111 protein-coding genes, 4 tRNA genes and 1 riboswitch (1 of these 116 only partly in view) are annotated in these 111,327 nt (G+C 60.8%); of the genes, 63 read left to right on the top strand and 52 right to left on the bottom strand.

The window, feature by feature from the left end; translation table 11 throughout:
* Positions 1–290: 290 nt before the first annotated feature.
* Genes CKW29_RS03895 through purM form a run of 3 tightly spaced genes read right to left on the bottom strand, consistent with a single transcriptional unit; the run spans position 291 to position 2,729 of the window.
* Positions 291–1,010 (bottom strand): DUF3108 domain-containing protein, encoded by a 720-nt coding sequence (locus CKW29_RS03895; RefSeq protein ID WP_095144035.1) that lies wholly within the window; start codon positions 1,008–1,010, stop codon positions 291–293.
* 8 nt (positions 1,011–1,018) lie between these two features.
* The gene (gene purN, locus CKW29_RS03890) at positions 1,019–1,669 is read right to left on the bottom strand and encodes a phosphoribosylglycinamide formyltransferase (RefSeq protein WP_095144034.1); all 651 of its coding nucleotides are present in this window, start codon (positions 1,667–1,669) and stop codon (positions 1,019–1,021) included.
* Position 1,670: 1 nt separating this feature from the next.
* Positions 1,671–2,729: a phosphoribosylformylglycinamidine cyclo-ligase gene (purM, locus tag CKW29_RS03885; RefSeq protein ID WP_095144033.1), complete on the bottom strand. Its 1,059-nt coding sequence runs from the start codon at positions 2,727–2,729 to the stop codon at positions 1,671–1,673.
* A gap of 386 nt (positions 2,730–3,115) precedes the next feature.
* Between purM and CKW29_RS03880 the strand changes: the two genes are divergently transcribed.
* The 6 genes from CKW29_RS03880 to CKW29_RS03855 all read left to right on the top strand — a co-directional run bounded on the left by CKW29_RS03880 (position 3,116) and on the right by CKW29_RS03855 (position 8,579).
* On the top strand, positions 3,116–4,162 hold the full coding sequence (locus CKW29_RS03880; protein WP_176465277.1) for a DUF2066 domain-containing protein: 1,047 nt from the start codon (positions 3,116–3,118) through the stop codon (positions 4,160–4,162).
* A gap of 37 nt (positions 4,163–4,199) precedes the next feature.
* Positions 4,200–5,276, top strand: coding sequence for an AI-2E family transporter (locus CKW29_RS03875; RefSeq protein ID WP_095144031.1), 1,077 nt, complete (start codon positions 4,200–4,202; stop codon positions 5,274–5,276).
* A 216-nt stretch (positions 5,277–5,492) separates the two neighbouring features.
* Positions 5,493–6,197, top strand: coding sequence for a DnaA regulatory inactivator Hda (gene hda / locus CKW29_RS03870; RefSeq protein ID WP_008033543.1), 705 nt, complete (start codon positions 5,493–5,495; stop codon positions 6,195–6,197).
* Between the two features lie 213 nt (positions 6,198–6,410).
* Positions 6,411–7,037 carry a C40 family peptidase gene (locus CKW29_RS03865; protein WP_095144030.1) on the top strand — a complete coding sequence of 209 codons (627 nt, stop codon included), beginning with the start codon at positions 6,411–6,413 and terminating at the stop codon, positions 7,035–7,037.
* Positions 7,038–7,359: 322 nt separating this feature from the next.
* On the top strand, positions 7,360–7,893 hold the full coding sequence (locus CKW29_RS03860) for a C40 family peptidase (protein ID WP_095144029.1): 534 nt from the start codon (positions 7,360–7,362) through the stop codon (positions 7,891–7,893).
* A 23-nt stretch (positions 7,894–7,916) separates the two neighbouring features.
* Positions 7,917–8,579 (top strand): class I SAM-dependent methyltransferase, encoded by a 663-nt coding sequence (locus CKW29_RS03855; RefSeq protein WP_095144028.1) that lies wholly within the window; start codon positions 7,917–7,919, stop codon positions 8,577–8,579.
* 21 nt (positions 8,580–8,600) lie between these two features.
* On the opposite strand, the gene CKW29_RS03850 is transcribed toward CKW29_RS03855, so the two are convergent.
* Together CKW29_RS03850 and CKW29_RS03845 are read right to left on the bottom strand one after the other, a co-directional pair.
* A complete protein-coding gene (locus CKW29_RS03850) occupies positions 8,601–9,914 on the bottom strand; it encodes a sorbosone dehydrogenase family protein (RefSeq protein ID WP_095144027.1) in 1,314 nt (437 codons plus the stop codon).
* Positions 9,915–9,977: 63 nt separating this feature from the next.
* Positions 9,978–10,562, bottom strand: coding sequence for a hypothetical protein (locus CKW29_RS03845; RefSeq protein WP_095144026.1), 585 nt, complete (start codon positions 10,560–10,562; stop codon positions 9,978–9,980).
* A gap of 154 nt (positions 10,563–10,716) precedes the next feature.
* A riboswitch (cobalamin riboswitch) is annotated at positions 10,717–10,955 on the top strand.
* Between the two features lie 81 nt (positions 10,956–11,036).
* Between CKW29_RS03845 and cobO the strand changes: the two genes are divergently transcribed.
* From cobO to CKW29_RS03780, 14 genes are all read left to right on the top strand, one after another.
* A complete protein-coding gene (gene cobO, locus CKW29_RS03840; RefSeq protein ID WP_095144025.1) occupies positions 11,037–11,648 on the top strand; it encodes a cob(I)yrinic acid a,c-diamide adenosyltransferase in 612 nt (203 codons plus the stop codon).
* 10 nt (positions 11,649–11,658) lie between these two features.
* Complete coding sequence (locus CKW29_RS03835; protein WP_095147970.1) at positions 11,659–12,978, top strand: cobyrinate a,c-diamide synthase; 1,320 nt, start codon at positions 11,659–11,661, stop codon at positions 12,976–12,978.
* Positions 12,975–13,625 carry a 5,6-dimethylbenzimidazole synthase gene (bluB, locus tag CKW29_RS03830; protein WP_095078401.1) on the top strand — a complete coding sequence of 217 codons (651 nt, stop codon included), beginning with the start codon at positions 12,975–12,977 and terminating at the stop codon, positions 13,623–13,625. The genes CKW29_RS03835 and bluB overlap by 4 nt, the downstream gene beginning before the upstream one ends.
* Positions 13,622–14,530, top strand: a complete 909-nt coding sequence (gene cbiB, locus CKW29_RS03825; RefSeq protein WP_095078400.1) for an adenosylcobinamide-phosphate synthase CbiB — start codon at positions 13,622–13,624, stop codon at positions 14,528–14,530. The genes bluB and cbiB overlap by 4 nt, the downstream gene beginning before the upstream one ends.
* Positions 14,523–15,515, top strand: coding sequence for a threonine-phosphate decarboxylase CobD (cobD, locus tag CKW29_RS03820; protein ID WP_095147969.1), 993 nt, complete (start codon positions 14,523–14,525; stop codon positions 15,513–15,515). Before cbiB ends, cobD begins: the two co-directional genes overlap by 8 nt.
* Positions 15,512–16,963: a cobyric acid synthase gene (locus tag CKW29_RS03815; protein WP_095147968.1), complete on the top strand. Its 1,452-nt coding sequence runs from the start codon at positions 15,512–15,514 to the stop codon at positions 16,961–16,963. The genes cobD and CKW29_RS03815 overlap by 4 nt, the downstream gene beginning before the upstream one ends.
* Before the next feature lie 80 nt (positions 16,964–17,043).
* On the top strand, positions 17,044–17,565 hold the full coding sequence (gene cobU / locus CKW29_RS03810) for a bifunctional adenosylcobinamide kinase/adenosylcobinamide-phosphate guanylyltransferase (protein WP_095144019.1): 522 nt from the start codon (positions 17,044–17,046) through the stop codon (positions 17,563–17,565).
* A complete protein-coding gene (cobT, locus tag CKW29_RS03805; protein WP_095144018.1) occupies positions 17,562–18,617 on the top strand; it encodes a nicotinate-nucleotide--dimethylbenzimidazole phosphoribosyltransferase in 1,056 nt (351 codons plus the stop codon). The genes cobU and cobT overlap by 4 nt, the downstream gene beginning before the upstream one ends.
* Positions 18,614–19,189 (top strand): alpha-ribazole phosphatase family protein, encoded by a 576-nt coding sequence (gene cobC / locus CKW29_RS03800; RefSeq protein ID WP_095147967.1) that lies wholly within the window; start codon positions 18,614–18,616, stop codon positions 19,187–19,189. The genes cobT and cobC overlap by 4 nt, the downstream gene beginning before the upstream one ends.
* Before the next feature lie 2 nt (positions 19,190–19,191).
* Positions 19,192–19,923, top strand: a complete 732-nt coding sequence (locus tag CKW29_RS03795) for an adenosylcobinamide-GDP ribazoletransferase (RefSeq protein ID WP_095144016.1) — start codon at positions 19,192–19,194, stop codon at positions 19,921–19,923.
* An 82-nt stretch (positions 19,924–20,005) separates the two neighbouring features.
* On the top strand, positions 20,006–20,410 hold the full coding sequence (locus CKW29_RS03790; protein ID WP_095144015.1) for a MarR family winged helix-turn-helix transcriptional regulator: 405 nt from the start codon (positions 20,006–20,008) through the stop codon (positions 20,408–20,410).
* Positions 20,411–20,462: 52 nt separating this feature from the next.
* Positions 20,463–21,671, top strand: a complete 1,209-nt coding sequence (locus tag CKW29_RS03785) for an MFS transporter (protein ID WP_095147966.1) — start codon at positions 20,463–20,465, stop codon at positions 21,669–21,671.
* The gene (locus CKW29_RS25970) at positions 21,668–21,790 is read left to right on the top strand and encodes a hypothetical protein (protein ID WP_256577023.1); all 123 of its coding nucleotides are present in this window, start codon (positions 21,668–21,670) and stop codon (positions 21,788–21,790) included. Before CKW29_RS03785 ends, CKW29_RS25970 begins: the two co-directional genes overlap by 4 nt.
* Positions 21,791–21,860: 70 nt before the next feature.
* On the top strand, positions 21,861–22,412 hold the full coding sequence (locus CKW29_RS03780) for a glutathione peroxidase (RefSeq protein WP_095144013.1): 552 nt from the start codon (positions 21,861–21,863) through the stop codon (positions 22,410–22,412).
* A gap of 89 nt (positions 22,413–22,501) precedes the next feature.
* Here the strand turns inward: CKW29_RS03780 and CKW29_RS03775 are convergent, their stop codons facing one another.
* The 3 genes from CKW29_RS03775 to CKW29_RS03765 all read right to left on the bottom strand — a co-directional run bounded on the left by CKW29_RS03775 (position 22,502) and on the right by CKW29_RS03765 (position 24,904).
* On the bottom strand, positions 22,502–23,773 hold the full coding sequence (locus CKW29_RS03775) for an OmpP1/FadL family transporter (RefSeq protein WP_095147965.1): 1,272 nt from the start codon (positions 23,771–23,773) through the stop codon (positions 22,502–22,504).
* Between the two features lie 146 nt (positions 23,774–23,919).
* Complete coding sequence (locus tag CKW29_RS03770) at positions 23,920–24,402, bottom strand: hypothetical protein (protein WP_095078389.1); 483 nt, start codon at positions 24,400–24,402, stop codon at positions 23,920–23,922.
* A gap of 277 nt (positions 24,403–24,679) precedes the next feature.
* Positions 24,680–24,904 carry a hypothetical protein gene (locus tag CKW29_RS03765; protein ID WP_007898912.1) on the bottom strand — a complete coding sequence of 75 codons (225 nt, stop codon included), beginning with the start codon at positions 24,902–24,904 and terminating at the stop codon, positions 24,680–24,682.
* 985 nt (positions 24,905–25,889) lie between these two features.
* On the opposite strand from CKW29_RS03765, the gene CKW29_RS03755 reads away from it, so the two are divergent.
* On the top strand, positions 25,890–26,213 hold the full coding sequence (locus CKW29_RS03755) for a sel1 repeat family protein (RefSeq protein ID WP_095144073.1): 324 nt from the start codon (positions 25,890–25,892) through the stop codon (positions 26,211–26,213).
* 175 nt (positions 26,214–26,388) lie between these two features.
* A complete protein-coding gene (gene rmuC / locus CKW29_RS03750; RefSeq protein WP_176465282.1) occupies positions 26,389–27,753 on the top strand; it encodes a DNA recombination protein RmuC in 1,365 nt (454 codons plus the stop codon).
* Between the two features lie 70 nt (positions 27,754–27,823).
* Here the strand turns inward: rmuC and CKW29_RS03745 are convergent, their stop codons facing one another.
* Positions 27,824–31,294 carry a PAS domain-containing hybrid sensor histidine kinase/response regulator gene (locus tag CKW29_RS03745; RefSeq protein WP_095147963.1) on the bottom strand — a complete coding sequence of 1,157 codons (3,471 nt, stop codon included), beginning with the start codon at positions 31,292–31,294 and terminating at the stop codon, positions 27,824–27,826.
* A gap of 234 nt (positions 31,295–31,528) precedes the next feature.
* Here CKW29_RS03745 and CKW29_RS03740 point away from each other — a divergent pair, with 234 nt between their 5' ends.
* The 3 genes from CKW29_RS03740 (at position 31,529) to CKW29_RS03730 (ending at position 35,057) form a co-directional block, all read left to right on the top strand.
* The gene (locus CKW29_RS03740) at positions 31,529–31,840 is read left to right on the top strand and encodes a cupin domain-containing protein (RefSeq protein WP_095144009.1); all 312 of its coding nucleotides are present in this window, start codon (positions 31,529–31,531) and stop codon (positions 31,838–31,840) included.
* Between the two features lie 106 nt (positions 31,841–31,946).
* Complete coding sequence (locus tag CKW29_RS03735; protein ID WP_095144008.1) at positions 31,947–33,098, top strand: TDT family transporter; 1,152 nt, start codon at positions 31,947–31,949, stop codon at positions 33,096–33,098.
* 84 nt (positions 33,099–33,182) lie between these two features.
* Positions 33,183–35,057: an MFS transporter gene (locus CKW29_RS03730; protein ID WP_095147962.1), complete on the top strand. Its 1,875-nt coding sequence runs from the start codon at positions 33,183–33,185 to the stop codon at positions 35,055–35,057.
* A gap of 48 nt (positions 35,058–35,105) precedes the next feature.
* Here the strand turns inward: CKW29_RS03730 and sugE are convergent, their stop codons facing one another.
* Together sugE and rdgC are read right to left on the bottom strand one after the other, a co-directional pair.
* A complete protein-coding gene (gene sugE, locus CKW29_RS03725) occupies positions 35,106–35,423 on the bottom strand; it encodes a quaternary ammonium compound efflux SMR transporter SugE (RefSeq protein ID WP_095078382.1) in 318 nt (105 codons plus the stop codon).
* 202 nt (positions 35,424–35,625) lie between these two features.
* Positions 35,626–36,546, bottom strand: a complete 921-nt coding sequence (gene rdgC, locus CKW29_RS03720; RefSeq protein WP_095147961.1) for a recombination-associated protein RdgC — start codon at positions 36,544–36,546, stop codon at positions 35,626–35,628.
* A gap of 159 nt (positions 36,547–36,705) precedes the next feature.
* Here rdgC and CKW29_RS03715 point away from each other — a divergent pair.
* The 5 genes from CKW29_RS03715 (at position 36,706) to CKW29_RS03695 (ending at position 39,620) form a co-directional block, all read left to right on the top strand.
* Positions 36,706–36,781: transfer RNA gene (locus CKW29_RS03715), tRNA-Val, on the top strand.
* A 19-nt stretch (positions 36,782–36,800) separates the two neighbouring features.
* A tRNA-Asp gene (locus CKW29_RS03710) sits at positions 36,801–36,877 on the top strand.
* A gap of 187 nt (positions 36,878–37,064) precedes the next feature.
* Positions 37,065–37,140 (top strand) — tRNA-Val (locus CKW29_RS03705).
* 19 nt (positions 37,141–37,159) lie between these two features.
* A tRNA-Asp gene (locus CKW29_RS03700) sits at positions 37,160–37,236 on the top strand.
* Positions 37,237–37,577: 341 nt separating this feature from the next.
* Positions 37,578–39,620, top strand: a complete 2,043-nt coding sequence (locus tag CKW29_RS03695; RefSeq protein WP_095144006.1) for a c-type cytochrome — start codon at positions 37,578–37,580, stop codon at positions 39,618–39,620.
* 51 nt (positions 39,621–39,671) lie between these two features.
* Here CKW29_RS03695 and CKW29_RS03690 read toward each other — a convergent pair whose 3' ends face one another.
* A complete protein-coding gene (locus tag CKW29_RS03690) occupies positions 39,672–40,808 on the bottom strand; it encodes a catalase family protein (protein WP_095144005.1) in 1,137 nt (378 codons plus the stop codon).
* A gap of 28 nt (positions 40,809–40,836) precedes the next feature.
* Positions 40,837–42,645 (bottom strand): di-heme-cytochrome C peroxidase, encoded by a 1,809-nt coding sequence (locus tag CKW29_RS03685; protein ID WP_095144004.1) that lies wholly within the window; start codon positions 42,643–42,645, stop codon positions 40,837–40,839.
* A 271-nt stretch (positions 42,646–42,916) separates the two neighbouring features.
* On the opposite strand from CKW29_RS03685, the gene CKW29_RS03680 reads away from it, so the two are divergent.
* The 5 genes from CKW29_RS03680 to CKW29_RS03660 all read left to right on the top strand — a co-directional run bounded on the left by CKW29_RS03680 (position 42,917) and on the right by CKW29_RS03660 (position 45,604).
* Positions 42,917–43,630 (top strand): FKBP-type peptidyl-prolyl cis-trans isomerase, encoded by a 714-nt coding sequence (locus tag CKW29_RS03680; protein ID WP_095078378.1) that lies wholly within the window; start codon positions 42,917–42,919, stop codon positions 43,628–43,630.
* A 291-nt stretch (positions 43,631–43,921) separates the two neighbouring features.
* A complete protein-coding gene (locus CKW29_RS03675; protein ID WP_095147960.1) occupies positions 43,922–44,377 on the top strand; it encodes a YkvA family protein in 456 nt (151 codons plus the stop codon).
* A 115-nt stretch (positions 44,378–44,492) separates the two neighbouring features.
* Positions 44,493–44,834 (top strand): helix-turn-helix transcriptional regulator, encoded by a 342-nt coding sequence (locus tag CKW29_RS03670; protein WP_095144002.1) that lies wholly within the window; start codon positions 44,493–44,495, stop codon positions 44,832–44,834.
* Positions 44,831–45,202, top strand: coding sequence for a hypothetical protein (locus CKW29_RS03665; RefSeq protein ID WP_003223109.1), 372 nt, complete (start codon positions 44,831–44,833; stop codon positions 45,200–45,202). The genes CKW29_RS03670 and CKW29_RS03665 overlap by 4 nt, the downstream gene beginning before the upstream one ends.
* Positions 45,203–45,604 (top strand): sel1 repeat family protein, encoded by a 402-nt coding sequence (locus tag CKW29_RS03660; protein ID WP_095144001.1) that lies wholly within the window; start codon positions 45,203–45,205, stop codon positions 45,602–45,604.
* Positions 45,605–45,642: 38 nt separating this feature from the next.
* Here CKW29_RS03660 and CKW29_RS03655 read toward each other — a convergent pair whose 3' ends face one another.
* Both CKW29_RS03655 and CKW29_RS03650 read right to left on the bottom strand, forming a co-directional pair.
* The gene (locus CKW29_RS03655; protein WP_095147959.1) at positions 45,643–47,400 is read right to left on the bottom strand and encodes a bifunctional diguanylate cyclase/phosphodiesterase; all 1,758 of its coding nucleotides are present in this window, start codon (positions 47,398–47,400) and stop codon (positions 45,643–45,645) included.
* Positions 47,401–47,531: 131 nt separating this feature from the next.
* Positions 47,532–49,619 (bottom strand): carboxy terminal-processing peptidase, encoded by a 2,088-nt coding sequence (locus tag CKW29_RS03650; RefSeq protein WP_177452390.1) that lies wholly within the window; start codon positions 49,617–49,619, stop codon positions 47,532–47,534.
* 138 nt (positions 49,620–49,757) lie between these two features.
* Here CKW29_RS03650 and CKW29_RS03645 point away from each other — a divergent pair, with 138 nt between their 5' ends.
* Complete coding sequence (locus tag CKW29_RS03645; protein ID WP_095143998.1) at positions 49,758–50,720, top strand: NAD(P)H-quinone oxidoreductase; 963 nt, start codon at positions 49,758–49,760, stop codon at positions 50,718–50,720.
* A gap of 60 nt (positions 50,721–50,780) precedes the next feature.
* Here the strand turns inward: CKW29_RS03645 and CKW29_RS03640 are convergent, their stop codons facing one another.
* The 6 genes from CKW29_RS03640 to CKW29_RS03615 all read right to left on the bottom strand — a co-directional run bounded on the left by CKW29_RS03640 (position 50,781) and on the right by CKW29_RS03615 (position 56,121).
* Complete coding sequence (locus tag CKW29_RS03640; RefSeq protein ID WP_095147957.1) at positions 50,781–51,434, bottom strand: HAD family phosphatase; 654 nt, start codon at positions 51,432–51,434, stop codon at positions 50,781–50,783.
* 114 nt (positions 51,435–51,548) lie between these two features.
* Positions 51,549–52,538 carry an ABC transporter ATP-binding protein gene (locus CKW29_RS03635; RefSeq protein WP_095143996.1) on the bottom strand — a complete coding sequence of 330 codons (990 nt, stop codon included), beginning with the start codon at positions 52,536–52,538 and terminating at the stop codon, positions 51,549–51,551.
* Positions 52,535–53,335 (bottom strand): ABC transporter permease, encoded by an 801-nt coding sequence (locus tag CKW29_RS03630; RefSeq protein WP_095143995.1) that lies wholly within the window; start codon positions 53,333–53,335, stop codon positions 52,535–52,537. Before CKW29_RS03630 ends, CKW29_RS03635 begins: the two co-directional genes overlap by 4 nt.
* On the bottom strand, positions 53,322–54,158 hold the full coding sequence (locus CKW29_RS03625; RefSeq protein WP_176465276.1) for an ABC transporter permease subunit: 837 nt from the start codon (positions 54,156–54,158) through the stop codon (positions 53,322–53,324). The genes CKW29_RS03630 and CKW29_RS03625 overlap by 14 nt, the downstream gene beginning before the upstream one ends.
* A 5-nt stretch (positions 54,159–54,163) precedes the next feature.
* On the bottom strand, positions 54,164–54,970 hold the full coding sequence (locus CKW29_RS03620; RefSeq protein WP_095147956.1) for an alkaline phosphatase family protein: 807 nt from the start codon (positions 54,968–54,970) through the stop codon (positions 54,164–54,166).
* Positions 54,971–55,053: 83 nt separating this feature from the next.
* Positions 55,054–56,121, bottom strand: coding sequence for an ABC transporter substrate-binding protein (locus CKW29_RS03615; protein ID WP_095147955.1), 1,068 nt, complete (start codon positions 56,119–56,121; stop codon positions 55,054–55,056).
* A gap of 361 nt (positions 56,122–56,482) precedes the next feature.
* Between CKW29_RS03615 and CKW29_RS03610 the strand changes: the two genes are divergently transcribed.
* A complete protein-coding gene (locus tag CKW29_RS03610; protein ID WP_095078366.1) occupies positions 56,483–57,196 on the top strand; it encodes a UTRA domain-containing protein in 714 nt (237 codons plus the stop codon).
* 584 nt (positions 57,197–57,780) lie between these two features.
* On the opposite strand, the gene CKW29_RS03605 is transcribed toward CKW29_RS03610, so the two are convergent.
* The 8 genes from CKW29_RS03605 to minC all read right to left on the bottom strand — a co-directional run bounded on the left by CKW29_RS03605 (position 57,781) and on the right by minC (position 65,599).
* The gene (locus tag CKW29_RS03605; protein ID WP_095147954.1) at positions 57,781–59,937 is read right to left on the bottom strand and encodes a mechanosensitive ion channel family protein; all 2,157 of its coding nucleotides are present in this window, start codon (positions 59,935–59,937) and stop codon (positions 57,781–57,783) included.
* A 76-nt stretch (positions 59,938–60,013) separates the two neighbouring features.
* Positions 60,014–60,190 (bottom strand): hypothetical protein, encoded by a 177-nt coding sequence (locus CKW29_RS25760; protein WP_172736429.1) that lies wholly within the window; start codon positions 60,188–60,190, stop codon positions 60,014–60,016.
* A 136-nt stretch (positions 60,191–60,326) separates the two neighbouring features.
* Positions 60,327–61,616 carry a M18 family aminopeptidase gene (locus CKW29_RS03600; protein ID WP_095143990.1) on the bottom strand — a complete coding sequence of 430 codons (1,290 nt, stop codon included), beginning with the start codon at positions 61,614–61,616 and terminating at the stop codon, positions 60,327–60,329.
* A 96-nt stretch (positions 61,617–61,712) separates the two neighbouring features.
* Positions 61,713–62,816 (bottom strand): hypothetical protein, encoded by a 1,104-nt coding sequence (locus CKW29_RS03595; RefSeq protein WP_095143989.1) that lies wholly within the window; start codon positions 62,814–62,816, stop codon positions 61,713–61,715.
* Positions 62,817–62,869: 53 nt separating this feature from the next.
* Complete coding sequence (locus CKW29_RS03590) at positions 62,870–63,505, bottom strand: RluA family pseudouridine synthase (RefSeq protein ID WP_007940846.1); 636 nt, start codon at positions 63,503–63,505, stop codon at positions 62,870–62,872.
* A 90-nt stretch (positions 63,506–63,595) separates the two neighbouring features.
* Positions 63,596–63,850: a cell division topological specificity factor MinE gene (gene minE, locus CKW29_RS03585; protein WP_095143988.1), complete on the bottom strand. Its 255-nt coding sequence runs from the start codon at positions 63,848–63,850 to the stop codon at positions 63,596–63,598.
* A complete protein-coding gene (gene minD, locus CKW29_RS03580) occupies positions 63,850–64,662 on the bottom strand; it encodes a septum site-determining protein MinD (protein ID WP_095143987.1) in 813 nt (270 codons plus the stop codon). The genes minE and minD overlap by 1 nt, the downstream gene beginning before the upstream one ends.
* 199 nt (positions 64,663–64,861) lie before the next feature.
* A complete protein-coding gene (gene minC, locus CKW29_RS03575; protein WP_095144072.1) occupies positions 64,862–65,599 on the bottom strand; it encodes a septum site-determining protein MinC in 738 nt (245 codons plus the stop codon).
* Positions 65,600–65,718: 119 nt separating this feature from the next.
* On the opposite strand from minC, the gene CKW29_RS03570 reads away from it, so the two are divergent.
* Entirely contained in the window at positions 65,719–66,651 is a 933-nt protein-coding gene (locus CKW29_RS03570; RefSeq protein ID WP_095143986.1) for a lipid A biosynthesis lauroyl acyltransferase, read from the top strand.
* A 46-nt stretch (positions 66,652–66,697) separates the two neighbouring features.
* Entirely contained in the window at positions 66,698–67,870 is a 1,173-nt protein-coding gene (locus CKW29_RS03565) for a patatin-like phospholipase family protein (protein WP_095143985.1), read from the top strand.
* 60 nt (positions 67,871–67,930) lie between these two features.
* Here the strand turns inward: CKW29_RS03565 and CKW29_RS03560 are convergent, their stop codons facing one another.
* The 9 genes from CKW29_RS03560 to puuE all read right to left on the bottom strand — a co-directional run bounded on the left by CKW29_RS03560 (position 67,931) and on the right by puuE (position 77,126).
* Positions 67,931–68,785: a pirin family protein gene (locus CKW29_RS03560; RefSeq protein WP_095147953.1), complete on the bottom strand. Its 855-nt coding sequence runs from the start codon at positions 68,783–68,785 to the stop codon at positions 67,931–67,933.
* Positions 68,786–68,995: 210 nt separating this feature from the next.
* Positions 68,996–69,781: an outer membrane protein OmpK gene (locus CKW29_RS03555; RefSeq protein WP_095143983.1), complete on the bottom strand. Its 786-nt coding sequence runs from the start codon at positions 69,779–69,781 to the stop codon at positions 68,996–68,998.
* Between the two features lie 384 nt (positions 69,782–70,165).
* A complete protein-coding gene (locus CKW29_RS03550) occupies positions 70,166–70,951 on the bottom strand; it encodes an outer membrane protein OmpK (RefSeq protein ID WP_095143982.1) in 786 nt (261 codons plus the stop codon).
* Between the two features lie 147 nt (positions 70,952–71,098).
* Entirely contained in the window at positions 71,099–72,457 is a 1,359-nt protein-coding gene (locus CKW29_RS03545; protein WP_095143981.1) for a nucleobase:cation symporter-2 family protein, read from the bottom strand.
* A gap of 142 nt (positions 72,458–72,599) precedes the next feature.
* Positions 72,600–73,901 carry a urate hydroxylase PuuD gene (locus CKW29_RS03540; protein WP_095143980.1) on the bottom strand — a complete coding sequence of 434 codons (1,302 nt, stop codon included), beginning with the start codon at positions 73,899–73,901 and terminating at the stop codon, positions 72,600–72,602.
* 50 nt (positions 73,902–73,951) lie between these two features.
* Positions 73,952–74,455 (bottom strand): ureidoglycolate lyase, encoded by a 504-nt coding sequence (locus CKW29_RS03535; protein WP_007898831.1) that lies wholly within the window; start codon positions 74,453–74,455, stop codon positions 73,952–73,954.
* 147 nt (positions 74,456–74,602) lie between these two features.
* Entirely contained in the window at positions 74,603–75,598 is a 996-nt protein-coding gene (alc, locus tag CKW29_RS03530) for an allantoicase (protein ID WP_095143979.1), read from the bottom strand.
* Positions 75,599–75,687: 89 nt separating this feature from the next.
* Positions 75,688–76,203: a 2-oxo-4-hydroxy-4-carboxy-5-ureidoimidazoline decarboxylase gene (gene uraD / locus CKW29_RS03525; protein WP_095147952.1), complete on the bottom strand. Its 516-nt coding sequence runs from the start codon at positions 76,201–76,203 to the stop codon at positions 75,688–75,690.
* Complete coding sequence (gene puuE, locus CKW29_RS03520; protein WP_095147951.1) at positions 76,200–77,126, bottom strand: allantoinase PuuE; 927 nt, start codon at positions 77,124–77,126, stop codon at positions 76,200–76,202. The genes uraD and puuE overlap by 4 nt, the downstream gene beginning before the upstream one ends.
* 435 nt (positions 77,127–77,561) lie before the next feature.
* On the opposite strand from puuE, the gene uraH reads away from it, so the two are divergent.
* Entirely contained in the window at positions 77,562–77,915 is a 354-nt protein-coding gene (gene uraH, locus CKW29_RS03515; protein ID WP_095078352.1) for a hydroxyisourate hydrolase, read from the top strand.
* Positions 77,916–78,083: 168 nt separating this feature from the next.
* Here uraH and CKW29_RS03510 read toward each other — a convergent pair whose 3' ends face one another.
* From CKW29_RS03510 to CKW29_RS03480, 7 genes are all read right to left on the bottom strand, one after another.
* Complete coding sequence (locus tag CKW29_RS03510) at positions 78,084–78,710, bottom strand: LysE family translocator (protein WP_095143976.1); 627 nt, start codon at positions 78,708–78,710, stop codon at positions 78,084–78,086.
* A 97-nt stretch (positions 78,711–78,807) separates the two neighbouring features.
* Positions 78,808–80,157 carry an NCS2 family permease gene (locus CKW29_RS03505; protein ID WP_095078350.1) on the bottom strand — a complete coding sequence of 450 codons (1,350 nt, stop codon included), beginning with the start codon at positions 80,155–80,157 and terminating at the stop codon, positions 78,808–78,810.
* Between the two features lie 449 nt (positions 80,158–80,606).
* A complete protein-coding gene (locus CKW29_RS03500) occupies positions 80,607–80,978 on the bottom strand; it encodes a glutathione S-transferase N-terminal domain-containing protein (protein ID WP_095147950.1) in 372 nt (123 codons plus the stop codon).
* Positions 80,979–81,081: 103 nt separating this feature from the next.
* A complete protein-coding gene (folE, locus tag CKW29_RS03495; protein ID WP_095078348.1) occupies positions 81,082–81,627 on the bottom strand; it encodes a GTP cyclohydrolase I FolE in 546 nt (181 codons plus the stop codon).
* A 77-nt stretch (positions 81,628–81,704) separates the two neighbouring features.
* Positions 81,705–82,262: a Smr/MutS family protein gene (locus CKW29_RS03490; protein ID WP_095078347.1), complete on the bottom strand. Its 558-nt coding sequence runs from the start codon at positions 82,260–82,262 to the stop codon at positions 81,705–81,707.
* An 89-nt stretch (positions 82,263–82,351) separates the two neighbouring features.
* A complete protein-coding gene (locus tag CKW29_RS03485) occupies positions 82,352–82,672 on the bottom strand; it encodes a hypothetical protein (RefSeq protein WP_095143954.1) in 321 nt (106 codons plus the stop codon).
* Between the two features lie 131 nt (positions 82,673–82,803).
* The gene (locus CKW29_RS03480) at positions 82,804–83,394 is read right to left on the bottom strand and encodes a cysteine hydrolase family protein (protein ID WP_095143953.1); all 591 of its coding nucleotides are present in this window, start codon (positions 83,392–83,394) and stop codon (positions 82,804–82,806) included.
* Between the two features lie 239 nt (positions 83,395–83,633).
* Between CKW29_RS03480 and prmB the strand changes: the two genes are divergently transcribed.
* A complete protein-coding gene (prmB, locus tag CKW29_RS03475) occupies positions 83,634–84,542 on the top strand; it encodes a 50S ribosomal protein L3 N(5)-glutamine methyltransferase (RefSeq protein ID WP_095143952.1) in 909 nt (302 codons plus the stop codon).
* Between the two features lie 49 nt (positions 84,543–84,591).
* On the opposite strand, the gene CKW29_RS03470 is transcribed toward prmB, so the two are convergent.
* Positions 84,592–85,383, bottom strand: coding sequence for a hypothetical protein (locus tag CKW29_RS03470; RefSeq protein WP_095143951.1), 792 nt, complete (start codon positions 85,381–85,383; stop codon positions 84,592–84,594).
* A 99-nt stretch (positions 85,384–85,482) separates the two neighbouring features.
* A complete protein-coding gene (locus CKW29_RS03465) occupies positions 85,483–86,493 on the bottom strand; it encodes an alpha/beta hydrolase (protein ID WP_176465280.1) in 1,011 nt (336 codons plus the stop codon).
* Between the two features lie 79 nt (positions 86,494–86,572).
* Here CKW29_RS03465 and aroC point away from each other — a divergent pair, with 79 nt between their 5' ends.
* From aroC to mtnC, 5 genes are all read left to right on the top strand, one after another.
* Positions 86,573–87,664: a chorismate synthase gene (gene aroC, locus CKW29_RS03460; RefSeq protein ID WP_095143950.1), complete on the top strand. Its 1,092-nt coding sequence runs from the start codon at positions 86,573–86,575 to the stop codon at positions 87,662–87,664.
* Between the two features lie 28 nt (positions 87,665–87,692).
* The gene (locus CKW29_RS03455) at positions 87,693–88,844 is read left to right on the top strand and encodes an MFS transporter (RefSeq protein ID WP_177452387.1); all 1,152 of its coding nucleotides are present in this window, start codon (positions 87,693–87,695) and stop codon (positions 88,842–88,844) included.
* On the top strand, positions 88,841–89,467 hold the full coding sequence (locus CKW29_RS03450) for a methylthioribulose 1-phosphate dehydratase (protein WP_095143949.1): 627 nt from the start codon (positions 88,841–88,843) through the stop codon (positions 89,465–89,467). Before CKW29_RS03455 ends, CKW29_RS03450 begins: the two co-directional genes overlap by 4 nt.
* 93 nt (positions 89,468–89,560) lie before the next feature.
* The gene (locus CKW29_RS03445) at positions 89,561–90,106 is read left to right on the top strand and encodes an acireductone dioxygenase (RefSeq protein ID WP_095143948.1); all 546 of its coding nucleotides are present in this window, start codon (positions 89,561–89,563) and stop codon (positions 90,104–90,106) included.
* Between the two features lie 4 nt (positions 90,107–90,110).
* Positions 90,111–90,794 (top strand): acireductone synthase, encoded by a 684-nt coding sequence (mtnC, locus tag CKW29_RS03440; RefSeq protein WP_095078338.1) that lies wholly within the window; start codon positions 90,111–90,113, stop codon positions 90,792–90,794.
* Between the two features lie 55 nt (positions 90,795–90,849).
* On the opposite strand, the gene CKW29_RS03435 is transcribed toward mtnC, so the two are convergent.
* Positions 90,850–91,128, bottom strand: a complete 279-nt coding sequence (locus tag CKW29_RS03435) for a DUF3509 domain-containing protein (protein WP_095143947.1) — start codon at positions 91,126–91,128, stop codon at positions 90,850–90,852.
* A gap of 418 nt (positions 91,129–91,546) precedes the next feature.
* On the opposite strand from CKW29_RS03435, the gene CKW29_RS03430 reads away from it, so the two are divergent.
* From CKW29_RS03430 to CKW29_RS03405, 6 genes are all read left to right on the top strand, one after another.
* The gene (locus CKW29_RS03430; RefSeq protein ID WP_095143946.1) at positions 91,547–93,385 is read left to right on the top strand and encodes a long-chain-acyl-CoA synthetase; all 1,839 of its coding nucleotides are present in this window, start codon (positions 91,547–91,549) and stop codon (positions 93,383–93,385) included.
* A gap of 97 nt (positions 93,386–93,482) precedes the next feature.
* Entirely contained in the window at positions 93,483–94,001 is a 519-nt protein-coding gene (locus CKW29_RS03425; RefSeq protein WP_095143945.1) for an ankyrin repeat domain-containing protein, read from the top strand.
* Between the two features lie 123 nt (positions 94,002–94,124).
* A complete protein-coding gene (locus tag CKW29_RS03420) occupies positions 94,125–94,655 on the top strand; it encodes a hypothetical protein (RefSeq protein WP_095143944.1) in 531 nt (176 codons plus the stop codon).
* Positions 94,656–94,727: 72 nt separating this feature from the next.
* Positions 94,728–94,919 (top strand): PLDc N-terminal domain-containing protein, encoded by a 192-nt coding sequence (locus CKW29_RS03415; RefSeq protein ID WP_095143943.1) that lies wholly within the window; start codon positions 94,728–94,730, stop codon positions 94,917–94,919.
* A gap of 186 nt (positions 94,920–95,105) precedes the next feature.
* A complete protein-coding gene (speE, locus tag CKW29_RS03410) occupies positions 95,106–95,981 on the top strand; it encodes a polyamine aminopropyltransferase (protein WP_095143942.1) in 876 nt (291 codons plus the stop codon).
* 314 nt (positions 95,982–96,295) lie between these two features.
* Positions 96,296–98,389: an LTA synthase family protein gene (locus CKW29_RS03405; protein WP_095143941.1), complete on the top strand. Its 2,094-nt coding sequence runs from the start codon at positions 96,296–96,298 to the stop codon at positions 98,387–98,389.
* 247 nt (positions 98,390–98,636) lie between these two features.
* Here the strand turns inward: CKW29_RS03405 and CKW29_RS03400 are convergent, their stop codons facing one another.
* Positions 98,637–98,789, bottom strand: a complete 153-nt coding sequence (locus CKW29_RS03400; RefSeq protein ID WP_095078330.1) for a DUF3309 family protein — start codon at positions 98,787–98,789, stop codon at positions 98,637–98,639.
* A 291-nt stretch (positions 98,790–99,080) separates the two neighbouring features.
* Between CKW29_RS03400 and CKW29_RS03395 the strand changes: the two genes are divergently transcribed.
* From CKW29_RS03395 to CKW29_RS03385, 3 genes are all read left to right on the top strand, one after another.
* Positions 99,081–99,896 carry an SDR family oxidoreductase gene (locus tag CKW29_RS03395; protein WP_095143940.1) on the top strand — a complete coding sequence of 272 codons (816 nt, stop codon included), beginning with the start codon at positions 99,081–99,083 and terminating at the stop codon, positions 99,894–99,896.
* A gap of 65 nt (positions 99,897–99,961) precedes the next feature.
* A complete protein-coding gene (locus tag CKW29_RS03390) occupies positions 99,962–100,294 on the top strand; it encodes a YnfA family protein (protein ID WP_095143939.1) in 333 nt (110 codons plus the stop codon).
* A gap of 141 nt (positions 100,295–100,435) precedes the next feature.
* Complete coding sequence (locus tag CKW29_RS03385) at positions 100,436–100,621, top strand: carbon storage regulator (protein WP_095143938.1); 186 nt, start codon at positions 100,436–100,438, stop codon at positions 100,619–100,621.
* A 3-nt stretch (positions 100,622–100,624) separates the two neighbouring features.
* Here the strand turns inward: CKW29_RS03385 and CKW29_RS03380 are convergent, their stop codons facing one another.
* Both CKW29_RS03380 and mnmC read right to left on the bottom strand, forming a co-directional pair.
* Complete coding sequence (locus tag CKW29_RS03380; RefSeq protein WP_095143937.1) at positions 100,625–100,852, bottom strand: YheU family protein; 228 nt, start codon at positions 100,850–100,852, stop codon at positions 100,625–100,627.
* A 40-nt stretch (positions 100,853–100,892) separates the two neighbouring features.
* Entirely contained in the window at positions 100,893–102,872 is a 1,980-nt protein-coding gene (mnmC, locus tag CKW29_RS03375; protein ID WP_095143936.1) for a bifunctional tRNA (5-methylaminomethyl-2-thiouridine)(34)-methyltransferase MnmD/FAD-dependent 5-carboxymethylaminomethyl-2-thiouridine(34) oxidoreductase MnmC, read from the bottom strand.
* Positions 102,873–103,012: 140 nt separating this feature from the next.
* On the opposite strand from mnmC, the gene pap reads away from it, so the two are divergent.
* The 3 genes from pap to CKW29_RS03360 all read left to right on the top strand — a co-directional run bounded on the left by pap (position 103,013) and on the right by CKW29_RS03360 (position 106,912).
* Complete coding sequence (gene pap, locus CKW29_RS03370) at positions 103,013–104,536, top strand: polyphosphate:AMP phosphotransferase (protein ID WP_095143935.1); 1,524 nt, start codon at positions 103,013–103,015, stop codon at positions 104,534–104,536.
* A gap of 103 nt (positions 104,537–104,639) precedes the next feature.
* Positions 104,640–105,824 (top strand): thiolase family protein, encoded by a 1,185-nt coding sequence (locus CKW29_RS03365; protein ID WP_095143934.1) that lies wholly within the window; start codon positions 104,640–104,642, stop codon positions 105,822–105,824.
* Between the two features lie 125 nt (positions 105,825–105,949).
* Positions 105,950–106,912 carry a DMT family transporter gene (locus tag CKW29_RS03360; RefSeq protein ID WP_095143933.1) on the top strand — a complete coding sequence of 321 codons (963 nt, stop codon included), beginning with the start codon at positions 105,950–105,952 and terminating at the stop codon, positions 106,910–106,912.
* A gap of 61 nt (positions 106,913–106,973) precedes the next feature.
* On the opposite strand, the gene CKW29_RS03355 is transcribed toward CKW29_RS03360, so the two are convergent.
* Positions 106,974–108,368, bottom strand: a complete 1,395-nt coding sequence (locus tag CKW29_RS03355) for a class II fumarate hydratase (RefSeq protein WP_095143932.1) — start codon at positions 108,366–108,368, stop codon at positions 106,974–106,976.
* A gap of 193 nt (positions 108,369–108,561) precedes the next feature.
* Here CKW29_RS03355 and CKW29_RS03350 point away from each other — a divergent pair, with 193 nt between their 5' ends.
* The 5 genes from CKW29_RS03350 to CKW29_RS03330 all read left to right on the top strand — a co-directional run.
* Complete coding sequence (locus tag CKW29_RS03350) at positions 108,562–109,083, top strand: DUF2059 domain-containing protein (RefSeq protein ID WP_095078320.1); 522 nt, start codon at positions 108,562–108,564, stop codon at positions 109,081–109,083.
* 12 nt (positions 109,084–109,095) lie between these two features.
* A complete protein-coding gene (locus CKW29_RS03345) occupies positions 109,096–109,392 on the top strand; it encodes a BolA family transcriptional regulator (RefSeq protein ID WP_095143931.1) in 297 nt (98 codons plus the stop codon).
* 159 nt (positions 109,393–109,551) lie between these two features.
* Complete coding sequence (locus tag CKW29_RS03340; RefSeq protein WP_095143930.1) at positions 109,552–110,493, top strand: rhodanese-related sulfurtransferase; 942 nt, start codon at positions 109,552–109,554, stop codon at positions 110,491–110,493.
* A gap of 36 nt (positions 110,494–110,529) precedes the next feature.
* The gene (locus CKW29_RS03335; RefSeq protein WP_172736438.1) at positions 110,530–111,132 is read left to right on the top strand and encodes a DsbA family protein; all 603 of its coding nucleotides are present in this window, start codon (positions 110,530–110,532) and stop codon (positions 111,130–111,132) included.
* Positions 111,125–111,327, top strand: partial view of an ABC transporter ATP-binding protein gene (locus CKW29_RS03330; RefSeq protein ID WP_095147949.1) — the beginning only. It continues 1,615 nt past the right edge of the window; the window shows 203 of its 1,818 coding nt (coding positions 1–203); the start codon lies at positions 111,125–111,127; the stop codon falls past the right edge of the window. Before CKW29_RS03335 ends, CKW29_RS03330 begins: the two co-directional genes overlap by 8 nt.

Here is a 111,327-nt window from a genome sequence, read left to right as displayed (position 1 = left end):
GCTCCAATTTCAATTGACCTGCAGCAAGGCGTCTGCAGGCCTTTGTTATATGTTTTGATAGCTTGCTAAGTAAATGACCTGGATCGGTAACGGTCTGTTGCAGGATCGAAGACAATCCGCCAGCCCCCGCCGACCGTGACATTCGGTCGCAGGGTGGAAGGTTTCATGACAGAAGTTTCATGTTTCAAGGGCCCCTCCGCTTGCCCGCGAAGGCGGTCTGTCAGTTAGCGCAAAAACCACAGGCGAAAAAAAGCCTCGCAATCGCGAGGCTTTGTTTGCGTTGGTCTGGCTTACTGGCCTTTGACCGGCTTGCCGTCGACGGTACCGTCCTGGAGCATGATGTTGTACTCCTTGCCGTCGGTTTCGACCTGGCGCAGGGCTACGAGAACATAGCCCCAATCCTTGGCGAACCACATCTCGGTGATGCGCTTGTTCCCGCTCTCGACTGGCGGACGTACGCGCTCGACCTTGATGGCGTCAATTTTACCGACCTTGGTGCTGACCGTTTCGGAATTCAGAACGCGGAAATCGTAGGTGTCCGAGTCTTCACCTTCAACCACCTGGTAGCTCATGCTTTTTTTGCCGGCTGCAACATCGCGCTGCAAGGCCAGTTGGTAAGTAGACTTATCCAGCATGCCTGTATTGAGCGGTACCTTGACCGCTTCACCGCGATCGGTCCCGGTGACCATCTTGGTGCTCCAGTCGAAGTCCAGATTGACTTTCTTGGCTTTACCCAGACCGCCACGTTCGAAGTTATATGACTGGGGCAGCAAGGTGTCCTTGTCCAGCTTCAGTGTGCTTTCTTCCGTCAGGCTCGCAATCATCATCGATGCCTTGAAGCTGAGCTTCCAATCACCGTTGCTGGTTTTTTCAAGGCTTCGTTCAGCGGTACCGCTCATTGGAAGTTGCTTCCAGTCGGCGGTATAGCTGGCGGAGAACGGTTGCAAATCTGCGGCCTGCGCAAAGGGCAGGGTAAGCAGAGCACAGGCGAAGAGCAGGGCGCGACGCATAAAATCTCCTAGTGACGAATCAAGTGACCGCTGGTCCCAAGTAACTGACCATCCAGTGAAGCACCTAGTTCGCCCAGGCTCAAGCGGCCCTCGGCAAACCAGCGTACCGCCAGCGGATAGATCTGGTGTTCGCAGGTGTGAACCCGCTGCGCCAGACTTTGCGGCGAATCATGCAACTCTACCGGTATTACTGCCTGTACGACCAGTGGGCCGCCGTCGAGTTCCTCGGTAACGAAGTGCACGCTGCAGCCGTGTTCAGTGTCGCCGGCCTCCAGCGCTCGCTGGTGAGTGTGTAACCCTTTGTATTTAGGGAGCAGCGAAGGATGGATATTGAGCAGGCGACCCTGGTAGTGGCGGACGAAACCGGCGCTGAGGATGCGCATGAATCCGGCCAGGACCACAAGTTTGGGTTGGAAAGCGTCGATCAGTTCGATCAAGGCGGCATCGAAGGCTTCACGGCCTTCGAACGCCTTGTGATCCAGGGCGCGGGTATCGATACCCGCGTCCCTGGCGCGCTGCAAACCGTAGGCATCGGCACGGTTCGAGATCACTGCGCGAATGCGGACAGGGTTGTCCGCGTTCTGCGCATCGTCGATCAAGGCCTGCAAGTTACTGCCGGTGCCGGACAGCAGCACCACAACATCACAGGTCTGGGGCATCTCAATGAGCCTTGAGGTTCTTCAGTTCGACCTGGGCGGCGCCTTCGGCAGCCGTGGAGATCTGGCCGATGACCCAAGGTTGCTCGCCGGCTTCACGCAGTACGTTCAGCGCGGTTTCAACGTGTTCCTGGGCGACGCAGATGACCATGCCCACGCCGCAGTTCAGCACGCGGTGCATTTCGGTTTCGTCAACGTTGCCTTTTTCCTGCAGCCAGTCGAAGACGGCGGGGCGCTGCCAGCTGGCAACGTCAACCACGGCCTGGGCGCCTTTTGGCAGCACGCGCGGGATGTTGTCGAGCAGGCCGCCACCGGTGATGTGGGCCATGGCCTTGACGGCGCCGGTGTCCTTGATCAGCTTGAGCAACGGCTTGACGTAGATGCGGGTTGGCGCCATCAGCAGGTCGGTCAGCGGCTTGCCGTCGAGCTGGATGTTCTCGATGTCGGCACCGGACACTTCGATGATCTTGCGGATCAGCGAGTAGCCGTTGGAGTGCGGACCGGAGGATGGCAGGGCAAGCAGGGCGTCGCCGGCGGCCACTTTCGAGCCGTCGATGATTTCCGACTTCTCGACCACGCCCACGCAGAAGCCGGCCAGGTCGTAGTCTTCGCCTTCGTACATGCCCGGCATTTCAGCGGTTTCGCCGCCTACCAGGGAGCAGCCGGACAGTTCGCAGCCAGCGCCGATGCCGGTGACGACCTGAGCGGCGGTGTCGACGTTCAGCTTGCCGGTGGCGTAGTAGTCAAGGAAGAACAGTGGCTCTGCGCCACAGACCACCAGGTCGTTGACGCACATGGCAACCAGGTCGATGCCGATGCTGTCGTGCTTGTTCAGGTTCAATGCCAGGCGCAGCTTGGTGCCGACGCCGTCGGTGCCGGATACCAGCACGGGCTGCTTGTAGCCGGCCGGGATTTCGCAGAGGGCGCCAAAACCGCCCAGGCCGCCCATGACTTCCGGGCGCGCAGTGCGCTTGGCGACGCTCTTGATGCGTTCGACCAATGCTTCACCGGCGTCGATGTCTACACCGGCGTCCTTGTAGCTCAGGGAGGGTTGCTTGCTCATGATCCAGGCCTTTAGGGGGGATTTCTGGGTAACGACCGAGTCTGGCGAGCGTGCTGAACAGGCATGGGCGGGATTGCCGCGCAAGCATTCAGAACACCGGGCCATTGCCGGTCTGCGAAGGCGCGCGATTTTATCAGGCTTGAGGGGCAGCGGCCATCCTCGGGCCGACGGGCAGGGGCATATCGCGTTAAAAAAAACCGAAAATGCTCCGTGCTGGTGGCCTTGCCTGTCGCTGTATAAGGTATAGCGGTTTACCGTCTATGGTTATGACGGTGTGAAAACTTCCATCGATCGTGTGAATGTTTTGCAGGTCTGTGTGGTCACAGCCTTGCTCAAGCCAGTTCATGCGGTCTGTTCCAGCCGCTCTTTGTCGACGGGAATCCCCCATGCGCCTGTGTAAATTTCTGTTTGTGGGCTGTTTGTCGCTGGTCAGCCTGGCGAGCCATGCCCAAACCGTCCAAGGTCTCTATCAAGTCCACGAACCGGTCAGCAGCCAGACTCCGCAGGAGCGTGACCAGGCCACGCAACGCGCGCTCGACACCCTGGTGCTGCGCCTCACGGGTGACGCCCGGGCGTTGCAAAGTCCCGGGCTTGCGGTCATCCGAAAAGATCCGCAACAAATTATCAGTCAGTACGGCTATGACGCCGGGCCACCGGAAAGCCTGAAGGTCGATTTTGACCCGGTGAGTACGGATCGTGCGCTGCGCCAGGCCGGGCTGGCCCTGTGGGGGGCCAATCGTCCGTCGATTCTCGGGTGGTGGCTCAACGACTCGGCCGATGGCTCAAGCCTGGTGGGCGATGGTCAGGTCAGTGCCGAGCCGTTGCAGCGTGCGGCCCAGCATCGAGGCCTGCCGTTGCGCCTGCCGCTGGCGGACCTGAACGAGCAGATCGTGGCCACGGCGCCGAATCTTGATAGCGGCAATCCTGCTCCGTTGCGCAGTGCTTCCGAGCGTTATGGTGCCGATGCCTTGTTGGCGGTGCATGCGCGCGAGGAGGGCGGCCAATGGCAAGCCAAGTGGCATTTGTGGCTGGGCGATCAGCGCGAGCAGGGCAGCGTGCAGGGGGCTGACAGCGCCGCCGTGGCGGATGCGGTGCTGCTGGCGGTGAGCGAGCGCCTGGCGCCGCGCTTCGCGTCCAGGGCCGGGGCGTCCAGCGAGCAATCGTTGCTGGAGGTGCAAGGCATGAATCTCGCGCGCTATGCGGAGTTGGGGCGGTTGCTGGAGCCTTTTTCCGTGCGGTTGCAGCGTGTCGAGGGTGACCGGATTGTCTATCGCGTCAATGGCAGTACCGATCAGTTGCGTTCACAGTTGACGCTGGCGAACCTGCGGGAAGTGCCGGCCAGTGCCACGCCTGCGCCAGTCCAGCCCGTGGTCGCAAGCCAGGTTCCTGTGGTTGCCCCCGTACCGAGGGCGCAGCTGAGTTTCCGCTGGTAGTTTTTCTTTCCTTATATAGAAGCATATGGAGTTGTTCATGGCCGATTCTCGGCGTTGGGTCTGGCTGGCTGGGATCGCCCTGCTGTGCGTGTTTGTGTACCTGTTGCATCCGATTCTCACCCCCTTTCTGGTTGCGCTGGGGTTGGCTTACCTGTTCGATCCCTTGGTCGATCACCTGGAAAAATACGGCTTGTCACGAACCTGGGGGGTGGTGGCCGTGTTTGCGCTGTTTACCCTGATCGTCATGGCGTTGCTGCTGGTGCTGGTGCCCATGCTGGCCAAACAGCTGTTTCGTTTGTATGAGCTGGCACCGCAGATGCTCGACTGGTTGCAACACACGGCGATGCCATGGGTGCAGACCCGGATGGGGCTGGCAGACGGCTTCTGGAAGTTCGACAAGGTCAAGGCGGCCATCAGCGAACACATGGGGCAGACCACCGACATTGTTGGAATGGTGCTGAGCCAGGCCACGGCGTCGAGCCTGGCATTGATGGGTTGGCTGGCCAACCTGGTGCTGATTCCGGTGGTGAGCTTCTATCTGTTGCGTGACTGGGACCTGATGATGGGCAAAATCCGCAGCCTGTTGCCACGTGATCGTGAGGAGCGCGTGATGGCATTGGCCGGTGAGTGTCATGAGGTGCTGGGGGCGTTTGTGCGCGGGCAGTTGATGGTGATGCTGGCGCTGGGGGTGATTTATGCCGCGGGCCTGATGCTGGTGGGGCTGGAGCTGGGGCTGTTGATCGGCCTGATCGCCGGCCTGGCGGCGATCGTGCCGTACATGGGGTTTGTGATCGGGATCGGTGCGGCGCTGGTCGCCGGGCTGTTTCAGTTTGGCGGCGACCTGTATCCGATGATCGGGATTGTCGCCGTGTTCATGGTCGGCCAGGCTCTGGAAGGCATGGTGCTGACGCCGTTGCTGGTGGGCGACCGGATTGGCCTGCACCCGGTGGCGGTGATCTTTGCGATCCTGGCCGGTGGCGAGCTGTTTGGCTTCACCGGTATTTTGCTTGCGTTGCCCGTGGCCGCGGTGATCATGGTGCTGGTGCGTCATGTGCATGACTTGTACAAGGACTCATCTATCTACGGCAGCGTGGACGAACCCGAGTCCCGATAGCGGGCGATCCGCCCTGAAAAGGCTGTCGGGCGCTCTTGTACAGGACGCCTGGCTGCCACATGCACCGTCAAACAAACCCCTTCGATCCTTGCAAGTTAACGCAAACCTTTGATTTTGCTTATGGTCTGCCGCATTGTGCGGCCGGCGTCACGGGTATAAACTTTGCAAACTTTACACAGAGGCCACTAACGGTTCGTTTGGAACTGTTCAGTCAGCATGAAACCGATTCAGCTGCCCCTAGGTGTGCGTCTGCGTGATGACGCCACCTTTATCAACTACTACCCTGGCGCCAACGCCGCTGCACTCGGCTATGTCGAACGCCTGTGCGAAGCCGACGCCGGCTGGACCGAAAGCCTGATCTATCTATGGGGCAAGGACGGGGTAGGGCGTACGCACCTGCTGCAAGCCGCTTGCCTGCGCTTCGAGCAGTTGGGGGAGCCGGCGGTATACCTGCCGTTGGCCGAGTTGCTGGATCGCGGTATCGAAATCCTCGACAACCTTGAGCAGTACGAACTGGTCTGCCTGGATGACCTGCAGGCTGTCGCCGGGCGGGCTGACTGGGAAGAGGCGCTGTTCCACCTGTTCAACCGTTTGCGCGACAGCGGTCGGCGCCTGCTGATCGCCGCGTCAACGTCGCCACGGGAGTTGCCAGTAAAGCTGGCTGACCTCAAGTCCCGTTTGACCCTGGCACTGATTTTCCAGATGCGGCCCCTGTCCGATGAAGACAAGCTGCGTGCGCTGCAATTGCGCGCCTCGCGTCGCGGCCTGCACCTGACCGACGAAGTCGGGCATTTTATTCTGACCCGGGGTACACGCAGCATGAGTGCCCTGTTCGAGTTGCTCGAACGCCTCGATCAGGCCTCGCTCCAGGCCCAGCGCAAGCTGACGATCCCCTTCCTCAAAGAAACCCTGGGCTGGTAAAACCGCGGCCTGTAGAGCGTTTCGGCCTATTCAAGGCGTCAGAAAACTCGCTTCCAGAAGGGTGTTTCCGGCGCGCGCAGATTTAAAATGGGCTTAAGCGCTTAGATGTTAAGAGAAAACCGATAAGTCACATTTAAATCGATTGAATTTGCAAATGAGGACGATAGAAGGCATAGTCTCGGCTTCTTTACACCTTCAGCCACGGTCGTGCCCATGCTAAATCGCTTCGCACCCCTCGTGCCTCTCGCACTCGTTACCCTGCTGTTTGGTTGCGCCGCGCACTCTCCAGTGTCCCAGCAAGCGCCCCAGCAACAGGTTCAAAACTCTTCTACCGCACAGTCTTCCGCTCTTTATCAGGAAGAACTGGCAACCGAAAAAGAACTGGCCGATTTTGCTGGCAGCAAGCCTTACCAGTTGCCTGTCCTGGCCGACAGCATCCTTGAACGTGGCATGTCCCTGATCGGTACCCGTTACCGTTTCGGCGGTACCTCTGAAGCCGGTTTTGATTGCAGCGGTTTCATCGGTTACCTGTTCCGCGAAGAAGCGGGCATGAACTTGCCACGCTCCACGCGTGAAATGATCAACGTTGACGCGCCGCTGGTCTCTCGCAGCAAGCTGCAACCTGGCGACCTGCTGTTTTTTGCCACCAATGGTCGTCGCGGTCGTGTCAGTCACGCCGGCATCTACCTGGGTGACAACCAGTTCATCCATTCCAGCAGCAGCCGCAGCGGCGGTGTCCGGGTCGATAGCCTGGGCGACAGCTACTGGAGCAAGACCTTCATTGAAGCCAAGCGCGCACTCGCCATGGCTCCCACGTCGGTCACCACCGCGCGCAAGTAAGCGGTCTGCGTAGCCACTGCGCCCAGGGTGCAATACCCGGGCGCGGCTACCGAAAACTGACCCTCGCCGAGCAATACCTTCATTGAAGCCAAGCGGTCTGCATAGCACTGCAACACCCGGGCGCGGCTACCGAAAATCGACCCTCATCGAGCAATATCCCTTCATTTTGTAATCCCAACTTAAAGTCTTACTTGAAGTTTGGCGCTTAGCCGCTAGAATCCTGATCTATTGTTGATCAACTAACCGCGTAAGCCCTGCTTACGCGGTTTTGTTTTCAGCCTCTCGGCAGAGAACGCCGCAGCCAGATCAGGATGCTCTGTAGATGACGATGTCGGCCCGCCTTGCACTCATGTTCCTCGCAGCGCTGCTCAGCGCCTGTGCCAGTCGTACTCCGCCGCCGGCCAAAGTGGTTCGCGCCCCTGTCTTTGCACCCTCGCAATCATTCTCCCCGGTGGCCGACGACGTGCTGTTCCGCGCGCTGGGCCTGGTGGGCACGCCCTATCGTTGGGGTGGAAATACACCGGATTCGGGGTTTGATTGCAGCGGCCTGATCGGCTACGTCTACCGAGACGCGGCGGGCATCACGCTACCGCGCACCACGAGTGAAATGATCGGCATGCAGGCGCCCAGTGTAGGCAAGACCGCCTTGCAGACCGGTGACGTGATCTTCTTCGCCACCAATGGCGGCTCGCAAGTCAGCCATGCCGGGATCTACGTCGGCGAGGGTCGATTCGTGCATGCGCCGGCCACCGGCGGTACCGTCAAGCTGGACAGCCTGTCCAAAGCCTATTGGCAGAAGGCCTACCTGAGCGCCAAGCGCGTATTGCAGCCGGAGCATCTGGCGCGCAATCCCTAGCGTCCAGTCTCGCAGAGGTTGTCATGACCGCTCGTACGCTCAATCTCGACGATGATCTCTACCACTACCTGCTCGATGTATCGCTGCGCGAAACGCCGCTGTTGCGCCGTTTGCGTGATGAAACCCAGGCGCTGCCCATGGCGCGCTGGCAGGTGGCGCCCGAGCAAGGGCAGTTCCTCGCCCTGCTGATCAAGCTGACAGGCGCCCGGCGCGTACTCGAGGTAGGGACCTTTACCGGTTACAGCGCCCTGTGCATGGCGGCGGCCTTGCCGCAGGACGGCTCGCTGATCTGCTGCGACCTCCCTGGCGATTACAACGCCACGGCGCGCCGTTACTGGCAGGAGGCCGGGCTGGCCGGGCGTATCGAGCTGCGCCTGGCGCCGGCACTGCAGACCCTGGCGCAGCTGGAGCAGCAAGGGCAGGGGGAATGCTTTGACCTGATCTTCATCGATGCCGACAAAGCCAATTACCCGGCCTATCTGGAGAGCGCCTTGCGGCTGCTACGCCAGGGCGGCCTGGCGGTATTCGACAATACGCTGTGGAGCGGCCGGGTACTGGAAAGCAATCCCGCCAGCGAGGATACCCGGGCCATCCAGGCGCTCAATCGTGCCTTGAAGGCGGATGCGCGGGTGGACTTGTCGTTGCTGCCACTGGGGGATGGCCTGACCTTGTGCCGCAAAGTCTAGGCCTCGTCCGGTCGTTGCGGCTCATTGGAGGGCTGACACCCGCCAGATGGTGTTCCCCACATCATCGGCCACCAACAGATTTCCTTGCCGGTCGATCACCACGCCCACCGGCCGGCCCATGGCCTGTTCATCCTGGTCGAGAAAACCGCTCAGCACATCGACAGGCTGCCCGACCGGTTTGCCTGCGCTGAACGGCACGAAGATCACTTTGTAGCCACTGTGGGGTTTACGGTTCCACGAGCCGTGCTGGCCGATAAAGGCGCCTTCGGTGAAGGGCGCCGGCAGTGTGCTTCCTTGTGCGAATGCCAGGCCCAGCGGGGCGGTGTGTGAGCCGACGGCGTAGTCCGGGGCGATGGCCTTGGCGACCAGGTCCGGGTCTTGTGGCGTGACCCGGGTATCGACGTGTTGGCCGTAATAGCTGAACGGCCAGCCATAGAAGCCCCCGTCCTTGACCGAGGTGATGTAGTCAGGCACCAGGTCGTTGCCGAGTTCGTCCCGTTCATTGACGGCAGTCCAGAGTTTTCCGCTGTGCGGCTCCCAGCCCATGCCGTTGGGGTTGCGCAGGCCCGAGGCGAAAATCCGTTGGTTGCCGGTGGCGCGATCAACTTCCCAGATCGCCGCGCGACCTGTTTCCTGCTCCAGGCCATTTTCCGCGATGTTGCTGTTTGAGCCGACGGTCACGTACAGCTTGCTGCCGTCCTGGCTGGCGATGACGTTTTTGGTCCAGTGATGGTTCAGTGTGCCGCCGGGCAGGTCGATCACTTTTATGGGGTTGGAGGTGATCGAGGTGGCGCCGTCTTCATAGTTGAAGCGCAACAGCCGATCCGTATCCGCGACGTACAGATCGTTGCCGACCAAGGCCATGCCAAAGGGTGAGTTGAGGTGTTCAATGAAGGGGGTGCGGGTTTCGGCGTGGCCGTCGTGGTCGGTGTCGCGCAGCAGGGTGATGCGATTCGGGCTGGGCACGCCGGCACCGGCGCGCGCCATGATTTTTTCGGTGATCCAGCCGACCACACCTGTGCCGTCATCAGGCTTGGGTGGGGCGTTGGTTTCGGCCACCAGTACATCGCCATTGGGCAGCACATACAGCCAGCGTGGGTGTTCGAGCCCTTTGGCGAATGCCACGACCTGGGTGCCGGGCGCGGCAATCGGCTTGGCACCGCTTGGCCAGCCCACGGCGGGGGCGATATTCACGGTCGGGATCAGGGTCTTGTCCGGCTCCGGCAGCGTGGGTGAGGGACCGATACCGTCCGACACCTGCAGGCTGGAGGTTTCCCCGCAGGCGGCCAGACCTGCGGCAAGGGTGATAACCAGGGCGAATCGGGGCTTGAACATGCGGGCTTCTCCATGAATGCATCCTTTCAGTCCAGAGGAGTCGGATCGCCTTGAGGTTCAATCTCAGCTACGGGCCTCCTTGAGCAGCACGGCGATACCCGGATGATAGTAGCCGGCTTCGTTGCGCAATTTGCGATAAGCGTAAGGAAAGTACCAGGCCACGGCGCAACAATGTTCCTTTTGCAGGTCGTCGACCATGTCCTGGAGTTCTTCCGGTGTGGCGCTGTGCTGGAGTTTTTGCGGGGCGACGAACAGGCAGCCGATTTTCAGTTCGCTGGCATAGGCGATGGTCTTGGCGTCGCTGGCAATGTCCAGCAGCGCTTGGGTGAGGTTCAGTTGGTTGACCCGTGGCCAGCGTTGTGTGGCTTGAAGGTAGGCGCGTTGCTCCTGGTTGGCGATGAGCAGGTCGGCACGGCCATTGCGCTCGCCTTCCTCGATCTGCTTTTTGGTGGGCGCCTGTTCCAGGGTGACCATCTCCGCCATCCAGGCCGCCGCTGAAAGCAGGCTCAGGTTGGCGCGTTCATCAAACCAGTAGGGGCTTTCGTTATCGCCACGCACTGCGTTGTAGCGATCGATACAGTCAAACCAGCGCTCCAGTACCGGGCGTAGAAATTCCAGTTTCGGGTTACTGATGATCATGCCTTGCATGGTGCTCGCCCTTTTTATTGTGGTGTCAGGTTGTGGCTATTTGATATCACTGCTTGAAGTCTGGCACAACAAGGGCGTCGGTTTATTGATCGGGGTCTGTTTCTGTCGCGGCATGAGCCCGGCATTAATTGACGCTCCACCCCCAACCCTCTAACCTTCGCGACTTGTTTCAGGTGCTCGGTGACCCGCTGGTCGATCGAGTGAAACAGGGAAGCCGGTGAGGGCGCGCTCTTCGACAGAGCGGGCAACGATCCCGGCGCTGCCCCCGCAACGGTAAATGAGTGAAGATCGCGCCTTGAGCCACTGTGTCGACGTTCGACATGGGAAGGCGCGCGGTCCGGCCAAACCAGCCGCTCATGAGCCCGGAGACCGGCCTGATCCATCCAGCGGCATCACGGTGGGCGATGCCAGGCTTCCTGCCGTCTGTTTCCATGCCTGCCCGCCGTTATCCAGCCTCAACGGAGAGCTCCCCCCATGACTGATTCCCCTGATCGTGACGAACGCCATCTGGCGCGCATGCTGCGCAAGAAAGCCGTGATCGATGAACGTATTGCCAACTCGCCGAACGAGTGCGGCCTGCTGTTGGTACTGACCGGTAACGGCAAAGGCAAAAGCAGTTCGGCGTTCGGCATGCTGGCCCGGGCCATGGGCCACGGCATGCAGTGCGGTGTGGTGCAGTTCATCAAGGGGCGTAACAGCACGGGCGAGGAGTTGTTCTTCCGGCGCTTCCCGGAGCAAGTGCGCTTCCATGTCATGGGCGAAGGGTTTACCTGGGAGACCCAGGATCGGCAGCGCGACATCGCGGCCGCCGAAGCTGCCTGGGCGGTATCCCGTCAGTTGCTGAATGATCCGGCCATCGGCCTGGTGGTGCTCGATGAACTGAACATTGCCCTCAAGCATGGTTACCTCGATCTGGATCAGGTGCTCAGCGACTTGCAGGCGCGCCCGCCGATGCAGCACGTGGTCGTCACCGGTCGTGCCGCCAAGCCGGAAATGATCGAACTGGCGGACACCGTCACCGAAATGGGCATGATCAAGCATGCGTTCCAGGCCGGGATCAAGGCGCAGAAGGGTGTCGAGCTGTGAGCCTCTTCCTATGAATAGCAGTCGATACTGCCCGGCGGTGCTGATTGCCGCGCCGGCCTCCGGCCAGGGCAAGACCACCGTCACCGCGGCGCTGGCCCGCTTGCATCGTAATCAGGGGCGCAAGGTCCGGGTATTCAAATGCGGCCCGGACTTTCTCGACCCGATGATTCTCGAGCGCGCCAGCGGTGCGCCGGTGTACCAACTCGACATGTGGATGGTCGGCGAGCAGGAAAGTCGCCGGCTGTTGTGGGAAGCGGCCGCTGAGGCCGACCTGATCCTGATCGAAGGGGTCATGGGGTTGTTCGACGGCACGCCGTCCAGTGCGGATCTGGCACGGCATTTTGGCGTTCCGGTGCTGGCGGTGATCGATGGCACCGCCATGGCGCAGACGTTCGGTGCGCTGGCCCTGGGCCTTGCGCGTTATCAGCCGGACCTGCCGTTCGCCGGGGTGCTGGCCAACCGGGTCGGCACCTTGCGTCACGCGCAGTTGCTCGAAGGCAGCCTGACCGAAGGCCTGCGCTGGTACGGCGCCTTGTCCCGGGAAACCGGCATCGAGTTGCCGAGCCGTCACCTGGGGCTGGTGCAAGCCAGTGAGCTGAACGACCTGGACCTGCGCCTCGACGCCGCTGCCGAGGCCCTGGCCAGCAGTTGCGAAGTGGCATTGCCCCCGGCCGTCGAGTTTGCCGCGCCCGATGTGATCACGGCCGAGCCATTGCTGGCGGGTGTGCGCATTGCCGTGGCGCGCGATGAAGCCTTCGCCTTTACCTATGGTGCGAGCCTGGATCTGCTGGGGGCGATGGGGGCCGAGTTGCGTTTCTTTTCGCCGATCCGCGACCGCGAGTTGCCGGAGGCTGACAGTGTGTATCTGCCGGGTGGTTACCCGGAGTTGCACCATGTCGCCCTGGCTGAAAATACCTCGATGCTCGACGCCATCCGCGCTCACCATGGTGCCGGTAAACCGTTGCTCGCCGAATGCGGCGGCATGCTGTATTTGCTCGACTCGCTGACCGATGTCGAGGGCACGCGGGCGGCGCTGGTGGGCTTGCTGGCCGGTGAGGCGGTGATGCAAAAGCGCTTGGCGGCCTTGGCGTTGCAGGCGGTCGACCTGCCCGAGGGCTCGCTGCGTGGCCACACCTACCACCACTCGTTGACCCGTACCGAGCTTGAGCCGATTGCCCGTGGCCTGAGCCCCAACGGCGGACGAGGCGCGGAGGCGGTTTACCGTGCCGGAAGGATGACCGCTTCATACGTGCACTTTTATTTCCCGTCCAATCCGTCGGCGATTGCCGCGCTGTTTGCGCCTGACCTTGAGACCGTGAAGAAACCATGACTGACAATGCCTTCAGTCCGGCCGAGCGCGATGCGGTGTATCGCGCCATCGCCGAGCGTCGCGACATGCGTCATTTCAGCGGTGGCACGGTCGAACCGGCGCTGCTGCGGCGCCTGCTCGAAGCGGCGCACCAGGCGCCCAGCGTCGGCCTGATGCAGCCCTGGCGGTTTATCCGTATCAGCGACCGGGCATTGCGCGGCAAGATCCAGCATCTGGTGGAAGAGGAGCGGGTGCGCACCGCCGAGGCGCTGGGCGAACGCTCCGATGAATTCATGACGCTCAAGGTCGAAGGCATCAACGATTGCGCCGAGGTGCTGGTCGCCGCGCTGATGGATGATCGCGAGCGGCACATCTTTGGTCGGCGCACCTTGCCGGAAATGGACATGGCGTCGCTGTCCTGTGCGATTCAAAACCTTTGGCTGGCGTCGCGTGCCGAAGGCCTGGGCATGGGCTGGGTGTCGCTGTTCGAGCCCCAGGCCCTGGCTGACCTGCTGGGCTTGCCGCCCGGGGCCAAGCCGCTGGCGGTGTTGTGCCTGGGGCCGGTCGAGGCATTCTATCCGGCGCCGATGCTGGTGCTCGAAGGCTGGGCGCAACCGCGCCCGCTGAGTGAATTGTTGTACGAAAATGTCTGGGGAGAGAGTCAATGAGTGTGGCCTTGCTGAGTGTCGCCGGGGTAGCGCTGGATGCGCTGCTGGGCGAGCCCAGGCGCTGGCATCCGCTGGTGGCGTTCGGCCGTTTTGCCGATCGCATCGAACAACGTTTCAATGCGGGCGGCCGTGGTTGGCGCAGTCATGGGGTCACCGCGTGGGTGATTGCGGTGTTGCCGCTGACCTTGGTGGTCACCGCGTTTTCCTGGTTGCCTTATCTGGGCTGGATCGTCGAGATTCTCGCGCTGTATTGCGCGCTGGGCCTGCGCAGCCTCGGCGAGCATGTCGAGCCGGTGGCCCAGGCCCTGCGCAGCCATGACCTGGAGGAAGCCCGCACCCGCGTCGGTTATCTGGTCAGTCGCCAGACCAGCGAACTGGATGAGACCGCGGTGGCCCGGGCGGCCACCGAGTCGGTGCTGGAGAACGGCAGCGATGCGGTGTTTGCCGCGCTCTTCTGGTTTGCCGTGGCCGGCGCGCCGGGGGTGGTGCTTTATCGCCTGAGCAACACGCTCGATGCCATGTGGGGCTATCGCAACGAGCGTTTCGAACGCTTTGGTTGGGCGGCGGCGAAAATCGACGATCTGCTCAACTATGTTCCGGCGCGGCTGGTGGCCCTGACCTATGCGCTGCTGGGCAAGACACGTCTGGCGCTCAAATGCTGGCGCACTCAGGGGCCCACGTGGGACAGCCCTAACGCCGGGCCGGTGATGGCCGCAGGTGCCGGGGCACTGGGGGTCGAACTGGGCGGGGCGGCGATCTATCACGGTGAGCTGCATCAGCGTCCGCAATTGGGCGAGGGTGTGCCGGCAGACGCCGACTCGATTGACCGCGGCTGGCAATTGGTCCAGCGCGGGGTATGGTTGTGGCTGCTGATTCTCTGTGTGGGGGCCGAGTTTTATGCTTGAACACGGTGGCCGCCTGCGCAAGGCGGCCTTGCACTACGGCATTGCCGAAGCCGATTGGCTTGACCTCTCCAGTGGTCTGGCACCCTGGCCCTGGGCTATCCCACAGATTCCGTTACGCGCCTGGGCGCGCTTGCCGGAAACCGAAGACGGCCTGGAGCAGGCCGCTCGGGAGTACTACGGTGCGAGCCATGTGCTGCCTGTCGCCGGTTCCCAGGCCGCCATCCAGTTACTGCCGCGCCTGCGTCGTGCCGGCAAGGTCGGCGTGCTGTCGCCGTGTTATGCCGAGCACGCCGAAGCCTGGCGCCGAAACGGTTACATCGTGCGTGAGGTGGTGGAGCAGGAAGTCGATTTTTTCCTCGACAGCCTCGACGTGCTGGTGGTGGTCAATCCGAACAATCCCACCGGCCTGAGCCTGCCCCCGGAACGCCTGCTCGAATGGCATGCGCGCCTGGCGCAGCGTGGTGGCTGGCTGGTGGTGGATGAAGCGTTCATGGACAACACTCCGCAGTTGAGCCTGGCGGCGTTTGCCGATCAGGTCGGCCTGATCGTATTGCGTTCGTTCGGCAAGTTTTTCGGCCTGGCCGGCGTGCGGTTGGGCTTTGTGTTGGCCGAGCGCAAGTTGCTCAAGCTGCTCGCCGAACAGGTCGGTCCCTGGACGGTCAACGGGCCGACGCGGGTCCTGGCGCAAGTCTGTTTACGCGATACTCAGGGGCATGCCCTTCAGCGCGAGCGCAGCGAGCACGCGAGCCAGCGCCTGGCGCAGGTCCTTGAATGCCATGGCTTCAAACCCCAGGGCGGCTGCGCGCTGTTTCAGTGGTTGATCACCGATCACGCCGAGCACCTGTACGAATTCATGGCCCGGCAAGGCATTCTGCTGCGCCTGTTCACCCACAACAGCAGCTTGCGTTTTGGTTTGCCGGCCGATGAGGCCGATTGGCTGCGCCTTGAACACGCGTTTGCCGCCTACGCCAAGGAAACCCCATGACCACGCTGATGGTGCAAGGCACCACCTCCGATGCCGGGAAAAGTACCCTGGTCACCGCGCTGTGCCGCTGGCTGACGCGCCAGGGTGTTGCAGTGGTGCCATTCAAACCGCAGAACATGGCGCTCAACAGTGCGGTCACCGCCGACGGCGGTGAAATCGGCCGTGCGCAAGCGGTGCAGGCCCAGGCCGCCCGCCTTGAGCCGCACACCGACATGAACCCGGTGTTGCTCAAGCCCAACAGTGACACCGGTGCGCAAGTGATCATTCACGGTCGTGCCGTGACCAGCATGAATGCGGTTGCCTATCACGATTACAAAGTCATCGCGATGCAGGCGGTGCTCGCGTCTCACGAACGGCTGAGCGCGGCCTACCCGGTGGTGATGGTGGAAGGCGCTGGTTCGCCGGCGGAGATCAACCTGCGGGCCGGCGACATCGCCAACATGGGCTTTGCCGAAGCGGTGGATTGCCCGGTGGTATTGATTGCCGACATCAATCGCGGCGGGGTCTTCGCTCATCTGGTCGGCACGCTGGAGTTGCTGTCTGCCACCGAGCAGGCGCGGATCAAGGGTTTCATCATCAACCGTTTCCGTGGCGATCTCGCCTTGTTGCAGCCGGGGCTGGACTGGCTCGAAGCCCGTACCGGCAAGCCGGTGATCGGCGTGCTGCCCTATGTCATGGACCTGCACCTGGAGGCTGAAGACGGTATCGACCAGCGTCAGGCCGACAAGACCGAGCACGTGCTCAAGGTGGTGGTGCCGGTGCTGCCGCGTATCAGCAACCACACCGATTTCGACCCGCTGCGCCTGCACCCTCAGGTTGATCTGCAGTTTGTCGGCCTTGGCCAGCCGATTCCGCCGGCCGACCTGATCATTTTGCCGGGTTCCAAAAGCGTGCGAAGTGATTTGGCCTACCTGCGTGCCAATGGCTGGGACACGGCCATTGCCCGTCACCTGCGCTACGGCGGCAAGGTGCTGGGTATCTGCGGAGGCCTGCAAATGCTTGGTGAGCAGCTGCACGACCCGCTGGGGCTGGAAGGGGCTGCGGGCTCCAGTGCTGGCCTGGGCTTGCTGGCGTTCGAGACCGTGCTTGAGGCAGAAAAGCAGCTGCGCAACGTGCGCGGTCGCCTGGTGCTGGAAGACGCCGACGTCAGCGGCTATGAAATTCATGCCGGGGTGACCACTGGCCTTGCCCTGGAACAGGCGGCGGTGCGGCTGGACGATGGTCGTAGCGACGGTGCGCAGAGTGCCGATGGCCAGGTGCTCGGTACTTACCTGCACGGTCTGTTCGAGTCCCCTGCGGCGTGCAGCGCGTTGTTGCGCTGGGCCGGTCTGCAGGCGGTGCAGGAGGTCGACTACCACGGCTTGCGCGAGCGCGATATCGAGCGCCTGGCCGACCTGGTGGAGGCGCATTTGGACACTGGGTTGTTGCGTGAACTCTGCGGTGTATAGGGTGATGTTGCCCCCGTGCGGGAGCGGGCTTGCCCGCGCAGACTGAGCCCACCACAGCGCCAATTTCAAGGGATACCACCATGCTGCAACTGATCCTCGGCGGTGCCCGCTCCGGCAAAAGCCGCCTGGCCGAAAAACTTGCCTCCGACAGCGGCCTGGCGGTGACGTACATCGCCACCAGCCAGCCGCTGGACGGTGAAATGAGCGCCCGTGTGGCCCATCATCGCGAGCGTCGTCCACCTGAATGGGCGTTGATTGAAGAACCCCTTGAGCTGGCCCGGGTGCTGCGTGAAACCGCCCGTGCCGAGCGTTGCCTGTTGGTCGATTGCCTGACCCTGTGGCTGACCAACCTGCTGATGCTCGACAGCCCCGAGCGCCTGGCGCAAGAACGTGAAGCCCTGCTCGATTGCCTGGCCGCGTTGCCGGGTGAGATTGTGCTGGTCAGCAACGAGACCGGCATGGGTGTCGTGCCGCTGGGCGAACTGACTCGCCGCTATGTCGATGAAGCCGGTTGGTTGCATCAAGCCCTGGCTGAGCGCTGTCAGCGTGTCGTACTGACCGTCGCCGGCCTGCCCCTGACTCTGAAAGGTACCGCGTTATGAGCGATTTCTGGTGGCTGAACCCGTGCAAGCCGATTAATACCCAGGCTCATGAGCAAGCGGCGGCCCGGCAGCAGCAACTGACCAAACCGGCCGGCTCCCTCGGGCAACTGGAGGCGGTTGCCGTGCAACTGGCGGGCTTGCAAGGGCGGGTCAAGCCGAACGTCAATCAGCTGTGGATCGCCATCTTTGCCGGCGACCATGGGGTGGTCGCCGAGGGCGTTTCGGCGTTCCCACAGGAAGTCACCGGGCAAATGCTGCATAACTTCGTCACGGGTGGTGCTGCCATCAGTGTCCTGGCGCGGCAGCTGCAAGCGCGGCTGGAGGTGATCGACCTGGGCACCGTGACGCCGTCATTGAGCCTGCCGGGCGTGCGCCATCTGCACATCGGGCCAGGCACTGCGAACTTTGCCCAGGGCCCGGCCATGACTCGCGGCCAGGGTGAGCAAGCCTTGCAGGCCGGCCGCGACAGTGTGTTGCGGGCCATCGCCGAAGGCTCGGAGCTGTTTGTCGGTGGCGAGATGGGCATCGGCAATACCACGGCGGCCAGTGCGCTCGCGTGTGCCTTGCTTGAGTGTCCGGTGGCGCACCTCACCGGGCCGGGCACCGGTCTGAGCGTCGCGGGCGTGAGTCACAAAGCCCAGGTTATCGAGCGTGCCCTGGTGTTGCATGCCGCTGAGCGGGGCGACCCGTTGCAGACCTTGTTCAACCTCGGTGGCTTTGAGATCGCGGCGTTGGTCGGCGCCTATCTGGCCTGTGCCCAGGAAGGGCTGGCGGTGTTGGTGGATGGTTTCATTTGCAGTGTTGCCGCGCTGGTCGCGGTACGTCTCAACCCGGCTTGCCGCCAGTGGCTGCTGTTCGGCCATCGCGGGGCAGAGCCGGGCCACCGTCATGTGCTGGAGTCCTTGAACGCTGAACCTTTGCTCGACCTCGGTCTGCGCCTGGGCGAGGGCAGTGGGGCGGCACTGGCGGTGCCCTTGTTGCGACTGGCCTGCGACCTGCACGGGCAAATGGCGACCTTCGCGGAGGCGGCGGTGGCTGATCGTCCGGCATGACCTTGCATCTGGATCTGCTGCGCCACGGTGAGACCGAGCTCGGCGGCGGCTTGCGTGGCAGCCTGGACGACGCACTGACCGACAGCGGCTGGGAGCAGATGCGGGCGGCCGTGATGGATCGAGGGCCGTGGGATCGCCTGGTCAGTTCGCCGTTGCAGCGCTGCGCGCGTTTTGCCGAGACTCTGGGTGAGCAGTTGCAGTTGCCAGTGATGCTGGACAAGGACCTGCAAGAGTTGCACTTCGGCGCTTGGGAAGGGCGGAGCGCGGCGGCGTTGATGGAGACCGATGCGGATGCCTTGGGGCGGTTCTGGGCCGACCCTTATAGCTTCACGCCGCCTGAGGGTGAACCGGTTACGGCGTTTTCGGCGCGGGTGCTGGCGGCGGTCGAGCGCTTGCATCAGGCCTATGCCGGGCAGCGAGTGTTGCTGATCAGTCACGGCGGGGTCATGCGTTTGTTGTTGGCGCGGGCGCGGGGCTTGCCGCGTGAGCAACTGCTCAACGTCGAAGTCGGCCATGGTGCGATGTTCTCATTGCGCGTCGAGGCCGACGGGATGCTTGGGGGCGAGGGCTGAACATGTTGCCGTTCTGGATTGCCCTGCAGTTTCTGAGCAGTTTGCCGGTTCGTCTGCCGGGCATGCCATCGCCCCAGGAGCTGGGGCGCTCCTTGCTGTTTTATCCGCTGGTGGGGCTGCTGTTCGGCGTGTTGCTGTGGGCGTTGAACGGGCTGTTGCTCGGTACGCCGACGTTGCTGCACGCGGTGATTCTCTTGAGCGTCTGGGTGGTGCTCAGCGGTGGCTTGCACCTGGATGGCCTGGCCGACAGCGCTGACGCCTGGCTGGGCGGTTTTGGCGATCGCGAGCGTACCCTGACCATCATGAAGGACCCGCGCAGCGGCCCGATCGCAGTGGTGACGCTGGTGCTGGTGCTGTTGCTCAAGTTGGCAGCGTTGCTGGCACTGATCGAGCAGCACGCCACGATCGGTCTGATCCTCGCGCCGTTGATCGGCCGCAGTGCGTTGCTGGGGTTGTTCCTCACGACCCCGTATGTGCGTGCCGGTGGCTTGGGCCAGGCACTGGCCGATCACTTGCCGCGCCAGCGGGGTGTGCAGGTCATGGTGCTCAGTGCCGTGGCTTGCGTGTTGATCGGCGGTTGGAGCGGTGTGTTTGCCCTGGTGTTGGCGGTTCCCGTGTTTTTCGGCTTGCGGCAGGTGGTGTTGCGCCGCCTGGGTGGGACGACCGGGGATACTGCCGGTGCCGTGCTGGAGTTGCTGGAAGTGGCAGTGCTGGTCGGGTTGGCGCTGGCCTGAAGGGTATTTTGCCCACGTATCTGCCTGCGCTCGTGCGATCATTGAGCTTGCGTTCGCTGAATCACGGGTATATACACGCACCATGCTAGCTTCTCAATGTTTATGCACCAACCTGCGTCGCGCTGCTCGAGGCGTCAGCAGGTTTTACGACGGCGCCCTCGACGGCTTCGGGATCAATGTTGCGCAGTACTCCTTGCTGTGCAATTTGCAGCGCCTGGATCAGCCGAGTATTTCCGCCCTGGCTGAAGCCATGGGGCTGGACCGCAGCACGCTGGGGCGCAACTTGCGGGTGCTGGAAGGCGAGGGGCTGGTGCGCATGGTTGAGGGTGAAGACCAGCGTAATCGCATCGTGCAACTAACTGACGCGGGGCGCGAACGCCTGGCAGCGGCCTTGCCGGCCTGGGAAGCGGCCCAGCAACGGCTGATCGATCGCCTGGGCGCCGAGAAGCGCGCCACCTTGCTGGCCTTGCTGGATGAACTCGCATGAAGCGGGTTTTTTCGATTTTAAACGGGTATATGCCCGTAATTGGAGAATAACAATGACATCGATGTGGCGTACCAGTGGTTGGGTTTTGCTCGGGAGTGCGCTGATTCTGGCGTTGTCACTCGGTGTACGGCATGGCTTTGGCCTGTTCCTGCCGCCGATGAGCGCCCAGTTCGGCTGGGGCCGCGAAGTGTTTGCGTTCGCCATCGCCTTGCAGAACCTGATCTGGGGGTTGGCGCAACCCTTCACCGGCGCGTTGGCGGACCGCTTCGGCGCGGCGAAAGTGGTGTGGGTCGGTGGCGTGTTGTACGCCGTGGGCCTGGTGTTCATGGGCCTGTCCGACTCCGCCTGGTCACTGTCGTTGAGTGCCGGCCTGTTGATCGGCCTCGGCCTTTCCGGCACCTCGTTCTCAGTGATCCTGGGCGTGGTCGGCCGTGCCGTGCCGCCGGAAAAGCGCAGCATGGCCATGGGCATTGCCAGTGCCGCCGGTTCCTTCGGCCAGTTCGCCATGTTGCCAGGCACGCTGGGGTTGATCGGTTGGCTGGGCTGGTCGACGGCACTGCTGGTGCTGGGCATGCTGGTGGCACTGATTGTGCCGCTGGTCAACATGCTCAAGGACGCACCGCTGCCGGTACTGGGGCATGAGCAGACACTGTCCGAGGCCCTGCGCGAAGCCTGTTCGCACTCAGGCTTCTGGTTGCTGGCGTTCGGCTTTTTCGTCTGTGGTTTCCAGGTGGTGTTCATCGGCGTGCACTTGCCGGCGTATCTGGTGGACCAGCACCTGCCTGCCAGCGTCGGCACCACGGTGTTGGCACTGATTGGCCTGTTCAACATCTTTGGTACCTACACGGCGGGCTGGCTCGGCGGGCGGATGTCCAAGCCGCGTTTGCTGACGGCTCTGTACCTGATGCGTGCGGTGGTGATTGCCCTGTTCCTGTGGATGCCGGTCACGCAGACCAGTGCCTATCTGTTCGGCATGGCTATGGGGTTCCTCTGGTTGTCCACCGTGCCATTGACCAACGGTACGGTCGCAACGCTGTTCGGGGTACGAAATCTCTCTATGCTGGGTGGTATTGTTTTCCTCTTTCACCAGTTGGGTTCATTCCTTGGCGGCTGGTTGGGCGGGGTGGTCTACGACCGAACAGGAAACTATGACTTGATCTGGCAAGTGGCGATTCTCCTCAGTCTGTTCGCAGCCGCCCTGAACTGGCCGGTGCGTGAGCGTCCGGTGGCCCGTCTGCAGGCCCAGGCGGGTGTCGCATGAGCCGTATTGCCGTCGGACTCGCAGCGGTGGCAGGTGGGGCGCTGTTGCTGGCGCTGGCCTGGTGGGGCTGGCATCAGGGCGGATTGGCGATGATGCAGTTGGGGCTGGGTGCTTGCTGAATCGTCCCTTGCTACGGGCGGGGGTGGGCGAGTACCGTCGCCCCCTGACGATTTCTTGAGGTTGCTCGATATGCCACTGCGCTGGCTGGCTGTTCCCGCTCTTGTTCTGGCCGTGGCAGGTTCGGCACTGGCGGCCGAGTGTCCGCCGTTGTATTCGGGGTCGTTGACCCGGTTGCATGCCAAAGACTCCATCGACCTGTGCCAGCGCTTTGCGGGTAAACCGCTGGTGGTGGTCAACACGGCCAGCTTCTGTGGTTTCGCCCCTCAGTTCAAAGGCCTTGAGGCGCTGTACCAGCGTTACAAGGGGCAAGGGCTGGAGATGCTCGGCGTTCCGTCCAATGACTTCAGGCAAGAGTCCGGGGACGGCGCCGAGACAGCCAAGGTCTGCTACGTGAACTACGGCGTGACGTTCACCATGACCGAGGTGCAGAAAGTCCGTGGCCCCGACGCTGTGCATCTGTTCAAGATCCTGACCGAGCAAAGCAGTTCGCCGAAGTGGAATTTCTACAAGTATGTGGTCGATCGCCAGGGCAAGGTGATCGCGAACTTCTCCAGCCTGACCAAGCCCGATAACCCCGAATTCATCCAGGCCATAGAGCAGGCGCTGGCTTCCAAACCCTGATCGGCGTCCACTAAAAAGCCCCGCCTCTGTGCCAGAGAGCGGGGCTTTTTTGCGATTCAAGCGAGCGAGCCCTTCAGGCTCGCCGTGAATCAGAAGCGGTAGGTCGCGCCGACACCGAAGCCGTTCGCCCAGTTTTCATACTTGGCGTTGTAGCTTTGGCCACGGTCGTTGCTGTTGTTGACCTTGACCGCTTCTTCCTTGAGGTAGGAATAGGCCAGGTCGATGGTCAGGTCATCGGTCGGGCTCCAGCCAGCGCCCAGGCTGAAGATCTTGCGGTCGCCCGTCGGGATGCGCGGGGAGCGATCCACGTTGTTGGTCGGTGCCTGGTCAAACGACAGGCCGGTACGCAGGACCCACTGCTTGTTCAGCTGGTACGAAGCACCGATGGCGTGAGCCCAGGTGTCGTGCCAGTTCTGTTCTTCGGTGATTTCGCCGAATTGTCCGCCCAGTACGCCTGGAACGCCTTTGTTCTCGACGGTGATTTCTTTCAGGCGGCTCCAGCGGGTCCAGGTGCTGCCTGCGTACAGGGTCCACTGGTCGTCCAGCTCGTGAGTCACCGAGAAGTCCACCGATTCAGGCGTGGTCAGGTCCAGGGTCGCGTCGTACTTCTGGTCCTTGCTCTGGCCTGCCAGCGGCAGCAAGCCGTAGTTGATCTTGGTGTTGCCCTCGAGCTTGTACTTCACTTTCGAGTGGTAGGTCAGGCCGACACGGGTGCTGTCGGTCAGTTGTGCCAGGACACCGATGTTGTAGCCCAGCGCGGTGTCGTCGCCCTTGATGCGCACGTGACCGTCAGGCGCAGCCTGGGTAATCGACAGGTCGGACTCCAGGGTCCCTTCGATACGGTTGATGGTTGGACCAAAACCGATGGAAACCTTGTCGTTGAACGCGTAGGAAACGGTTGGCTGCAGGGTGACGACTTTTACATCACTCTTGCTGCCGAAGTATTTACCGGCAAAACCGTTCTCGTAGTCGGTGACCAGGCCAAACGGGGCATACATGCCGACGCCGACGGCCCATTGGTCATCGATTGGCTTGACGTAGTAGCCCATTGGCACGGCGATGAACGGAACCATGTCGCCTTGGTTGGTGCCGCCATTGGGGCTGGAGGTGGCATGGTTGATATCGGTGTGAGCGTCGAGCATGGCGACACCGCCGGTGACTTGTTCGCGCTTGAGGCGCGACATGCCGGCAGGGTTACCGAAAATGGTGCTTGCATCATCTGCGATAGAAGAACGCCCGGCGAATCCAGTACCCATCCCACTGATGCTTTGCTCGTTGATGGCGAAGCCAGCTGCGAAGATCTGCGTGGATGCCATGGTAACGGCTAGGCCAAGTGTGGTTTTGAGCATTACTTTTTTCATTATTAGAACTCCCGGTGATCACCGGGGCGGAAATTACCAACATTTTTGCTTCAGCGCCATAGGCTGTATGCCTTGAGATAGAGCGGTTTTGTAGGACAATCCGACCAGAATCGCGGCTTTTTTTACGATCTTGCAGTTTTGGCTGCTCAGCAGGCGATCTGATTCACGGGTGATACACAGGCTTGCCAGGCGCAGGTGAAATCGCGCAGGCGTCCTTGAGGCTGGAAGGTCTGGCGCCAGATTCGCGCCATACCCAGCAGATCATCTGCTTCGGGGAGGGGGGTGTTTTGTTCTTCTATCAGTAACCAGGCGATGGCGGTGGCGTAGCGCAGGTTGACGGTCAGTTCCAGGTGCGGGCCGCTGAGAAAGGCGTGCTGGCTGGCGAGGCCACGCACCAGGCTGGCGCGATCCGGGTCCCGCGCCAGGTAGTGATCCCAGAGTGCCTGGTGACGAAGCTCGGCAATCCGGTACAGGCCGTGTCCACGGCGGTCATGCAGGGCGGAACCCAGGGCGGATTGACTGGCGGCGACCCCCAGTAGCAAGGCTTCAGCTGTCGTGCTGTGGCGCCCCAGATAAATGAGCGTGGGGCGGATCACAAAGCGGCACAGTTCGCTGGCGGCGATACCCATAAAACCCTCGAATGTGAAATGGGCGGCGATACCTGAATGGGTGGGCTTGGCAGCAGTGGGTTGACTCAGGCTCGCCGGAAGCGGATCAGGCCGCTTGAGTTGAAGTCTAGTGTCAATTTCGCGCTGTAAAGGACTGTTTTTAAAATATTTACGGCTTCCAGTTATAAACCTTATACCGGTTGGTACTTAAACCGGAACCGCAGCTGGAGAAACATCGGGCAATAAAAAGCCCTGCATTTTCAGCAGGGCTTTCAGGGTTTTCAGCCTTTCTGGCGTTTCAGGCAACCAGTGCCTGACGGGTACGCTCGATCACGGCCTGCAGCGGCTCGGCGCTGGAGTACTGGTCGGGGTACAGGCGTTCGCTGTGACGAGCGATGCCGTGTTCGTTGACCAGGGTGAAGCTGAAGCAGCCTTTGCGAGCGGCCATGATCAGGCAGTTCATTGGTGCGAAGGCGTTGGTTAGGGTGCGAATGGCATCCTGAGTGTGGATTTGAGTAGACATAGTTATTAGGTGTTCCTACAAATGACACGGATAAGAACCGTGCAACGTTAAAACGTTCCAGTAACGTCGATCACCATTGATCGAACGAAGAACCCGACTGGAACAAAGCAGCCAGTTGAAGCGCTATGATTTTTGCGCGCTTGGGCCGGCAGGTAGGTACTTAGGAGGGCAGGCAACACATCAAGGGCAAAGGTTCTGGGCCCGGGGTGAAGATCCTGATCAATTTGCAGGTTGGTTCGGTCAGAGTAAGTGAGCTTCGCAACACCCTTTGCATTCGATTCAAAGGCCGTGTTGCCGCGAGCATTACCTGGAAACCATCGAGGTGGTCGATCCCGTGGTGTCGGTAGAGGCTTCTCTTTAGGGAAGGTATACCGCGGGTGTCGTTCGACCAGAATTGACTTTCAGCTTGGTACTAACGCCGGGGATACTAACGGATTGAATTGTGGAATGGAAGTGTGTTAGGCAAAAAACATTTGGTTACAGGTCCTGGGGTCTTCGGTAGCCGGCGGTCAATCGGCGCCACGGCGGGACAGCACACAATTGTGACAACAAATGCGGGGAGGTAACGGCTTCAAGCGAGGGTTGAACGGCGGACAGTCGCTCCGGGTGTTACGGATTGGCTGTCATCCGCACGAAAAAAGTGCGCCGATATAACCGCCTCATCGGGACTTGTGCACATTAGTTGCGCAGGCTGTCACCGCTCTGTCATTTCACCCTCAAGCACAGTGGGTGCCTGTAGTGAAAGTTTAAGTCAATGAAAAACATCGCTTTTTTTTACTGGTGAAAAAAGCGTCAGTTTGAACGCAGGCCCCATTCCACAAGGCTTCTGGCGAGTTCGGGGCGGGTTGTCCACTGAGTTATCCACAGCTTCTGTGGATTGTCCCGAGCGCTTGCTCTAGGACGGGCGTGCAGGGTTTTTTTCGGCTTTACCTGTACGAAAAAAGGAGTAAAGTTGCGCGCCTTCCGGTCTGCCCCACAGTGCTTTATGAAGTTTCGCTCAGTATCAACCTCTGTTACCGACGTACCCTCAAGTGTTACCCCGCCCAAGCGCTTTACGATGCGTGTGGCCGAATGGTTGCTCGACAGTCCGCGCCTGGGGGAAAACCCGAACGTCAAGCATCTTGCCGGCCACTTGCTCAAGGCGCCGGCCCGTGAAGGTGTGGTGGCGGCGCAAAGTCGCCTGGGCCAGTTGATGTGCCGCGAGTGCGGCAATGCCCGGGACCGCCGCATAGGCCAGGACCTGCTGCGCCAGGCCGCTCGGGCCGGGGACCGGCGTGCCCAGCGCGAATTGGGTCAGATCGAAGACTGAGCTGTCCAAGCCTCGATGGCTTGGTTAACCTTCGGGCTTTAATTCTTCGGCAGGAGTCGTCATGGCGGTGGACTTGACCAGTGTGTTGCTGGGGCTGGCGGGCGCTGCATTGCCATTGCTGGTATTGGCGTGGCAGCTGCAACGACGCTTGGGTTTGGCACAGTCCGGGTTTTCACTGCTGCAAGAGCGCCTGAGCACTGCGCAGATGGCGCAGGACGGCCTTAATGCACAGCTCGATGCCTGCCGCGACGAGATCAGTGACCTGGGGCAGGCCAACGCCGCCAAGCAAGCTGACCTGGCTGCCGTGCGCCGCGAGGTCGAGTTGTTGCAGATCGAGCGTGACAATGCCCGTGACGCGGCCCATGCCTGGAACCTCGAGCGCAGCAGCAAGGAAACCGAATTGCGACGCCTGGACGCCCAGGCCGCCTCGCTCCATGCCGAGTTGCGCGAGCAGCAAGAAAGCCATCAACAGCGCCTGAACGATCTGCAGGGCTCACGGGACGAACTGCGCGCGCAGTTTGCCGAACTGGCCGGGAAAATCTTCGATGAACGCGAGCAGCGCTTTGCCGAAACCAGCCAGCAGCGCTTGGGGCAGTTGCTCGATCCGTTGAAAGAACGCATTCAATCCTTTGAAAAGCGCGTCGAGGAAAGCTATCAGGCCGAAGCCCGCGAGCGCTTCTCGCTGGCCAAGGAGTTGGAGCGCTTGCAGCAACTGAACCTGCGGTTGAGCGATGAAGCGACCAACCTGACGCGCGCGCTCAAAGGTCAGAAAACCCAAGGTAACTGGGGCGAGCTGATTCTTGAGCGAGTGCTGGAGCACGCGGGTCTCGAGAAGGGCCGTGAGTACCAGACGCAAGTCAGCCTCAAGGGGCCGGATGGCGAGCGCTTCCAGCCGGACGTGCTGATTTACCTGCCCGGCGACAAGCAGGTGGTGGTCGACTCCAAGGTCAGCCTCACGGCCTATCAGCAGTATGTCGCCGCTGACGACACGGCGGTGGGCCAGGCCGCACTCAAACAGCACGTGCAGTCGCTGCGCAACCACGTCAAAGGCCTGTCCGACAAGGACTATAAGCGTCTGGACGGTCTGCACAGCCTCGATTTCGTGTTGCTCTTCGTACCCATTGAGGCCGCCTTTTCGGCAGCCTTGCAGGCCGAGCCGAACCTGTTCCAGGAAGCTTTCGATCGACACATCGTGATTGTCAGCCCAACCACGTTGCTGGCCACCTTGCGCGTCATCGACAGCTTGTGGAAGCAGGAGCGGCAGAGCCAGAACGCGCGGGAAATCGCCGAGCGTGCAGGGTGGCTGTACGACAAGTTTGTGCTGTTTATTCAGGATCTGGACGAGGTCGGCAATCGCTTGCAGCAACTGGATAAAGCCTACAGTGCCGCGCGCAACAAACTGACCGAAGGCCGTGGCAACCTGGTCAGCCGCAGCGAGCAGCTCAAGCTGTTGGGCGCCCGGGCCAGCAAGAGCCTGCCGGCGGATTTGCTGGAGCGGGCGATGACCGATGTGGATGGCCTGGCCGAATTGCCCGAGTAGTCGGGTTTCCCTGTGACGAGGGAGCAAGCTCCCTCGCCACGGGTTATCTGTCCTTTCCCAGAAGTGTCGACTACAACGGCAAATGCCGACTCAACAAGGCGCGCAGCGCCGCCGGTTTCACCGGTTTGGCCAGGTAGTCCAGGCCTGCCGCGTGCACCTGGGCAATCATCTCCGGTCGGCCATCGGCACTGATCACCACGCCCGGTACCGGCTCGGCCAGTTGGGTACGTAGCCAGGCCATCAGCTCGGTGCCGGTCTCACCCTCGTCCAGGTGGTAATCCACCAGCGCCAGTTGCGGGCGCATGCCGTCGTTGAGCAGGGCGGCACATTCCTCACGATTGCGCGCGGTGTACACCTGGCAACCCCAACGCGAGAGCAGGCTGTTCATGCCGATCAGAATGCTGTCCTCGTTGTCGATGCACAGTACCTGTGCCCCGGTCGGCAACTGGCCGTTGAGTTCCGCCACTTTACCGGGCGCACTGGCTTGAGCGCGGGCCAGCGGTACGCTGACACTGAACACGCTGCCTTTGCCGGACCAGGAGCGCACGTGCAGTCGATGGCCCAGCACCCGGCATAAACCGTCGGCAATCGCCAGGCCCAGGCCCAGGCCTTTTTCGGCTCGGGTCTGGTGGCTGTCGAGGCGCTTGAACTCTTCGAAGATGACTTGGCGCTTGTCTTCCGGAATGCCCGGGCCCCGGTCCCAGACTTCCAGGCGCAGCTGCTCGCCTTGGCGGCGCACGCCCAGCAGCACGGGGCCTTTGGCGTAGCGGAAGGCGTTGGTCAGGAAATTCTGCAGCACACGGCGCAGCAACTTGATGTCACTGTCGACCCGCAGGTGGCTGCCGCGCAGGCGGAATTCCAGGCCCTGGTCGCGGGCCAATGCCTTGAACTCGGCACCCAGGGTATCGAACAGCTCGTTGAGCATGAACGGTTTGCGGTCCGGGTTGATCTTGCCGTTCTCCAGGCGCGAAATGTCGAGCAGGTCACTGATCAGGTCCTCGGCCGAGCGCAGCGAGCTGTCCAGATGCTGCACCAACTGCTGGGTCTCGGGCGACAGCTCTTCATCGCGGTGGGAGAGGGCGGCAGAGAACAGGCGCGCCGCATTCAGTGGTTGCATCAGGTCGTGGCTGACCGCTGCGAGAAAGCGGGTCTTGGATTGGTTGGCCAGTTCGGCGGTGCCCTTGGCTTCGGTCAGGGCGACATTGAGTTGCGACAATTCATGGGTGCGTTCGGTGACTCGCTGCTCCAGCCCTTCGTTGGCTTCGGTCAGCGCCTGTTCGGCTTCGCGGAACGCGGTAATGTCGGTGAAACTCATGACAAAGCCGCCACCTGGCATCGGGTTGCCGATCAATTCGATCACCCGGCCATTGGGGAACAGGCGCTCGGAGGTGTGGGCGCGGCCCTGGCGCATCCAGTGCAGGCGTCGGGCGACGTGGACTTCCGCTTCGCCGGGGCCGCACAGGCCGCGTTCGGCATTGTGGCGAATAATGTCGGCAATCGGCCGGCCGACGCTGATCAGGCCGTCCGGGTAGTTGAAGAGTTCGAGGTAGCGACGGTTCCAGGCCACCAGCTTGAGCGACTGGTCGACCACGCTGATGCCTTGGGTAATGTTCTCGATCGCGCCTTGCAGCAGTGCGCGGTTGAACTGCAGCACTTCGGAGGCTTCGTCGGCAATTCGCACCACGTCCTCGAGCTGCATTTCCCGGCCTTCGATGGCGGCCTTTACCACGGCCCGGGTCGAAGAGGCACCCAGTACACCGGCCAGCAGGCGTTCGGTGTGGGCAATCCATTCGCCATCGGCGTTCAAGTTCGGATTGAAGCCCTTGCCCTGGCGGTAAGCGAAGCGGATGAAGCTTTGCCGCGCGCGTTCCTCGCCGACAAAGCGCGCCGCCAGTTGCAGCAGGTCGTTGATCTGTACCGCCAGCATCGAGCGGGCGCTGGGGCGTGCGCTGATCTCTTGGCCGATGAAGCGGCCGGCCTGCCAGTGTTCCGAGACCCGGGTGCGCGACAGTACCGAGACCCAGGCAAACAGGGTGAAGTTACCGGCCAGCGACAGCACCACCCCTTGGGTCAGTGGGGTAATCGGCAGGTTCAGCGGGTTGCTGTGCAGCCAGCCGAGCCCTGGGAAACTGTTCAGCGACCAGCCCATGCTGTGGGCGGCAATCGGCAGGATCAGCGTGTAGAACCAGAGGAAGGTCCCGGCGGCGAGACCGGCAAACACCCCGCGGCGGTTGGCCTGTTTCCAGTACAGTGCGCCGAGCATGGCCGGCGCCAGTTGAGTGACCGCGGCAAAGGCGATCTGCCCGATGGTGGCCAGGCTGGCCGTCGAACCGAGCAGGCGATAGGCCACATAGGCCAGCAGCAGGATCACCACGATGCTGACGCGGCGTACCGACAGCATCCAGTGACGGAACACTTCGAACGGCCGCTCGGCATTCTTGCGGCGCAGCAGCCATGGCAACAGCATGTCGTTGGAGACCATGGTCGACAAGGCCACGCTGGCCACGATCACCATGCCGGTGGCGGCTGACGCGCCGCCGATGAATGCCAGCAGCGCCAATGCCGGATGGGACTGGGCCAGCGGCAGGCTGATCACGAAGGAGTCAGGCAGCACCGAGCTGGGCAACATCATCTGCCCGGCCAGGGCGATTGGCACCACGAACAGGGCGGCCAGCGCCAGATAGGCCGGGAACACCCATTTCGCCAGGCGCAGGTCCTGGGGGTCGATGTTCTCCACCACCGTGACATGGAACTGCCGGGGCAGGCAGATAATGGCCATCATCGCGACGCCGGTCTGTACCACCATCGAGGGCCAGTTGATGGTTTCTTTCCAGTATTGCTCCAGGCGAGGGGCGAGCATGGCTTGGTCGAACAGGTCGTCGAAACCGTCGTACAGGCCGTAAGTAACGAACGCTCCCACCGCCAGGAAAGCGAACAGCTTGACCAGCGATTCGAAGGCAATCGCCAGCACCATGCCTCGGTGGTGTTCGGTGGCATCGAGGTTGCGGGTTCCGAATACGATGGTGAACAACGCCAGAATCAACGACACGATCAGCGCCGTGTCCTGGGCGCGGGTGCCCATGGCATCGGCCCCCGCACCGATCAGCAGGTTGACCCCCAGCACAATGCCCTTGAGCTGCAAGGCGATATAGGGCAACACGCCGACCAGGCAGATCAGGGCCACCACCACCGCCAGTGACTGGGATTTGCCATAGCGCGCGGCAATGAAGTCGGCAATCGAGGTGATGTTTTCCTGCTTGCTGATCATCACCATTTTTTGCAGGACCCACGGCGCGCCAAGCAGCAGCAGGATCGGCCCCAGGTAGATCGGCAAAAATGACCAGAGTTGTTCGGCGGCCTGACCCACCGCGCCAAAGAAGGTCCAGCTGGTGCAATAGACGGCCAGCGACAGGCTGTACACCCAGGCACGCATTCGCGGCGGCAGTGGCGTACTGCGGCGGTCGCCATAGAAGGCGATGGCGAACATGATGGCCATATAGGCCAGGGCGACGGCGGCAATCAGCCCGCTGGACAGCGACATGGGAACTCCCGGCAAAAGACACACGGGACTCCAGCCCGTTCGGACAGTCTCGCACGATGCACAGGCTTCGTCAGTGTCGACCATGGTCTCAGCGTGGCGGGGTGTCGCAGCTGGATATCGGCAACGTGGGTGCCGGTGCTGAAGGCACCTTCGCCAGCCACGACAGTGGGGATTGAGTTAGCCTTGGCAGCTGACGTTTGACCGCCCCTGATTAATCGAAGGAACGCCCCCGCCATGAAGATCATCCGCAGCCAGTCCTTCACCGGCGACCGCCCTTGGGCGGCGCTGGATATCGCCAATATGAACGGCATCACCACCCGTTTGCACTGGACCGATCAGCCCTATATCTGGCACGTCAACGACGGCCAGGAAGTGTTTGTCGTGCTCGATGGACAAGTACAGATGCGCTATCGGGAAAACGGTGTCGAGCGGTCCACGATGCTGGAGGTCGGCGATATCTTCTATGCAGCGGCGGGCACCGAGCACGTTGCCCATCCGCAAGGGCCGGCCCGGGTCCTGGTGATAGAGGCGGAGGGCAGTGTCTAGGCTCTATATCTGCAAAACAGATAACAGTTAGAGATATTACCCGTTATATAGATATTCGATTCAGTTCTACCATGGGCTCAACCTCACCCGAGGACAGGAGTTCATCATGCAATGCCCTAACAGCAGCCAAACCCTCGTTCGACCCTTGAGTCATTTGCACCATCCGCTGGAAGCCATTCGCCAGTTCACCCCGAACTGGTTTGCCGCCACCATGGGCACCGGGGTGCTGGCGTTAGCACTCGCCCAGCTGCCAGTCTCGATCCCCGGCCTGCATGCCTTCGCCGAAGGCTTGTGGATGTTCAATATCTTCCTGTTCCTGCTGTTCAGTGGTCTGTATGCAGCGCGCTGGGTATTGTTCTTCGACGAGGCGCGGAGGATTTTCGGGCATTCCACCGTGTCGATGTTTTTCGGCACCATTCCCATGGGACTGGCGACCATCATCAACGGCATGCTGGTGTTTGGTTTGCCCCGCTGGGGGCAGGGTGTGGTGCCGGTGGCCGAGGTGTTGTGGTGGCTGGACGTTGCGATGTCGCTGGCCTGCGGCATCCTGATCCCGTACATGATGTTCACCCGCCAGGAGCACAGCATCGACCAGATGACGGCCGTATGGCTGTTGCCGGTAGTGGCGGCAGAAGTCGCGGCAGCCAGTGGCGGGCTACTTGCACCGCACCTGGCCGACGCTCATGGGCAGCTGGTGATGTTGACCACCAGCTATGTGTTGTGGGCGTTCTCGCTGCCGGTGGCGTTCAGTGTGCTGACGATCCTCGTATTGCGCATGGCCCTGCACAAGTTGCCCCACGAGAGCATGGCGGCATCGAGCTGGCTGGCGCTGGGGCCGATTGGTACCGGGGCACTGGGCATGTTGCTGCTGGGCGGTGACGCGCCGGCGATCTTCGCCGCCAATGGCTTGCCGGGGATCGGTGAAGTGGCCGCCGGGTTGGGCCTGATCGCCGGGATCACGCTGTGGGGCTTTGGCCTGTGGTGGATGCTCATGGCCGTGTTGATCACCCTGCGTTACCTGCGTGAAGGCATCCCTTTCAACCTCGGCTGGTGGGGTTTTACCTTCCCGCTGGGGGTTTACTCGCTGGCGACGCTGAAACTGGCGAGCACGCTGAACCTGAGCTTCTTCAGTATTTTTGGCAGCGTATTGGTCATCGCATTGGCAATTATGTGGTTGATCGTTTCCCGGCGCACGCTGCAGGGCGCCTGGCGTGGTGAGTTGTTTGTCTCGCCGTGCATTGCCGGTTTGAAGAAATAGTTCGCAAAGTTTAGCTATGGTTGTGGCCTGGATCGCTGTGTGACATTCCTATAAGAGCATCCAGGCCACTCGGGAACATGGAAGATGAGTCACCCCTCGCAGTTCACCTTGCTTCGCAAGCGGCGGTTCCTGCCGTTTTTTGTCACCCAATCGCTGGGTGCGTTCAACGACAACCTCTTCAAGCAGTCGTTGATTCTCGCCATTCTGTACAAGCTGACCCTTGAGGGTGATCGTTCGATCTGGGTCAACCTCTGTGCGTTACTGTTCATCCTGCCGTTCTTTCTGTTCTCGGCGCTGGCTGGCCAGTTCGGTGAAAAGTTCGCCAAGGACGCGTTGATCCGCCTGATCAAGCTCGGTGAAATCGCCATCATGGCGGTCGGTGCCGTGGGTTTCCTGTTCGATCATCTATGGATGATGCTGTTGGCATTGTTCGCGATGGGCACTCACTCGGCGCTGTTCGGTCCGGTGAAGTACTCGATCCTGCCCCAGGCATTGCGTGAAGAAGAACTGGTCGGCGGTAACGGCCTGGTGGAAATGGGCACCTTCCTGGCCATTCTGGCCGGGACCATTGGCGCCGGGATCATGATGTCGGCCAGTGACTACGCGCCCATCGTCTCGACGGCGATCATCGGTGTCGCCGTGCTGGGTTACCTGGCCAGTCGCGGCATCCCTCGTGCGGCGGCGTCCAGCCCGGAACTGCGGCTGGACTGGAATATCTTCCGGCAGTCCTGGGCGACCTTGCGCCTGGGACTGGGGCAGACGCCGGCGGTGTCACGCTCGATTGTCGGCAACTCGTGGTTCTGGTTTGTCGGGGCGATTTACCTGACGCAAATCCCGGCCTACGCCAAAGAGTGGATGCACGGCGACGAGACGGTGGTAACGCTGATTCTCACGGTGTTCTCGGTCGGTATCGCGCTGGGTTCGATGCTCTGCGAGAAGCTCTCCGGGCGCAAAGTGGAGATTGGCCTGGTGCCGTTTGGCTCCTTTGGCCTGACCGTATTCGGCTTGTTGCTGTGGTGGCACTCCGGCGGTATTGCGCCCAGCGAGCAAGGCCATGGCTGGGTCGAAGTGCTCGGCTTCGGTCATGCCTGGTGGGTGCTGCTGGATATTCTCGGCCTGGGCGTATTCGGCGGCTTCTACATCGTGCCGCTGTATGCGTTGATCCAGTCGCGCACCGCGGAGCATGAGCGGGCGCGGGTGATCGCAGCCAACAACATCCTCAACGCGCTGTTCATGGTGGTTTCGGCGATCGTCTCGATGGTGTTGCTCAGCCTCGCTGAGCTGTCCATTCCTCAGCTGTTCCTGGTGGTGTCACTGCTCAACATCGGCGTGAATGCCTACATCTTCAAAATCGTCCCTGAATTCAGCATGCGCTTCATGATCTGGCTGCTCAGCCATTCCATGTACCGCGTGCAGCACCGCAATCTCGAGCTGATTCCCGATGAGGGGGCGGCGTTGCTGGTGTGCAATCACGTGTCGTTCGTCGACGCCTTGTTGATTGGGGGGGCAGTGCGTCGGCCGATTCGCTTTGTGATGTATTACAAGATCTACAACCTGCCGGTGCTGAACTTCATCTTCCGTACCGCCGGGACGATTCCGATTGCCGGGCGTCAGGAAGATATCCAGATCTACGAAAGTGCCTTCAAGCGCATTGCCCAGTACCTCAAAGACGGCGAGTTGGTGTGCATCTTCCCGGAAGGCAAGCTGACCGCCGATGGCGAGATCAATGAGTTCAAGGGCGGGTTGACGCGGATTCTGGAAGAGACACCGGTGCCGGTGATTCCATTGGCCCTGCAGGGGCTGTGGGGCAGTTTCTTCAGTCGCGATCCGGACAAGGGCTTTTTCCACCGTTTGTGGTCGCGGGTAACCCTGGTCGCCGGTCCGCCGATGGCGGCGCAAGTGGCGCAACCGGCACAGTTGCAAGCGGCGGTGGGGGAGCTGCGGGGAGCGGTTCGCTGAAGGATGCCGGATAAAAAAACGCCCGCAATCCGCGGGCGTTTTTGTGTGTCAGGCGGCGCTGACTTTCAAGCCGACCAATCCGGCAATGATCAGCGCGACGCTGGCTAGGCGGAACAATGCCATGGACTCACCGAACAGGATGATCCCGGCGATCACCGTGCCTATGGCGCCGACACCGGTCCAGATCGCATAGGCCGTTCCCAGCGGCAATTCCTTCATCGCCAGGCCCAGTAGACCAAGGCTGATAGCCATGGCGATAACGGTCAGGGCGGTGGGAAGAGGGCGCGTGAAGCCGTCGGTGTACTTCAGGCCAACGGCCCAGCCGACTTCAAACAGGCCAGCGAAAAACAGAATGATCCAGGACATGGAAACCTCCATCGATTGATGGGGCCGTCCCCAGATTAATGACTCGATCGAGCCGCGAGGTCGTCCTCGCGATGCGCAGTATAGTGCCCATTATTAACCAGGGGATCAAGTTACGCGCACGATCTGTCGCCGGTTATGTGCAAACGCCACCGAAGCGGTGGCGTTTGCACGGGGCCTGTCAGGCTTCGTCTGTATCGACGACTCAGATGCCTTGCGGCGTCTCTTCACCGCCCAGTGCTTCAACCAGCGCCGGGAGGAAATCGCCGAAAGTCAGCATCATCAGGGTGAAGCTGGCATCCAGTTGGCCAAGGGCCTCATCGCCGCCGTCCTGTTCCGCCTGGTCCTGCAACAGGTCTTCGAATTTCAGGCGCTTGACCACCATCTTGTCGTCGAGGACGAAAGACAGCTTGTCCTGCCAGGCCAAAGACAACTGAGTCACCACTTTGCCAGTGCTCAGGTGCAACTGGATTTCTTCGCTGGTCAGGTCCTGACGCTTGCAGCGCACGATGCCGCCGTCTTCGTGGGTGTCGCGCAGTTCGCACTCGTCCAGCACGAAGAAGTCGTCCGCAGCTTTCTGGGTGGTGACCCACTCTGTCATGGTCGCGGTCGGGGACATCTTCACGGTCAGTGGGCGCACGGGCAGCGTGCCGATCACTTCGCGCAGGGTGGAGAGCAGGTCTTCGGCACGTTTCGGGCTGGCCGAGTTGACCAGGATCAGGCCCTGTTTCGGCGCAATGGCCGCAAAGGTCGAGGAACGGCGGATAAAGGCGCGCGGCAGGAAGGCCTGGATGATTTCATCCTTGATCTGATCACGCTCCTTTTTATAGACCTTGCGCATTTGCTCGGCTTCGATCTCTTCGACCTTTTCCTTCACAGCGTCACGTACGACGCTGCCTGGCAGAATGCGTTCTTCCTTACGTGCGGCAATCAGCAGGAAATCGCCGCTGACATGCACCAGTGGGGCATCTTCGCCTTTGCCGAATGGCGCGACGAAACCGTAGGTGGTCAACTCCTGGCTTGCACATGGACGCGCCAGTTTGGTGGCCAGTGCAGTTTCCAACGCCTCAGCATCAAAAGGCAGATCTTGGGTCAGGCGATAGATAAGCAGGTTTTTGAACCACATGGGGTGAGTCTCTCCTTTATACAAAGGGGGGCATTATTCTCCGCGCGGCGTCATAGGCCAACCCTTCGCTAAGCCTTTGGAAGGCCTGAGAAAATTATTTAAAAAAGTACTTGCCAGAGGTGGGACTGCTCCGTAGAATGCGCGCCACACCGAAGCGAAGGGTGATTAGCTCAGCTGGGAGAGCGTCTGCCTTACAAGCAGAATGTCGGCGGTTCGATCCCGTCATCACCCACCATTCGTTTTAAGTGTTACGCGCAGCGGTAGTTCAGTCGGTTAGAATACCGGCCTGTCACGCCGGGGGTCGCGGGTTCGAGTCCCGTCCGCTGCGCCATATTCGGTAACCTGGAACGCTGAACGCCAGGTCACCACGGAAAAGCCCGCTCACGCGGGTTTTTTTCTGTCTGTTGTTCCTGCAGGATGCATCGTTTCACCGGTTTTCAGATTTTTTGAAAAATATTTCAATTAAATCAACACTTTATGAAAACCTGTGGCATAATGTGCCCCGCAACGAAGGTAAAGGGTGATTAGCTCAGCTGGGAGAGCGTCTGCCTTACAAGCAGAATGTCGGCGGTTCGATCCCGTCATCACCCACCATTTACTTTCAACGCTACGCGCAGCGGTAGTTCAGTCGGTTAGAATACCGGCCTGTCACGCCGGGGGTCGCGGGTTCGAGTCCCGTCCGCTGCGCCATATTCGGTAACCTGGAACACTGAACGCCAGGTCACCACAGAAAGCCCGCTCAATGCGGGCTTTCTGCTGTCTGGGGTTTGCTTAATGCAAGCGCTTGCCGCCTGTCGAGTCCCCCGCAACGGCCTGTTTCCTGCCTTCCCCCCAATCCCTGCACATGCCTGGTCATTCGATTATCCGGCATGCACGCTCTCCAATGATTCATGTCAACGGCCACCCCGGCCAATTCCTATAGAAACAAAGTGGGACCTGCAGGTCCCGGTTCTTGCCTGATGAGGCGATAAAAACCAATAGGAAACTGGCCAACGGGACGACCCGTCGCCAGACCCAAAAGGGGTGTTTCAATGGATTTGAATTTGCCGCGACTGGCCATGCTGGTCTCGTCGTTGTTGTTTGTGCATCAACTCAACGCCAGTGAGCCGGCTTCGGCAGCGGCAACCCAGCCAGGTACGCTGATCGAGCAGGGTAAGTATGTCGCCCAGCTCGGCGACTGCATTGCCTGCCACACCGCCAAGGGCGGCGCGGTCATGGCCGGTGGCCTGGAGTTGAAAACACCGATGGGCACGCTGTATTCCAGCAACATTACCCCGGACCCGGAGACCGGAATCGGCCGCTACACGTTCGAGCAGTTTGACCGAGCCATGCGTGAAGGTGTCACGCCGGCGGGCGATAACCTTTACCCGGCGATGCCTTATCCGTCCTACGCGAAAATGAGCGAAACGGACATGCGGGCCCTGTATGCCTATCTGTTGCAAGGGGTCACCCCCGTCAAACAAGCCAATCTACAGGCGGACATGAGCTGGCCGTTCAACCAACGCTGGGGGCTGTGGTTCTGGAATCGGCTGTTTGTCGATCACATGCCCTTCGAACCCGACCCGGCCAAGGATCAGCGAGTGAACCGTGGCGCCTATCTGGTGCAGGGGCTGGGGCACTGTGGTGCTTGCCATACGCCACGAGGCATTGCCTTCCAGGAGAAGGCCATGAGCGATGCCGGTTCCAGCGGCGAGCACTATCTGGCCGGGGAAACCGTGGAACAGTGGCGCGCGCTCAGCTTGCGTAACCTGTGGACCGTCGACGACACGGTGCAATTGCTCAAGACCGGGCAGAATCGCTTTGCCACGGTGTCGGGCAACATGGCTGAGGTGATCCATCACAGCACCCAGCATTTTACCGACGACGATCTGATCGCGATCGCGACCTACCTCAAGTCCCTGCCGGCTGGCAAAGATGACCTGCCGCCGCAAGCCCTGCCGCTTGCCCCGGCTGAACCTCCGGCGACGCTGTTCAGCAGCCGCGGCGGCCTGGGCTACACGCAGTTTTGTGCCGACTGTCATCGTCCGGACGGTGGCGGTGTGAATGCGATGTTCCCGCCGCTGGCGGGTAATCCGAGCGTAGCCTCGGCCGACCCGGCGTCGTTACTGCACATCACCCTGACGGGCTGGAAAACCGCGCAAACCCAGACCCATCCCCGGGTCTACACTATGCCCGGATTTGCCCGGCTCTCTGATCAGGAAATCGCCGAAATCCTCAGTTTCGTGCGCGCAAGCTGGGGTAACAGCGGCTCGGCGATCAGCGCCGCGCAGGTCAAACAGATGCGCGGGCAACTCAAGCCGGTCACCGACTCTTCAACCTTTGAAACGCCTCGTCTGGCCGACATGCTGGTCGCGCCCAACGCGCAGCAGGTGGTGCGTGGCATGCGCCTGCACCTGCAAACCAAGGCACTGTTGCCGGACAACGTGGGCAATGCCCTGAACTGCACCAGTTGCCATCTCAACGCGGGCACCGTCGCGGACGGCTCGCCCTTTGTCGGTGTGTCGGCATTCTTCCCGGGTTACGCGCCCCGCGCGGGCCGGCAGATCACCCTGGCCGACCGGATCAATGGTTGCTTCCGGCGTTCGATGAACGGGCAACCGCTTCCCGTGCAGTCGGCGGACATGCAGGCGATGATTGCCTACTTCGACTGGATGAAGCGCAACACCCTGCCCGGGGACAAGGTCGCCGGGCGTGGCGTCGGCAAAGTCGACACGGCGATCAAGCCCGACCGGGACAACGGTCAGCGGGTGTATGCCAAGCAATGTGCGGTGTGCCATGGCGCAGCGGGCGAAGGCCTGAAGCGTGCCAGTGGAGAGTGGGTGTTTCCGCCACTCTGGGGCGACGAGTCATTCAATATCGGCGCGGGCATGGCGCGGACCTATACCGCCGCGGCGTTCGTCAAACGCAACATGCCAGTGGGCTTTCACGAGCAGTTCCCGCTGGGGCAGGGTGGGCTTTCCGATCAGGAGGCGGTGGACGTCGCGGAGTACTTCTCGCATCAGCCACGTCCGGACTTCCCGGACAAGGTCAAGGACTGGCCTGAGGGTGGCAAGCCGGTTGACGCGCGCTACTGAGCCTTGATGGGGCTGAAGCCGGCACTGTGGACAGGCCGGCTTCAGGTTGCGCTATTGTTCGGCGTTGCGCGCGTTCCGGTAGTCGCTGACGGCTTCATACACCGCTTTGCGCAATCGGTTGATGCCGCCAATCGGGCGATGGGCTTCAAGGCCGAACCAGGGGTTGAATGACAGGTTGTCGCATTGCAGGTTCTGCGCCGGCGTGTCGAAGTCCTGGGCGGGAATCCTGATCCGTGCCACGGTTTCGAACGGTGCATCGCTTTCGCGCCATTCAATGCTGGTGTCTTCGATCGGCATGTACTGGCTCGGATCCTGGCGCTGGATCTGCAGGACAAAGCAGGCCGGGACCCGATCCGTCGACAGTTGTTGGGTCAGTGCACTGCGCAGGAAGTTGGGCAGTGCCTGATTCTGCGCAGGCAGGGTGTAGGCCGGGCAGCTGTCCGGGTCCGGCGCGACACGAAATTTCGCATTGGCGCTGCCGAACTTGTAGGGCGACACCGAAAAGTAGGTGGTCTGGGTCGGGCTGGCCGGTGCGGGCGCCAGTGTCGCCAGGGCGATGAACAGGTGGCGAACCTGCCAGGTCCGGGGATCCCAACCGGGGAAAAACGCCATCACTTTTTTGCCGTCAGCCTGCGCGGCGACGTTCTGACGGTATTCGGCGACATCGCTGACGAAGAAGTTCGGGTGGTTGAACATCACGAAATCCTGTTCGCCACGGCTTTGCCGGTCCTTGAGCAACTGCGTACCTGGCACATCGAGCAATTTGAGCGCCATGCCACGGGCATCGCGCAGGCTGTCGAATTGCGGGTATGGGCTGCCGTTGGACAGGCGCAGGGTGGCTTGCCAGGTCTTGCCGGCCTCGCTGAAAACGCCTTGGCGCAGTTCGGGCGTCAGGTCCCCCAGGACCTGGACTTCAGCGTTCAGGCAGCCGTGAGCCTTGGCATGGGCGTCACGCAAGTAGCGGGTGTTCTCCCGGTGCGAGTCGACGATGCGCACGGCCGTCTGAATGACATCCCGGGTCATTGCCGCTTCGTCGGCGGGTATCTGTTCCTGGGCAGACACGGGCCCGCGGTGCTGCCAGGCAGACCAGCCGGTTGCCACGGCCCAGCCCAGCAGGCCGAGGCCCACCACAAACAGCACGGCCTTGCCCAGCAGAACGCACATGCGCAACCACAGTGTCATCAACATGCAAAACTCCTTGGGTTCGAGTCGAGGGTCATGGCAGTTGCGCCTCCAACGGGCCACCAAGCACTTTCAGGTACTCCAGCAGTGCCCAGCGCTCCTGTGGTTGCAGCAAGCGTCCGATGACCCCGTTGCCGCGTTCGCCGGCACGGAATTCGTGACCGCTGTTGTGGTTGCCGGTAATTCGCGTGTCGAACTCAAAACCGTTGGTAAAGGCTTGCGTGCGATACCCCAGATGCTTCGGGTCGTACTCGAAGGTGCCTTTATAGAAGGTGGTCGCCCGTTCATCCTGGGGTGAGAGCAGCTGGTAAATGCTTGGCACCGATCCGTTATGCAGGAAGGGCGCCGTTGCCCATACGCCCGCCAGGGGCCGGGCTTTGTAGGCAGTCTTTTCGCGCACCCCGATGGGCAGGCCAAAACCGTCCATGGTCGGACGTTCCTCGGGCGTGACAGCGGCCTCGCGATAAGCGCGGCGCTCAACGAAAGCGGTGACGTAGGCCAGGCCTTTGGCGACCGAGAGCTGGCTCAGGTCCAGCGGTTCCTCGGGCGCGGGCTGCAGCTTGACATCGAGGTTGGCCAGTTCCGCCGGGTCCCATTGCAGTGAGCGCAGGTCGAACCGGTGGTTGGCAATGTTGTTGGCCGCACCCGGGTCGGTGCCAATCACCTCGACCGGGAGCATTTTCAGCTTCTTCTCCGGTCGCCCATTGGCCTGGGCCACGCTCGGAACATGGCAGCCGGCGCAGTTTTCGGCGAACAGTGCGCGCCCCTGGGCCGCCAGCGGCTTGTCGATGTTGCCAAACAGTGCTTCGGGCCAGGCGGGCGGTTGGAGGCGTTTCAGGGTTTCTTCGATCAGGTGCAAGTCGCGCACACGGACGCTGGAGGGGTAGCGCTCGTCGCCCTTGAGCGGTTGGCCATTGGCATCGAAGAAGTTCAGCGTCGCGCCGACCCCCAGGGCTTCACCGACATTGCGGGCCATCGGTTGCTGGGCCGAGCCGTTCCATTGCACCCAGTCGAAGGTCCAGATATCCCAGAGCTGTGGATAGTCCACCGGGGCGTTGGCGACGCGGTAGTTGTCGGGGGAAATGGCGTCGCCGAAGGCGGCGTTGGCGATGCGTCCGAACGCGTCGGTGCGCCCGGGGCCTTCTTCGGTCGGGTAGAGACCGCGATGGGTATCGTTCCAGGCGACGCCCAGAAAGATGTCCAGTGAGGCCTTGACGTCCTGGCGCAGTTGCGAGTGCCCGGCGTCGTAGTCCTGGCCCAGCACATTGCGGGCGAAACGCTCGAATTTCCACGGGTTGTAGTAGGTAGAGGCCAGGCTGGCGACCAGCGCTTGGCCGAAGCTGCCGCCTTGCAGTGTCGGTACGCTGGAGGGCAGTACATGTTGTGCGGTACCGCCATCGATACGTACGGCCTGGCCTTTGAACCGCAGTTCTCCGGTGTGGCAGGCGGCGCAGGTAATATCCAGAAACTCTTCTTTGCTGCCGGAATTCTGATGGCGGGTGAAGCCTACCGGCAGGTTTCCAGGGTTGCCTGGCGTGGCTTTTTGCGCCGGATCCACCAGGAAACCGAAGCGCGCCAGGTACTCGGGCGCGGCGAAGCGTTGCTGCGAAAACGGCAGTTCAAGGGCGTTGAACCAGGTGTAGCGCAAGCCCTTGACCTGGGTACCCTGGGGCGTGAAATAGAACGTCTGACGGTCGTCGGCGCTCCATTGCGGCAGGTAATGAACCTGCTGGGCGGGCGTATAGGCCGGTAGTTTCGGGTTGGCAACGTAGTACAGCACCACGGCCAGCGCGACCAGCAGCAGGGCCGCGATCAGTAACAGCACACGGAATAAGAGGCGCAAGATAAACATCCTTGTCGATTAAGTATTTTGTTATGCCTGAGGCGTAGTTCAGCAGCAAGTAGCCATTACGCCAGATGTCGTGCGAATCGGCATCCGCAACCATGGGGGTAGGCTGACAGAAATTTCATGCTCACACCTGAGTAAAACGCGTTAAAAGACCTGAACTTATCGGACGTTTCCTGCTCTCATGCCGGTAGCCATTGGTCGTGGCGGCCTGATAAGCTCGCGGCTTTACTCGATTGCCCTTTAGGCGCATGAACAAGGAAATAGCATGAAACAGCATCGGTTGGCGGCGGCGGTGGCCCTGGTTAGCCTGGTACTCGCGGGTTGTGACTCGCAGACCAGCGTTGAGCTGAAAACCCCGGCGCAAAAAGCTTCCTACGGTATCGGCCTGAACATGGGCAAGAGCCTGGCACAGGAAGGTATGGATGATCTGGATTCCAAAGCTGTAGCCCAAGGCATCGAAGATGCCATCGGCAAGAAAGAACAGAAGCTCAAGGATGATGAACTGGTCGAAGCTTTCGCTGCGCTGCAAAAGCGCGCTGAAGAGCGTATGGCCAAGATGAGCGAAGAGTCGGCTGCCGCCGGCAAGAAATTCCTCGAAGATAATGCCAAGAAAGCCGGTGTGACCACCACGGCTTCCGGCTTGCAGTACGAAGTCGTCAAGAAGGCCGATGGCGCTCAGCCGAAGCCGACCGACGTGGTGACTGTTCACTACACCGGCACCCTGACCAACGGCACCGTTTTCGACAGCTCCGTCGAGCGTGGCAGCCCGATCGACCTGCCGGTCAGCGGCGTGATCCCGGGTTGGGTTGAAGGCCTGCAACTGATGCACGTCGGCGAGAAGTACAAACTGTACATTCCTAGCGAACTGGCCTACGGCGCACAAAGCCCTAGCCCGGCAATCCCGGCCAACTCGGTGCTGGTATTCGACCTGGAACTGCTGGCGATCAAAGATCCTGCCAAGCAAGACGCCGAGAAGTAATCAGCGTCTGGTATGACAACAACGCCCCGCTCATCCGGGGCGTTGTTGCATCTGGTGTCCGGTGGCCGGGCATTCGATTGAACGGATGCCCTGGGCTGGCGTCATAGCACTGAAAGTAGTGCCGATAGCCCGTAAGGTTGCCAAGTCAATGAAATATTGGGTTTTTTTATGTGAGTAAAAAACGCCCGATCTGACCGGGGCCCTTGTAAAGCGGGGCTTTGAGGCGTGAAATAGGGCTCTGTTCACAAGGTTATCCACAATTTGTGTGGATAACATTTCAGTGGAGGGATGATGAAAGCACCCTGGAGTTTCGCTCGATTTCTGCCGCTGGCCGGTCGATTGATCAGTCGTGGACGTTTGCCGACACTGCTGTTCGCAGTGGCCCGCAAGGGCGCCAATCAAGGCTGGCGGCTGGGTAAGCTCAAGGATGACCTGCGCTTGCTGCAGGCACTGTGCCTGGCGTACTGGCGTGGCGAGTACCGTGCCATCAGCCCCAAGGCGTTGGTGGCGGTGGTAGCGGGGCTGATGTATTTCCTCAGCCCGATTGATGCCATTCCTGATTTCCTTCCCCTGTTCGGCATGTTCGATGACATCGCCGTGCTCGCCTGGTTGATGAAAACCCTGGCCGATGAACTGGATGCTTTCCGTGTCTGGCGCAGCCGTCAGCGGCCGGAAAAGCTGGCCGTGGTGGAGCGGTTGCCCGATACACCGGAGCAACTGCAACTGCAGGGCCCGAAAAAAACCTGAGCCGAATCAGGTTCATCTGCAGATTGATCCCCCCTCGCGACCTTGGCGGCTGTTAGGATTACACTTCTAAGGAAAAGTGCCGACTCGCTAAGTGTTGTTGTCCTACGGGGTAGTCATGGATATTCAGATCATTGCACGTGATGGCGAGCCCGAGTATGCGGTGTTGCCATGGGCTCAGTATCAAGCGTTATTGAAAGCAGCAGGCGTTAGCGAATCACCTGCACGTGAAGCAACAGCTCGTCACGTGTCCTCCGCAGACCAGGAACTTCCCGGTCTGGATCAACTACGCAGTTTGCGTGAAGCAAAGGGCATCGCGATCGAAGCGCTGGCCCGCACGGTAGGCATCAGTCCTTCTTACCTGGCCCTGATTGAAAGCGGCGAGCGTCAACCTGACGCTGCGATCCGCCGCAGCCTGGCCTGGGAGTTGAAGGTGCAGGGATGGAGGGATGAATCGTGAGTGTGCGAATCAGTCGTCAACATTGGGACGGTCTATTGGGCGAGCTGGACCAGGCCCGTCGACAGCGTCACCTGCTGACTTACCGTGCGTTGCTCGAGCGCTTGCAACTCCCCACGCCGGCCATGCAAACCCTCACTGCGGCCCTTGAACACCTGGCGGCTCTGGATGCCAAGGCCGAGCAGCCCCTGCGCAGTTCGCTGGTGATCAGCCAGGGCGCCAGTCGCCTGCCGCGCACCGGTTTCTTCGAATGTGTCGAGCGCCTGGGACGGTTTTCCGGGCCGTCCGATGGCGTCGCGGCGGCATCCTGGCATGCCTCGGAAGTGGTTCGGGTGTTTGAATACGAATACCCTGAATCCGCGGAGGCCTGAGTGTTTCTACGACTCAAGGCGCATGTCGGTTACTGGCTGGCACGCCGGTTGTTTCACTGGTCGTGGTTTGTGCGCCAGCCGCGCGGCTGGCACTGGCTCGAAGGCCAGTTCGCACGCATGGCCAACCTGGGAGATGTCGGTGCCCAGAGCTTCTATGGGCACATCCTGACGTTTCGCGGCGTCGGCCTTGGTGCTCGTGAGGAGGGCGTGCGCTTGCTGCGCCTGGCCGCCTTGGCGGGCGATGGCAAAGCAGCCTATCAGGTAGGCGTGATCAGCCTGGCCGGAACGCCGGGCAAGGCCCCGGACGCTGCCGAGGCGGCGCGCTGGTGGCGGATGGCAGCCAAAGCCGGGCATCCCCTGGCCGAGCACAAGCTCAAGGCGCTGGAGCCTGGTTCGCACTAGCCTTGCCGGCGCTGGCGATCTTGCGGGCGCCCGGGTTTTCAGGCACTCGCCAGGCTATCAATCACATGCACGCTATACCCCGGCACATGCTTGGCGTGGTGCTTGGCATGTGACGCCAGCTCTGCCAAGCGGCTGGCATCGAGTTGTCCGCAAGCCTGTGGGTGCAGATGCACGACGCCGATGGACAGGGACAGCAACGCATATTCCTGGCGTACACCCTGGCGATTGACGGCGATAAAGCAACCCGCCTCCAGGTGCTCGGCGCGGTAGAAGCGCCGGCATTGACTGTGGAAGTCGTCATGCAATTGGTTCAGGCGTTTTTGCCAGTCTTCCGGGCCCAGTACCAGCAGGAAGTCATCGCCGCCGATATGGCCGACGAAGTCGCGACCGGGATCGATACATTCGTTCAGGCATTGCGCCAGGCAGAGCAGGACTTCGTCGCCACGGCCGTAGCCATAGATATCGTTGAATGGCTTGAAACTGTCGATGTCGACGTAGCAGATCACCGACTCGCGGCGCTGTTGCAGCAACCGGGTCAGGCACTGCTGGATGGGCACATTGCCCGGTAGCAGGGTCAGCGGGTTGGCGTATCGGGCCTGCTGGATCTTCAGTTCGGTAATCAGTTTAAGCACGTCGATCACCCGTCCCAGCCCCAGGTAGCGACCAGTGAGGGTGATGATGAAGTCCTCTTCGATGCGCTGGCGAGCGCGGCTGGTGATCAGGCGGCTGACCTGTTGCAGCGACTGGCTGAGCTCCACGGCGAGGAAGTCATCGTTCATCAGGCGGCTGATGGGTTTACGAGCGAACAGATCGGTGGCAAACGGCTTGAGCAGTGCGTCCGAGAGTGAATGACGGTGAACGATGCCGCAGGGTTGGCTCCGCTCGTCGAGCACCGCCAGCGAGTTCAGGTTGGCTTGGCGGCGAAAGGCTTCGAGCACGTTGGCCGTCGGCGTATCGTGGCGCACGGCAGGTTGCTCGTTGAGCAAGGCGCTGAGGTCGCGCAGTTCATCGTTGAGCGCCACAGCGCTGCTGTCGTGCCTGGGCAGCATGTTGCGGGCTTCCTGTGGCGGATGTTCCTGCGGCCGGCACAACAGGTAACCCTGAACCAGATCGATGCCCATTTCGCTCAGCACCGCGAGTTCTTCCGGCAGTTCGATACCTTCGGCAATCACCTGGGCCCGCGAGGCTTTGGCGATTTGCAGGATCGAGCCGACGAACTCGCGCTTGAGGGCGTCCAGGTGAATGCCGTCGATGAAATGCCGGTCGATCTTCACATACTCCGGACGTAATTCCGACCACAGCCGCAGGCTGGAATAGCCGGCTCCCAGGTCATCGAGGGCAATCGAAAACCCCATCGCCCGATAGTGATGCAACGCGTTTTGCAGCAGCTGGAAATCATCGGTCGGTGTTTGTTCAGTCAGTTCGATGACCACCTGGCTCGGCGGGATGCCGAGGTCCTGGAGCATTTGCAGGGTTCTGCCGGGTTGATGGCCGGTTTCGAGCAGGGATTCGGGGGAGACGTTGAGAAACAGCTTGCCTGGCAACCGCTGCTCGCTGAAGCGGCGGCAGGCGCTGTGCCGGCAGGCGATCTCCAGTTCGCTGAGGCGCCCGGCCTGGCGGGCCACGGAGAACAGGGCGAGCGGGGAGTGCAGGGGGTTGTTGGAAGGGCCTCGGCTGAGGGCCTCGTAACCGAGAATGCGTCGTTCAGAGAGCGAAACGATGGGTTGGAACAGACTGTGCAAGGCCCCTTGAGCCAGAATTGAACTCAAGGCACTCAGCTGTTCGGTGGTGGTCATGGCAATCTCTGGCGATAAAAAAAGGACCGGGTCCGCCCTGTGTTGGAAGGCGGACCCGGTCCTGTATTTCACGACAGATTGATGACTGTTTGATGACGCTCCAGGGGGGGAGCGTCAACATTAAATTGCTATCACTTCTTGGCGCTGGCGACCGCCGTGTTCAGCTTCAAGTAATCCAGGAGAATCCGCCCGGTTTCGCTGAGGTAGGCGTCGTCTTCCGGCTTGGTCTTGTCTGGCTCGGCGGCGATGGCGTCTTCGTCTTCTTTCTTCAGCTCTTTGAGCGGCGCTTCACCCTTGGCCTTGCGACGCAGGTTTTCCATCGCCAGCTGTTTGGCCTCGATGTCGGCGTGCTGAGCCCGGCGCTCGGCTTCGTTGAGGCTGACGGTTTTTTCCGCCATCAGCTTCTGGGCCAGTGCCAGTTTGTCGCGGATGAACACGAACTCTGCGTCCTTGTTCGTGCGCGCATCATGCTCGGCCTTGAGCTGGGCGAGGAAGGGTTTGAACGGATCGACGGCAGGCTTGATCGCAGGCCGAATGGTGTCCCACGGCATCGCTTCGGGCAGGGCGCTTTCACCGATTTCCTTGGTGTCGATCAGCGACGGGTAGTCGATGTCCGGCAGTACGCCCTGATGCTGGGTACTCTGGCCGGAAACCCGGTAGAACTTGGCCAGGGTCAGTTTCAGTTCACCATGGTTCAGCGGCTGAATGGTCTGCACGGTGCCTTTGCCGAAGGTCTGGCCGCCGATGATCATCGCGCGGTGGTAATCCTGCATGGCGCCGGCAAAAATCTCCGAGGCGGACGCAGACAGACGGTTGACCAGCAACACCAGCGGGCCTTTGTAGAAGGCGCCGGGGTTTTCGTCTTCCAGCACGTCGACCCGGCCATCGGCATTGCGGACCAGCACGGTCGGGCCCTTGTCGATGAACAGGCTGGTCAGCTCGGTGGCTTCCTGCAGGGAACCACCACCGTTGTTGCGCAGGTCGATGACGACACCGTCGACTTTGTCCTTTTGCAGTTCGGTCAGCAGTTTCTTGACGTCGCGGGTGGTGCTCTTGTAGTCCGGATCACCGGCACGGAACGCCTTGAAGTCCAGGTAGAAGGCCGGGATCTCGATGACGCCCAGCTTGTAGTCCTTGCCGTCTTGCTTGAGGTTCAGCACGGACTTCTTCACCGCCTGGTCTTCGAGCTTCACCGCTTCGCGGGTGATCGGCACGATCTTGCTGGTCTGGTCGTTCGGTGCGTTGCTGGCCGGAATCACTTCCAGGCGCACCACGGTCCCTTTAGGCCCGCGGATCAGCTTGACCACTTCGTCCAGGCGCCAGCCGACCACGTCGACCATCTCTTTGTTGCCCTGGGCAACGCCGATGATCTTGTCGGCCGGGGCGACCATCTTGGTCTTGTCGGCCGGACCTGCCGGTACCAGGCGCACGACTTTTACCTGATCGTTGTCACTCTGCAACACGGCGCCGATGCCTTCGAGGGACAGGCTCATGTTGATGTCGAAGTTTTCCGCGTTATCCGGTGACAGATAGTTGGTGTGCGGGTCGTAGGACATGGCGAACGTGTTGATGTACGCCTGGAAGATGTCTTCCGCGCGAGTCTGCCCCAGACGCGACAGCTGGTTCTTGTAGCGCTTGGTCAGGGTTTCCTGAATCTGTTTCGAGTCCTTGCCGGCGATTTTCATGCGCAGCACTTCGTCCTTGACGCGTTTGCGCCACAGGTCGTCGAGCTCGGCAGTGGAGGTGAGCCACGGAGCGTCCTTGCGATCGATCAGCAAGGTTTCCTTGGGGGTGAAGTCGATCTTGTCGACGCCTTTGTTCAGCTCGACCAGGGCGAATTCCAGACGCGCTTTGACGCGGTCCAGATAACGCTTGTAGATCGTGAACCCGGCGTTCAGGTCGCCGCTTTTGAGGAAGTCGTCAAACTGGGTTTTCCATTTGTCGAATTCGGCGATATCGCTGGCCATGAAGTAGCTGCGCGACGGATCCAGCAGCTTCAGGTAGCTGTCATAGATGATCAGCGAACGGGCGTCATCCAGGGGCGGCTTGCTGTAATGATGGCGCTTGAGCAACTCGACGACGTTCAGGCTGGCAATCACCTCGTCACGACCGGGCTGAAGCTTGTCCCAACTATTGGCTGCGAACGTATCGGGCGCGAGCGACAAGCTGCCCAGGCCAATGAAGAGAGCGAGTGCGGTGCTGGAGAACAAATGCTTCATGCCGATTCGACGCGGGGACAATTGATAACGCATATTAGGCCGTCTTTGAAGTCGCCGGTTCCACAAGAACCGGTCGCATAATGCAAAAAACCCGGCGCTATAGCACCGGGCTCAGTCCAGACTCACTATGGAGGCACTGTGAAGGCATTGCAAGGCGTTGACGGACATGTGGCGTGGGTTGAAGCGCCGACACCGGTCTGTGATGTGGGGCAGGTTCGCATTCGTGTGGCGGCTGCGGGCTTGAATCGGGCGGACTTGCTGCAGAGGGCCGGGCTCTACCCTGCGCCTCCCGGGGCCAGCCAGGTGTTGGGGCTGGAGTGTTCCGGGGTGATCAGCGAGGTCGGCCCGGGATCTTCCTGGCAGGTCGGTGATCGCGTGTGTGCGTTACTGGCCGGCGGCGGGATGGCTGAAGAGGTGGTGGTCGACGCTCGCCACGTATTGCCAGTGCCAGAGGGCTTGTCGCTGACCGAAGCGGCAGCCTTGCCCGAGGTGTATAGCACGGCCTGGTTGAACCTGTTTCAGCTGGCGGCACTCAAGCCGGGTGAAAAGGTGTTGTTGCATGCCGGGGCAAGTGGTGTTGGTTCAGCCGCCATTCAGCTGTGCAAGGCGTTTGGCAACCCGTGCTGGGTCAGTGTCGGTTCCACCGACCGCCTGGCCTACTGCCAGGCGCTGGGTGCGCAAGGTGGCGTCGTGCGCACCGATGGCCTGGAAGGCTTGAGCGAGCTGGGACCCTTCGATGTGATTCTCGACCCGGTGGGGGCCAACTATGCCGAGTTGAACCTGAAGGTATTGGCGCGTGATGGGCGTTGGGTGTTGATCGGATTGATGGGCGGTCGAGAGACCCGGCTGGACCTGGCGCAAGTACTGGCCAAGCGGATCCAGCTAGTGGGTTCGACCTTGCGCAATCGTGACGATCAGTTCAAGGCTGATCTGCTCAGCGATCTGAGCGTGCATGTCTGGCCACTGTTCACCGAAGAGCGCCTGAGCCCGCAACTGGTCAGGGCCTTCCCGATCCAGGACGCCGAAGCGGCGTTTGCCGAGCTGGCGAGCAACCAGGTATCGGGCAAGCTGGTGCTGGTGATTGACGAGAGTCTGGCCTGACGACACTGGCGATCGTTCCCATGCTCGCGTGGGAACGATCATCGCGGGCAAATCTTGCTCCTACTTCCAGAGATGGATCGGCCAGCCGGCCTTTTCGGCATGTTCGCGCAGTACCGGATCCGGGTTGACCGCATGGGGATGGTCGACCTTGAGCAGCAACGGCAGGTCGTTGCGTGAGTCCGAATAAAAGCTCGCGCCTTCAAGGTTTTCCTCTTCGGCGTCCAGCCACTCCAGCAGGCGCGTGATTTTGCCTTCGCGGTAGGTCAGGGTGCCGACGGTCTGGCCGCTGTAGGCCCCTTGCCGGACCTCCAGCTCGATGCCGAGAATTTCGTCGATACCCAGGCGCTCGGCAATCGGCCCGACCAGGTGGGTGCCCGAGGCGGAGATGACCAGGATCCGGTCGTCGGCCTTGCGGTGGGCGGCAATGGTCCTGGTGGCCTCGCTGAAGATGATGGGCTCGATGAAGTCCTCCACCCAGGGCTCGACCAGGTGCCGGACTTCTTCCGGTGTCCGGCCGATCAAGGGTTCCAGGCTGAACGTCATGTACTCCTCCATTCGCAGCTTGCCGTGACTGTAGGCGTCCATCAGCGCGTTGTTCTGGCGCATGAACGACTCAGGGTCGACCCAGCCCAGACGGCCCATCTGTTCACTCCAGAGGGTAGCGCAGTCGCCATGGATAAGGGTTTCGTCCAGATCAAAAATTGCCAGGGCCATCAGTGGGGTTCTCTCTTGAGAACAGCTTCAAGCGGCAAGCTTCAAGCTGCAAGGTGGATAGAGGTAGTCGGCAGTTTAGACTTGCAGCTTACAGCTTGAAGCTTGCAACTGCTCTTAAGCTACCTCACACAGGGCAGTGGGATCGATGGAAAGTGCCAGGCGTTGACCGTCGGCATGCAGGTCAGCCGCCGAGCGGTTAAGCACATCCACCACCAGTTCCACACCGCGCGCTTCGATCCGATAGCGAATCACATTGCCCAGCAGGCTGTGGCTGCGGATCAACGCATCCGGCTGGCCATCGAGGCTCAGCTCGATGGCTTCCGGGCGAATCGCGATGCGGCTGTTGATGGGCCGTTGCAGCAGTTGGCTGGCGCTGGCGGCGTCGAGCAGGTTGTAGTTGCCAATGAAGCCGGCCGCGAACGCATCGACGGGTGCGGTGTAGAGCGTCTCGGCATCGCCGCTCTGTACGATCTTTCCCTGGTTCATCAGGAAAATCCGGTCAGACATGGTCAGGGCTTCTTCCTGATCGTGTGTGACGAAGATGGTGGTCAGCCCCAGTTCGCGCTGGATCTGCCGAATCTGCTCGCGCAGGTGTTTGCGGATTCGCGCATCCAGCGCCGACAACGGCTCATCGAGCAGCAACAGGCGCGGGCGGGTGACCAGTGAACGGGCAAGGGCCACGCGCTGGCATTGCCCCCCGGACAGTTGATGGGGGTAGCGCGCGGCGAAGTCGGTCAGTTCCACCAGTTGCAGCACTTCCAGTACGCGCTTGCGACTGTCGTCGGCGTTGACCTTTTGCATGCGCAAACCGAAGGCGACGTTCTGCTCCACGGTCATGTTGGGGAACAGCGCATAGCTCTGGAACACCATGCCGATCCCGCGCTTCTGAGGGCTGAGGGGCACCAGGTCCTGGCCCTCAAGCAGGATCTGGCCACCGTCTACCTCGGTCAGCCCGGCGATGCAGCGCAGCAGGGTGGATTTGCCGCATCCGGACGGACCGAGCAGGGTGACGAATTCGCCTTTCTGGATTTCGCAGTTGATGTCGCTGAACACGGCGGTGCCGGCGTAGCTTTTTTGCAGGTGTTGGACGCTGACGAAGCTCATTGGCTTTTGTCCTTGTTCAAGATATTGGCAGCCCAGGTCAGAACCAGCACAAAGAAGAAGTAGGAGATCACCAGCGCGCTGGTGAAGTGACCGCTGCTGTTACGCATGTTGTTGAGGTAGACCTGCAGGGTTTCGTAGCGAGTGCCGACGAGGATGTTGGCGAACACGAACTCGCCGAACAGAAACGAGAACGACAGCAGCAGTGCCACCATCAGGCCTTTGCGCAGGTTCGGCAGCACCACCAGGAACGCCGCCTGCCAGGTACTGGCGCCCAGCAGCTGGGCGGCGTCCATCAGGTCGTGCAGGTTGATCGCTTGCAGGTTGTTGGTGATCGCCCGGTACATGAATGGCAAGGCCACGGTGAAGTAGCACCCCACCAGAATCCACGGCGTACCGACCATCGCGAACGGCCCCGAGCCATAGAGCTGCAACAGCCCCACCGAAGACACCACTGGCGGCACGGCAAAGGGCAGCAGGATCAGGATGTTCATCAGCGCGTCGAGTTTCGGAAAGTGGTAATGCACCACGAACAGCAGCGGCAGAATCAGCACCACGGAGAGTATCAGCGCCCCCACGCACACCAGCAGCGATTGACCGAAGGCCGCGAGAAAGCGCGGGTCGCTCCACAGCTGGATGTACCACTTGAAGGTAAAGCCGCTGGGCAGGACAGTCGCCGACCAACTGCTGGCGATCGAGTAGATCAGGGTGCCGGCCAGTGGCAGCAGCAGAATGGCAAACAGCAGGTAAACCACCACGCGGTGGTACACGGCGACAGAGCCGGATTCAACGCGAGACATGGTAGCTCCTCTTCAACAGCAACTGATGGACCACGGTCACCAGGGTCATCAGGCTCACCAGCACGACCGCCAGGGCACTGGCCATGTTCGGGTCCAGGGAGATGTCACCCGAGACCATTGCCGCGATGCGGATCGTCAGCACGTTGAAGTTGCCGGTGGTCAGGGCATAGACAGTGGCGTAGGCACCCAGGGCATTGGCCAGCAGGATCACGAAGGTCCCGAGCAGGGCCGGGGTCAGCACCGGCAGGCCAATGTGCCGCCAGAATTGCCAGCTGCTGGCGCCCAGCAGCGCCGCCGATTCACGCCAGTCTTCGCGCAGGGCGTCGAATGCCGGGTACAGCAGCAGGACGCCCAGAGGAATCTGGAAGTAGGTGTAGAGAATGATCAGCCCGGTTTTGGAATACAGGTTGAAGTCCTGGATGATCCCGGCCTGCTTGAGCATGATGGTAATACTGCCGTTGAAGCCCAGTAGGATGATGAAGGCAAAGGCCAGGGGCACACCGGCAAAGTTGCTGGTCATGTTGGCAAAGGCATTGACGAAGTTGCGCAGTTTCGAGTCGACCCGGCGCAGCGAGTAGCTGCCCAGGATTGCAATGAAGATGCCGAACACGCTGGACCAGAAGCTGATCTCGAGGCTGTACTGGATGGCCTGCAGGTAGAACTTCGAGTTGAAGATCCTGTGGAAGTTGGCCAGGCCCCAGCCGAACTCTTCCGATTGCAGGCTGTTGATCATGACCCAGCCCAGCGGGGCGATCTGGAACACGAAAAAGAACAGGGCAAAGGGCACCAGGCACAGGGCGGCCAGCCATTTGCCGCGAGTCATGGAGTTCACTTGAGCAGCTCCCTGCACACAGGTTTGTCGTGGTCCACACCCAGCAGTTCGCAGACGGTGCCGCAGATGTCGGTCTGTCTGGGTGCGGCGCCGGCATCGAGACTGAAGGCATCGCCAAGGACGAACAGCGGCACTTCCCGCTCCTCGGCGAGCAGGCCGTTGTGGGAGCGGTCGTTGTTCATGCCGTGGTCGGCGGTCACCAGTACCTGGTAGCCGGCGTCGAGCCAGCCTTGCAGGTAGTCGGCCAGGATGATGTCGGCCGAGCGGGCGCTGTTACGGTATTGCGGGGTATCGAGGCCGTGCTTGTGCCCGGCATCGTCGATGTTCATCGGGTGCACCAGCATGAAATTGGGTGCATGGCGCAGACGCAGGTGTTCGGCATCGGCGAACAGGTGCGAGTCGGGGTAGTGATCGTTCCAGTAGAAGTGACCGTGCTGGATCGGCAACGCCGTGTCGTCGGTGTGTCGGTCCCGTGCCGCCACGAACGGCGAGCGGTTGTACAGCTCACTGACCCAGTGATAAGCCGCCGCCGCAGTCGTGAGGCCGGCCTCGGTGGCGTAGTGATAGATGCTGCGCTGATTGGACAGGCGCGAGATGTTGTTGTGGACGATGCCGCTCTCGATCGGTGGCACGCCGGTGAGGATACATTCGTAAAGCGGTCGGGACAGGGAAGGCAGTTCGCACTCCAGTTTATAGAGTGCCGCGCGTCCTGCGCCGATGTAGGCCTGCAAGTGCCCCATGGCGTGTCGGGCAACCTCGTAGTTGAGGCCGTCGAGCACGACAAGGATGACGTTATGCTTCATAGGGGCGATGACTCCGAAAACGAAACTGGATCAAATCGTCGCAGGAACTGCCGCAGCCTGCGGCAGCTCCTGCAGATACAGCATTACTGCATGTTGATAATGACTTCTTCCTGCCACATCTGAGGGAGAGCCTTGGAGGTCTTTTCCCATGCATCTGCGTCTTTGATCGGGGTCACGTTTTTGTACTGCTCGTTAGGCAGCAGCTTGGCTTTCACGTCTTCCGGCAGTTTGATGTGCTCGGCGCGAATCGGACGGGCGTTGCCTTTGGCCAGGTTGATCTGGCCGGCGTCGCTGAAGATGTATTCGCGGGCCAGTTTGGCGGCGTTCGGGTTCTTCGCGTACTTGTTGATGATGGTGGTGTAGCCGGAAATCACCGAGCCATCGGACGGGATCAGCACCACATAATCATCCGGATTGGCCATCTTGGCCTTGTAGCTCAGGCCGTTGAAGTCCCAGACCACGCCGACTTCGATCTCACCCTTTTCCATGGTGGCAATCGTCGGGTTGGCCATCGACAGGCGACCTTGCTTGGCGATATCGGCGAAGAGCTCCAGCGCCGGTTGAATGTTCTTCTCGTTACCGCCTTTGGAAATGGCGGCGGCCAGCACGCCGTTGGCCGCTTGCGCGGCGGTGCTCACGTCACCGATGGATACCTTGTATTTACCCGTCTTGAGGTCAGCCCATTTTGTGGGTGCTTCGGAACCGTGCAGCAGCTTCTTGTTGACGATGAACGCGATGGTGCCGGTGTAGGCCAGTGCCCAATTGCCGTCCTTATCCTTGGCCCAGGCCGGAACCTGATCCCAGGTGCTTGGCTTGTATGGCTGCACCACGCCTTGCTTGACCGCGATCGGACCAAACGCCGCACCGACGTCGCCGATGTCGGCGCTGGCGTTGTCTTTTTCGGCGGCGAACTTGGCGATTTCCTGAGCCGAACTCATGTCGGTGTCGATGTGTTTGAGGCCGTAGGTCTTGGCCAGGTCTGCCCAGGTGCCTTTCCAGTTGGCCCAGTCATCGGGCATGCCGACGCTGTTCACGGCGCCTTCCGCGCGCGCAGCGGCTTCCAGGGTTTTCAGATCGGTATCAGCGGCCATGGCGGCGGTGCACATGGCAATGGTCGAGCCTAACAGTGATGCCAGGAAAAGCTGTTTCATCGAAAGCTCCTTTGGGCGTATTCAACGCTGCGTTTTATCGAACGTTTGCGGTTGGGTTGGTCTAGGTCAGCAATACCTGAGCCAATTTAGGTGCGCTGGATGACACTTTGATGTCGGCCTTGCGCACTCCAGCTTTTCTTTCGCTTGGGCGCAATGCTCGCGAGGTAAGCGTAGACCATGGTTACACTCCCGGTTTTCAAGGACTTGGTCGTTAATTTGCACAGACCTTGCGTCGCCATCCGGCGGCTTTGTCATGGATCAGTCATATGGATTGCCTAGGCTTGCGCTACGTTTGAGGAGGCGTCTTTTGGCGCGTTCCGGCCCCGAATCAGTGCTGGTCTAGTCCAGATAGGTAACGTTGATGCGTGAAGAGGCAATCAAGGCGGTGACAGCCATCGGTCAGGTCCTGCAGGAACAGATCGATCATGGCTTGCTGGCACCGGCGAGCAAGCTGCCGGCCGAGCGCAAGCTCAGTGAGCTGTTCGGCACCACGCGCATCACGGTGCGTGAGGCGCTGTTGCAGCTCGAAGCCCAGGGGCAGATTTATCGTGAGGAGCGTCGCGGCTGGTTTGTGTCGCCCCCGCGCCTGGCCTACAACCTGATGCAACGCAGCCATTTTCACGCGATGGTCAGTGCCCAGGGGCGGGAGCCATCGACCGAGGTGATCTCGGCGCGTTTGCAGCCGGCGTCGGCGGCGGTGTGTGGCTGGTTGCAGTTACCGGCGCTGTCGAGTGTGATTCAGATCTGCCGGTCCCGGCGCATTGATGGGCGGTTGGTGCTGTATGTGGAGCATTACCTGAATCCGCAGTTTTTCCCGGGGATTCTCGAGTTCGATTTGAATCAGTCGATTACCGAGTTGTATGCGCGGCATTACGATTTGCATTATGGGCGGGTGCGGTTCGAGATTGTGCCGACGTCGTTACCGGTGGATGCGGCGGCGGCGTTGCGGGTGTCGCTGGGGAGTCCGGGGTTGCGGATTGCTCGCGTTAATTATGATCAGTATGAGCGGTTGATTGATTGTGATCTGGAGTTTTGGCGGCATGATGCGATTCATGTGGGGGTTGATGTGGTTTGAGTGGTGGCTCTTGCGGGTGTACATATCCGTTGCTGCGGTCACGGCGACTTATGGTTTCGCCTGACGGCGACTCACTTTTTTTACAAGCGCCTAAAAAAAGTAAGCAAAAAAACGCTTCGCCCCGAGCGTCCGGCCCCTCGCCAAGGCTCGGGGTTCCCTCGGCTCCGGCATTCCTCAGGGGGCATCGCCCTCCGGTCGGCTTCGCTCGACCTCCATGCGATGTCCTCGACTGCGTCAAGGGGCGCTGCGCGCCATTCCCCTGATGAACGCCTGCGCTCGGCCTACCGATGGGGCGGGTGGATCAAAAGCCAAAGCAAGAGCGGCAGGCGAGCTAACGCTCGGCCTGTTGAGTGGGGGGCATGCAGGTATGCAGGTGTGAGGTACTCAGGTGTGAGGTACTCAGGTGTGAGGTACTCAGGTGTGAAGTGCACAGGTGTGAAGTGCACAGGTGTGCAGGTATAGAGGTGTGTTGTTTTGCTTTTTGTGGCGAGGGAGCTTGCTCCCGCTGGGCTGCGGAGCAGCCCGCTTTGGTTGGTTGTGCGGGAGGGAGGTAGGGCTGAACGCTTCGCGTCCGCTTGTAAGGCTTATTCCTTCGCTTGCCCGCCACCGGCGGTCATCACTTGAATGTTCATCCTCGGTGTCGCCAGGTCCAGCCCGGCTTCGTCGAGGTGGCGTTTGAGGGACAGGTTGAATGCCCGCGACACTTCCCACTGCTTGATCGGTGCGGTCTTGAATCGGGCGCGGAGGATGGCGTTGCCGGATTCGAAGCTTTCCACGCCCTGGATTTCCAGGGGCGACCAGATGTTGCGTCGTTGCAGGGGGTCGGTGCGTATTTTCTGGCCGACTTCGCGCATCAGTTTGATGGCGTCGTCGATTTCCATGTTGGAGGGCACGGCCACGCGGAAGATGGCGTAGCCGAATTCCCGTGAGTAGTTCTTGATGCTTTTGATTTCGCTGAACGGGATGGTGTGGACGATGCCGTCGATGTCCCGCAGGCGCACGGTGCGGATGGTCAGGCCTTCGACGGTGCCCAGGTGGCCGCCGACATCGACGTAGTCGTCGATGGCCAGGGAGTCTTCGATGATGATGAACAAGCCGGTGATCAGGTCGGCCACCAACGACTGCGCACCGAAACCGATGGCCAGGCCGATCACGCCGGCACCGGCCAGCAGTGGCGTGACGTTCATGCCCATGTTGGCCAGGGCCACGATCAGCGCAACGATGAAGATCGCCACGAACAGCACGTTGCGGATCAGCGGCATCATGGTCTGGGCGCGGGCGTTGGCCAGGCCCTTGCGCGAGCGGGTGAGGGCGTGGTGCACGGCGGTGTCGCTGAGGATCCAGATCAGCCAGGCGAAGATCAGGGTGCCGGCCAGGCTGAACAGTTTGACGCTGACATCGTGGCCTTCGCCTTCGGTGAAGCGGAACAGTGACAGGCCCCAGACCCGCAGGCCAAGTTCGATGAACGCCAGCCACACCAGCAGGTGTACCAGGGTGTAGACGAAACCCTTGAGGCGCTCCGAATACAGGGCGTGGCGCTTGGCACTGCGTTGCGGCTTGAGCGCCTGGCGGCGGACCAGGCCGTTGACGACCATGCATACCACCAGCAGCACGGTGCAGATCAGCGATTGGCGCAACGCCGTGCTGGTATCGCCGGCTGACAGGAAGGTGGCAAACAGCGAGACCCCCACCAGCACCAATGCGGGCAAATACCAGAAGGTCCCGAGAATATCGATGGTGTCACTCAATGCCCGGCGGGTCAGGCGCCTGGCCAGGGGTTGGTTGCGGATCAGGTGGGCGATGGGCCGGCGAAAACGCAGGATGAACAGGCCGGTGAACAAGGCGGCCAGCACATTGGCCACGGTCGCGGTGCTGTGGGCCAGGTGGACACCGAGGCTGGTGACCAGTCGCGGGTCGTTCAGGGCTTCGCCGAAGGCGGCGAAGCTGCCGATCAGCCACAGTGGGCGGAAAGCCTGATGCCGCAGGATGTACAGGGCGCGGTGGCGGTGCGGGCCGTCGAGCAGGGAAAATGCGATGACGCAGACGGCCGAGAAACAGGTGCCGACCACCAGTGCATAGGCCAGCACCATGGCCAGGTATTTCCCCAGCGACGACGGCAGCGCGTAGCTCATGTACACGGTGATCAGCAGGGCGATCAGCCAGGGGCCGAGTTTGCGCAGGGCGAACCGCAGAAGGTCCCAGGTCTTGGGGTGTTGCGGCAATTCTTCGGTCAGGCCGAAGCGCATGCGTAAACGATGGCTGAGCCAGATCAATGCGGCCGCCAACAGGCTCCAGAGCATCAGGATCAGGGCGAAGGCAAAGACGATGGGCAGCCATTCACTGGCGGGCAGTAGCAGCGCGTTGAACTCTTCCTTGGCCAGGTCGAACTCGGCGGACCAGCGCGCGAGTGGACTGGCGTCGCCGTAAAACTGTTTTTCGAGGTTGCCCAGGGTACTGCCGATCAGGCCGAGCACCCCATCTTCGGCGGGCGGCTGGGCTTGCTTGGTGGCGTCGCGCAACTTCTTCAGGTCAGCCAGCAGCCGGGTCCGTTGCTGATCGTTTTCCAGCGCCTTGATCACCTCGTCCAGCGATTGCCCCAAAGGTTCCGTGGCCTCGGGCTGGGCCTTGGCCGAGCCGCCAAGCAGGCCCGGCAAACCGACCGCATGGGCGGGTGCCATGGGCAGCCACATCAGCAGGCAAATCAACAGTGTGGACGGCAGGGCAAGCAGGCGAGCGAACACGGGGCGGTCAACCTCGACAGGTAAAGGTTGACCGAGTGTACGAGGGGGGTAATACCAATGCGAGCGCAGTGCGCTTTTATTCGTTGAGTTTGGCGAGAATCTTGATCACGACGGTGGCGAGGATGATCAGCATGCCGACCCACATTGCAAACACACCGGCGTTTTTGTCGCGAAAGTTGAAGCCGATGGCCAGCAGGATCATGCCCGTCAGAATGGGGATGAGCAGGGCGTTGAACAGAGACATCGAGATCATGGCGATGGCCTTAGAAATATACAGGTTTGAGTTTAGGTGGCTTTCGTGCGGGACAGATTGATGTTTGTCACTGATGGCTCAAGTAGCCCGGGTGCCGGATGGGGCGAGGGAGCGCGGCCCCTCGCCACCCCCAGGCTCAAGGCAATTGGCGAGAGGCGTAGAACGCGCTGAGCACTTTCACCAGGTGGATCAGGTCATGGCTGCCGCACAGCTCACGGATCGAGTGCATGGCGAAGGTCGGCAGGCCGATATCCACGGTGCGCACGCCCAGGTGGCTGGCGGTGATCGGGCCGATGGTCGAGCCGCAGCCCATGTCGCTGCGGACCACAAAGCTCTGCACCGGGACTTCTTCGGCCATGCACAGGTGGCGGAAGAACCCGGCGGTTTCGCTGTTGGTGGCGTAGCGCTGGTTGCTGTTGACCTTGATCACCGGGCCGGCGTTGAGTTTCGGGCCGTGGTTGGCGTCGTGCTTGTCGGCGTAGTTGGGGTGTACGCCGTGGGCGTTGTCGGCCGAAATCAGCAGGGATTTCTGAATGGTGCGGACGAACTCTTCGCCTTCAGGCAACAGGCGCCGCAGGGTCTGCTCCAGCATCGGGCCGTCGGCGCCGCAGGCCGAGCAGGAGCCGACTTCTTCGTGGTCGTTGGCGACAAACACGCAGGTTTCGTCGGTCTCGGCATTGAGCAATGCTTGCAGGCCGGCGTAGCACGACAGCAGGTTGTCCAGGCGCGCGCCGGCAATGAAGTCGCCATGCAGGCCAATAACAGCAGCGCTCTGGGTGTCGTAGAAACTCAGCTCGTAGTCGAGCACCACGTCGGCGTTCAGGCCGTGCTCCAGGGCGAGCTGATTGGTGAGCACCGCGCGAAAGTCCACGCGCTCGTCACCGGCAAACTGCGCGAGGATCGGCGGCAGTTCGGTCTGCGCATTGATGGCCCAGCCCAGGTTGGCATCACGGTTGAGGTGGATGGCCAGGTTGGGAATGGTGGCAATCGGTGTCTTGAAGTCGATCAACTGGCTTTCGACCTTGCCGTCACGGCGGAAGGTCACACGGCCGGCCAGCGACAGGTCGCGGTCAAACCACGGGGCGAGCAGGGCGCCACCATAGACTTCGACACCCAGCTGCCAGAATCCCTGGCGTTGCAGTTCAGGTTGCGGCTTGACCCGCAGGCAGGGGCTGTCGGTATGGGCGCCGACCATGCGGATGCCGTCGTACAGCGGGGAGTTGCGGCCCATCTTGATGGCAACGATCGAGGAATCGTTGCGGGTCACGTAGTAACGACCGTTGGCTTCGGTGGTCCAGGGCTCGCGCTCATCGAGCCGCTGATAGCCCGCCGCTTCCAGGCGCTGAACAAGGCTGGCGGTGGCATGGAACGGGGTAGGGGAGGCCTTGAGAAAGTCGATCAGGCCTTGGTTCAACTCTTCGCGCATAAGTAGCTCCAGACAGCAGTGTCGCGAGTTTAACGTATTGGCCCAAGGCTTTGGGCAAGTGCTTTGGCGGCACGGCAACGGACTCGCAACTGCGGATCAATGTGTCAAACGCTTGCGCAGATAGGCAATGATGGTCTGTTCATCGGCCGACTTTGCAGGTTTGGGCAGGTGTTTTGGCCAGCGACCCTTTTCGCTCCCGATGAATTTTTTCTGCGTGCTTTCGTCCCAGCGCAGAATCTCCCGGGAGGCGGATTCCCACCATTCATGCCGGCAGACCTCGTAGTACGGGTGATCGGGAGCGGCACTGCCGTACAGCAGGTTGCGACCGACTTTTTTCATGCTGCCACGCGTGTTGCGCAACTTCCATTTGATGCGCAGGCGCTGCCAGGGCGAGGGAAATGGCTTGCGGCATGGCACTTCGGTGCAGAGCACGGGGAGTTCGGGGCGGAACGCTTCGCCATGCCGGGTGAAGAAGTGCTTTTGCATGGCATGGAAAAAGCGTTTCTCGGCAAAATAGTGATAAATGAATTTCTTGGCTTCTTGCACCGGCTTGTCGCGCATCGAGAATGACAGGGCAATCTGCTCGATCGTATGGATATCGAACGAGTCCCGGGTCCACTCGTCGATGAGGCGGACGGTCGTTTCAAGCAGGGGAGTATCGCCGTCGGTGACGCCACACAGGCCGCTGTTGTACAGCTTGAAGCTGTTTTGCGCAGAGATGTCATGGGCGAGCAGGCACTTGCCCAGCTTCACATAGTCCGGGCGCTCGCACACATAGCTCCAGTCGTACTCAAAGCGGTCCATCACATACTGTCCTGGCCCGATCCGCTCGAAGAGGCGATGGGGGTTTTCCAGAAACAGGGTGTCGGTGTCGACGAACAGGGTCTTTTGCGCCAGTTTCAGCCCTTCGGCGATGGCGCAGGCCTTGCGTCGGTGGTGATAACCGTTTTCGCCCTGCCAGGCCGTGAGGGTCTGCTCGCTCAGGAAGAGGGTGTCGACCGGCCAGCCCACATAGTCCTGCGGGCGATCGGTCATGACCCTGATGCACAGCGACTCGCCCCGTTTGAGTTGGGCGAGGGCGGTGAGCATGCTGAACTTGGCTTCGCGCCGGTACACGTCGTTGTCGCCGTAGACGAGATAAAGCAGCTGTTGCGGGGCTTTCTCAAGGGGCGTCGACAATGGGAGTGAGTTAAGCGTCATCGGTCCGAGGTCCTTCAGGTGTCGATGGGTTCCACGAGCAAGGTTCAAGGCTCTTAGAACGGTGCCGGGCACTCAAAGCGCAGGCGTTCGCCACTTTGCGGGTGGGTAAAGCTGAGCATGCTGGCATGCAGGCATAACCGCGGCCAGGCCGCCAGGGCCTGTGGGTGGGCATAGAGCCCGTCACCCAGCAGCGGATGACCGATGGACAGCATGTGTACGCGCAACTGGTGCGAGCGGCCGGTGATGGGCGTCAGCTCCACGCGGCACCAGTCGCCGCAGCGCTCCAGTACACGCCAGAAGGTCAGCGCATGTTTGCCGAACTCATGATCCACCACATGCCGTGGCTTGGTCGGCGGGTCGTAGCGCAGTGGCAAATCGATGCTGCCACTGTCCAGTTCCGGTTGGCCCCAGCACAGCGCGGTGTAGGCTTTTTCGGTTTCACGGTCATGAAACTGCCGAGACAGTTCGCGATGGGTATCCGGGTCGCGTGCCAGCAGGATGATCCCTGACGTTTCCCAGTCCAGTCGATGGACAATGCGGGCTTCCGGGTAGCCGTTTTCTTGCAGGCGGGTGATCAGGCAGTCCTTGTTGTCATCGGCGCGACCGGGCACCGAGAGCAGCAGCGTAGGCTTGTCCACCACCAGTACAGCGGCGTCCTGATGGATGATGCGGATATTCGACAGCGGCATTAAAACAGCCTCGTAACAAACGCCAACGGCGGCTCAGGCCCTTTCCAGTTCGGAAAGGACCTGAGCCGCCGTGGCTCCAGCCGGATCGACTCAGCGATCTGGCAGGGTGATATTGAGTTCCAGAATCGAGCAGCTGCCCTGGTTTTCCAGTGCGACATGCACATCATCGGACCCGATATTGACGTACTTGCGGATCACCTCGACCAACTCCTTCTGCAGGGCTGGCAAGTAGTCAGGGGTGCTGCGCTGGCCGCGTTCATGCGCCACGATGATCTGTAGACGCTCTTTCGCTACCGACGCGGTGTTTACTTTTTTGCTGGCACGAAAGAAGTCAAAAAGATTCATTATCTACCTCCAAACAGGCGCTCGAAGAATCCCTTCTTCTCGACATCAAGGAACCGGTGTTCGCGGTCTTTACCCAACAGGCGATCAACGGTATCGCTGTAGGCCTGGCCGGCATCGCTCTGGTCATCGAGGATCACTGGAACACCCTGGTTGGATGCCTTGAGCACCGCCTGGGATTCAGGGATCACGCCGAGCAAGGTCACCGAGAGGATGTCCTTGACGTCTTCGACGCCGAGCATTTCGCCCTTGCTCACGCGCTCTGGATGGTAACGGGTGATCAGCAGGTGTTCCTTGATCGGGTCTTCGCCTCTTTCGGCGCGACGGGACTTGCTGGCCAGTAGGCCCAGCATGCGGTCGGAGTCACGGACCGAGGACACTTCCGGGTTAGTCACGACGATCGCTTCATCGGCGAAGTACATGGCCAGATGGGCACCTTTCTCGATACCGGCCGGGGAGTCGCAGACCACGAACTCGAAGTCTTCCTTGAGTTGCATCAGGACTTTTTCCACGCCTTCGACGGTCAGCGCGTCTTTGTCGCGGGTCTGGCTGGCGGCCAGGACGTAGAGGTTCTCAAGGCGCTTGTCCTTGATCAGGGCCTGCTGCAGGTTGGCTTCGCCGTTGACCACGTTGACGAAGTCATACACCACGCGACGCTCGCAACCCATGATCAGGTCGAGGTTACGCAGGCCGACGTCGAAGTCGACGATGACTGTTTTGTGACCACGCAGAGCGAGGCCGGTACCGATAGCGGCGCTGGTGGTGGTTTTACCCACACCACCCTTGCCGGATGTAACCACGAGAATCTTGGCCAAGGTGTTTTACCCCTAAGGAAAAAGGACGTTTAGCCCCGAAAAACATCTCTTGAAAACTACTGCAGTCGGACAGCCTTGGCTGGAATCCGGCCTGGGGCGGGGTTTACCTCCGGTAAACACTGCTTTGTGCCTTTTTCCTACTTCGTTTGAGCCGTTTTCACTACGTTTTAGAGATGCTTGGAAAATGCGGCAGTATCCGTTAAAGCCGAATGATGTTCAACACGTCGCCCGACAGGCTGACTTGTACGCCGGAGCCCCATAGCGGGTCACGGCGCAAGTCCTCGGAAACCTTGTAGTGGCCGGCGATGGACAGCAGTTCAGCGCTCATTTGCTGACAGAAAATCCGTGCCTTGGTGTCACCTTTTACACCGGCCAGCGCACGACCGCGCATCGGGCCGTATACATGGATGTTGCCATCGGCGAGAAGTTCCGCCCCCGGGCTGACCGAGGAAACCACTACCAAATCGCCACCCTGGGCGTAAATCTGCTGGCCACCCCGTACTGGCGAAGTGATGATTCGCGTCGGTTTTACCGTGGGTTCGGGCGGTTTTTCCGGTTTTTTCCTGATTTCGCCTTCCAGCGGGTCGAGCGGCCGTTCACGGGCACCGGACGGTGGCAACACTGGCAGGTCGACCGAAATCGCCGCCGCGATGTCTTCGATGCGGCTGGCGCGGATGGCCAGTGTGCGCAGGCCATGCTGGCGACAAACACGCATCAGCGCGGGCAGGTCCACAGCGCCTTCAGTGGCTGGGAGCTTGTCCAGGGCCAGCACCAGCGGGGCATTGCTGAAAAAGTTGGGGGCCAGAGCGACCTTCGCCGCCAGTTGACGGTCGAGGTTTTCCAGGTCGTTGCGGGCCAGTTCCAGCACCGTAATGGCGAGCATGCTGCCCTTCAACTGGAACACGGGATCTTGGTCTAGCGGGTCGGTTTGGCTCATGGTCGGCATAAAACGGCTTGTCACTAAAAGTGCCGAGACTTATAACGAGAACGCCCGCAGGCCGCAAGCCGGGTCGAACCGTTGTAGAATGCGCGGCCATTGTCTTTCCGGAATCGTTAATGGATCGCCCGCAATTTCGAGCTGCATTTCTTTCGCCACGCTTTTGGCCGCTATGGTGCGGTCTAGGGCTGCTGTGGCTGGTCGTTCAGTTGCCGTATCCGTGGCTGTTGCGCATCGGTCGCGTGCTCGGTGCCGGCATGTATCGGGTCGCTGGCGACCGCCGCCGCATTGCCAAGCGCAACCTTGAGTTGTGTTTTCCGGAGAAAACACCCGCCGAACGCAAGCGTCTACTCAAGGATAACTTCGCCTCCACCGGTATCGCCTTCTTTGAAATGGCCATGAGTTGGTGGTGGCCGCGCGAGCGTCTGGCGCGCCTGTCCCACATCGAAGGCCTGGAACACCTCAAGCAGGCTCAGCGCGAAGGCAAGGGCGTGATCCTGATGGCCCTGCACTTCACCACCCTGGAAGTCGGTGCGGCCTTGCTCGGTCAGCAACACACCATCGACGGCATGTACCGCGAACATAAAAACCCGCTGTTCGATTTCATCCAGCGCCGGGGTCGCGAGCGGCACAACCTCGATTCGCTGGCCATCGAGCGCGAAGACGTGCGCGGCATGTTCAAGTTGCTGCGCTCGGGCAGGGCGATCTGGTACGCACCGGACCAGGATTACGGCGCCAAGCAGAGTATCTTCGTGCCCTTGTTCGGGATCATGGCGGCCACGGTTCCGGCCACCAGTAAGTTCGCCAAGCTGGGCAAGGCATTGGTAGTGCCGTTCACCCAGGAGCGTCTGGCCGATGGCAGTGGTTACCGCCTGGTGATCCATGCGCCGTTCAGCGATTTCCCCGGGGAAAGCGACGAAGTGGATTGCATCCGCATCAACCAGTGGATCGAACGCGCTGTCAGTGCGTGCCCGGAGCAATATCTCTGGGCTCACCGACGCTTCAAGAGCCGCCCGCCAGGCGAGCCGAAACTGTACGACAAGCGTGGTTGAACCAACCCCGCTGGATTGAAGCCCCCAGGCGCCATGGAGTGTTGCGATGAGTTCAGCTGAGCCGGTTACAGGACTGATTCTTTCCGGCGGTGGGGCTCGTGCGGCATATCAGGTGGGGGTGCTGGCGGCCATTGCCGAATTGCTGCCCCCAGGGGCTGCCAACCCGTTTCCGGTGATCGTCGGCACGTCGGCCGGTGCCATCAATGCGGTGAGCCTGGCCAGCGGGGCGACGGACTTTACCGCGGCGGTCGAACGCCTGACCGCATTCTGGCAAGGCTTTCGCAGTCGACAAGTACTGCGCAGCGACTGGCCAGGGGTGATCCGCCAGGCCAGTCGCTTTGTCATTCACAGCTTGCTGGGGATCGGTGCCAAGGTCCCGGTGGCGCTGCTCGACAGTTCACCGCTGCGGGAACTGCTCAACGACAAACTGGATTTGTCCGGGATCAACCAGGCCATCGCCCAAAAGCAATTGCACGCCGTGGCGCTGACCGCGTTCGGCTATGAGTCCGCGCAGGCCGTGACTTTCTATCAGGGTGGCCGAAGCATCGATGCCTGGCTGCGCCATCGGCGCATCGGCGTGCCGACCCAATTGACCGTTGATCATTTGCTCGCCAGCTCGGCGATCCCGTTGTTGTTTGCCCCGGTGAAAATCGAAAGCGAGTATTTCGGCGACGGGGCTGTGCGGCAGTCGGCCCCCATCAGCCCGGCGTTGCACTTGGGCGCCAACAGGGTGCTGGTGGTGGGGGTCAGCGGCAATCCGCGCGGTGTCGACCCGGATAACCCCTTGCAACGTACCTACAGTGGACAGCAGCCGTCGCTGGCACAGATCGGCGGGCACATGCTCAACAGCACGTTCATCGACAGCCTGGAGAGCGACATCGAGTTGCTGCAGCGCTTGAACCAGTTCAGCCATGTGATGCCCCCGGGCAGTTCGGCCCGCAAGCTGGGGGTGGCGCCCGTGGAGGTGCTGGTGATTGCGCCGAGCCAGCCGATCGACGAGATCGCCGCGCGTCACCGCCAGGAGCTGCCGGCGGCGTTGCGCCTGTTCCTGCGCGGGCCGGGTGCGACCAGGACCAGCGGTGCCGGGGTGTTGAGCTATTTGTTGTTTGAATCCGGATATTGCAGTGAACTGATCGAGCTCGGCCGCCGTGATGCCTTGGCCAAGCGCGATGAGTTGTGCCGGTTTTTGCGGTTGCAGGAGCCTGCCATCCCGGCTTGAGTACCGTGCGCGGCCATCGCTAGCTGGCTCGCGATGGCCTGGTTGCAGGCGTGGAATACCTCAGGCAGTCAGCCGGTCATCACGAAAATCCCGGAGCGCCTGTTCGATCTCGTCCCGGGTGTTCATCACAAACGGTCCGTACTGCACGATAGGCTCACCCAGTGGCTTGCCAGCCATCAACAGCACGCGGGCTCCTGACGGGCTGCTCAGGTGTACTGTCCCTTTATCCGACAAACGGACCAGTTTACTGGCGGCCACACTGTGCGGATGGCCCTGCAATTGGATGCTGCCTTCGTAGACATACAGCAGCGCCCGATGCCCGTCCGGCAGTTCTGGCGTGATGTGGCTGCCGGCTGGCAGGTGCAGGTCGAGGTAGTGGGGTTCAGTGTCTGGCCGTTGTACCGCGCCAGCCTGTTTGACCGCACCCTCTTCGAACAGGCCGGCGATCACCAGCACCTCGACACCTTGCGCGGTTTTCACGCGTGGCAGCTCGGCCGGTGGAATGTCGCGATAACCGGCCGGGTCGAGTTTGTGCTTGCCCGGCAGGTTCAGCCACAGCTGGAAGCCACGCATCACGCCTTGTTCCTGCTCCGGCATTTCGCTGTGGATGATGCCTTTGGCCGCCGTCATCCATTGCACGCCACCGCTTTGCAGCAAACCGACGTTGCCCAGGCGGTCTTCATGGCGCATCCGGCCTTCGAGCATATAGGTCACGGTTTCGAAACCACGGTGCGGGTGAGGTGGGAAACCGGCGATATAGTCGTCGGGATTTTCCGAGCCGAATTCATCGAGCATCAGAAACGGATCGAAGCGCTCGACCCCCGGGCCACCGAAGACGCGAGTGAGTTTGACCCCGGCACCATCAGACGCGGGTTGGCCGGTGTGCAGGCTGAGTACTGTGCGAAATGACGTCATGGGTGCAATCCCTTGAAAGAATGGAATGGCGCCATGCTATGCCAGTCATATCGATCAATGGTTGCGAATTTTGCGATGGTTTAATCAGTTTTTTAGATGTAGATCATTCCCGCGCAGCGCAGGGGAATGATCCATCACCGCCGGCATGGCCCCTTGCACTCGATGCGCTTGTGTAGGGGGCGGCCGGAGACTCGATCTGGCTGAGCCGGATCAGAAGTGCACTTTCACCAGGAAGCTGGTCACGCTCTGGTCGGTCTTGAAGCCTTGGCTGTCTTCGATACCGTACTTGTTTTTCCAGTAGTCGTATTCGACACCCACGTACAGCTGTTTCTCGCCAAAATGCAACGCCTTGCCCAGGTCGTACTTGATCTGTGGGTTGAAGTGCAGGTTGGCGTGGTATTCACCTTTGTCGTTCACGTCGTTGTCGACCACCCAGTCCATGAAGCCGTCGATCAGTACGTCAGAGCTGCCCATTGGAATGGTGTAGGACCAGACCGGAGTGACCTGCCAGACATCGTCACCCGGGCGACCACCTTCGGTATGGCGGTTGTAGAAGTTCAGCTGGAAGTAGTCAAAGCCCGGAATCGCCAGGTCGAAGCCTGGACCGATCAGGTAGGACTCGGTGTCGTCTTCGCCAAACTCATAGGTCATGGCCAGCAGGACGTCCTTGATCGGGCCGAATTCGAATTTCTGGTCGAAGATCTTGCCGAACGACAGGCGCGGTTGGAGTTCGCCGTAGTGGCTGTTCTCACCCGCGAAGGCATCCTCTTTACCGTTGTAGAAAATCTTGTCGATGAAGAAGAAGTTGTCGCCGTACTTCCAGGCATCGGCGTGCTCGAACGTCACGGTCTGCTGGATACGCGGGTTGACTTGAAAGTCTTTGCCGTAGAGGTAACTCAGGCTGTTGTTCTGCCACAGCAGCAGATCTTCGGCCATTGCCTGGCCCCCTGCCAGCAAGGATCCCGCGAGCATCAGGCTAGCGCACATACGTTTCATTCGGTTGCTCCCAAAGTAGGTGGTTCCACGTTTTTTTTGTCAGACGGCGCTCTGGTGTGGCGCCTTTTCTCGATGCTGCAAAAATCATCCAATCGATCAGCTTCAGAGCTCCCGGCAAATGCTGGGCCAAGGCTTTTAAAAAGCAAAAGAACGCCAGCCCGGCTGTTCGAAAACAGTCGGTCAAGCGTCCATTCGGCGTTTAGTAGACTCTGCCTCGTGACCGTCCAGGGCCGGGATAAGTTGGCTTTCTGGTCAGGATTTTGATCCGGGCTTTTTTTTAGACCAGATTCAGACGGCCGCGGAGAATACTGGCTCCCGCGCCATGGCTCAAGCGCCTCGCAACGGAGCACCGATAACAGGCCTGGGGCATCGTTGCGGGCCATTCTAGAAGTGCACCTTGACCAGCAGGCTGGCGGTGTTTTGGTTGGTGTCCAGGTTCGAGCTGTGCTCGACGCCGTACTTGTCTTTCCAGTAGCTGTACTCGGCACCGACATAGAGCTGTTTCTCGCGGCCGTTCAGTGCCTTGCCCAGGTCGTACTTGATCTGTGGATTGAGGTGCAGGTTGGCGTGGTACGTGCCGCGCGAGTTCTGGTCGTTGTCCACCACCCAATCGAGGTATCCATCGATCAGGACGTTGGAGCGGCCGACAGGGATGGTGTAGGACCAGGTCGGCGTAATCTGCCAGACGCCGTCGCCAGGGCGCGGACCTTCGGTCTGGCGACGGTAAAAGTTCAGCGTGACGTAGTTGAAGCCAGGCACGGCGAGGTCGAAGCCGGGACCGATCAGGTAGGCCTCGCTTTCGCCTTCGCCGTATTCATAGGTCATGGCCAGCAGCACGTCCTTGATCGGGCCGTACTGCAGTTTCTGGTCGAAGATCTTGCCCGCGGACAGGCGTGGGCTGAACTCGCCGTAAAAGCTGTGGGGACCTTTGTTGGGGTCTTGCTGGCCGTTGTAGAAAATCTTGTCGACGAACAGAAAGGTGTCGCCGTACTTCCAGCGGTCGGCGTGCTCGAAGGTCACCGTCTGCTGGATCGAGGGGTTGATTGCAAAATTCTTGCCGTACAGGTAGCTCAGGCTGTTGGTCTGCCACAGCAGCAAGTCCCCGGCCATGGCCTGGGTGGCCGCGAACAGTGTGCCGCTCAAGAGCAGGCTTGAAGGTGTACGTAACATGGTGTTGCTCCCTGATTATTCTTATTTTTAATGCGCAGGCAGCCGCCGACTGCGACCGGATCGGCTGCCGGTCTGCCTGTCATGCGTGTACGTCGTCTTGCGGGTCGAGCGGTGAAAAGGGCGGCCATTGCGCCGCCCGTCAATCGATCAATGGGCGTTTGCGTGACAATCGTTGATAGCCGCGCGTTCGCTACCGCCGAGGATGTTGAACAACAGGTTCAGCGTCAGCGCGCTGAGGGTGGCCATGGCAATGCCGCTGTGGGTGATCGGGCTCATCCACAACGGCAAGTGGGCGAAGAAGTCCGGGCGAACCACGGGAATCAGGCCCATGCCGATACTCACCGCGACCAGCAGTTGATTGCGACGGTCGGCGATGTCGGCTTCCTGGAGGATCTTGATCCCGGTGGCCGCGACCATGCCGAACATGGCGATCGCCGCGCCGCCGAGTACCGCCGGTGGAATCGAGGCTACCAGGAAGGCCGCTTTGGGCAGCAGGCTGAGCAGAATCAGCAACCCGCCGGCGACGATGGTCACCGAGCGGCAACGCACGCCGGTCATCTGTACCAGGCCGATGTTCTGGGCGAACGAGGAGTGGGTGAAGGTGTTGAGGAAGCCGGCGAAGAAGGAGGCGCCGGCGTCACACAGCAAGCCGCGGCGCAGCATGCGGGGGCAGACTTCCTGGCCGGTGATCTTGCCCAGTGCCAGGAACATCCCGGTGGACTCGACGAAGATGATCACCACCACCAGGCACATCGACAGGATCGGCGCCAGGTGGAACTGCGGCATGCCAAAGTGCAGCGGCGTGACCACCTGAACCCAGGGAGCCTGCGCCATGCCACTGAGGTCGACCATGCCGATCACACCGCAGAGGATGTAGCCCAGGCCCATGCCGATCAGCACTGAAATGTTGACCCAGAAACCGCGCATGAAGCGGTGGATCAACAGGATGGTGCCCAGTACCAGGGCGGCGATGGCCAGGTAAACGGGAGAGCCGAACTCTGCCGCGGCGTTGCCACCGCCGGCCCAGTTGACGGCGACGGGGAACAGCGACAAACCGATCGAGGTGATGACGGTGCCGGTCACCAGGGGAGGGAAGAAGCGCACCACTTTGGACATGAACGGTGCGATGAGCATGCCGAAGAACCCGGCGGCGATGGTTGCGCCGAAGATTCCCTGCAGGCCGATACCGGGCATGCCGGCCATGGCCACCATGCTGCCGACGGCGGCAAAACTGGCGCCCATCATCACCGGCATGCGGATCCCCATGGGGCCTATCCCCAGGGATTGCACGATGGTGGCGATACCGGCGACGAGCAGGTCGGCATTGATCAGGAAGGCGATTTCTTCACGACTCAGGCCGGCGGCCTGTCCGATGATCAGCGGAACCGCGATGGCTCCGCCGTACATCAGCAGAACATGTTGCAGACCTACCAGGATCAGTTGCAACACAGGCAATCGCTGGATAGCGGGTGCGTCGGGGATGCGCGCTTCGGATGACACGGACATGCAACACCTCGGATCTTTTTTATTCTTGTGATTTTGTGCATCAGGCAACCGCTGTGCGGTTGATCACGGGCAGCCGGATCACCGCCCCCACAGGTCTGGGTCATCCCTGTGGGGGCGAGCTGCCCGCGATGTTTTCAGCTACTTAAGGGGTCAAAGCTCCCTGAGCGATCCAGGCGCCGATCAGGTCACGTTCCTGTTGGGTCATCTGGGTGATGTTGCCCAGTGGCATGATCTGGGTGGCCACGGCCTGGGCCTGAATGCGCGCGGCGTTCTGGCGGATCTGTTCCGGGGTATCGAACATCACGCCAGCCGGTGCCGCGCTGAACAGCGGGCTGGTGGGCTTGGCCGAGTGGCAGACCGAGCAACGTTCCTGAATCACGCTGTGCACCTTGTCGAAGGCCGGACCTGTGTTGGATGCCTGGGCGGGTGCTGGCGCAGGGGCGGCGGCCGGTGCGGTTTCAGCGGGTTTTGCGCCACCACCGACAGCGGTTTCCGGCAGCGGCTGGTACTCGATCTTCGCCGCAGACTTGGCCACGTCCGGGTTCATCATCGGCGCAGGGCCGGTGACGTACGCCAGGCTGATCATGCCCACCGCTGCCACCGGTAAGGTCCAGGCAAACTTGTGGCTGTCGTGACGGGTGTTGAAGTAGTGGCGTACCAACACGGCCAACACGGCGATCCCGGCCAGGATCAACCAGTTGTACTGGCTGCCGTAGGTGCTCGGGAAGTGGTTGCTGATCATGATGAACAGCACCGGCAAGGTGAAGTAGTTGTTGTGACGCGAACGCAGCAGGCCTTTGGCCGGCAGGGCCGGATCCGGCGTGCGGTTCTCGGCAATCGCCGCTACCAGTGCGCGCTGCGCCGGCATGATGATGCGGAACACGTTACCCACCATGATGGTGCCGATGATGGCGCCAACGTGCAGGTAGGCACCCCGACCACTGAACACTTTGCTGAAGCCGTAGGCGGCGCCGATGATCAGTACGAACAGGATTCCACCTAGCAGGGCAGGGCGTTTGCCCAGGGCCGAGTCGCACAGGAAGGAGTAGACAAACCAGCCGACGAACAGCGAGCCGAGGCCCAGCAGTACGCCTTCAGGGCCGCTCAGGCTGCTGCCAGGGGCCAGCAGGTACAGGGTCGGGTTGGAGTAGAACACCACGCACAGCAGTGCGACCCCCGATAACCAGGTGAAGTAGGCTTCCCATTTGAACCAGTGCAGGTTGTCCGGCATGGTCGGTGGAGCCAGCTTGTATTTTTCCAGGTGGTAGATCCCGCCACCGTGAATCGCCCAGAGATCGCCGGCCAGGCCGCTCTTCGGGTTGACCCGGTTGAGGTTGTTTTCCAGCCAGACGAAATAGAACGACGCGCCGATCCAGGCCACGCCAGTGATCATGTGAACCCAGCGCACGCTCAGGTTCAGCCATTCCAACAGATGTGCTTCCACAGTCTTTACCTCTCGCCTGTCACTCTGTTGTCGAGTGATCAGACCTTCTCTTATTGGTGGGGGGCAAGGATCAAACGCTCATCCTCTTTGAAAAAATGCTCATCGCAGTTATTGCCTGTGCCACTGCGATCAACCACCAGGAAGTCATCCCGCTTTTCGATCGTCAGCACCGGGTGGTGCCAGACGCCGCGATGGTAATTAATGCCCTGCCTGCCGTTGGTGACGAAGGCGCGGACCAAGCCTGATACAGGTTCATCGCCAAGTGGCGCGACCACGATCAGAAAGGGGTTGCCGAGCAGCGGAATGAAAGCCTGGCTGCCCAGCGGATGGCGCTCCAGCATGCAGACGGTCAGCGGCATGTCCTGCGCGTCGGCGCGGAAGATGCTGATGATCGCCTTATCCTCTGGCGTGGCGGTTTCGACCGTCGCCAGTTTGTGAAAGCGCATGGTCGAACCGTTGTTGATCATGAAGTGATCGCTGCCGTCGGTTTCGATGACGTCACCGAAAGGGGCGAAGGCTTCTTTGGTCAAGGGTTCAATCGTTAGTGTGCGCATGCTGTTCTTCTTTATTTGTTTAGGTGTTGATGATTCTTTGTAGGAGCGAGCTTGCTCGCGATGGTCGTCAACGATAACGCGTGCATCCAGGATGAACGCGGTGTCCTTGGGTTTTTCGCGAGCAAGCTCGCTCCTACAGGCTCAGCATTACTTGGCGACCTTGCCCAATACCCGCAGGCGGCTCACACCACCGTCCGGGAACACGTTCAGGCGGATGTGGGTGATCGGGCCCAGGGCCTTGATCTGCTCGGCGAAGGTGTGTTCGGCGTGCATTTCCAGCTTCTGGCTTGGCAGCAGTTCACGCCAGAACAGCGACTGGGTTTCGATCTGGCTGTCGGTGCCGCCCTTGACGAACGCGCCCTGGATCGAGCAGGTGTCCGGGTAGTTGCCCTTGAAGTGCAGGGTGTCGACGACGATTTTTTCGATCTCGCCCGGATGGCCCAGCGCGACGATGACCCAGTCATTGCCCGGGGTGCGACGACGGGCGGTTTCCCAGCCATCGCCCATGTTGATGCCACGGCCCGGGTTGAGGATGTTGCTCATGCGGCCGAAGTGTTCATCGGAGCAGGCCAGGGCGCGACCACCGTTCAGGGCGGCAGCCAGGTCAACCTGTTCGTTATCGCCCACTGCCGACCAGTCGCGGAACGGAACGCCATACACGCGCAGACGGGCTACGCCACCGTCCGGGTAGATGTTGAAACGCAGGTGGCTGAACGCCTGGTCGTTGTTGATTTCGTGGTAGTGGTGGCTGTTGCCTTGCAACTCGACGGCCGACAGCACTTCAACCCACTGGGTGTTTTCGTTTGGCTCGCCGCTCGCCAGGAAGCAGGCTTCCAGGGAGGCAGATGGCGGGAAGTTGCCGGTGAAGAATGAAGTGTCGATGTCCACGCCCTTGATCGAGCCCGGTACGCCCAGGCGGATCACCGCGCTGTCGTAGCCTTCGAAGCGCTTGCGGCGCGACTCCCAGCCGTCCATCCACTTGCCGTTGTCATCGAACACGCCCTCCTTCCACACGGCCGGGGTCGGTTGGAACAGGCGATTGGCGTCTGCAAACCAGTCATCGGTGACCGAGATGATTTTGGTGCCCAGGCGGGCGTCGGCCAGGTTGACGAACTTCTCGAAAGGTACGGCGTAAGCTTTCATTCTTCTTGTCTGCCTTTAAATAAGTGGCTTGGGATGCTTGCGAGGCTCTGGTTGATTTCGGCGTTCATGAAATCGCAGGGCCAGGCTTGCTATAGGGTCAGTAATCGGAACAGGGCGATCTTGTTGATCTCTGCCAGCGCGCATTTGAACTCGGTGTCGACCGGGTTGTGGATACGCGTTTCGAACGCTGCGAGGATCTGATGCCGGTTGCTGCCTTTTACCGCCATGATGAAGGGAAACTTGAACTTGGCTTTATAGGCGTCGTTCAGCTCGGTGAAGCGAGAAAACTCTTCGGCCGTGCATTGGTGAATACCGGCGCCGGCTTGTTCATTGGTGCTGGCTTCGGTCAGTTGACCCTGGACGGCGGCTTTGCCGGCCAGGTCCGGGTGAGCGTTGATCAGGGCCAACTGGCGGTCATGATCGGCGCTCAACAGGATGTCGCTCATGCGCTGGTGCAAGGTTTCGATCTCGTCGATCGAGGCCTCTTGGCCCAGGTCGAAGGTCTTTTCGGCGACCCATGGCGAGTGTTCATAGATATCGGCGAAGGCGTTGACGAACGCGTCGCGGCCCAGGGTCGATGGCTTCAGGGTTTGGAAGTGGCTCATTCTGCAGGCCCTTGGTACGGGTGGGTTGCTTGCCAGTGACGAGCGATGTCAACGCGACGGCTGAACCACACCTGTTCATGGCTTTTAGCGTATTCGATAAAGCGCTTGAGCGAGGCCAGACGCGCCGGACGGCCGATCAGGCGGCAATGCAGGCCGATCGAGATCATCTTCGGGGCCTCGGCACCTTCGGCGTACAGCACGTCGAAGGCGTCCTTGAGGTACTCGAAGAAGTCGTCGCCCTTGTTGAAACCCTGGACCTGGGTAAAGCGCATGTCGTTGGTGTCCAGAGTGTACGGGATCACCAGATGCGGCTTGCCGGTCGGGTTGTTCGGTTCCCAGTAGGGCAGGTCGTCGTCGTAGGTGTCGCAGTCGTAGAGGAAACCGCCTTCTTCCATCACCAGCTTGCGGGTGTTGGGGCCCGTGCGACCGGTGTACCAGCCCAGCGGACGCTCGCCGGTGATTTCGGTGAGGATGCGGATGGCTTCGAGCATGTGCTCGCGCTCTTGCGCTTCGTCCATGTACTGGTAGTCGATCCAGCGGTAACCGTGGCTGCAGATTTCGTGACCGGCCTCGACCATGGCGCGGATCACGTCCGGGTGGCGCTGGGCGGCCATGGCCACGGCGAAGACGGTCAGGGGGATGTCGAATTCCTTGAACAGTTTCAGGATCCGCCAGACGCCGGCACGGCTGCCATACTCGTACAAGGATTCCATGCTCATGTTGCGCGCGCCTTGCAGCGGTTGCGCCGAGACCATTTCCGAGAGGAAGGCTTCCGACTCCTTGTCACCGTGCAGGATGTTGCGCTCGCCACCTTCCTCGTAGTTGAGCACGAAGGACAGGGCGATGCGGGCATTGCCCGGCCAGTGTGGATGGGGAGGGTTACTGCCGTAACCGATCAGGTCGCGTGGGTAATCAGCGCTCACTGCAGTCTTCCTTCTTGTTCGAGTTTGCTTATTCGCGATAAGGGTGGTGTGGCGGCCTGGTGGTGAGGTGACAGGCTGGCGTCACAGCGATGGATTGATTGTATACAACTTTATGTGCGCTTTGTAAGCCTGAATTTTTGCATTTTTCACCAACTGTCATCTTCAGGTGGTACTGCAATAAACCTGCCTGAGTGGTCAGCTATTAGATGAGGGGTCGTTGCAGCGCATGGTTTAGCGGATGATTGGTATGAAAGCCCGGTTGGTCGGGGCGCGTAGAAAAATGTCGTTTTTATTGTGTACAATTTTTTTGAAAAGTGTCTTAATCAGTCGCTCGCCGCCGCTTTCGGTGCTCCGAAAGGGTGCGGTCTCCTTTTTAACTGACTCCGGGAGGCGCGGAGCCTGGCTGCTGTGCACGCAGGCAGGCGCGCAGAATCAATGGGACGTTTGACTACACACGTTTTGGACGCAGCACACGGTTGCCCGGGCAGCTCGATCAAGGTCGAGTTGTACCGCGTTGAAGGTTCGCAGCTGGAATTGGTCGCCAGCGCACTGACCAACAGCGACGGCCGTTGCGATGCGCCTTTGTTGCAAGGCGATGACTACCGCTCCGGGGTCTATCAGCTGCAGTTTCATGCCGGCGACTACTACCGCGCTCGCGGTGTGCAACTGCCGGAACCAGCGTTTCTGGATGTGGTGGTGCTGCGCTTCGGCATCTCGGCAGAGCAGGATCACTACCATGTGCCGTTGCTGATCTCGCCGTATAGCTATTCGACCTACAGAGGAAGCTAGATCTCCCCCAAGAATCTGCGCAAAAAGCTTCTTTGGTCTTTCGCCCGCTCACACTGCGGGCTTTTTTTCGTCTGTGGAAATGTAGTGCCTGGACCGTCGCTTTTGCTGGCAAGCCAGCTCTACAGGTATTGCACGGGTCCTGTAGGCGTTGGCTTGCCAACGATGCTCTTAGCGGCTCAACAGCGATGCAGTACCCGCTCCGCTGAACAACCCGGCACTGACCCGGTTGAACCAGCTCTGGCCCTTGCCGCTTCGCAGGTAGCGCGCCGCGCCGTGGGCACCGAGACCGTAGGCCAGCTTGCAGCACAGGTCGAGCAGGGTCCAGGTAAGGATCATGATCAGCAATTGCGGTAGGAAGGGTTGTTGCGCCGTGAGGAACTGCGGCAGGAAGGCGGCAAAAAACAGGATGTCCTTCGGATTGCTCGCGCCCAGTACAAACGCGCGTCCGAACAGCGCCCGAAAACGCGGAACCGCTGCCGCTTGCGGGACTTCAGTGGCGTGAGCCGGTTGCCGTGATTGCTGCCAGCTCTGCCAGGCGAGGTAGAACAGGTACAGCGCACCGACAATCTTCAGGGCGCTGAACAGCTGCTCCGACGCCAGCAGCAGGGCGCCGAGGCCCAGCGCCGATGCGCTCAACAGGCAGATCGAGGCGAACACCCCGCCGAGAAACGCCGGGTAGGAACGGCGCAAGCCGTAATTCAAGCTGTTGCTGATCATCAGCAACGACAAGGGGCCCGGGATCAGGATGACCACCAGGGCAGCGCCACTGAACAGCAGCCAGGTTTCCAGACTCATTACTTTCCTCCATTTATGCAAAAGCCCCACCCGACCGGGTGAGGCGTTTAAAGCACCAGGCTGCGGGCGTTTCGCCGCAGCCGACAGTGCGTCCTACCTACAAGAAAATGAACTTGGCAATGAAGATCGCGCACAGGACCCACAGGCTGACCGAGATTTCCTTGTGTTTACCGGTACCGGCCTTGAGCACCACGTAGGTGATAAAGCCCAGGGCGATACCATCGGCTACCGAAAAGGTCAGCGGCATCATGATTGCGGTGACGATCGCTGGAATGCTGTCGGTGGCATCGCTCCATTTGATGTGCTCCATGCCGCCCATCATCAGCATCGCCACATAAATCAGTGCGCCAGCGGTGGCGTAGGCGGGAATCATCCCTGCCAGCGGTGCGAAGAACATCGCCGCAATAAATAGCACGCCAACGGTTACCGCGGTAAGACCTGTCCGACCACCCGCGGCCACACCCGCGGCGCTTTCTACATAGCTGGTGACTGGCGGCACACCGACCACCGCGCCAAATACGCTGGAAGCGCTGTCGGCTTTCATGGCACGGGAGAGGTTTTCGATCTTGCCGTCTTCACCGACCAGATTGGCGCGCTGGGCGACGCCCATCAAGGTACCGGCCGTGTCGAACATGTGCACGAAGAGGAACGCCAGCACCACGCTGATCATGCTGACGTTGAACACGCCGGCAACGTTCATGGCCATCCAGGTCGGGGCCAGGCTGGGTGGAGCGGACATGATCCCTTCGTAATGCACCAGGCCCAGGCCCCAGCCGGCCAGGGTCACAGTGATGATACTGATGAGGATTGCACCGAATACACGGTGGTAGCTCAGCACGGCGATCATCAGGAAGCAGATCGCCGCGAGCAGCGGGCCAGGCTCGCGCAGGGAACCGAGTTTGATCAAGGTCGCCGGGCTGTCGACAACGATGCCGGCGGTTTTCAAACCGATCAGCCCCAGAAACAGGCCCACACCGGCACCCATGGCGAAGCGCAGGCTCACCGGAATGCTATTGAGCAGCCATTCACGGATCCGGGAGAACGTCAGAATCATGAACAACACACCGGACACGAACACTGCGCCCAGTGCGGTTTCCCAGTTGTAGCCCATGGTGCCGACCACGGTGTAGGTGAAGAATGCGTTCAAGCCCATGCCCGGTGCCAGGCCGACCGGCCAGTTGGCGTACAGGCCCATCAACAGGCAACCGAGTGCCGCGGCGATACAGGTCGCGACGAAGGCCGCGCCGTGGTCAATCCCGGCATCGGCCATGATGTTGGGGTTGACGAAAATGATGTAGGCCATGGTGATGAAGGTAGTAAGACCTGCAATCAGCTCGGTCTTCACCGTGGTGCCATGCAAGCTGAGTTTAAACAGGCGCTCCAGCCAGCCAGTGCGTAAAGGCGGCGAGAGATCCAGCGTCGATGCTTCGGATTTGCGGCTTTCCACAGCGAGTACTCCTCAAGAGTTTTATTGTTATTTCCAGAGCCGGACACGCAAGGAGGGCAGCGGCTCTTTGAGGCACTTGCGAATTTGTTGACTATTCGGTCAGGAACTCGCACGAAGCGAATTATGCTTTTGTATACAAAGAAAGCAAATAATGTTTTTGATTTTGTCGACGAAAAGATCGGCAATAGGGATATATCGCCGGTCTAGACGTGTTTGCCGTGGGGGCGGGCGGCGCTTCGGTGCCCGCGAAAGCGCCAGAACAGGTGTCAGAAATGCTCCGTCTTTCGATGCTGGCGTTTTCCCCGGCGCCAGGTCCAGGCTGCGCAGGCGGCCTGAGGGGAGGGCAGAAACGAATAAACCGGCCAAAGGGCCGGTTTATCGTTGTCTGAAATGTGCGGTGTCCGGGCCGTCCGGCCGATTCCCGCAGACGTCAGTGCAGCACAGTAATATCAGGCTGCCGCAAATCGCTTGTCCAGATACTCGATGATCACCTTGGACTCATACATCCAGGTGGTCTGGCCATTTTCTTCGATATGCAGGCACGGCACCTTGATCTTGCCGCCTTGATCCAGCAGGGTCTGGCGATCCTGTTCGTTGTTCTTCGCATCACGCAGGGCCACCGGCACATTCAGGCGGCGCAGGGTGCGGCGGGTTTTCACGCAGAACGGGCAGGCGTGGAACTGATACAGGGTCAGGCCTTTGGAGGCCTGCTCGACCTGGGCCTGAGCGGCAGCCGGGCGCTGCTTCTTGCTTGGGCGGGTGATGAAATCGATGAAGATGATCAGCTGGCCGAGGCCGACACGAAGCGCTTTGACTAACACGGGACAAGCCTCACGGGGTGAAGTAGAAAGGCGCGCAGCTTACCTGATTTTTCGCAGGCGAAAAAAAACCGGCGATGAATGCCGGTTTTCTTCGTGCTGCGCGTTACTTGATCAGGCTGAGAAACTCGCTGCGGGTGGCCGCGTTTTCGCGGAACTCACCGAGCATCACCGAGGTGATCATCGTCGAGTTCTGTTTCTCCACACCGCGCATCATCATGCACATGTGCTTGGCTTCGATTACGACGGCAACGCCCAGGGCACCAGTGACCTGCTGGACCGCATCGGCGATCTGGCGGCTGAGATTTTCCTGGATCTGCAGCCGGCGGGCGTACATATCGACGATCCGCGCGACTTTCGACAGGCCCAGCACCTTGCCACTCGGAATGTAAGCGACATGCGCCTTGCCGATGAAAGGCAGCAGGTGGTGTTCGCACAACGAGTAGAGCTCGATGTCCTTGACCAGCACCATTTCGCTGTTGTCGGAGCTGAACAAGGCACCGTTGGTGACTTCTTCAAGCGATTGTTCATAACCGCGGCAAAGGTACTGCATGGCTTTGGCGGCACGCTTTGGCGTGTCGAGCAGACCTTCGCGGGAGACGTCTTCGCCAAGCTGGCCGAGGATCGCCGTGTAATTCTGTTCCAGGGACATGAAACTACCTGTGGGATTTTACGCAAAGGGCAAGGGTACGGTGGCAGGCACGGCGCTGCAAGCGCGACGCGTCAGCTTTACTCGTCGCGACCTTCCATCATGGTGCGTTTGAGCATCACATAAACCGCTCCGGCGCCACCGTGTCGGGCCTGACAGGAGGTGAAGCCAAGCACCTGCGGATGCTGGCGCAGCCAGGTGTTGACGTGACTTTTGATCATCGGCCGTTTGCCGTCCAGGCGTACAGCCTTGCCGTGGGTCACGCGCACGCAGCGGATTTCGAATTTTGTCGCTTCGGCGAGAAAGGCCCAGAGTGTTTCGCGGGCCTTTTCGACGTTCATGCCGTGCAGGTCGAGGCTGCCTTCGAACGGGATCTGCCCGATCTTGAGCTTGCGCATCTGGCTTTCCTGCACACCGTCACGCGCCCACATCAACTCGTCTTCCGGGCCGACGTCGATCACGAACTGGTCGGACAGGCCGTCTACCGCGGCAACGTCGGTACGGATGGTCGCCGCCTGGCGCAGCTTGGCGATCTGCGCACGGTCAGCCTTGGGTTTGCCGGTTTCGGCGCGATCGTGCTTGATCGGCTTGACGCCTTGGATCGCGCTTTTGAACAGGGAAAAATCGTCGTCTTGCATGTCAGCCTCCGCGAAGGGCGGCCAGTTTACCCAAGTCGAGGTGAATCGGGTGCGTCAAAACGCAGTCGGCGCGACTAAGTCGGTGCGACTCAGTCATGCTTTTTCATCAAGTGCGGCGCCATGTTCAGCCCGCTGGGTTGACGCATCCGGCGCCGGCAGCGACGCCACAGTGCAACGCCTGCATAGAGCAGGAACAGGCCCAGTCCGAGAATCACCGCCGCGCCCACCGGGCTGGCGTTCAGTTCACCCAGAGCGGGCGGGCGGCCCAACAGGCTGGCGGCACCGGCCATCGCCAGCAGCACGCCGAACGCGGCGAGCAGGGCAGAGCAGGCTGCGGCGATGCGAAAGCGCCAATTGCGCGGACCCTTGGGTCGCAAGCGGCGAGCGTCAAATCCATCGGATATCTTCATTCCGATCTTCCTCAATGGGTATCGGCCCTTCGACCGGGAGATGACCGGGTGGTTCCTGAGGCTAATTCAATTATAGGGAATGAGAGACCTTTGCGGATGAGCGGCGCAAAGGGCCGCTCAGTCCAGGGCGATCAGATCAGGTCTTTGGTCAGCGCCAGGGTGGCGAAGTTGTCAGCCATGATCGCCATTTCGGTCTGCTGCACGTGCTCGGCACTCAGCACGCCGCCTTTGAAAGGCAGGTCCCGGGTGGCGCAGGCATCTTCGACCAAGGTGCAGCGAAAGCCCAGGTTCTTGGCGGCGCGCACGGTGGTGCTGACGCTGGAGTGGCTCATGAAACCGCACACGATCAGGTCCAGTGAACCAAGGTCTTGCAGGCGTTTTTCCAGCGGCGTGCCGTGGAACGCGCTCGGCAGCAGTTTGCCGATGATGGTTTCGTCGGCCAGGGGTTCCAGCCCGGGAATGAATTCACCGCGTTCGCCCTGCGGGTCGAACAGGCCACCGACGGTGCCCAGGTGACGGACATGCACGATCGGCCGAGCGGCGGAGCGGGCGGCCGCAAGCAGCTGCTTGATGTTGTCGACGGCAGCATCCATGCCGGACAGGGCCAACGGGCCGCTGAGGTATTCTTTCTGGGCATCGATGATCACCAGCGTCGCGTGGGCCAGGTTGGCTGGCGCGTAACCACGACCGCTGAGTTGAAACATCGTCTTTGGAACGGACATTCGGGGGCTCCTTCGAGTGGGGCTTTTGCGCCATTGTCCTCTGGCTGAGCAGTTATGTGAACCGCTACCATCGTAGGCCCCGTCGTTGCTGGCCTGCAGACTCTCAAGAGCCGGGCGGATGTTCAATACAAAAGCTGAAAAGATGGATTAATCCTACTTCCGAGTCATTAGCTTTCTTGCATCGTCGGTGCCGGTCAAGACTGGTAGAATCGCCAGTCGTTTTTTCAGGAGTCTACCCCGTGATCACTTCCCGTCTGCGCACGTTGCGCGACCATATTCGTTGGGCTGTCAGTCGTTTTCATGGGGAGGATCTGTTTTTCGGCCATGGGACCGACAACGCCTGGGACGAAGCCCGACAGCTGGTGCTGGGCGCGTTGCACCTGCCCTGGGAAATCGCCGACAGCTATCTGGACTGTGCGCTCGAAGAAGACGAACTGGTCAATCTGCAACGGTTGCTCAAGCGGCGTATCGACGAGCGCATCCCGACCGCCTACCTGTTGGGTGAAGCCTGGTTCTGTGGCATGTCGTTCATCGTCGACGAGCGTGTCTTGATCCCGCGTTCGCCGATTGGCGAGCTGATCGAAAACCGCTTCACGCCGTGGCTGGGCACTGAACCGGCGCGCATTCTCGACCTGTGCACCGGTTCCGGCTGCATCGGCATTGCCTGCGCCTACGAGTTCCCGAAGGCCGAAGTGGTGCTGGCGGACCTGTCGTTCGAAGCGCTGGAAGTGGCTAATCAAAACATTGAGCGCCATGGCGTCGATGAGCGGGTGTACACCGTTCAGGGCGATGGCTTCGACGGTTTGCCAGGGCAGCGTTTCGACCTGATCGTGTCCAACCCGCCCTACGTGGACGCCGAAGACTTTGCCGACATGCCGGACGAGTACCAGCACGAGCCAGAACTGGGCCTGGCTTGCGGCGACGATGGCTTGAACCTGGTTCGGCGGATGCTGGCCGAGGCGGCCGATCACTTGACCGAGAAAGGCTTGTTGATCGTTGAAGTGGGCAACAGCCAGGTGCATGTCGAGGCGTTGTACCCGGAAGTCGACTTCGCCTGGCTGGACTTCGAACGAGGCGGTCATGGCGTGTTCATGCTCAGCGCCGAGCAATGCCGTGAGCATCAGGCGTTGTTTGCTGCCCGCGTCTGACGCCTGAGCATTCCCACACCCCGGCGTGGGAATGCTCGTTACTGCTGGTTTAGCGGTGCGTAGCAATCCAGATCAGCAATCCCGCCTGGAACACCGAAAACGCCACCAGACAGGTGATGGTGAAGCGCAGTCCAGTGTCTTCGCGTTTGTACTGGCTGACTTTCTCTTCCTGCTTTTGCAGTTTGACTTCCTGTTCGGCCAGATTCTGCTCGGCTTGCTGCAGCATCTGCGCGGCTTCGAGGATTTCCACGAACTGCAGCTTTTCGGTGTTCCAGTCGGCTAGCAGGTCGCCGACCTTGCCGGCTTTGACACTGCCTTTCAAATGCTGGGCATCGGCGTAGACCACATCAAAACCATGCACCCGCAGGAAGTGATCGCGGCGCAGGCGGGTGTCTTCGTTGAGGGCGTCCTTGTTGTTCAGGTCGACGCCGTCAAAGGTGTAGCTCGACCATTTCTTCTTTGCCCAGGTGATGCCCTGCGCGGCCAGGAAGCGGCCAATGCCGCGATTCATCGGCTCGATCTGCAGACCGCTGGCCGGCTCGAAGTGCACGCGTCGGGCCTCGTGATCAACCCAGACATCCAGGTGGTTCTGCTCTTTGCGCACCCGCTGGCCGGGCAGGGCGATGCTCATGCGCAGCAGGCTGCGTTCGTGGTTGTTGCGCTCGGCGTAGCCGAATTCCACAAAGCGCAATGGCCGCCCGCCGGTCGCCCGGTCGGTTTTCAGCGGCGCCAGGCGCAGCATTCTGTGGTGCTCGGGCTGGACGTCCGGCCACGGCAGCTCAACCGCTTCTGTGGCCGTTGCTGCTGGCGCGGTGTCGGGTGAATTCTGGGTATCAGTCATAGCGGTGAGGTCCTGTCCAAGCGCTGCTTGTCGACCGTTCATCAACGGTCGACATCGGCTTATCGGCCGCTTTTTCCAGGACTGGAGGGTAAAACCGGCTTAACTGGGACGAAGTCCGTCAATAAAGCTGAGAATGCGTGAGCCAAGTTCGGCGGCCAGGGGCAGTTGCGGGTCCTTGTAGGAGGCCACTTGCCGCTTGACGTCGATGGGCACGATGCGCATCACATGGTTCATGCCCTCGATCACCGCCAACTGAGCGTCGGGCTTGGCAGCCTTGAGCATCTGCGCATCACTGACACTCACCTGGATGTCGTGGCTGCCCTGGATAATCAGTGCCGGCATTTTCAGCCTGGCGAAGGCGGCGGCCGGGTCCTGGCGAAACAGGGTGATCAGGTACGGTTGCACGCTGGGGCGGAAGATCACTTGCAAGGCGGACGGGACATTGTCATCCACCTGTCCGGCCTTGAGGCTGTCCAGCAGTTCGTTACTGCGCAGCATCAACTGCGGGGGCAAGCGGTAACTCAATTGCTGGCGCAGGATCTGGTCCACCGGTCTGGCACTGCCGGCCACGGAGATCAGCCCGGCGGCATCCACCTGTGGCGCGGCGAGCGTGGCAATCAGCGCACCTTCGCTGTGCCCCAGCAGGATCAACGGCCCCAGGCGCGGGTCGGTCTTGAGTTTCTGGCCCCAGGCCACGGCGTCCGCCACGTAGGCCTCAAGGGTCAGGTCGCGTTCGTCCGGGGTGGCCGCCAGGCTCGCCGCCACGCCACGCTTGTCGTAGCGCACGCTGGCGATGTTGTGTTTGGCCAGCACCCAGGCCAGGCGCTTGAGGCTGTCGTTTTTGCCACCCTCCGGGTTGTTGCCATTGCGATCCGTCGGGCCTGACCCGGAAATGATCAGTACCACCGGCACCGGGGCGTCGGATTTTGGCAGCAACATCGAGCCGAACAGCTCGCCGTTGCCGGTCTCCAGGCTGATGGGGCGTTGCAGGACGGTGGCCTGGACCACACTGGAAAGCAGGCCGGTAAACAGGGTAAGGCTCAAGGCTATTACTCGAAGCATTATCTCGCCATCATTCACAAGGTGTCGGTTGGACTCACGGGCACCGATAAGGTTCGAGGATGAACTACTTGGTGAGCCTGCGTATACTGGCGCGCACTTAGTTCAGCGATTTCACGGAGCGCCCTGCATGTCCGGCAATACCTACGGCAAGCTGTTCACTGTCACCACCGCGGGCGAAAGCCATGGTCCGGCGTTGGTCGCCATTGTCGACGGCTGCCCGCCGGGCCTTGAGTTGTCCCTGGATGACCTGCAGCGCGACCTGGACCGGCGCAAGCCGGGCACCAGCCGCCACACCACCCAGCGTCAGGAAGCCGACGAAGTCGAAATCCTCTCTGGCGTGTTCGAAGGTCGCACCACCGGGTGCTCCATTGGCCTGTTGATCCGCAACACCGACCAGAAGTCCAAGGACTACTCGGCGATCAAGGACCTGTTCCGCCCGGCCCACGCCGACTACACCTACCACCACAAATACGGCGAGCGCGACTATCGCGGCGGCGGCCGCAGTTCCGCCCGCGAAACCGCCATGCGCGTGGCCGCCGGGGCGATTGCCAAGAAATACCTGGCCACCCAAGGCATCGTGATCCGTGGCTACATGAGCCAGTTGGGTCCGATCGAAATCCCGTTCAAGACCTGGGACTCGGTCGAGCAGAATGCGTTTTTCAGCCCGGATCCGGACAAAGTGCCCGAGCTTGAGGCGTACATGGATCAACTGCGTCGCGACCAGGATTCAGTCGGCGCGAAGATTACCGTGGTGGCCGAAGGCGTGAAGCCGGGTCTGGGCGAGCCGATCTTCGACCGTCTCGATGCCGAACTGGCTCACGCGCTGATGAGCATCAACGCGGTCAAGGGTGTGGAAATCGGCGCCGGTTTCGCCAGCGTGGCCCAGCGCGGCACCGAGCACCGCGACGAGATGACCCCTGAAGGCTTCCTCAGCAACAACGCCGGCGGCATCCTGGGCGGCATTTCGTCCGGCCAGCCGATCGTTGCGCACCTGGCCCTCAAGCCCACGTCGAGCATCACCACGCCGGGCCGTTCGATCGATATCCACGGCAACCCGGTGGAGGTCATCACCAAGGGCCGTCATGACCCGTGCGTCGGCATTCGTGCTACCCCCATTGCCGAGGCCATGATGGCGATCGTGCTGATGGACCACTTGCTGCGCCATCGCGGGCAAAACGCCGACGTGCGCGTCAGCACTCCGGTGCTGGGCCAGCTGTGAAGCCATGCCCTGACGTCGCTGCGGTCTGATGGCCGTGGCGGCACTCCCGTACTGGCGGCTCTCCAGCTTTTATCTGTTCTATTTCGCCTTGCTCGGTTCGACCGCGCCGTTCCTGGCGCTGTATTTCGATCACCTGGGTTTTTCCGCTGCGCGCATTGGCGAACTGGTGGCGATTCCGATGCTCATGCGCTGCGTCGCGCCCAATATCTGGGGCTGGCTCGGTGACTACACCGGCCGGCGCCTGGCCATCGTGCGCTTCGGTGCGGTCTGTACGCTGCTGACGTTCTCGCTGATCTTCATCAGCAAAAGCTACGCTTGGCTGGCGATGGTCATGGCCCTGCATGCGTTTTTCTGGCACGCGGTGTTGCCGCAGTTCGAAGTCATCACCCTGGCACATTTGCAGGGCCAGGCCGCACGCTACAGTCAGATCCGTTTGTGGGGCTCGATCGGCTTCATCATCACCGTGGTGGCGTTGGGGCGGCTGTTCCAATGGCTGAGCCTGGACATCTACCCGGTGGCGCTGGTGCTGATCATGGCCGGGATCGTCGTTAGCAGCCTGTGGGTGCCGAACGCGCAGCCGGCGCAAGGCAATCGCCCGGCCGGGGAGGGCTTCCTCAAGCAATTGGGCAGCCCCGGCGTGCTGGCGTTTTACGGGTGCGTGGCACTGATGCAGATGAGCCACGGGCCCTATTACACTTTCCTGACCCTGCACCTGGAACATCTGGGCTATAGCCGCGGTGTGATCGGTCTGCTCTGGGCCCTGGGCGTAGTGGCCGAAGTCTTGGTGTTCTTGTTCATGAGCCGGATCCTGGCGCGGTTCTCGGTGCGCCGGGTGCTGATGGCGAGTTTCCTGCTGGCGGCCTTGCGCTGGTTGTTGCTGGGCTCATTCGCGGAATTTTTGTGGGTGCTGCTGTTCGCGCAAATACTGCACGCGGCGACCTTCGGCAGCTTTCACGCCGCTGCCATCCATTTCGTGCAACGTAGCTTCGGTGCCCGCCAGCAAGGGCAGGGCCAGGCGTTGTACGCGGCACTGGCCGGCATCGGCGGTGCATTGGGTGCGTTGTATTCCGGTTACAGCTGGAACGCCCTGGGCGCCACCTTGACCTTTAGTATTGCCAGTCTCGCAGCTCTGGCTGCAGCCGTTATCATTGCCACACGTATGCAAGAGGACAGGCCATGAGCCTTACCCGTGAACACCTCGCCCAGCAAATCATCGACGCCGGGCGTTTTCTCTATGGCCGCGGCTGGTCGCCGGCCACCAGCAGCAACTACTCGACGCGGCTGTCGGCCAGCCAAGCGCTGTTGACCGTTTCCGGCAAGCATAAAGGCCAACTGGGCCTGGATGACGTGCTGGCCACCGATCTGGCAGGCAACAGCCTGGAGCCGGGCAAGAAGCCGTCCGCCGAAACCCTGCTGCACACTCAGCTGTACAGCTGGCGCCCGGAGATCGGCGCGGTGCTGCACACCCACTCGGTGAACGCCACGGTGCTGTCGCGCCTGACGCCCCAGGACTACATCGAGTTTGAAGACTACGAACTGCAAAAAGCCTTCAGCGGCGTTTCAACCCACGAGTCGCGCGTGCGGGTGCCGATCTTTGACAACGATCAGGACATTGCCCGCCTGGCCGCCAAGGTGCAGCCTTGGCTGGACGCTCACCCGGAGTGCGTCGGCTACCTGATTCGCGGTCATGGCCTCTATACCTGGGGTGCGGGCATGAGCGATGCCTTGCGCCAGATCGAGGCTTTTGAATTTCTGTTCGAGTGCGAGTTGAAAGTGCGCTCGCTGACCCACCGTCAAGGCTGACTTCATTGAAGTCGCCCACCGCCTGATGAACCGCGCTGCCCAACCGGTCTGTAGAAAAACGGACGGCAGCGCCGCTAACGAGGAATCGCCAGCATGAGCAGCCTGTCTGTTTACCACGTCTCAAGCCCGGACCTGCCAAACAAGGTCTTGACCCACTTTGACGACATTGCCTCGACCCTGGCTGAACAGGGTGTGCGCTTCGACCGTTGGCAAGCGGCGGCGAAGATCCAGCCCGGCGCCAGCCAGGAAGAGGTGATTGCGGCCTACCAGGTGCAGATCGACCAACTGATGACCGAGGGCGGCTACGTCACCGTCGACGTGATCAGCCTGAACAGTGATCACCCGCAAAAAGCCGAACTGCGGGCCAAGTTCCTTGAAGAGCATCGGCATGGTGAAGACGAAGTGCGGTTTTTCGTGGCCGGGCGTGGCCTGTTCACCCTGCACATCGATGACTACGTGTACGCGGTGCTGTGCGAGAAAAACGACCTGATCTCGGTTCCGGCCGGCACCCGGCACTGGTTCGACATGGGCGAGCACCCGCACTTCGTGGCGATCCGCCTGTTCAACAATCCCGAAGGCTGGGTGGCCAACTTCACCGGCGACGACATTGCCGGCCGCTTCCCGCGCCTGGAGGATTGAGCGCATGACCATCAAAGCTATTCTGACTGACATCGAAGGCACCACCAGCGCGGTGAGTTTTGTGTTCGATGTGTTGTTCCCCTATGCCGCCCAGCACCTGCCGGCGTTTGTCCGCCAGCAGGCGCAACGCGCGGACGTGGCCCTCCAGCTGGACGCGGTGCGCCAGGACAGTGCCGAGCCCGATGCCGATGTGGAGCGAGTCATCGAGATTCTGTTGGGCTGGATCGCCGAAGACCGCAAGGCCACGCCGCTCAAGGCATTGCAAGGCATGGTCTGGGAGCAGGGTTACCAGGCCGGGCAGTTGAAGGGGCATGTGTACCCGGACGCCGTTGATGCGCTGAAACGCTGGCACGATGCGGGGTATCAACTGTTTGTTTATTCCTCGGGATCGATCCAGGCGCAGAAGCTGATCTTCGGTTGCTCGGAGGCGGGCGACCTGACACCGCTGTTCAGCGGTTACTTCGACACCACGTCCGGCCCCAAGCGTGAAGCGCAGTCCTACCAGCGCATTGCCCAGGCCATCGGTTGTGAAGCGGCGCAGATCCTGTTCCTGTCCGACATCGTGCAGGAACTCGACGCCGCCCGCGAGGCCGGCATGGCCACCCGCGGCCTGGTGCGCGAAGGGGGTGAGCTGGCGGGGCATGTGAGCGTCACGACCTTTGCCCAGATCGATCCGGCGCACCTGTGACGTAAAAAGGGCGGCCAGGCGCAACGCCTGGCCACCCAACGGGAAGCGGTACTGCTCAGGCCGAGTAATAGGTCGGCAAGGCGAAGCGCTGCTGGCTCTGCAGCATGGAAATCTGCGGCAGTTCGCTGGCCTGTTCGGCCAGGTCGCGCCGTATGGCGCTGATCGCCCAGGACAGTTGATCGCCGGCATGCAACTGCGCATAGGAAATCGAACGCTTGAACTCTCTGCCGTCGCTGCTGCGCAAGGTCAGCAAAATGCCGCCGTCGGGACGCTCCTGCGTCGTGACGGCGAAGTGGGAGAACAGTGAGGAAAACTTCTCTTGGATCAGGTCCATGTCTATCAGCTCCGTGTGTGCATGAAGGGCCATGTGGAGTGATAGGTGCACTGATTGTGCCAGCATTCAGTTTTAATTAAATTCTTATAAATCAATAAGTTAATCAATTGGCTTGTTTTTGCATTCGTGCATTTTGCATGAGTGGCCATCGTGCATCCTGCATTTTGCGCGGAGCGCGGCGGGCGCTGTCATTCATTCTCGCGTGATTGCCGGTAACACTCTCTCGGATACAAAACATTTCAAAAACCGCGTGTACAGCGACAGAACCGCTGGCGTACTTTTTGGCCTGCAGCCAGGCGTCCGAGGGTTTTCCTGTCGTTTCTCATACCGGGATGAAGTTGCCCCGAACACCCCGTCATGCATGTTCGCCCGACAATAACAAAACAGGCCCGACGCAGTGGGTCATACGGGAGCAACCATGAGCAGCACGCACAAGGACATGATTACCTGGGGCATGATGCTCCGTAAGTTGCCGTCCATCGTCAAAGCCCTGCCACGGGTGGTCAAGGGGCTCAAAGTCGCCAACGTCAAACAGCCGGACCAGCCCTGCGGCCTGGCGTTTACCTTTGAGCAGGCGACGCAGCGCAACCCCGAGGGGCCGGCGTTGCTGCATGGCACGGTCAGCCTCAGTTATGCCCAAGCCAACCAGTGGGCCAACCGGATCGCCCATCACTTGCATGCCCAGGGTATCGGCAAGGGCGATGTGGTCGGGATCTTCATCGAGAACCGTCCGGAACTGCTGGTCACGGTACTGGCCGTCGCCAAGCTCGGCGCCATCAGTGCCATGCTCAATACCTCGCAAACCCAGCAGGCGCTGGTGCACAGTGTGAATCTGGTCAACCCGGTGGCCATCGTGGTGGGCGAGGAACTGGTCGAGGCCTATTCGGCGATTCGTGATCGGGTGTCGATCGAGGCCGCCAGGACCTGGTGGGTGGCTGACCAGGATACGTCCCGGGACCCCGGACAGGCGCCAGCCGGCTTCATCAACTTGATGCGCGTCAGTGCCGACGGTTCAAGCGAAAACTCGCTCAGCAGCCAACAGGTGTACCTCGACGACCCTTGCTTCTATATCTACACTTCCGGCACGACCGGGTTGCCCAAGGCCGGCGTGTTCAAGCACGGTCGCTGGATGCGCTCGTCCGCCAGCTTCGGCATGATCGCGCTGGACATGGGCCCCGGGGACATCGTCTATTGCACCTTGCCGCTGTACCACGCCACGGGGCTTTGCGTGTGCTGGGGCTCGGCGATCAATGGCGCGTCGGGCTTTGCCATTCGGCGCAAATTCAGCGCCAGTCAGTTCTGGAACGATGTGCGTAAATACCGGGCGACCACCATCGGTTACGTCGGTGAGTTGTGCCGTTATCTGATTGATCAACCGGCCAGCGCCGACGACCGTGACAACCCGGTGGTCAAGATGGTCGGCAACGGCCTGCGCCCCGGCGTCTGGAGCGAGTTCAAGCAGCGCTTCGGGATCAACCACATATGTGAACTGTATGCCGCCAGTGACGGCAACATCGGTTTCACCAACATTCTGAACTTTGACAACACCATCGGTTTCTCGTTGATGTCCTGGGAGTTGGTCGAATACGCCCACGACAGTTGCGCGCCGATCCGCAACAGCAAGGGCTTCATGCAGAAGGTCGGTAAGGGGCAGGAAGGCCTGTTGCTGGCAAGGATCGATGACAAGGCGCCGCTGGACGGCTACACCGACCCGCAGAAAACCGCGAAGGTCGTGCTCCATGATGTGTTTGAAAAAGGCGACCGCTACTTCAATACCGGTGACTTGCTCAGGAACATCGGCTTCGGCCATGCCCAGTTCGTCGACCGTCTTGGCGATACCTACCGTTGGAAGGGTGAGAACGTCTCGACCACCGAGGTCGAGAACATCCTGCTGCAGCATCCGCATATTGCCGAGGCAGTGGCCTACGGCGTAGAAATCCACAACACCAACGGTCGGGCCGGCATGGCGGCCATCACGCCGGCCGAATCCCTGGCCACCCTGGATTTTGGCGAGTTGCTGAGTTTTGCCCGGGCGCAAATGCCGGCGTATGCCGTGCCGTTGTTTTTGCGGGTGAAAGTGAAAATGGAAACCACCGGGACCTTCAAGTACCAGAAGACCCGCCTCAAGGACGAAGCCTTCGATCCGGGAAAAACCGGCGACGATCCGGTCTATGCCTGGTTACCGGGCTCTGACACCTACGTGCAAGTCACCGAACAGGTGTTGGCGGATATCCATGACGGCAAGTTTCGTTATTGATTCTGGCTATGGCCGCAGGAGAGAAAAAAGGGGTGACAGGTGCAAGGCCGCTTGAGGACACTAGCGGCTTTGCGATTGACCGAATGTGGAGCCCTCAATGTCAGACAAATCCCGCCAGATGACCCCGGAAGAAGCCGCGGAGTTTGCCGAACAGGTATTCAACAAAGCCCGAGACGGCGACGCGGCGATGCTCGCCGCACTGCTGAGCAAGGGCCTGCCACCGAATCTGCGCAACCACAAGGGTGACACCTTGCTGATGCTGGCGGCCTATCACGGTCATGTCGATGCCGTGAAAGTGTTGCTGGAACACAAGGCCGATCCGGAAATTCGTAACGACAATGGCCAAAGCCCGATTGCCGGGGCTGCCTTCAAGGGCGACCTGGACACGGTCAAGGTGCTGGTCGAAGGCGGTGCCGAGGTAGAGGGTTCGTCCTTTGACGGGCGCACGGCGTTGATGATGGCGGCGATGTTCAACCGCTCGGCCATCGTCGATTACCTGATCAGCCAGGGGGCCGACCCCAAGGCCAAGGACGCCAACGGCATCACGGCACTGGAAGCGGCCAGAACCATGGGCGCGACCGATACCACGGCGCAGTTGCAGAAACTGCTGGGCTGAAGATTGATTCGAGCGTAACGGGCAGCCTGTGGGAACTGCCAAGCCAGTTCCTGCAGCTTCGGCATCTGCCGTCGAATGCGTTATCCTTCGCGCCCTGACATTCCCTTCGCTACAGGATCCGCCATGAAAGCCGCACTCATCGAACTCATCAGCAAAATCAGCTCCGGCTGCATGAGCGAGGTGGAGATTGTGCAAATCGCCGACGAAGCCACCCAGGCCTACGCCGATCCAGACGCCTTTCTGGCGGCCAATCCGGATATCAACTACGACGACACTTTCCCGATTCCGTTGGGTGAGTGGGTGGTGGTGGGCAGCTTGCCGGAGACCGTGTTGTTTCAGGCCGACACCTACATGGACTTGTTCGCCCAGATCGTCGCCTCGTTCGGCCCGGATGTGGCGTTCAACATCAAGCCCAAGCAACTGGCCAAGACCGAAGCGCTGACGGCGCTCAACCGTATCCAGATACAGATGGGCAGCATGAACCCGGAAAACGGCGGCTACACCCTGGTGAACCTCAGTCAGCCGCTCGATGACGAGATCCAGGCGGTGCTGGTCTTCGGCAAAGACGTGGAGCGGGTACTGGAGTTGTGTGCCGAGGCTGGTATCAGCGCTGCGCCGTCCCTGGAAGCGTTGAAAGTGGCTGTCCACGTTTAACGCGCAATAAAACGGAGCCCTTGCAGGACCCGGCTATCCTGAGAGGGAATGCCTTCTTTCGGGAGCGACACCATGGGTTCTACCTTCAATAGCCTGGTTGGCCTGATTATCCTTGCGCTGGACATCTGGGCGATCCTCAACGTGTTTAAAAGCAGCGTCGGGACCGGGACGAAAATCATCTGGGTCGTGGTGATTCTGGTCCTGCCGGTGCTGGGCCTGATCATCTGGGCTATCGCGGGGCCAAGAGGCAACGTGCGGATCTGACAGTGCCCGCAAGGCCGGCACATTCTCCCTGCGAGAGCCTTGGAAATATCTTCTGCCTGACTAAGGTTCGACCTGTCATGTTCTGCGTCGTAGAATGCGCGCCTTTGCTGGTCAATCGAGCCGATCGATTGGCCATCATGGGCGGGTAACCGTCCGTTGCCACCAGCATTCACCGGGGGACTTCCCATGAGCACCAACACGACCAACGACTACCTGGAAACCCTCTACGAAGGCTATGGCCAGCGTTTTCGCATGGACAAGCTGCTGCACGAAGTGCGTACCGAACACCAGCACCTGGTCATTTTCGAAAACCCGCGCATGGGCCGGGTCATGGCGCTGGACGGTGTGATCCAGACCACCGAAGCCGACGAATTCATCTACCACGAGATGCTCACCCACGTACCGATCCTCGCCCACGGCACTGCCAAGCGCGTGCTGATCATTGGCGGTGGCGACGGTGGCATGCTGCGTGAAGTGGCCAAGCACCGCAGCGTCGAGCACATCACCATGGTCGAAATCGACGGCATGGTGGTCGACATGTGCAAGGAGTTCCTGCCGAACCACTCCAAGGGTGCCTACGATGACCCGCGCTTGAACCTGGTGATCGATGACGGCATGCGTTTTGTGGCCACCACCCAGGAAAAGTTCGACGTGATCATCTCCGACTCCACCGACCCGATCGGTCCAGGCGAAGTCCTGTTTTCGGAGAACTTCTACCAGGCCTGCCACCGTTGCCTGAACGACGGCGGTATCCTGGTGACCCAGAACGGCACGCCGTTCATGCAACTGGGCGAAGTCCAGACCACCGCCGGTCGCCTGCGTAGCCTGTTTGCGGACTGGCATTTTTATCAGGCGGCCGTCCCGACCTACATCGGCGGTGCCATGACCTTTGCCTGGGGCGCGAAAAACACCGCCTACCGTAAACTGTCGCGTGAAACCCTGCAGCAGCGCTTCGCTGGCAGTGGCATCGTCACCCGTTACTACAACCCGGAAATCCACATTGGCGCGTTCGCCTTGCCGCAATACGTGCTTCAAGCGGTGAACAAGCCAAGCAATGACTAAGCGGTAGTGATGAAAAAGGACCTTGCGGTCCTTTTTTATGTTTCCAGATATGCGTTGCACGAAATTTTCACAATCGCTCCAAGACAATTCGCCCGCACCGCTTTCACGTCAACTACTCAGCTTGCCCTTGGTTCACAGCCTCCGTGGCCGGACTTTGGGGCGTGTGGCAGTAAAAAATGGCAAAGCCGTAGGTGATCGTGCAACATCTGCACTCCGCGCAAGGTCCCGGCCATCTGCTGCAATGCATGGCAATGAGAGGGCTGGGCGCCACTACTTTTTTTGTAACTTCAACCTCCAATGGGTCCTGAAACGACATGTCAAACCCGGACGCCCTGAGTCAGCAGCGAGCCTCGAATCGCTTGCTGCAACCGACCGTCAAATCCCATCTGGCTTATACGCTGCTCTGCGCCCTGGTCATGATGGTGATGCTCTCCCTGCTGCGCCTTGCGCTGCTGGTCTACAACCGGGAGATGATGCTGGATACACCGGCTTCGACCTTTCTCGAAGCCTTCGCCAACGGCCTGCGTTTCGACCTGCGTCTGGTGATCTACCTCAGCATTCCGCTGTTGCTGTCGCTGTTCAGTGCCCGGGCGATGGCTGCCCGTGGCCTGTTCCGCTCATGGCTGACGATTGTCTCCAGCATCGCGCTGTTCCTCGGCCTGATGGAGATGGATTTCTACCGCGAGTTCCACCAGCGCCTCAACGGCCTGGTCTTCCAGTATGTGAAGGAAGACCCGAAAACCGTCATGAGCATGCTCTGGTACGGCTTCCCGGTGGTGCGCTACCTGCTGGCGTGGGTCATTGGCACCTGGCTGTTGAGCCTGGCGTTCAAGGGCGCTGACCGTGCAACCCGTCCGCGTGGCCCGTTCAGCGGTGGCAATGTCAGCACCCGTCAGGTGGCGCCGTGGTACACCCGCGTTGCCGTGTTCATGGTGTGCCTGCTGATCTGCGTTGCGGCCGCTCGTGGCACGCTGCGTCAAGGCCCGCCAATGCGCTGGGGTGACGTGTACACCACCGACTCGAACTTCGCCAACCAGCTGGGCCTCAACGGCACGCTGCAACTGGTCGCGGCGGCGAAAAGCCGCATGTCCGAAGACCGCGACAACATCTGGAAGGCAACCCTGCCACAGCCTGAAGCCCAGGAGATTGTCCGCGACATGCTGGTGATGCCGGACGAGAAACTGGTGGATGCCGATACCGCCGCTGTGCGCCGTGACTTCATGCCGCCCGCCGACAAGACCCTGCCGATCAAGAACGTCGTGGTGATCCTGATGGAAAGCATGGCCGGTCACTCGGTCGGTGCCTTGGGCGCGCCTGGCAATATCACGCCGTACCTGGACAAGCTGTCCGAGGAAGGCCTGCTGTTCGACCGCTTCTTCTCCAACGGTACCCATACCCACCAGGGTATGTTCGCCACCATGGCCTGCTTCCCGAACCTGCCAGGCTTCGAATACCTGATGCAGACGCCGGAAGGCAGCCACAAGCTGTCCGGCCTGCCGCAGTTGCTCAGTGCGCGCAAGTTCGACGATGTCTATGTGTACAACGGTGATTTCGCCTGGGATAACCAGTCGGGCTTCTTCAGCAACCAGGGTATGACCAACTTTGTCGGTCGTAACGACTTCATCGACCCGGTGTTCTCCGACCCGACGTGGGGTGTGTCCGACCAGGACATGTTCGACCGTGGCCTGGTGGAACTCAAGGCGCGTGAAGGCGGCAAACCCTTCTATGCGTTGCTGCAAACCCTGTCCAACCACACCCCGTACGCGTTACCGACTCCGTTGCCGGTGGAGAAAGTCACGGGCCGTGGCAATCTCAACGAGCACTTGACTGCCATGCGCTACTCCGACTGGGCGCTGGGTCAGTTCTTTGAAAAGGCCCGTAAAGAGCCGTACTTCAAGGAAACCCTGTTCGTCATCGTCGGCGACCATGGCTTTGGCAACGAGCGTCAAATCACCGAAATGGACCTGGGGCGTTTCAACGTGCCGATGCTGATGATTGCACCCGGCATCCAGGAAAAGTTCGGCAAGCTCGATCACACCGTCGGTACTCAAGTCGACATCGTGCCGACCATCATGGGGCGCCTGGGTGGCGAAGTGCGTCATCAGTGCTGGGGACGAGACCTGCTGAACCTGCCTGAAGGCGACACCGGTTTTGGCGTGATCAAGCCGTCGGGCAGCGAACAGACCACGGCGATCATCACCGTCGATCAGGTGCTGGTGCTGCCGAAGGAAAAAGACATGGCGCCGAAGATGTACCAGTACCAGCTGGGAGCCAATCCTGGCGCCCAGGTCGTACCGGATGCCCCGGCGACTGCCCAGATGAAGCAAAAGCTGGAAGCGTTCCTGCAAACGGCGACCAAGAGCCTGATCGATAACACCGCCGGTGTGGTCGACGGCACGCCGGACTAAGTACGTGCTGCACTGAAAAAGAGGCCCGTTCGGGCTAATGCCAGTCAGTTAAGCGAACGTCGACCTTTGTAGGAGCGAGCGTGCTCGCGATGGACATTAACGATAACGCGTGTTTTCTGATTAAACGCGTTGCTCTTGAGTTCATCGCGAGCCCGCTCGCTCCTACACATTCGACCTCATCTTCTTAACTGATCGGCATTAGCCCGTTCGGGCCTCTTTTTTTTGCTCTTGTGAATAGAGTCGGCGGTCAAATCCTACCGAGCAATAGCAACACCAGCAGGACGACCACGACGACGCCGAGGACACCGGACGGACCATATCCCCAGCTTCTGGAGTGCGGAAAGACCGGCAGACCACCAATCAATAGCAAGATCAGAATAATGAGAAGAATTGTGCCCATGTCGAGTTCCTCATTGGCCAGTTGTGACCGTCATTGGGGTTGAACCGAGCCTCTTAACTGTTTCGAGTTTCGCGGGTTAGTGAAAATTCAAAGTTTCTTTACTGCTTTTGGTTCGAACGCTTATTTCTATTTTTGCGGGATAGGCCGTCAGTGGCGCGCGTAACCTTCTTCGGCGTCAACATTCAATGGCAAAGGTTTGCCTGGGGCATTCAGCAGTTTGATGGTCATGGGTGCAGGAAAATCCTTCGCTACACTGCGAGCATCTCTCCCAGAACAACAAGGCTACTTCCTATGCAAAATCGCATGATGATCACTGGCGCCGGGTCCGGCCTGGGTCGCGAAATCGCTCTGCGCTGGGCTTGTGAAGGTTGGCAGCTGGCCTTGTCCGATGTCAGTGAACCGGGCCTGCAAGAAACCCTGAGGCTGGTCCGCGAGGCCGGTGGTGATGGTTTCACCCAGCGCTGCGATGTGCGTGACTACAGTCAGCTGACGGCCTTTGCCCAAGCCTGTGAAGTCAGGTTCGGTGGCATCGATGTGATCGTCAACAATGCGGGCGTGGCCTCCGGCGGCTTTTTCAGCGAGCTGTCCCTGGAGGACTGGGACTGGCAGATTGCGATCAACCTGATGGGCGTGGTCAAAGGCTGCAAGGCCTTCCTGCCTCTGCTGGAAAAAAGCAAAGGCAAGATCATCAACATCGCCTCGATGGCGGCACTGATGCAAGGTCCGGCCATGAGTAACTACAACGTGGCCAAGGCGGGCGTCGTAGCGTTGTCCGAGAGCCTGCTGATCGAGCTGGCGCAGCAGGAGATCGGTGTGCACGTGGTCTGCCCGTCATTCTTCCAGACCAACCTGCTGGACTCCTTTCGCGGTCCGACGCCGGCCATGAAGGCCCAGGTGGGCAAGTTGCTGGAAAGCTCGCCTATCACCGCCAGCGATATTGCCGACTACATCTATCAGCACGTGGCCGCGGGCGAGTTCATGATCCTCCCTCATGAACAGGGCCGCATGGCCTGGGCGATCAAGCAGAAGAACCCGCAACTGCTCTATAACGAAATGACCCAAATGGCCGACAAGATGCGCGCCAAGGCCAGGCAAAGCGCCAGCTGAGCTTGCGGGGCAGGGGGGTGGGTCGTTAGGGTTGCCGCACCTGGCAACCCTGATGAGACACGTACATGCTCAATTACCTGTGGTTTTTCCTTGCCGCATTGTTTGAAATCGCCGGTTGCTTCGCTTTCTGGATGTGGCTGCGCCAGGGCAAAAGTGCCTGGTGGATCGTCCCGGCGTTGTTCAGCCTGACCCTGTTTGCCCTGCTGCTGACCAAGGTCGAGTCGACCTATGCTGGCCGTGCCTATGCAGCATACGGCGGGATTTACATCGTCGCCTCGATTGGTTGGCTCGGTATGGTCGAGCGGATTCGGCCGCTGGGCTCGGACTGGCTGGGGGTTGTGCTGTGTGTGTTGGGCGCCAGCATCATTTTGTTTGGCCCACGGTTTACTGCGCCTTGAGTCAGTCGCGTGGCGGTGTAAGGGATGCCTGTAGGGTGATTCGTCTCTGTGTGTAGGAGCTGGCTGTTTTCCTGCCGCTGCATTGAAGACCTGTCGTCAGCCGGTCATCTTCACTGTCCGATCATCTCAAGGACTAGGGCCATGCATGTATTGAGCCGCGTTGTGGGCGAATTGATCTCCATTGGCGGCATCATCTCTGTGCGCATCCTTTCCGTGAACGCCAGCACGGTACGATTCAGCGTGGAGGCGCCCCGGCACGTCAACGTGCATCGCTGCGAAATCTACGAGCGCATTCAAGCCAAACGTGCCCAAGGCAGGTGCGTCTGAGTGTCAGTCAAACAGATGCTTGGGTACATCGTGCTTGAGCATCAACTGGCATTGCTCGCTCTCGGGATCGAAGACGATCAGTGCCTGGCCTTTGCTGAGTGCATGGCGCACCCGTAATACACGGGTTTCCAGCGGGGTGTCATCGCCATTGTCGGTGCCGTCACGGGTGACGAAGTCTTCGATCAAGCGGGTCAGGGTGTCGACTTCAAGTTGGTCGTGGGGAATCAGCATTGGTACCTCGGTTCATCAATGGGGGCGACGCCAGGGTATTTCAGGTGCCGCGAATCAGGCGGCGCAGGGCAAAGCGATTCGGGTGACAGGCCTCGGCAACACTTCTTGGCAGCGGCAGCGGTTCGTTGTCCAGCCAGGCCGCGAGCAATTCGCCAGACAGCGGCGCGCTGATCAACCCGCGAGAGCCGTGGCCACTGTTGACGTACAAGCCATCGAGCCACGGGCAAGGCACGTCCGGTACTTGCCGGGCATCCTTGCCCAAGGCCGCATAGGCCTGATTAAAGGCCTGACTGTCTGCCAGCGGGCCGACGATGGGCAGGTAGTCGGGGCTGGTGCAACGGAACGCCGCGCGGCCCTGGAGCTGCTCCGGGTCCAGTTGGTCGGCGTGCAGGCGGCTGACCAGGTCACCGGAGATTTCCTTGAGCATTTGCAGATTGCCCAGATGCTCGGCGGTGCTCGGCGTCAGGTCGTCACTGTTGAAGTCAAAGCTGGCGCCCAGGGTGTGTTCGCCCAGTCGCGCAGGGGCGACGTAACCTTCGGCGCACACCACCGTGGCCAGGCTCTGGCTCTCGGCCGTTTGCGGCAGACGGGTGATTTGCCCGCGAATGCGCTTGAGGGGCAAGTCGGCACTTTGGGCAAAGCGCTTGATCTCTGCGGCACCGGCCAGGATCACCACCGGTGCACTGGCCAGTAGTGACTCGTTATCCCAGGCTTGCCACTGGTCATCGACCTTGCGCAGTTCCAACGCGTCGTGGTGTGTCAGCACCTGCACATTGGGGTGGGAGGCTTGCCATCGGCACAAGGCCGGCGGATGCACCCAGCCGCCTTCGGGATAAAACAGACCGCCGTGCTCCAGAGCAATACCCGCGCGTGCCTGGGCCTCGGGCAAATCCAGCGGATGGACCAGGTCGGCGGGAAACGCGGCGGCCAATTGCGCCTGGCGTTCGGCTTCCTTGGCGTTGAACGCCAGTTGCAGTACGCCGCAGTCAGCCCAGTCAACGCCACGCTGCAAGTGTTCGAGCAAGCGTCGGGTATGGCCGAATCCGCTGACGATCAACTGCGAAAGGGCGGTGCCGTGAGCCGACAGCTTCAGATAGAGCACGCCCTGCGGATTGCCCGAGGCTTCCTGTGCCAGATCATCGTGACGCTCCAGCAGGCTGACCTGCCAGCCGCGTGCAGCGAGGCTGGACGCTGTGGCGCAACCGGCCAGTCCGCCGCCGATCACCAGTGCGCGGCGCTCATCGACAGCCTGGGCAGGGCGAGCAAACCACGGCTTGGCGGCCACCGGTGCGGGAGTGTCCCCGGGCCAACCCACGAACGCCCCGCGCAGGATTTCCCATTTGTGGCCGATACCCGGCGTGCGGCGCATCTTGAAGCCAGCGGCATTGAGCAGGCGCCGTACCCAGCCGGTGCTGGTAAAGGTGCTGATGGTCGAGTCGGGTGCGGCCAGGCGCGCCAGTTCGGCGAACAGTTCGGCGGTCCACATGTCCGGGTTTTTCGCCGGGGCGAAACCGTCGAGGAACCAGGCGTCAATCCGGGCGTCCAGTTGCGGCAACTGTTCCAGTGCGTCGCCGATCAACAGCGTCAGTGTGACCCGGCCGTTGCCCAGCACCAGGCGCTGAAAACCCTGATGGATGGCAACGTATTGGGCCAACAACTGATCGGCAAAGGCTTTGAGCTCCGGCCAGAGTGCCAGTGCCCGTTGCAGGTCTGCCGGACTCAGCGGGTACTTTTCGACGCTGATGAAGTGCAGGCGCGCACCGGCCACGGCCTGCTGCTCGAACAACTGCCAGGCGCAGAGAAAATTCAGCCCGGTGCCGAACCCGGTCTCGCCGATCACCAGCCGACCATCGACCGGCAATTGGGCAAAGCGCTCGCTGAGGCGGTTTTGCTCGATGAATACGTAGCGGGTTTCATCAAGGCCCGACTGATCGGAGAAATACACGTCGTCAAACACTCGCGAACGCGGGCGACCTTGGTCGTCCCAGTCAAGCTGGGCGTGGGGCATAACAGGCTTCATGGTCGGCTCGGGAGTGGCAAGGCAGCCATTCTAGCCGATCATGGCAACGGCGATTGATCTACGGCAAGCCGGATCGCATTGCTCGCCCACGGGCACGGGCAATCCGCTAGTCTTGTGCAATCTTGCACGGGAGCGACTCAATGTTCGAATCTGCCGAAATCGGTCATGCGATCGACAAAGAAACCTTTGATAGCGAAGTTCCAGTTCTGCGCGAAGCCTTGCTCGAAGCCCAGTACGAGCTCAGGCAGCAGGGCCGGTTTCCGGTGATCGTACTGATCAACGGCATCGAAGGTGCCGGCAAGGGCGAGACGGTCAAGTTGCTCAACGAGTGGATGGACCCCAGGTTGATCGAAGTGCGTACCTTCGATCAGCAAACCGACGAAGAACTGGCCCGACCGCCGGCCTGGCGCTATTGGCGGATGCTCCCGGCCAAAGGCCGGATGGGGGTGTTTTTCGGTAACTGGTACAGCCAGATGCTGCAAGGCCGGGTCCACGGCCTGTTCAAGGATGCGGTGCTGGATCAGGGGATCCATGGCGCCGAACGCCTGGAAAAAATGCTCTGCAACGAAGGCGCGTTGATCGTCAAATTCTGGTTTCACCTGTCCAAGAAACAGATGAAGGCGCGCCTCAAATCCTTGCAGGACGACCCGCTGCACAGTTGGCGGATCAGCCCGCTGGACTGGCAACAATCGCAAACCTACGACAAGTTCGTGCAATACGGCGAGCGGGTGATTCGTCGCACCAGTCGCGACTATGCGCCGTGGCATGTGATCGAGGGGGTGGATGCCAACTACCGGAGCCTGGCGGTGGGCAAGATTTTGCTCGAAAGCCTGCAAAATGCGCTCAAGCGCTCCCGGCTCAAGCCGGACAAAGTCAGCGCCGCGCCGCTGACCACCAGCGTCGATCAACGCAGCCTGCTCGGCAGTCTGGACATGAACCAGCGCCTGGACAAGAAAGACTATGAAGAACAACTGATCACCGAGCAGGCGCGGCTGGCCGGCTTGCTGCGCGACAAGCGCATGCGCAAACACGCGTTGATCGCCGTGTTCGAGGGCAATGACGCCGCAGGCAAGGGCGGGGCGATCCGTCGGGTCGCGGCGGCGCTGGACCCGCGCCAGTACAGCATCGTGCCGATTGCCGCACCCACCGAGGAAGAACGTGCACAACCTTACCTTTGGCGGTTCTGGCGACACATACCGGCCCGGGGCAAGTTCACCATCTTCGACCGCTCCTGGTATGGGCGGGTGCTGGTGGAGCGCATTGAAGGCTTCTGCAGTTCGGCCGACTGGATGCGGGCCTACGGTGAAATCAATGACTTCGAAGAGCAGATCAACGATTCCCGGGTGGTCGTGGTGAAGTTCTGGCTGGCGATTGACAAGCAGACCCAGCTGGAGCGGTTCCAGGAGCGTGAGCAGATTCCCTTCAAACGCTTCAAGATCACCGAAGACGACTGGCGCAATCGGGAGAAATGGGACGACTACCGCACCGCCGTTGGCGATATGGTCGACCGCACCAGCACCGAGGTCGCGCCCTGGACCTTGGTGGAGGCCAATGACAAGCGTTGGGCTCGGGTCAAAGTGCTGCGCACCCTCAACCGCGCCCTGGAAGACGCCTTTGAGAAAACCGAGCGGCAGGAGAAGAAACTCAAGAAGGACAAGGAGTAGTCCGATGGGTTTGCATACGCGGGGTGAATGATTGTCGCAGTGGGCCGGGGGGCGGATTTATCCTCGAGCCACTTTCCAACCGATAACAACAATGAGGTATGCCATGCGTGAAGTAGTGATCGTCGATAGCGTGCGGACCGGCCTGGCCAAGTCCTTTCGTGGCAAGTTCAATCAGACGCGTCCGGACGACATGGCCGCCCATTGCGTCAATGCGCTGCTCCAGCGCAATGGCATCGACCCGGCCAGTGTCGAGGATTGCATCGTCGGCGCCGGGTCCAACGAAGGTGCGCAGGGCTTCAACATCGGCCGTAACGTGGCGGTGCTGTCGCAACTGGGTGTCGGCACCAGCGGCATGACCCTCAATCGGTTCTGTTCGTCCGGCCTGCAGGCGATTGCCATTGCCGCCAACCAGATCGCTTCGGGCTGCAGCGACATCATCGTTGCCGGCGGTGTCGAGTCCATCAGCCTGACCATGAAAAGCGTCAACACCGACAACCTGATCAACCCGTTGCTCAAGGAGCAGGTGCCGGGCATTTATTTTCCCATGGGCCAGACAGCGGAAATCGTCGCCCGTCGCTACAGCGTCAGCCGCGAGGAACAGGACCGCTACGCCCTGCAAAGCCAGTTGCGCACGGCCCAGGCGCAAGCAGCCGGGTTGTTCGACGATGAAATCGTTGCCATGGCGGTGAAGTACAAGGTCGAAGACAAAAACACCGGTGAGGTTCAAATCCTCGACGGTATTGTCGATCGCGATGACTGCAACCGTCCGGACACCACCTATGAAAGCCTGGCCGGGTTGAAGCCGGTGTTCGCCGAAGACGGTTCGGTCACGGCCGGTAACTCGTCACAGCTGTCCGACGGGGCTTCGATGACATTGGTGATGAGCCTGGAAAAAGCCCTGGAACTGGGCCTCAAGCCCAAAGCGTTCTTCCGCGGTTTCACCGTGGCCGGTTGCGAGCCGGACGAAATGGGCATCGGCCCGGTGTTTTCGGTGCCCAAGCTGCTCAAGGCCAAAGGCTTGCAGGTGGCGGATATCGATCTGTGGGAACTCAACGAAGCCTTCGCTTCGCAGTGCCTGTACAGCCGTAACCGTTTGCAGATCGACAACGAGAAATACAACGTCAATGGCGGTTCGATCTCCATCGGCCACCCGTTCGGCATGACCGGTTCACGCCAGGTCGGGCATCTGGTGCGCGAACTGCAACGGCGCAACCTGCGTTACGGCATCGTCACCATGTGCGTGGGCGGCGGCATGGGCGCGACGGGGTTGTTCGAAGCCGTACGTTAAACCTGCCAGGGCTGTGCCGGTACGACCGGTACAGTCTCGTTTGCGGCTTGTGCGCAACTGTCCCTGTGTGAGGCCGGGGCGTGCGCCTAGAATGGGGTTTTCTCGCCGCTGTCCCTGGGGTTCTCATGCACATCTCGTCCGGTCGCTGGGTTTATGGCCTGTTTCTCGCCTTGCTGACCGCGCTCCTCTGGGGAATCCTGCCGATCAAGCTCAAACAAGTGCTGCTGGTGATGGACCCGGTCACCGTGACCTGGTTTCGCCTGTTGGTGTCCGGCGGTTGCCTGTTCGTGTACCTGGCCGCGACCCGGCGCCTGCCAAGCCGACAGGCACTCGGGCCCAAGGGTGGCTGGCTGGTGCTGATGGCGGTGCTCGGGCTGGTGGGCAATTACGTGTTGTACCTGATGGGGTTGAACCTGCTGAGCCCGGGTACCGCGCAACTGGTGGTGCAGATGGGGCCGATCCTGTTGCTGATCGCCAGCCTGTTCGTGTTCAAGGAGCGTTTCAGCCTGGGGCAGGGGATTGGCCTGCTAGTGCTGTTGCTGGGGTTTGGCCTGTTTTTCAATCAGCGATTGAGTGAGCTGTTGACCTCCTTGAGCGATTACACCGCCGGTGTGTTGTTGGTGCTGGCAGCGTCGACGGTCTGGACCTTTTATGCGCTGGGCCAGAAGCAATTGCTCACGGTGTGGAATTCGTTGCAGGTGATGATGGTGATCTACCTGTTCTGCGCTTTGTTGTTGACGCCGTGGGTGCACCCGCTGGAGTCCCTGCAACTGAGCCCGCTGCAGGGCTGGTTGCTGCTGGCCTGCTGCCTCAATACCCTGATTGCCTATGGTGCGTTTGCCGAAGCGCTGGCCCATTGGGAGGCCTCGCGGGTCAGTGCGACACTGGCGATCACGCCCCTGGTGACCTTCGCGGCCGTGGCGCTGGCCGCTTGGTTGTGGCCTGACTATGTGCAGGTCGAGCAGATCAACTCGCTGGCCTATGGCGGCGCGATTCTGGTGGTGCTGGGGTCGGCACTGGTGGCGTTGGGGCCGTCGCTGATCGCCGGGCTCAAGGCGCGGCGGATGCGGACTGCGATCAGTCGATAGGTTACCGAACACCTTCTCCGTGGCGCATTCGGGTTGTCAGGCGCCGCTGAGCGTCAAGGCTTCATCCCTGTTTGCCCGACTCCAGCATATTTTCCGGCCTCACCCAGGCATCGAACTGTTCATCGGTCAGGTACCCCAACTGCAACGCGGCCTCGCGCAGGGTCAATCCTTCGCCATAGGCTTTTTTGGCAATCTCGGCGGACTTGTCGTAACCGATGTGTGGGTTCAACGCGGTTACCAGCATCAACCCGCGCTCCAGGTGGGCCGCCATTTGCTCGGCATCCGGCGTAAGGCCTGCGATGCAATGCAGCTGGAAGTTGCTGCAGCCATCGCCGAGCAGGCGGATCGATTGCAGCAGGTTGTGAATGATCACCGGCTTGAACACGTTCAATTGCAGGTGGCCCTGACTCGCGGCAAAGCCGATCGCGACGTCGTTGCCCAGCACCTGACAGGCCAGCATCGACAAGGCTTCGCACTGGGTCGGGTTGACCTTGCCGGGCATGATCGAGCTGCCGGGCTCGTTGGCCGGCAGCTTGACCTCGGCGAAACCGGCGCGCGGGCCGGAGCCGAGCAGGCGCAGGTCGTTGGCGATTTTCATCAGGGTCACGGCGAGGGTCTTCAGCGCGCCGGACAAGGTGGTCAACGGCTCATGGCCAGCCAGCGCGGCAAATTTGTTGGGTGCGGTGATGAACGGCAAGCCCGAGAGGGCCGCCAGTTCCGCGGCAATGGCCTCGCCAAAGCCATGGGGCGAGTTGAGGCCGGTGCCGACCGCCGTGCCACCTTGTGCCAGTTCGCAAACCGCTGGCAGTGCGCTGCGGATCGCGCGCTCGGCGTAGTCGAGTTGGGCGATGAATGCCGATAATTCCTGGCCGAAGGTAATCGGGGTGGCATCCATCAGGTGGGTGCGACCGGTCTTCACCAGATTCACGTGGCGCACGGCCAGCTCCGCCAGGCCGCCGGAGAGTTCGTTGATGGCCGGCAGCAGGTGCTGTTGCACGGCCTGCACGGCCGCGATGTGCATGGCGGTCGGAAAGCAGTCGTTGGAGCTTTGCGAGCGATTGACGTGATCGTTCGGATGGACCGGACTCTTGCCCCCGCGAGGGTTGCCGGCCAGTTCGTTGGCGCGCCCGGCGATCACTTCGTTGACGTTCATGTTGCTCTGGGTGCCGCTGCCGGTTTGCCAGACCACCAGTGGGAACTGGTCGTCATGGTCGCCGGCGAGCACTTCGTCAGCCGCCTGCTCGATCAGCCGGGCAATATTCGCCGGCAGGCCCCCGTTGCGATCATTGACCCGTGCCGCGGCCTTCTTGATCAGCGCCAGCGCATGCAGGACGGCCAGTGGCATGCGTTCGTTACCGATGGCGAAGTTGATCAGCGAGCGTTGCGTCTGAGCGCCCCAGTAGGCTTCATCCGGGACTTCAACCTGGCCAAGGCTGTCGGTTTCAATTCGGCTCATGGATCAGCTTCCTTAAGGTTTGATAGCCAAGTTTAGGTCGTGATCGTCGCTGCGGGTTCCATCAGTCGCTTTTTCTACCGTTCGGTTGCTCTAAATCAGGCCAGGCAAGGGCCAGGGGTTGAGCGCGCGCGTTTTTTTGGCGCAGAATGGCTCCCCTTGGGGTTTTACCTCGCCTGCTAGAAAAGGAAACTCGATGACCCGTCTTCGTGCTATCTGTACCGCGGTTGCCCTGGTCTGCGCCAGCGGCCAGGCCTTCGCCGATACCGCCAGCCACAATGCCAGTGCCGAGGCTTTCCTGACCCTGGCGCACGCTGACAAGCTGGGCACTCCGGTGTACATGCAAGTGCAGCAGATGTTTGCCCAGCGCTTTGCCCAGACCAAGGCGCCGGAATCGAAAAAGGCCCTGCTGGAAACCTATCAGGCCAAGGCCAACGCTGCGCTGGATCAGGCTATCGGCTGGAACAAGCTCAAGCCGGACATGGTCAAGCTCTACACCAGCAACTTCAGCGAATCCGAGCTCAAGGACCTGGTGGCGTTCTACAAATCGCCACTGGGCAAGAAAGTCCTGGAAAAAATGCCGCAGCTGACTCAGCAATCGGCCCAACTGACCCAGGCCAAACTGGAAAGCGCGGTACCTGTGGTGAACAAGCTGCTGGCGGACATGACCAACGAGCTGGATCCGAAAGCGGCTGCCGCCGCCAAGAAGAAGCCTTAAGCGGAGTCGGGAATGATCATGCAACAACGGATCGAATCGGCACTGGGCGCCTTGAACCCCGCCCATCTGGATGTGCTGGATGAAAGCCACATGCACAGCCGCGGGTTGCAGACCCACTTCAAGGCCGTCGTCGTCAGCGACCAGTTCGCCGGGCTCAACAGTGTCAAACGGCATCAGAAGGTCTACGCCACCCTGGGCGACCTGATGGGCGAGTTCCATGCCCTGGCCCTGCATACCTACACGCCAGAGGAATGGGCGAAAGTTGGCGCTGCTCCTGCCTCGCCGACCTGCGCTGGCGGTAGCCATTAAGTAGCTACAAGCTCAAGACGATCCGCTGAGTGCTTGCGGCTTGAAGCTTACCGCTTACCGCTGCTCCTTTGCTACAATCCGCAACGCGCCGCTTAGCCGGCGCGTTTTTTTTCGCATCCGGTTCACCCTTTACGAGGGTAGCCACCTGGAGATTCACCCATGACACAACAGATTGTCGTGGCGGCACTGTATAAGTTCGTCACCCTCGAAGATTACGTCGCCCTGCGCGAGCCACTGTTGCAGGCGATGGTCGACAACGACATCAAAGGTACCTTGCTGATCGCCGAAGAAGGCATCAACGGCACGGTTTCCGGCAGCCGTGAAGGTATCGATGGTCTGCTGGCCTGGCTCAGGAATGACCCGCGCATGATCGACATCGATCATAAAGAGTCGTACTGCGATGAGCAGCCGTTCTACCGCACCAAGGTCAAGCTCAAGAAAGAGATCGTCACCCTGGGTGTCGAGGGCGTGGACCCGAATAAAAAGGTCGGCACCTACGTTGATCCGCAGAATTGGAACGCGTTGATCAGCGACCCGGAAGTGCTGTTGATCGATACCCGCAACGACTACGAAGTCTCGATCGGCACCTTCGAGGGCGCGATCGACCCGAAAACTACCAGTTTTCGCGAGTTTCCCGACTACATCAAAGCCAACTTCGATCCGGCCAAACACAAGAAGGTCGCGATGTTCTGCACCGGTGGCATTCGCTGCGAAAAGGCTTCGAGCTACATGCTCAGCCAGGGGTTCGATGAGGTATTCCACCTCAAGGGCGGGATCCTCAAGTACCTTGAAGAGGTGCCGCAGGAAGAAACCAAATGGCAGGGCGACTGCTTTGTGTTCGACAACCGCGTCACCGTTCGCCACGACTTGAGCGAAGGCGACTACGATCAGTGTCATGCCTGTCGTACGCCTGTCAGTGTGGAAGACCGCGCATCCGAGCACTACGTGGCGGGCATCAGTTGCCCCCATTGCTGGGATAAGCTGAGCGAGAAAACCCGTCGCAGCGCGATCGACCGGCAGAAACAGATCGAACTGGCCAAGGCCCGTAATCAGCCGCACCCGATTGGTTACAACTACAAGCAATCCAGCACCGAGGCCTGAACCATGTCTGCGCGCCTGCTCTATGTAATGGACCCGATGTGTTCCTGGTGCTGGGGGTTTGCCCCGGTGGCCGAGGCCCTGGTAGAGCAGGCACAGGCCGCAGGCGTAGACGTGCACCTGGTGGTTGGCGGCTTGCGCACCGGTAGCGGTGCGGCGCTGGAACCCACCACCCGGCGCTATATTCTCGAACACTGGCAGGCCGTCATGCAGGCGACCGGTCAGCCGTTCACGTTTGAAGGCGCATTGCCTGACGGTTTTGTCTATGACACCGAGCCGGCCTGTCGCGCCTTGGTGACTGCGCGCAGTCTGGCGCCGGATTGCGCCTGGAAACTGCTCAAACTCATCCAGCAGGCGTTTTATGTGCAAGGTCGCGATGTAACCCACGCCAGCGTATTGGTGGAGCTGGCCGAGCAAGCGGGTTTGCCGCGTATCGAGTTCGCCGCGGCCTTCGATCGTGCCGAACAGCATGCCGCGACGGCGGCAGACTTTACCTGGGTTCAGGACTTGGGGATTGCCGGATTCCCGACCTTGCTGGCCGAGCGCAATGGTCAATTGGCGTTGTTGACCAATGGCTACCAGGCCCTCGACGAACTGTCCCCGTTGCTCGGCCGTTGGCTGGAGCGCGCTGCCTGTGTATGACCCGCTTGACGATGTGCAGCCACCCAGGCAGGTCGACCGGCTGAGTTGGGCGGAAATCCGTCGACTGGCCCTGCGTCATAAGAAAGCCTTGTGGATTGCCAATGGTGTCGCCGTACTGGCGACCCTGTGCAGTGTGCCGATCCCTCTGCTGTTGCCGTTGCTGGTGGACGAAGTCCTGCTGGGGCATGGCGACGC

This window comes from Pseudomonas sp. Irchel s3a18, from assembly GCF_900187535.1.
In the GTDB taxonomy this organism is placed as follows: Bacteria; Pseudomonadota; Gammaproteobacteria; order Pseudomonadales; family Pseudomonadaceae; genus Aquipseudomonas.
The sequence above is the reverse complement of the archived record's forward strand: the minus strand, read 5'-3'. Positions and strand labels throughout refer to the sequence as shown.

What these genes read in the sequence shown, in the direction of transcription:
- CKW29_RS03625 (WP_176465276.1), bottom strand. Translation starts at nt 54,158, where the DNA reads ATGACTCGCGGCAAATGGCTGGCCGCCCTGTGCCTGGTGCCCTTTGCC.
- mnmC (WP_095143936.1), bottom strand. Translation starts at nt 102,872, where the DNA reads ATGAAGCCTGTTATGCCCCACGCCCAGCTTGACTGGGACGACCAAGGT.
- CKW29_RS03690 (WP_095144005.1), bottom strand. Translation starts at nt 40,808, where the DNA reads ATGTTGATGACACTGTGGTTGCGCATGTGCGTTCTGCTGGGCAAGGCC.
- purM (WP_095144033.1), bottom strand. Translation starts at nt 2,729, where the DNA reads ATGAGCAAGCAACCCTCCCTGAGCTACAAGGACGCCGGTGTAGACATC.
- CKW29_RS03780 (WP_095144013.1), top strand. Translation starts at nt 21,861, where the DNA reads ATGCCACTGCGCTGGCTGGCTGTTCCCGCTCTTGTTCTGGCCGTGGCA.
- CKW29_RS03770 (WP_095078389.1), bottom strand. Translation starts at nt 24,402, where the DNA reads ATGGGTATCGCCGCCAGCGAACTGTGCCGCTTTGTGATCCGCCCCACG.
- CKW29_RS03400 (WP_095078330.1), bottom strand. Translation starts at nt 98,789, where the DNA reads ATGGGCACAATTCTTCTCATTATTCTGATCTTGCTATTGATTGGTGGT.
- CKW29_RS03680 (WP_095078378.1), top strand. Translation starts at nt 42,917, where the DNA reads ATGAAACAGCATCGGTTGGCGGCGGCGGTGGCCCTGGTTAGCCTGGTA.
- CKW29_RS03855 (WP_095144028.1), top strand. Translation starts at nt 7,917, where the DNA reads ATGACCGCTCGTACGCTCAATCTCGACGATGATCTCTACCACTACCTG.
- cobT (WP_095144018.1), top strand. Translation starts at nt 17,562, where the DNA reads ATGAGCGATTTCTGGTGGCTGAACCCGTGCAAGCCGATTAATACCCAG.
- CKW29_RS03395 (WP_095143940.1), top strand. Translation starts at nt 99,081, where the DNA reads ATGCAAAATCGCATGATGATCACTGGCGCCGGGTCCGGCCTGGGTCGC.
- CKW29_RS03740 (WP_095144009.1), top strand. Translation starts at nt 31,529, where the DNA reads ATGAAGATCATCCGCAGCCAGTCCTTCACCGGCGACCGCCCTTGGGCG.
- CKW29_RS03610 (WP_095078366.1), top strand. Translation starts at nt 56,483, where the DNA reads ATGCGTGAAGAGGCAATCAAGGCGGTGACAGCCATCGGTCAGGTCCTG.
- purN (WP_095144034.1), bottom strand. Translation starts at nt 1,669, where the DNA reads ATGCCCCAGACCTGTGATGTTGTGGTGCTGCTGTCCGGCACCGGCAGT.
- CKW29_RS03655 (WP_095147959.1), bottom strand. Translation starts at nt 47,400, where the DNA reads ATGACCACCACCGAACAGCTGAGTGCCTTGAGTTCAATTCTGGCTCAA.
- CKW29_RS03775 (WP_095147965.1), bottom strand. Translation starts at nt 23,773, where the DNA reads ATGAAAAAAGTAATGCTCAAAACCACACTTGGCCTAGCCGTTACCATG.
- CKW29_RS03835 (WP_095147970.1), top strand. Translation starts at nt 11,659, where the DNA reads ATGAATAGCAGTCGATACTGCCCGGCGGTGCTGATTGCCGCGCCGGCC.
- bluB (WP_095078401.1), top strand. Translation starts at nt 12,975, where the DNA reads ATGACTGACAATGCCTTCAGTCCGGCCGAGCGCGATGCGGTGTATCGC.
- uraD (WP_095147952.1), bottom strand. Translation starts at nt 76,203, where the DNA reads ATGAGCCACTTCCAAACCCTGAAGCCATCGACCCTGGGCCGCGACGCG.
- CKW29_RS03430 (WP_095143946.1), top strand. Translation starts at nt 91,547, where the DNA reads ATGAGCAGCACGCACAAGGACATGATTACCTGGGGCATGATGCTCCGT.
- CKW29_RS03630 (WP_095143995.1), bottom strand. Translation starts at nt 53,335, where the DNA reads ATGTCTCGCGTTGAATCCGGCTCTGTCGCCGTGTACCACCGCGTGGTG.
- CKW29_RS03550 (WP_095143982.1), bottom strand. Translation starts at nt 70,951, where the DNA reads ATGTTACGTACACCTTCAAGCCTGCTCTTGAGCGGCACACTGTTCGCG.
- CKW29_RS03435 (WP_095143947.1), bottom strand. Translation starts at nt 91,128, where the DNA reads ATGGACCTGATCCAAGAGAAGTTTTCCTCACTGTTCTCCCACTTCGCC.
- CKW29_RS03590 (WP_007940846.1), bottom strand. Translation starts at nt 63,505, where the DNA reads ATGCCGCTGTCGAATATCCGCATCATCCATCAGGACGCCGCTGTACTG.
- minE (WP_095143988.1), bottom strand. Translation starts at nt 63,850, where the DNA reads ATGAATCTTTTTGACTTCTTTCGTGCCAGCAAAAAAGTAAACACCGCG.
- CKW29_RS03425 (WP_095143945.1), top strand. Translation starts at nt 93,483, where the DNA reads ATGTCAGACAAATCCCGCCAGATGACCCCGGAAGAAGCCGCGGAGTTT.
- minC (WP_095144072.1), bottom strand. Translation starts at nt 65,599, where the DNA reads ATGAGCCAAACCGACCCGCTAGACCAAGATCCCGTGTTCCAGTTGAAG.
- CKW29_RS03675 (WP_095147960.1), top strand. Translation starts at nt 43,922, where the DNA reads ATGAAAGCACCCTGGAGTTTCGCTCGATTTCTGCCGCTGGCCGGTCGA.
- alc (WP_095143979.1), bottom strand. Translation starts at nt 75,598, where the DNA reads ATGAAAGCTTACGCCGTACCTTTCGAGAAGTTCGTCAACCTGGCCGAC.
- pap (WP_095143935.1), top strand. Translation starts at nt 103,013, where the DNA reads ATGTTCGAATCTGCCGAAATCGGTCATGCGATCGACAAAGAAACCTTT.
- CKW29_RS03555 (WP_095143983.1), bottom strand. Translation starts at nt 69,781, where the DNA reads ATGAAACGTATGTGCGCTAGCCTGATGCTCGCGGGATCCTTGCTGGCA.
- CKW29_RS03445 (WP_095143948.1), top strand. Translation starts at nt 89,561, where the DNA reads ATGAGCAGCCTGTCTGTTTACCACGTCTCAAGCCCGGACCTGCCAAAC.
- uraH (WP_095078352.1), top strand. Translation starts at nt 77,562, where the DNA reads ATGGGACGTTTGACTACACACGTTTTGGACGCAGCACACGGTTGCCCG.
- cobD (WP_095147969.1), top strand. Translation starts at nt 14,523, where the DNA reads ATGCTTGAACACGGTGGCCGCCTGCGCAAGGCGGCCTTGCACTACGGC.
- cbiB (WP_095078400.1), top strand. Translation starts at nt 13,622, where the DNA reads ATGAGTGTGGCCTTGCTGAGTGTCGCCGGGGTAGCGCTGGATGCGCTG.
- CKW29_RS03755 (WP_095144073.1), top strand. Translation starts at nt 25,890, where the DNA reads ATGAAGTTTCGCTCAGTATCAACCTCTGTTACCGACGTACCCTCAAGT.
- CKW29_RS03385 (WP_095143938.1), top strand. Translation starts at nt 100,436, where the DNA reads ATGCATGTATTGAGCCGCGTTGTGGGCGAATTGATCTCCATTGGCGGC.
- CKW29_RS03860 (WP_095144029.1), top strand. Translation starts at nt 7,360, where the DNA reads ATGACGATGTCGGCCCGCCTTGCACTCATGTTCCTCGCAGCGCTGCTC.
- CKW29_RS03880 (WP_176465277.1), top strand. Translation starts at nt 3,116, where the DNA reads ATGCGCCTGTGTAAATTTCTGTTTGTGGGCTGTTTGTCGCTGGTCAGC.
- CKW29_RS03790 (WP_095144015.1), top strand. Translation starts at nt 20,006, where the DNA reads ATGCTAGCTTCTCAATGTTTATGCACCAACCTGCGTCGCGCTGCTCGA.
- CKW29_RS03615 (WP_095147955.1), bottom strand. Translation starts at nt 56,121, where the DNA reads ATGAAACAGCTTTTCCTGGCATCACTGTTAGGCTCGACCATTGCCATG.
- CKW29_RS03640 (WP_095147957.1), bottom strand. Translation starts at nt 51,434, where the DNA reads ATGGCCCTGGCAATTTTTGATCTGGACGAAACCCTTATCCATGGCGAC.
- CKW29_RS03545 (WP_095143981.1), bottom strand. Translation starts at nt 72,457, where the DNA reads ATGTCCGTGTCATCCGAAGCGCGCATCCCCGACGCACCCGCTATCCAG.
- CKW29_RS03470 (WP_095143951.1), bottom strand. Translation starts at nt 85,383, where the DNA reads ATGACTGATACCCAGAATTCACCCGACACCGCGCCAGCAGCAACGGCC.
- cobO (WP_095144025.1), top strand. Translation starts at nt 11,037, where the DNA reads ATGACTGATTCCCCTGATCGTGACGAACGCCATCTGGCGCGCATGCTG.
- CKW29_RS03560 (WP_095147953.1), bottom strand. Translation starts at nt 68,785, where the DNA reads ATGACGTCATTTCGCACAGTACTCAGCCTGCACACCGGCCAACCCGCG.
- CKW29_RS03620 (WP_095147956.1), bottom strand. Translation starts at nt 54,970, where the DNA reads ATGAAGCATAACGTCATCCTTGTCGTGCTCGACGGCCTCAACTACGAG.
- CKW29_RS03765 (WP_007898912.1), bottom strand. Translation starts at nt 24,904, where the DNA reads ATGTCTACTCAAATCCACACTCAGGATGCCATTCGCACCCTAACCAAC.
- CKW29_RS03895 (WP_095144035.1), bottom strand. Translation starts at nt 1,010, where the DNA reads ATGCGTCGCGCCCTGCTCTTCGCCTGTGCTCTGCTTACCCTGCCCTTT.
- CKW29_RS03600 (WP_095143990.1), bottom strand. Translation starts at nt 61,616, where the DNA reads ATGCGCGAAGAGTTGAACCAAGGCCTGATCGACTTTCTCAAGGCCTCC.
- CKW29_RS03745 (WP_095147963.1), bottom strand. Translation starts at nt 31,294, where the DNA reads ATGTCGCTGTCCAGCGGGCTGATTGCCGCCGTCGCCCTGGCCTATATG.
- CKW29_RS03490 (WP_095078347.1), bottom strand. Translation starts at nt 82,262, where the DNA reads ATGCAAGACGACGATTTTTCCCTGTTCAAAAGCGCGATCCAAGGCGTC.
- CKW29_RS03875 (WP_095144031.1), top strand. Translation starts at nt 4,200, where the DNA reads ATGGCCGATTCTCGGCGTTGGGTCTGGCTGGCTGGGATCGCCCTGCTG.
- mtnC (WP_095078338.1), top strand. Translation starts at nt 90,111, where the DNA reads ATGACCATCAAAGCTATTCTGACTGACATCGAAGGCACCACCAGCGCG.
- CKW29_RS25970 (WP_256577023.1), top strand. Translation starts at nt 21,668, where the DNA reads ATGAGCCGTATTGCCGTCGGACTCGCAGCGGTGGCAGGTGGGGCGCTG.
- CKW29_RS03650 (WP_177452390.1), bottom strand. Translation starts at nt 49,619, where the DNA reads ATGAAGCATTTGTTCTCCAGCACCGCACTCGCTCTCTTCATTGGCCTG.
- CKW29_RS03480 (WP_095143953.1), bottom strand. Translation starts at nt 83,394, where the DNA reads ATGTCCGTTCCAAAGACGATGTTTCAACTCAGCGGTCGTGGTTACGCG.
- CKW29_RS03565 (WP_095143985.1), top strand. Translation starts at nt 66,698, where the DNA reads ATGAGTTCAGCTGAGCCGGTTACAGGACTGATTCTTTCCGGCGGTGGG.
- CKW29_RS03345 (WP_095143931.1), top strand. Translation starts at nt 109,096, where the DNA reads ATGATCATGCAACAACGGATCGAATCGGCACTGGGCGCCTTGAACCCC.
- aroC (WP_095143950.1), top strand. Translation starts at nt 86,573, where the DNA reads ATGTCCGGCAATACCTACGGCAAGCTGTTCACTGTCACCACCGCGGGC.
- CKW29_RS03415 (WP_095143943.1), top strand. Translation starts at nt 94,728, where the DNA reads ATGGGTTCTACCTTCAATAGCCTGGTTGGCCTGATTATCCTTGCGCTG.
- CKW29_RS03815 (WP_095147968.1), top strand. Translation starts at nt 15,512, where the DNA reads ATGACCACGCTGATGGTGCAAGGCACCACCTCCGATGCCGGGAAAAGT.
- CKW29_RS03535 (WP_007898831.1), bottom strand. Translation starts at nt 74,455, where the DNA reads ATGCGCACACTAACGATTGAACCCTTGACCAAAGAAGCCTTCGCCCCT.
- CKW29_RS03380 (WP_095143937.1), bottom strand. Translation starts at nt 100,852, where the DNA reads ATGCTGATTCCCCACGACCAACTTGAAGTCGACACCCTGACCCGCTTG.
- hda (WP_008033543.1), top strand. Translation starts at nt 5,493, where the DNA reads ATGAAACCGATTCAGCTGCCCCTAGGTGTGCGTCTGCGTGATGACGCC.
- CKW29_RS03390 (WP_095143939.1), top strand. Translation starts at nt 99,962, where the DNA reads ATGCTCAATTACCTGTGGTTTTTCCTTGCCGCATTGTTTGAAATCGCC.
- speE (WP_095143942.1), top strand. Translation starts at nt 95,106, where the DNA reads ATGAGCACCAACACGACCAACGACTACCTGGAAACCCTCTACGAAGGC.
- CKW29_RS03570 (WP_095143986.1), top strand. Translation starts at nt 65,719, where the DNA reads ATGGATCGCCCGCAATTTCGAGCTGCATTTCTTTCGCCACGCTTTTGG.
- CKW29_RS03785 (WP_095147966.1), top strand. Translation starts at nt 20,463, where the DNA reads ATGACATCGATGTGGCGTACCAGTGGTTGGGTTTTGCTCGGGAGTGCG.
- CKW29_RS25760 (WP_172736429.1), bottom strand. Translation starts at nt 60,190, where the DNA reads ATGATCTCGATGTCTCTGTTCAACGCCCTGCTCATCCCCATTCTGACG.
- cobC (WP_095147967.1), top strand. Translation starts at nt 18,614, where the DNA reads ATGACCTTGCATCTGGATCTGCTGCGCCACGGTGAGACCGAGCTCGGC.
- CKW29_RS03865 (WP_095144030.1), top strand. Translation starts at nt 6,411, where the DNA reads ATGCTAAATCGCTTCGCACCCCTCGTGCCTCTCGCACTCGTTACCCTG.
- CKW29_RS03420 (WP_095143944.1), top strand. Translation starts at nt 94,125, where the DNA reads ATGAAAGCCGCACTCATCGAACTCATCAGCAAAATCAGCTCCGGCTGC.
- cobU (WP_095144019.1), top strand. Translation starts at nt 17,044, where the DNA reads ATGCTGCAACTGATCCTCGGCGGTGCCCGCTCCGGCAAAAGCCGCCTG.
- CKW29_RS03350 (WP_095078320.1), top strand. Translation starts at nt 108,562, where the DNA reads ATGACCCGTCTTCGTGCTATCTGTACCGCGGTTGCCCTGGTCTGCGCC.
- CKW29_RS03695 (WP_095144006.1), top strand. Translation starts at nt 37,578, where the DNA reads ATGGATTTGAATTTGCCGCGACTGGCCATGCTGGTCTCGTCGTTGTTG.
- CKW29_RS03635 (WP_095143996.1), bottom strand. Translation starts at nt 52,538, where the DNA reads ATGAGCTTCGTCAGCGTCCAACACCTGCAAAAAAGCTACGCCGGCACC.
- CKW29_RS03850 (WP_095144027.1), bottom strand. Translation starts at nt 9,914, where the DNA reads ATGTTCAAGCCCCGATTCGCCCTGGTTATCACCCTTGCCGCAGGTCTG.
- CKW29_RS03450 (WP_095143949.1), top strand. Translation starts at nt 88,841, where the DNA reads ATGAGCCTTACCCGTGAACACCTCGCCCAGCAAATCATCGACGCCGGG.
- CKW29_RS03730 (WP_095147962.1), top strand. Translation starts at nt 33,183, where the DNA reads ATGAGTCACCCCTCGCAGTTCACCTTGCTTCGCAAGCGGCGGTTCCTG.
- CKW29_RS03510 (WP_095143976.1), bottom strand. Translation starts at nt 78,710, where the DNA reads ATGAGTCTGGAAACCTGGCTGCTGTTCAGTGGCGCTGCCCTGGTGGTC.
- CKW29_RS03365 (WP_095143934.1), top strand. Translation starts at nt 104,640, where the DNA reads ATGCGTGAAGTAGTGATCGTCGATAGCGTGCGGACCGGCCTGGCCAAG.
- CKW29_RS03670 (WP_095144002.1), top strand. Translation starts at nt 44,493, where the DNA reads ATGGATATTCAGATCATTGCACGTGATGGCGAGCCCGAGTATGCGGTG.
- CKW29_RS03340 (WP_095143930.1), top strand. Translation starts at nt 109,552, where the DNA reads ATGACACAACAGATTGTCGTGGCGGCACTGTATAAGTTCGTCACCCTC.
- CKW29_RS03845 (WP_095144026.1), bottom strand. Translation starts at nt 10,562, where the DNA reads ATGCAAGGCATGATCATCAGTAACCCGAAACTGGAATTTCTACGCCCG.
- CKW29_RS03485 (WP_095143954.1), bottom strand. Translation starts at nt 82,672, where the DNA reads ATGAAGATATCCGATGGATTTGACGCTCGCCGCTTGCGACCCAAGGGT.
- CKW29_RS03335 (WP_172736438.1), top strand. Translation starts at nt 110,530, where the DNA reads ATGTGTTCCTGGTGCTGGGGGTTTGCCCCGGTGGCCGAGGCCCTGGTA.
- CKW29_RS03455 (WP_177452387.1), top strand. Translation starts at nt 87,693, where the DNA reads ATGGCCGTGGCGGCACTCCCGTACTGGCGGCTCTCCAGCTTTTATCTG.
- CKW29_RS03735 (WP_095144008.1), top strand. Translation starts at nt 31,947, where the DNA reads ATGCAATGCCCTAACAGCAGCCAAACCCTCGTTCGACCCTTGAGTCAT.
- CKW29_RS03405 (WP_095143941.1), top strand. Translation starts at nt 96,296, where the DNA reads ATGTCAAACCCGGACGCCCTGAGTCAGCAGCGAGCCTCGAATCGCTTG.
- CKW29_RS03595 (WP_095143989.1), bottom strand. Translation starts at nt 62,816, where the DNA reads ATGACGCTTAACTCACTCCCATTGTCGACGCCCCTTGAGAAAGCCCCG.
- CKW29_RS03360 (WP_095143933.1), top strand. Translation starts at nt 105,950, where the DNA reads ATGCACATCTCGTCCGGTCGCTGGGTTTATGGCCTGTTTCTCGCCTTG.
- folE (WP_095078348.1), bottom strand. Translation starts at nt 81,627, where the DNA reads ATGTCCCTGGAACAGAATTACACGGCGATCCTCGGCCAGCTTGGCGAA.
- CKW29_RS03355 (WP_095143932.1), bottom strand. Translation starts at nt 108,368, where the DNA reads ATGAGCCGAATTGAAACCGACAGCCTTGGCCAGGTTGAAGTCCCGGAT.
- CKW29_RS03795 (WP_095144016.1), top strand. Translation starts at nt 19,192, where the DNA reads ATGTTGCCGTTCTGGATTGCCCTGCAGTTTCTGAGCAGTTTGCCGGTT.
- sugE (WP_095078382.1), bottom strand. Translation starts at nt 35,423, where the DNA reads ATGTCCTGGATCATTCTGTTTTTCGCTGGCCTGTTTGAAGTCGGCTGG.
- rdgC (WP_095147961.1), bottom strand. Translation starts at nt 36,546, where the DNA reads ATGTGGTTCAAAAACCTGCTTATCTATCGCCTGACCCAAGATCTGCCT.